Origin of the sequence: Mucilaginibacter pocheonensis (assembly GCF_031456535.1) — a bacterium.
In the GTDB taxonomy this organism is placed as follows: Bacteria; Bacteroidota; Bacteroidia; order Sphingobacteriales; family Sphingobacteriaceae; genus Mucilaginibacter; species Mucilaginibacter pocheonensis.
Window position 1 is genome coordinate 518,211 of record NZ_JAVDUU010000001.1, and the last position, 115,343, is coordinate 633,553.

Genomic DNA, 115,343 nt, shown 5'->3' on the forward strand with positions numbered 1-115,343 from the left:
AAAGCCTTACCAATTATATTAATGCCTGCATGATTAATAACACACCCCTTCCTTCGCGCTATTCACCGGAACTATAAGCGGGTATTACAAAATGCTTATTTATATTGTCAATAAAAGCCAAAATCTCTTCGCGGCCTAACTGTGTTTCTGATGAGGTAACAAAATATTGTGGAGCTTCCTCAAAAGTAGTTAACAGGGCCTTTTTAAATTTGGCGATGTTTTGGTCTGTTTTTATGCTTGATTGTTTATCAGCCTTGGTAAATACAAGCACGAACGACAGCCCCTTTTCGCCTAACCAGTTGCAAAATTCCAGGTCGATCTTTTGGGGCTCCAGCCTGCTGTCAATCAATACCATTACGCATTGCAAGCTTTCCCGTTTGTCCAGGTAGGTATGTATGAATTTATCCCATTTGGCTTTCTCTGTTTTAGAGGCCCGGGCATATCCATAGCCGGGTAAATCAACAATATACCAGCTTTCATTAATATAAAAATGATTAATAAGCTGAGTTTTACCCGGTGTTTGTGATGTTTTGGCCAGCCCTTTTTTTGCGGTAAGCATATTGATAAGAGATGACTTGCCCACATTTGAGCGCCCTATAAAAGCATACTCCGGTTTTACCGGTGGCGGCAATTTAGAAATTTGGGTGTTGCTGCAAATAAATTCGGCCGATTTAACAATCATGCTGCAAAGGTAGTATTTTTAGTTGTGCGTTGATGAGCTTTAAAGTTGATTGGATTTGTATGGCAATGACACTCATGCTTGTTTACAATAAACCAACAAATAATAGTACAATTATAAATAAATTTGATGTTTAAACATGTAAAATAATGAACGAATATAAAATACCGGCTCAAACGCGTATTGGCCATGTGCATTTAAAGGTAAGCGACCTGCAGCGCTCGCTTGATTTTTACTGTGGTTTACTGGGTTTTGAGAAGGTAGTAATGTATGGCGATCAGGCAGCTTTTATATCAGCCGGCGGTTATCATCACCATATTGGCTTAAATACCTGGCAAAGTAAAGGCGCGCCGCCTGCTCCTGAATATGCGCCGGGATTGTTCCACACCGCTATTTTGTATCCGGAGCGAAAAGATTTGGCGGTAGCGTTGCAGCGATTAATAGATGCCAATTACCAGATAACCGGTGCATCAGATCATGGTGTGTCGGAAGCTATATATCTCAACGACCCTGATGAAAACGGCGTAGAACTGTACTGGGACCGGCCTAAAGAGCAGTGGCCAACTGATGCCAACGGAGAGTTAATCATGTACACAAGAAGGCTGGATATTGAAGGGTTGTTGGGATTGTTGAAGTAATTGATCGGAGAAACATTATTGCGAGGTACGAAGCAATCTATATGCTGTACAGAGCGGATGACAATGTATAAAACACCATAGCCGACCTGCCTGCGTAGAGATTGCAATTACGTACTTTTAGTTATCCATTAAAGTTCCCTCAAAACCTTATTATTTTGTAGCTATATTTTTTTGATTATAGTCTTTAATTGCTGCCACTATTGATTCCCATTGGATAGGCATGTAAGCCGCTTTTTTCGCCATGCTCATCATTCTTGCAGCCAGCCCTTTTTTAGCAGAAATAGGTTCATTACCATATGCGCCTTTTTGATATTTCTCTAACACCTCCGGTGTGTCTTCAAAATATTTTTGAAGATCATAGTCAAAAACGTTTCTGTATTTTTCATCGCTACCTTTTTGAGCTAACAGTTTCCAATGTTTGATCTTTTCATCATGATCTTTTTTGATTTGCTCCTCTATAGTAGCACCACCTAAACTTACAAATGTATCTTGCGGATAGGGATAAAACCGATAAGCATTGATTCTGCCTAAAGCCAATATTTCCATCATTTGGTTATTTGATCCAAGGCTTTTTGTTTGTAAATTTTCCATATCAACGTAATGGATCTTTGTGAAGGTCCGATCGCCAATTTTGTAATATTTAAGCTCGTCGGCTTTGTATTTTTTGGCTTTTATGTCTTTATTGGGATTTGTGGCAACTGCAGCAGAATCTTTAAGGTAAATAAAAAGCTGATTAAACCAGGGGTCTTTATCATATATAGAAATGAGCCCGCTTATGCGGGTTCCATCATTCAAAATCGCAAAGCCGGGTTGGTAACTATCTTGAGCTTTTACATTAAAAACAAACAGAACAAATAAACTAATAAGGATCAGGCATTTTTTTTTCATAATAAAGGTTTAGGTTATGTTTAGTCGCGAAGATACAGTTTAAAAGAAAGCGGACATAATCCGCTTTCTTTTTGATTAGGGAAGTGGAAAAATAATAACATTCCTGTTGTTATCTTACAGTTCCCTTATCTTAATATCTTTAAAATAAGCTTTATGACCATGATCCTGCAAGGCTATCAGGCCGGTTTTTGCATTGCCATAATCCGGGTGGTCTTTCCATTTGCCCTCGGCTTTTTTCTTTTTCCAATCATCGGTCCATGCTTCAAATTCAACAATTTTGGCGCCGTTTAGCCAATGCTCCACATGCCCGTTGTTAAATATGATCTTGCTCGTGTTCCATTGACCAACCGGCATTAATTTCTTTTTTTCGTTGGGCAGGTACATAGCATAGTCGCAGCCGGTTTTCTGCCATTCTTCCAGTTTATCGGGCCAGCCATAGTCGTCAATAATCTGGTACTCCGGACCGGTTTCATAAGTTGCCGGGTATTTGGCATCTTCAATTACATGGTACAATACACCACTGTTACTGCCTTTGTCAATTTTCCATTGCCATGAAAGTTCAAAATTGGTATAGGCTTTATCGGTAACAATGTCACCACCCGTATCGCCCTGTGCAGCTCCCAGGCACACCAGCGCGCCATCAACAATGGTCCAGTTTTTTACCGGTCCTGTTTTATTAAAGCTGTGCCAGCCTTTTAGAGTTTTACCATCAAACAAATTTACCCAGCCGCCTTTTGCTGCTGTTTTTTTTACCAGTACCGGTTCATTTGCCGGAATACCCGAAGTTTGTACACAAACGAGGCCGACCGCGGCCAATATCAAACCAATTTTTTTAAGTTGATGCTTCATATGATGAGGTATATGTTATTTTTTAATGGAATGCATTTTTTCAGGATCCCAAAACATTGGGCTGTTATTGTAGTAACTATCATTACACAGCAAAGCCGGGGCAGCCGCACGATAGCCAAAAATAGCATCTTCGGTTACTTTGCCGTTGTTCCTTATTGCTGTAAAAAAGTTGTTCATGTGGTCATAAGGGCCGCCCAGGTAACCTTTTTCGGCATCATAAACTATTTCTTCGGGCGGCAGCATTTTTTTTCGTTCGGCGTAGCCGCTGCCCGCTTTTTTAAGCTTATCCAGGTAAAAAGGGTCGTCAGATCCAAAGGTCTTGTTCCTTTTCAGGGTCACCTTGTCCCAGGTAATATCCATGGAGCCCTCGCTGCCTACCAGCTTAAGATAGGTTGTACCGCTGGTGCCATCTACAAAATTGCAGCGTAAAGATAAATTAAAGGCAGGGTGCTCCTGTGTTTTGCCATAATCAAATGTACCCAGCAAAACGTCGGGTACTTCGCGGCCATCGTTCCAGAAACGGAGGCCTCCCGCTGCATAAATTTTGTTAGGGCCCATTGACCCGGTAATAAAGTGCAGGCTTGAAAACAGGTGCACAAAAAGATCGCCGGCCATGCCTGTGCCATAGTCGGTATAGTTGCGCCAGCGGAAGAAGCGTTTGGCGTCAAAGTCGCGTTTTTTGGTATTGCTAACGTAGGTTTCCCAATCAACCGTTTGTGGCGACGCATCGGCAGGAATAGGATATTGCCAAACTTCAAGCGGCTCGCGGCGGGCCCAAAAACCTTCGGCATAATTTAACTGACCGATAGCGCCGCTTTTCAATAGCTCATGAGCTTTTTCATTCCCTAATGATGACACCCCCTGGCTGCCTACCTGGAAAACTTTGCCCGTTTCCTTTTGTGCTTTTATTACAGCAGGGCCTTCGGTAATGGAATGCACCATTGGCTTTTCGCAGTATACATGTTTGCCCGCATGCATGGCATCAATAGAAATTTGCTGATGCCAATGATCTGGCGTGCCAACAATAACGGCATCAACATCTTTACGGTTAAGTATCTCTTTATAAATCTTTGTAGTAAAAATATCAGCGCCCCAGCGGGTTTTGGCATCATTAAGGCGCCCATCATAAAGATCGCAAACAGCAACCAATTTAACCCCCGGAATTTGTAGCGCTACAATTGCATCCTGTGTGCCCATACCACCTGCGCCTATGAGTGCAATGTTGATTTGATCATTTAAACTGTTGCCCGGCGGCCTTTTAAGTATGGAAAAAGGTTTTACCTTATTTTCGGCGGCTAATAAACTGCTGCCTGCGGCTACCGCTGCAGTGGTGGTAGCTAATTTTTTAATAAAACTGCGGCGTGACGACTCTTGTTTTTCTTTCATGGATAAGATTAATGTGTATAACAATAAATTAATTAAAGAGAACTAACAAACCATGGTCATCTTTTGGGATGTACCCCTGTACTTGGTTTTAATAAATTGGTTTTTAAAAGTAATGAATTGACTTAACATTTACACAACCCGGTAACTTAATCCAACCAAATAAAAACTCAATCAATATACAATCACTATCTTTGTCACCACTATAAAAATGAGCAAAACTATAACTCCCTACCACGATCAGCAGGCTACCAAAAAAGAACAGGTGGCTGATATGTTCAATAATATATCAAAGACGTATGATTTTCTGAACCACTTTTTATCGTTGGGTATTGATATCATATGGCGTAAAAAAGCCATCAACGAGTTAAAAAAAGATAAGCCGAAACTGATACTGGATGTGGCTACCGGTACTGGCGATTTTGCGTTTGAGGCTTTAAAGGCACTCAACCCCCAAAAGATAATCGGCGTTGATATTTCGCGCGGAATGCTTGATATTGCCGAGCAGAAAATACAAAAACGCAACCTTGCCGACAGGTTTGAAGTGAAATTGGGAGATTCAGAAAAACTGCCTTTTGATGCCGATGGCTTTGACGCGGTTACGGTAGCTTACGGCGTGCGTAATTTTGAAAACCTGGAAAATGGGCTGGCCGATATACAAAGGGTATTAAAGCCGGGCGGCAAAGCAGTGGTGCTTGAATTTTCAAAGCCGAAGGTGTTCCCGGTAAAACAGCTTTATAGTTTTTATTTCAATTATATTACACCGGGCATTGGCAAGCTGTTTAGTAAAGATGCAAGGGCATATTCCTATCTGCCCGAATCGGTGGCTGCCTTTCCCGATGGGAAGAATTTTATTGCTTTGATGGATAAGGTTGGTTTTAAAAATACCAAACACCGGCCTTTGGCGTTTGGCATATGTTCAATATACACGGGTATTAAATGAGTTTAACACGGTGCCTTATCATATTTATATTGATGCTGTGCGGCAATTTGTTGTTTGCACAAAGGGTACCGGCGTGGGGTGGCGGGGCTGATCTGCAGGACCTCAGCTTTGGCTTTAGCTTTGCCTATGTAAGTAGCGATTTTAAAATTACAAAAAAGCCCGACTGGCGCACCCCGTTTACCGATCCGGAAACCGGTTTGCCCGTTACCGATCAGTTAAATAGCATCAGCTCAAAAAACCTGCCCGGCTTTTCTGTTGGTTTCCTGACACGGTATCGCTTAACCGAGCATTTAGAGGCACGGTTAACCCCATCATTGGTTTTTGCCGATCGCAACTTAACCTATACTTATATTAATACTACCGAAAGCGTAACAAAACAAGTGCAAACAACCACTATTGATGTGCCTTTATCGCTCAAGATAAAATCAGACAGGATAGGGGATTTCCGGGCCTATATTTTAGGCGGGGTGAAATATTCGCACGCCATCGGCTCTAAAAAGAATGACGCTAATTTGGATATGCTTGATAAATTAGTTAAAAACAAAACCGGGTATACTTCATATGAAGCCGGCCTGGGCTGCGATATTTATTTTGAATTTTTTAAGCTTTCGCCCGAGATCAAGATATCCAATTCATTAGGTAATGTGCTGGTTCCCGAAAATCAACCGTTTTCTTCGCCAATCAGTAAACTTTCGTTACATACCATTATGTTCAGCCTGTTTTTTGAATAAAAGTTATACTTTTTTAATTGATTCATTTGTAAGAGGAACATCGGGCTTCAAAACATCATTACCCTTAAAAGACAATAATTAAAAGTAAAAAACATAATTTCGCTGCTACAGTTATCTACTATCATGACTAAAATAGCTTTAATTACCGGGGCCACCGCTGGCATTGGCGAGGCTTGTGCACATGTGTTTGCGCGTGAGGGGTATAATTTGATATTAACCGGTCGCCGGCTTGACCGCCTGGAAAAACTGGCCGGTCATTTAAATGAAAAGCATAATATCGAGGTAGCTGTATCGTCATTTGATGTTCGTAGCCGTGAGCAGGTAATTGAAAACCTGGAAGGGCTGCCCGGTCAGTGGAAAAAGGTAGATGTACTGATCAACAATGCAGGCCTGAGCCAGGGGCTTGATCCCATACAAAAAGGCAGCTATGACGATTGGGAAACCATGATAGATACCAATGTTAAAGGCTTGCTTTATGTAAGCCGTGTTGTGTCAAACTGGATGATCAACAATGGTTACGGGCATATTATAAACCTGGGTTCAATAGCCGGCAAAGAGGTATACGCCAACGGAAACGTGTATTGCGCTACTAAACATGCCGTTGATGCGTTAAATAAAGGTATGCGCATTGATCTATTGCCGCATGGTATAAAGGTTACGGCCATACATCCCGGTGCAGTAGAAACAGAGTTTTCGGAGGTGCGTTTTAAGGGCGACAGGGAAAGGGCAAAAAAGGTTTATGAAGGTTTTGAGCCCCTGGCTGCGGCTGATATTGCCGAAACAATATGGTTTGTAGCGTCGCGCCCGGCTCATGTGAATATAAATGACCTGGTAATAATGCCAACAGCGCAGGCTAACGCCGGCACTATATTCAGAAAGTAATAGATACATAATTTCAGATGCACGGGTATGCAAATGATGAAGGATTAATAATAAGAAATTCACTAATCAATTATACATGTCATTAATAAATCAAATAGACCAGGATATAAAACTGGCTATGCTGGCCAAACAACCCGACCGTTTAAGAGGTCTGCGGGCTATAAAATCAGCTTTGCTTTTGGCCAAAACCGAAAAAGGAGCGGCAGAGGAACTAACCGCTGAAGCAGAAATTAAAGTGCTTCAAAAATTGATCAAACAACGTAAAGAATCGGCAGATATTTATAAAACACAAAACCGGGAAGACCTTTACGAGATAGAAATGGAAGAGATGCAGGTAATTGAACCTTATTTGCCGCAGCAAATGACGCGCTTTGAAATTGAAGGTTATCTTCAGGAGCTCATCAGCAGGATAGGGGCAACTTCTGTTAGTGATATGGGTAAAGTAATGGGTGCTGCCAATAAGGAACTTGCCGGCAAAGCTGACGGAAAAACTATATCAGAAGTTGTAAGACAATTATTAGGTTAAACTTTGGTTGAAGAGCTAACAGACGGTATGTTAATAAAAAAAACAAACTTGCTGAACCGCTAACGGGGAATAAATATTATCTCTGTTCTTAAAAAAACATTGATAAATTTATTGCTATAATTGTTGTAACTCAGCCGTAATAAAGTAATTTTATGGCGTAATAACAGAATTTATACTGAATTTAATTTTGGTATAGATGATTTATAAAAATTAACATTAAAATTTTATATGGATTTCGTGCTTAAAGAGGAACATGGTTTTAGTTACATCGATGAGGGCGAAGGTGAGGTACTGCTACTGTTACATGGTTTAATGGGCTCATTGAGCAATTGGGATGGCGTTGTTGAAGAATTTAAATCAAGATATCGCGTATTAATACCCATATTGCCAATTTACGATATGCCTCTTTTAACCACGGGAGTGAAGAGTCTGTCAAAATTTGTACATAAATTTATTAAATTTAAACAACTGAGCAATATAACACTGCTTGGTAACTCATTGGGGGGGCATGTGGCATTGATTTACGTGTTAGCCCATCCTGAAAATGTTAAAGCGATGGTATTGACCGGTAGCTCTGGTTTATATGAAAATGCGTTTGGCGGATCGTTCCCGAGGCGCGAGAGTATTGATTTTGTAAGGGAAAAAGTACAATTTACTTTTTATGACCCTGCAGTGGCAACCGACGAACTGGTTAATGACGTATATAAGTTAATTAATGACAGGCACAGTGTAGTTAGGCTGCTGGCAATGGCAAAATCAGCCATACGCCACAATATGAAGAAGGATCTGCACAAAATGCACCTTCCGGTATCATTAATATGGGGCAGAAACGATAAAATAACACCGCCCGAAGTTGCGGTAGAGTTTAGTGAGTTATTGCCCGATGCCGAATTGCATTGGATTGATAAATGCGGGCATGCGCCAATGATGGAACATCCCGAAGAGTTTAATAAACTGTTAAATGCTTTTTTGGAAAAACTAAAAGTTTAACATCATGATAGCAATTGAACTGATGGCTGATGCAATTCCGCCGGTACACACTTCAGATACTATACAGAAAGTACTTGACCGTATGGTAGAGTTTCGCCTCAGACATTTGCCCATTGTGAATGAAGAACAATTTTTAGGGTTGGTTGCCGAAGACGACCTGATAGGCGAAAGTGATTATCAAACAGCGGTAGGAGCACTGGCCCTGTCGCAGGTAAACCCTTACGTACTTGAAGATCAGCATATTTATGATGTTATACGCATGTTTTATGAGCGCCAGCTTACTATTGTGCCGGTGCTTGACGCAAAAAGGAACTACCTTGGCGTTATATCCATTAATGCCATAACTGAATACCTGGCAAAGATCACTTCGGTTGCTGAACCGGGCGGTATCATTGTACTGGAGATCAATAATAAAAATAATTCGCTGGCACATATGGCCCAGATCGTAGAATCTGACAATGCCCAGATCCTTAGTTCATACGTTCAAACATTTCCTGAATCTACCAGGATGGAGGTAACCTTAAAGGTAAACAAGCAGGATATCTCGGCCATCGTTGCTACCTTTTTACGCTATGAATACGATATAAAGGCTACCTATAATAATACAGACCATAATGATAATGCAAGGGATCGTTATGATTCCCTCATGAATTACCTTAATTTATAAAAGGTTCATTAGTTCAATGGCTCGTTGGTTTATTAGTACTGAACTTATTCCCCAAATGAACTAATGAACAAATGTACCAATGAACATCAACCATGAAAATAGCAGTTTACGGCAGGCCGTTCAATGACCCATCTGTAATACCATACATTCAACAGGTATTTGACAACCTGGCGCATCATGGCGTCGAAATATATGTCCATCATCAGCTCAATGAGTATTTGCAGGATAAAATAAGTAAGGTAAAATATAACGTATTGCAAAGTACCGATTCGTTAAAAGGGTTTATCGACCTTTTTTTAACGTTGGGTGGCGACGGAACACTGCTTGATATGGTAACGGTGATCCGTGATTCGGGCATCCCTGTGATCGGTATTAATTTTGGGCGCCTTGGTTTTTTAGCCAGTGTAAATAAAAATGATATTACTGCAGCTATACACGCGGTTGTCAACAAACAATTTACGCTTGATTGCCGCGAGCTGCTCGCAATAAATTCAAAATTAAAAATTTTTGGCGACGACAATTTTGCTCTTAACGATGTAACCATACATAAGCGCGATGACGCCGCCATGATCATAACCCATGTGTTTTTAAACAATGAATTTTTAAATTCATACTGGGGCGATGGTATCATCATATCAACCTCAACCGGATCAACAGCTTATTCGTTAAGCTGTGGCGGTCCTATCATATTCCCGCAATCAAATAGTATAGTAGTCACTCCGGTATCGCCGCACAACCTTAATGTGCGTCCAATCATACTGCCCGATAACAGTAGCTTGTGTTTTGAGGTGGAAAGCCGTAATGCAAACTACCTGGTATCATGCGATTCGCGTGTGGCTGTTTTAGACGAAACCGTAAAATTTCATGTTCAAAAAGCCGATTTTCAGCTAAATTTGATCCGGTTAAACAATGAAAGTTATTTAACTACGTTACGAAACAAATTATTATGGGGTTTGGATGCGCGTAATTACTAAATTATTGAATGCCTAAATTTGCAGTAGTTCTACTCTTTTTATTTTTTTCATGTCATTTACAGGCACAAACCTGGGAGGTTGGCGGTACCCTTGGTGGCGCTGGTTATATAGGCGATCTTAATCCTGATAATCCTGTTAAAGTGAGTGGCGCAATGGGCGGCTTGTTTGTAAAGCGCAACTTTGATGGCTATTTGTCAGCAAAATTAAATTTTGCTTTTAGTAAGATAAGTGCTGCCGATGCCAACTCCAGCAGCCAGCAGTTCCGTAACCGCAATCTGAGCTTTAAAGATCCTATGAAGGAAATAAGCCTGACCGGCGAATTTAACTTTATGAAATATATCCCTGATGCGGGTCCTAACAGATACACGCCGTATATATATTCCGGTATTGGTTTAACCGCTTATACACCGCGTGCCGATTATAAAGGGAAAACCTATAGCCTGCGCAATTTAAGAACCGAAGCTCAACCGACAAGGTATGGTAAAACTACAGTGGTAATACCTTACGGCGTGGGTTTAAAATATAATTTTAGCGGCAAGTGGACCGCCGGCGGTGATATAGGCTACAGGTACACATTTACAGACTACCTTGATGATGTTAGCGGTGTATATGCTGATAAAAGAATGATACCCAACGCAGTGCCCAGAAGCTTATCAGACCGCTCGCCCGAGATAGGCCTGCCCGCCAACCCAGCGGGTTCGCAACGTGGCGACTTTAAACCGAGGGATACCTACTTCTTTATCGGCCTTAGTATTTCCTTTACTTTCGTAACCCAAAATTGTTATTATTAATCTCGGTTCATTGTTAATAAACAGAATTAAATTTTATTTTGTAGTAATATTTAAAATTAAATTTCGTTTTATGTTTAAACACAGTAGTTAATACTGTTGGTTTGATGTTTTACCTTAAACTTTACAATCATGGCCGAATTAAGTCTCTCCTCACAAAAAGCTGGTGGTGCACACGGGCGCCAAAAAAAGAATATCCGTGTTGACCTCACCGCCATGGTTGATCTGGCATTTCTGCTCATCACCTTTTTTATGCTTACCACTACACTGTCAAAACCAAAAGCCATGGATTTGGCTATGCCCGTTGGTCCGCAAAAGGAAGCGGTTGGGCCAAGCCGCAGCTTTACTGTTTGCATTGGTAAAAATAACCAGGTGATGTGGTACCTGGGCGAATTGAAGAATCCCATTATAAGCCCCACAATCACAGGGTTTAATAAAGATGGTATTCGCAAGGCTTTGCTTGAAACCGGAAAGATGGTACGGGATAAGGCCGGTAAAAATATGATCGTACTGGTTAAACCATCAGATCATTCTGTGTATAATGACCTGGTTAACGTTTTAGATGAGCTCAACATAACCAATGTAGCTACTTATGCTATTGTTGATATTGACAAGCAGGACATCAGCATGCTTAAACAAAAAGGTATTTATTAATAGCCGTATTTTGTAGCTTAAAATAAGCTGGTTAAAGGCCGGGCGCCATGATCATTTATGATTTTGGTACCCGGCTTTTTCATTAAGGTTGCATATAAATATAATATATTACCATATAAAATGTTATTTACAGGCTTTTCACATCATTTTGATACATTATTTATAATAACATTTTCTTTTCATGAAGCATACTAAAAAAATACAAAGTAAGTTTTACCTTTGTACCCTGAAAAAACTGGCAAACCGGCTAATGTAGAACGTTGTTAGCTGGTTGATTTTTAACGTTAATTAGTCTAAAGCAAATATTTTTATTAGACATAGCATTGATAAAATTTAAACACAAGCATGTCTTTTACGGGCGCCCAGGAGCAGCTTTTGATAATAAATAGTATGGGATATTTGGATCAGATTGATTTGTTAAGGCTGCCTCAGCATGTTGCTATAATTATGGATGGCAATGGCCGCTGGGCAAAAGAAAAAGGCAAACTAAGAGTATTTGGCCATCATAGTGGTGTAACATCTGTAAGGGATGTGGTTGAAGGTGCTGATAAGTTAGGTATAAAATACATTACACTATACACTTTCTCATCTGAAAACTGGAACCGGCCCAAGTTGGAGGTTATGGCCATTATGGAGCTTATGGTAAGCACTATTCATAAAGAAATAGCAGGCTTTATGAAAAATAACATCAAGCTGAATGCTATCGGCGACCTGGAGATGTTACCCGAAAAGTGTTTTAGAGAGCTCACCGCCGCCATGCAAAAAACCGCAAATAATACCGGAGTTGTACTTACACTGGCTTTGAGCTACAGTTCAAGGCGTGAAATTGTGCGCGCAGCTAAAAACATAGCTGTTAAGGTACAAAACGGCGAAATGGATATTGCCGATATCAATGAAGAGGTTTTTGAGCGTAATTTATTTACCGGTGATATGCCCAACCCCGAATTGCTGATAAGAACCAGCGGCGAATATCGTATAAGTAATTATTTATTATGGCAAATTGCCTACGCTGAACTGTATTTTACACCCAAATTTTGGCCCGATTTCAGAAAGGAAGATTTGTACGAAGCTATACTTGATTACCAGAAAAGGGAACGCCGTTTTGGTATGACAAGTGAGCAAGTGAACTAAATTTTTACTTTTAACACTTTTTAACAACTGTATAAATTATTTTTAGCCCACTAAAATATTCGAATGTATAAATTTCTTTTTGCTATTTTTTTCTCTGTTTTTGGTACCGCGGCGTTTGCCCAGGTTTCCAATATGCAGAGACCACCACTGACAAAATCGATACCGGCTGATAGTTTAAGTTATCTTAATCCCCGGGACTATATTATTGGGGGCATTTCTGTTAGTGGAGCAAAGTATCTGGATAAGGATATTTTGATCCAGCTTTCAAAATTAACCAAAGGCGACCGTATTAACCTACCGGGTGAGCGTAATGCCGAAGTTATAAAAACCCTGTACTCACAGGGCTTATTTGACGATGTTCAATTAAACATTACTAAAATTAACCAGGATACCATATACCTGGAAATTGCCGTATCTGAGAGGCCCCGTTTATCGCGTATGCACATCACAGGCATTCGTAAAGGTGAAATTGAGGACGTACAGAAAAAACTGAACGACAGGACAGGAAAAATTGTAAATGAAAATTTAATAAATACAACTACTGCTATTATTAAAAAGCATTTTGGCGAAAAGGGCTTTTTAAATACTACTGTTAAACTTACACAGCGTAAAGATCCGGGAGATGCCAACAGTGTAATACTTGACGTTGCTATTGATAAAAAAACAAAGGTTAAAATAAACGAAGTTATTTTTGAAGGGAATAAAGCATTTAGCGCAGGCAAGCTGAAGAAGTTTTTGAAAAAAACCCGTGAAAAAAAATGGTATAACTTATTTGGCTCAAAAAAATTCAAACAGGATAAGTATGAAGAAGATAAACAAAACCTGGTTGAAGCGATGCAAAATAAAGGTTACCGCGATGCTGAAATTTTGAGCGACTCCGTTTGGAGCCACGATGATAAAACCGTTAATGTAAAGCTTAAAGTTTACGAAGGGCCTAAATATTATTTTGGTAACGTCAAATGGTCTGGCAATGCCAAATACTCAACCGAGCTGCTGAACAGGATACTGCATGTTAAAAAAGGAGATGTATTTAGCGAGGATGAGCTAAACAAGCGACTTGTTGGGCCAACCCCAAGTAATGATGATGTTTCATCACTTTATTTGAATGACGGTTACTTAACTTACACTGCCGACCCGGTACAGGTAAAAGTTTATAACGATACGGTTGACCTTGATATACGTGTATATGAAGGACCGCAGTATACCATAAACCGCGTAAGTTTAAAAGGCAATGATGTAACCAACGATAAGGTGGTTATGCGTGAGATACAAACCAAACCGGGCCAAAAATTCAACAAAGAGCTGTTGATCCGCAGCTCACGCGAAATTGGACAGCTGGGTAATTTTGATGAGCAAAAAACCGAACCAAAACCTGTTAACATTAACCCGCAGGATGGTACAGTTGACCTGGTTTACAATGTGGTTGAAAAGCCGTCTGACCAAATAGAACTATCAGGTGGTTTTGGTGGCGGGCAGCTGGTGGGTACACTGGGGCTTACTTTTAACAACTTCTCCTTAAGGAATATCTTTAACCTGAAAGCATATAAACCGCTGCCTAAAGGCGACGGGCAAAAATTAAGCTTAAGAGGTCAGTCGAGCGGAAGAACTTATCAGAACTTCTCGTTCACATTCTCTGAGCCATGGTTAGGCGGCAAAAAGCCTATTTACTTTGCATTATCAGCATACACACAAGGCAGCTCAACCGGGCAGTATTATCCTAAATCAAGCCCTTACTATAATAACCTGCGTATAAATGGTGTAGGTGTAACATTGGGTAAACGCTTAAAATGGCCAGATAACTACTTCCAGTTAAACTACTCATTAAATGTTGACCACTATAACCTGGATAACTACACTGGTTACCTGTTTACCAACGGTACATCATACAATATCAAGTTAACGCAGGAATTAACCCGTAACTCTATTGATGCACCTATTTTCCCTACACAGGGTTCAAATATTAAATTCACCATACAGGCAACGCCACCATATTCACTATTTAACAGCATCAATTACAAGATCGCCACGCCCGAGCAGCGTTACCACTTTGTTGAGTATTATAAATTTAAATACGACGCGCAATGGTTCTCTAAGCTGGTTGGTAAATTTGTTATGATGTCGCAGGTGAGGTTTGGTTTCCTGGGTATGTATAATAAAGACGTAGGCCCGTCGCCATTTGAACGCTTTAAGCTGGGTGGTGATGGTATGCAGAGCTATCAGTTTTTGCAGGGTAGTGAAATTATCGGGTTAAGGGGTTATCAAAACTTCTCCATCGTTCCCGAAGGTTCAACCGAAAATCAGAATACTAATACAGGTAGCACCATTTATAATAAATACACGCTTGAGTTGCGCCACCCTGTTATTGCAAGCCAATCGGCAACTATATTTTTGTTAGCATTTGCCGAAGGTGGTAACGTTTGGAATAATTTCAGCCAGTTCAATCCGTTTAATGTTAGGCGTTCAGTAGGTGTTGGCGCGAGAATATTTTTACCTATATTTGGATTGCTTGGATTAGATTATGGCTACGGATTTGATAAAATACCAGGTCAGCCTGACGCAAACAGGGGACAGTTCCATTTTACAATTTCTCAGAGTTTATCCGGCGGATTTAATTAATTTGCACTGCGATTTATGAAGAAGATAATTTTAATAGCGTTTTTAACGTTAACAGCATTCACAGGGGCTTACGCACAGCGTTTTGCGTACGTTGATTCGGAGTATATATTAAAACATATACCTGAATATATATCGTCGCAAAAGCAACTGGCTGCATTATCTGATCAATGGCAAAAAGAAGTTGACGGGCGTTTTCAGGAGATCGACAGGTTGTACAAAGCATACCAGGCCGATCAGGTTTTGATGACAGCCGATATGAAGAAACGCCGTGAAGCCGAAATTGTAGATAAAGAAAAAGCCGCCAAGGATTTTCAACGCCAAAAATTTGGGCCCGATGGTGAGCTTTCACAAAAGAGTAGTTCTTTAATTAAACCAATTCAGGATCGCGTGTCTAAAGCTGTACAAGCAGTTGCCGAAGGTGATAACCTGGATATGGTATTTGATAAAAACAGCGAAGTAATGATGCTGTATGCTAATCCGCGGTATGATAAAAGTGCCGATGTTATAACAAAATTAGGGCTTAAACCCGGAGTATTTGCTAAATAAATTTTCCAATAAATAAACAGACTATTATTAAACACAGGACAAGAAAAATGAAAAAACTATTTAAAGTTGCTTTAGTTGCGGTAGGTATTTTATTTGCGGGCAACTTTGCCAATGCGCAAACCAAAATTGGGCATATTAATTTTAACCAGCTGATTGATTTGATGCCAGAAACCAAAACCATTTCAACTCAGCTTCAGGCTTATCAAAAACAATTTATTGATCAGCTTACCACCATGAATAATGAGTACACCACCAAGGGAACTGAATTTCAGAAAACCAGTGCTACCATGACTGATGCTGTTCGTACGGTAAAAGCCACTGAGTTACAGGATATACAAAAACGTATGCAGGATTATCAAAATACAGCTCAGCAACAAGTAGAAGCTAAAAAGAATGAGCTGGGTAAACCGCTTTTTGATAAAGCTACTGCTGCTGTAACTGCTGTTGCCAAAGAAAAAGGATACACCTATGTGTTAGATTCTTCACAGGTAAGTTTATTGGTATCACCAGATGCTGATGACCTGATGGCAGCTGTAAAACTTAAATTAGGGTTAAAGTAAAATCAATTATTAGTCATTTAAAAAAAGCGTCCTGTATTTACGGGACGCTTTTTTTATTTTTGTACATATGCATCAGCAACCTATTGGTATTTTCGACTCAGGCTTTGGGGGCCTTACTGTTTTTAAATCAATTATTGAACAGCTTCCCGGATACGATTATATTTACCTGGGCGATAATGCCCGCGCGCCTTATGGTAACCGCTCGTTCAACACCATTCATCAATATACCTGGGAGTGTGTGCAGTGGCTTTTTGAACAAGGGTGCCCTTTGGTTATACTGGCCTGTAATACAGCATCAGCCAAAGCATTGCGCACTATTCAGCAGCATGATCTTAAAAATACCGACCCGGAAAAAAGGGTACTGGGTGTAATACGCCCCACTGCCGAAGTTATTGGCGATTATACCAAAACAAAAGAAATTGGCGTACTGGGCACAACCGGAACAGTACAATCCGGCTCATACCTTTTGGAGATCCAAAACTTTTTTCCAGACGTTAAAGTCCATCAGCAAGCTTGTCCGCTATGGGTTCCGCTTATTGAGAACGGCGAGTATAACCAACCAGGGGCCGATTATTTTGTGAAACTGTATCTTGATCAGATCATGAAGCAATCATCTCAAATTGATACTATTTTGTTGGCTTGTACCCACTATCCTTTAATTCAGGCAAAAATAGAAGCCAGCCTGCCTGCGCATATTAAAGTGGTGGCACAAGGAGACATTGTAGCTAAAAGCCTGGTTGATTATTTAACAAGGCACCCTGAAATAGAAACAAAGCTGACCAAAAACGGAGTTAACAAATTTTATACTACTACTGATGATACGGCTGATTTTGACCACCATGCTTCCTTATTTTTCTCGGCACCGGTAAAATCAACCTTCATATCAGCCAATGATTTGGTAAAGTGTAGTTAACTTTTTAGGGTCTAAAATTCAAGTGATTGATTATCAGGTGTTCATGAATGTTCACGGTGTTCATGCGCGTGAACATGAACGCTACAAGGGTTTTATGTTACATCCCGGCACTGTGCATTTTAGGGTTATAAATAAAAAGTTTCCCATAAAATTCAACCTTACTAACAATTGCAATGAATGATAGAGTGGCCTGGAAGCGGTTTTTGTTGCCTCATCTTTCCCTCGGGTGATAAGTCGTTCACCTATAAATCCCACCAACTTAATATAACTTATCGCCTAAAATATTATAACATTTATTAAGTTTGCATTTAAAGCAAACGAACCCTTGAATTTTTATTTTACATATTTTATTGTTGCTGTTGGGTTGTTTAGTTTTTCGGCCTTTTTTGCGCTGTTTGGGGTTTATGCCGAGCGTAAGATCTCCGCGTTTATACAAGACAGGCTGGGCCCTACTGAAACGGGTAAATTTGGCTCACTTCAAACGCTGGCCGATATATTGAAAATGATCCAGAAAGAGCTGATCATTCCCGCCGCTGCCGATAAATGGCTGTTTATGCTGGCCCCTGCTGTAATTTTTATTGCTGTTTATATGGGCTTTGCCGCATTGCCCTGGGCACCCGGACTTATCCCTTCAAAAATAAACCTGGGTATATATTATGTTTTCGCAATCATCTCTGTAGAAACCCTGGGCATCCTGATGGCCGGTTGGGGATCAAACAATAAATATTCCATCTTAGGTGCCATGCGGTCGGCCGCGCAGATCATTTCCTATGAAATACCTGCGGGTTTTGCTATTATATCAGCAGTAATGATCGCGCAATCACTCAACTTACAGGAGGTTGCCACACAACAGGGCATTTTATCAGTTGAAAAGATAAAATTCGCCGGTTTTTGGGATGTGTCAGCCATAGGAGGGCTGTTTAGCTGGAATATATTCCAGGCACCGCATCTCATTATTGCATTTATTATTTATTTCATAGCCTCGCTTGCCGAAAGCAACCGTGCCCCGTTTGATATACCCGAGGCCGAGTCGGAACTGGTAGCAGGCTTCCATACAGAATTTACAGGTATCAGGTTTGCACTGGTATTTTTGGCAGAGTATTCTATGATGTTCCTGGTATCCATGATCGGGGTGATCCTGTTTTTGGGGGCCTGGAATACGCCGCTGCCTAATATAGGCCCCGTACATTTGGCCACCTGGACTACAGGTATGGCGTGGGGCATTTTATGGGTAAGCCTTAAAACACTGGCCCTGGTTGGTGTGCAAATGTGGATCAGGTGGACATTGCCCCGTTTTAGGGTTGATCAGCTCATGAACCTTTGCTGGAAAGTATTAACCCCGCTCGCCTTTGTATGTATGCTCATATCAGGCATATGGAGGCTATGGCTGATGTAAGGGGATTTTGGAAACAGGGTGAGAAGATGAAGCACAACATCAGCGGATAAGAGATAAAAAAGATAAGAAGTATAAAAATTATATAAATCAACATAGTAATACGGACAAACGGTAAATGTTTAAAAGAGTAATTAACGGTTTTGCAACGGCATGGAAAGGTTTAAGCCTTACTGTGAAGCACCTTTTCGCGTCCAATGCCGACAGGAAGATCATTACCGTGAGCGACGACAATTATTTTAAACAACTGGAAGGCACCAATACCATACAATACCCCAAACAGCAGTTGCCCGTGCCCGAAGTTGGCCGTTACCAGCTGGATGTGGAAATGGATGATTGCATAGTATGTGATCTTTGCGCCAAAGTGTGCCCGGTTAATTGCATTGATATTGAAGCTATAAAAGCCACTGAGGCCATTGGCCAAACATCTGATGGTACAACCAAGCGTCTGTATGCCGCCAAGTTTGATATCGATATGGCCAAATGTATGTACTGCGGCTTGTGTACTATTGTGTGCCCTACGGAGTGCATTGTAATGACCAATCAGTACGATAAAACGGTATTCCAATTGAGTGATCTCACCTATCAGTTCTCAGACATGTCGCCGGAGGATGCTGCCGAAAAACGCGCCCTGTTTGATAAACAACAGGCCGAAAAACAAGCCGCTAAACAGGCTGCCATGCAAAAAAAGGAGGGCGGGGCATGACTTTAGCGCGCCTGCTTTTTTATTTTTTAAGCTTTGTAGCAATTGGTTCGGCATTGTATGCTGCAGCAAGTAAAAATCTTGTACGCAGCATATTTGTATTTTTTGTGACCCTGTTTGCCCTGGCCGGGCTATATGTACTTGCCCTGGCCGATTTTGTGGCCGTAACACAGGTGGTTATTTATGTAGGTGGCATATTGGTGCTCATCCTGTTCGCCTTTATGCTGTCGGGTAAAGAAACACTGAATGTTTTGCAAAAGCGGGAGGGGAAATTCCTCAATCTCAATAAGCTACCCGCCATGCTTTTAGCAGCACTGTTTTTTATTGTGCTGTTCAACGTGGTTTTAAAAGCCGACGCCGATAACCTGCAATGGGTAAAAGAGTCGGTCGGCCTTAATAATGAGATAACGCCAAATGCGGTCATGATCGATAATATCGGCATTAATTTAATGACCCGCTATTTGCTGCCTTTTGAGGCGATATCTGTTTTATTGCTGATGGCGCTGGTTGGGGCGGCCCACCTGTCGCGTAAGGAGGGCGAGGCATGATCACACTCACCGATTTTATGGTAGTAAGCGTAGCATTGTTTTGTATCGGCTTGTATATGATCATATCTAAACATAACGCTATCCAGATACTGATAGGGATTGAACTGATACTGAACGCGGCTATTTTAAACCTGGTGGCCTTTGGCAAATATGATAAAGCCAACAACAGCGGCCAGATATTCGCCCTGTTTGCCATTGTACTGGCAGCGGCCACAACTGCAGTGGCACTGGCTATTGTACTGAATGTATATCGCAGGTATAAAACAATTGATCCGAATGATATTAATAAACTGCGGGATTGAAGGATAACTGCATAGAGCATATGACGATGAATGAACATACAGCAATTATCATAACAAAATAAATTGGAAGGCTTTTTACATTCCATACAAATATTAAATTATACTGTTGCGGCCGTAACATTGCCGCTTCTTGCTGCTTTAATAAACTTTTGCTTGCCGGTAAAAAGTAAAGCAGCCGGTTGGGTATCTACCACAGCCATTTTATTGAGCTGTGTATTATCGGCTAAAGTTTTTGTGGGGGTATGGAATATTCAGCCGGTACATGCGCAGCATATATGGTTTACCATTGGTAAAACCGAGGTTTTTGCCGGGATGTTATTAAATAACCTTTCGGCATTCATGTTATTGCTGGTATCGTTAATTGCCTTGCCGGTACACATCTATTCAACCGCGTATATGAAGCATGACGAAAGATACGCCCGGTATTTTACCTATCTCAGTTTCTTTTGTTTCAGTATGCTGGCCCTGGTGGTGGTTGATAGCCTGGTGTTGTTCTATGCAGCCTGGGAACTGGTTGGGTTTTCGTCATACTTGCTCATTGGTTTTTGGTTTACTAAAGATAAAGCCGTACAGGCCAACAAAAAGGCCTTTATCATGAACCGCATTGGTGATATTGGTTTACTAACGGCTATCATTATTCTGTTTGCCCAATACCACACTTTTGATATTGACCAGCTTTTTGCCGAAAAAGGCTTAATTGCGCAGTCGGTCATCAACAATGGCTTGTGGGTTGCGCCAACCGGGCAATTACCGGCCTTATGGCAGTATATTGCCTGCGGAGGTATCTTTTTAGCGGTAGCTGCTAAGTCGGCCCAATTCCCGTTACACACCTGGCTGCCCGATGCTATGGAGGGGCCAACATCGGTTTCGGCATTGATCCACGCGGCAACCATGGTAGCCGCCGGAGTATTTCTATTGGGCAGGGTATACCCTATGTTTACAGAAACAGAGCTTACGGTCTTAGCTGTTATTGGCTGTCTTACGGCTTTTATGGCGGCCACCATCGCCCTTACCCAAAACGATTTAAAACGGATCCTTGCTTATTCTACCATATCGCAGTTAGGCTTTATGATATTGGCTATGGGCGTAGGGGCTTATGCATCGTCACTGTTTCATTTGGCGACACACGCATTTTTTAAATGCCTGCTGTTTTTAGTTGCCGGCATCGTCATCCACCAGATGCAGCATGTTAAGGAAGATAATAATCTGGATATAGATCCGCAGGATATATCAGTTATGGGCGGGCTGCGTAAAAAAATGCCGCTTACTTTTATTATTGCTATAGTTGGTGGTCTGGCCCTTGTGGGTTTGCCGCTTACATCTGGTTATCTGTCAAAAGATGGCATCCTGATCCAGGCATTTGAATGGAGCGAAAGCAGGGCTGGTTGGTTTAAGATTATCCCGGTTATGGCTTTGCTCACCAGCTGGCTTACCGCATTTTATGTGGCCCGGCTCATAGTAAAAGTATTTTTTGGCGAATTGAGGTTGCTAAAAAACTATCCTGATATTAAGCTGCACATCAACGATGGTGGCTGGCAATATAAGGTGCCGTTGACCTTACTGGCTATCTGCTGCTTGTTTCCGCTGTTTTCACTTCATCCGCTGTTATATGAACAAGCCTGGTTATTCAATGGGTTAAAACCATCCAACTTTCTGGTTCGCGAAAACATCTATCATACTATTATTCCGGCAGGCGTAAACATTTTAAGTTTATTTGTGCTTTATGCGGCTTATGCTATTTATATCAAGCCAAATGGTTTTTCATTTCCGCAAAGCGGTTTTTTTTATCGCCTGTCATACAATCAATGGTATATAGATGATATTTATAAACGCATCATTGTTAAACCGGTATTGTGGTTTGGCAGTGCCTGCTTTTGGGTAGACCGTAAGGTTATTGACGGTTTACTGCATTGGCTAACGCGTATAAGCGGTTTCATTGCTACGTTATCCGCCTGGACAGATCGCCATATTGTTGACGGATTTTTGCATTTAATGGCGGCAATAGTGCAAAGTATTGGCAATTTTGCACGTAAATTTCAAAGCGGCAAAGTACAATACTATTTGTTTAGTATGCTGGTTATAGTGTTGGCGCTGTTTATTTTAAAAATACTGATCTGAACCTGATGAATATATTAACCCTGCTTTTACTTGTACCTGTACTGTTCGGCATTATTATAATGGTGCTGCCATCATCATTGCGCAGTAGTTTTAAATATATTACGCTGCTGGCTACACTAATACAATTAGGCATCAGCATATGGATGTACCTGAATTTTAAAACCGGTGCAGCCTATGGTGGTATTAATCATGAAGATCAGTTCCAGTTTGTGCAAAAACTCCCCTGGATATCCCTTAACCTGGGCAGCATGGGCAAAATGCAGATAGATTATTTTGTAGGTATTGATGGCATGTCTATCACCCTGCTGGTCATGACATCGCTGGTACTGGTTATTGCCACGCTATCGTCCTGGGAAATAAAAAGTAACCTGAAAGGCTTTTTCCTGTTGTTTTTACTGCTGGATATGGCAGTTATCGGTGTGTTTTGCGCATTGGATTTCTTCCTGTTCTACCTGTTTTATGAGCTGATGCTGCTGCCGCTGTATTTTTTGATCGGAATGTGGGGCGGTGCCCGAAGGGAATATGCGGCCATCAAGTTTTTCCTGTACACATTATTCGGTTCGGTGTTTATGCTGCTGATAATGGTTGGGTTGTACCTTTCTGTTACTGACCCGGCTACCGGTAACCATACCTTCAATATGGTGCAGATGATGAACCCGGCCAATTACAGTGCAACTTCTGTCTTTTCCGTAGCGGCGCATCAAACCATATTTGGAATACCCGCGCGTACAGTTGGTTTTGTGGTACTGTTTATTGCTTTTGCTATTAAAGTGCCGGTAGTGCCATTGCATACCTGGCTGCCCGATGCGCATGTGGAAGCGCCAACGCCGGTGTCTATCATTCTTGCAGGTATTTTGCTGAAGATAGGCGGTTATGGCATTATACGTATCTGTATCAGTATTTTTCCGGATGTAGCCACCTCCGGTGCTTTCTGGATGGGTTTACTTGGGGTGATCTCTATTTTATATGGTGCTTTTAACGCCCTGGCCCAGCGCGACCTGAAACGGATGATAGCTTACTCCTCCGTATCACATATGGGTTTTGTGCTGTTGGGCATTGCATCGCAAACCGCCGAGGGTATCAGCGGAGCGGTAATGCAAATGGTAAGTCACGGGTTTTTATCAACTATGCTGTTCTTTTTGGTTGGGGTACTTTATAACAGGGTGCATGACAGAGGTATTAATCATTTCAGGGGATTGGGCACGTTGATGCCAAAATATACTGCTTTTGTAATGATAGCATTTTTTGCCTCATTAGGCTTACCGGGGTTTTCGGCATTTGTGGCCGAAGCATTCTCATTGGCCGGAGCATTTAAATCGCCAACGGTAAATGGCTTACTACCTTATTGGATGGCTGTTTGCGGCGCGGTTGGGATATTGTTAAGCGCAGCCTATTTTTTGTGGACCCTTCAACGCATGTTTTTCGGTCCGGAATCATTAAAAGGTGGCGCTGTTTGGAAAATAGCCCTGACTGACCTGAACCTGCGCGAAAAACTGACGCTGGCACCGCTTGCTATAATTGCTTTAGCTTTAGGTATTATGCCTTCGCTGGTTTTTGAGAAGATCAATGATTCGGTACTTACCCTCATCCAGTTTTTACAGCTTAAATAAATTATCGTGTTTCAGCATAAATGCTTTTATGGAAAAATGCATACCAATGCATCTTTAGTTTGTCCGGCCACAGATAGATACGGCAAGGGCGAATTAACAGATGATATGTATTTAACCGAAAGTATTATGTTTAAAAAATTATTAACCGCCGCCATTTTCCTTTTTATGGCGATCGCGTCAAAAGCCGAAGAGGGGCAAAAGATCGCTTCAAAAGTTCAAAAAGTTACGGTGTTTTTAACCGGAGCTCAAATAACCCGTACCGCACAGGTTAACATTAGTGTAGGCACATCAACATTGATATTTAATAACCTTTCGTCGGGCATGGATGTGCAGAGCCTGCAGGTGAGTGCCGGAGGGGAATTTACCATACTTTCGGTTAAACAGGAGCTCGACTTTTTGAATGATGAGATCAAACAAAAGCAACTGCTTGATCTGCAGGCCCGGCAAAAACAAATAAGAGATAAAATTTCCCTACAAAACAACATGTTATCCATTTACCAGGAAGAAGCCAATATGCTGACAAAAAACCAGGTAATAAACGGCAGCAATGCCAATTTGGATATTGCAAAGCTAAAACTGGCGCTTGATTTCCAAACACTGCGTTTAACTGATATTAAAAAAAAGCAGCAGGCAGTAAATGACCAGACAGATATTTTAAATGCCGAGTTGCAGAAATATGACAACCAAATAGCCAGTGTTGCCAAAGGCAACAGCAAGGCAACCAGTAACGTGTTGGTAACTGTATCATCAAAAAGCGCGCTGCAATCTACATTTACCCTAAACTATGTAGTGAACAATGCCGGCTGGTATCCAATATATGATATCCGGGCTAAAAATGTGAACAGCCCCATAAGTATTATCTACAAAGCCAATGTATCACAGCAAAGCGGGGAGGACTGGAAAAACATAAAGGTTACCTTATCAACAGGCAACCCAACAATAAGCGGCAGCAAGCCGGATTTGAACCCTAATTACCTGAACCTGGGCATGGTTTATTCGGGTGCCGCCAGTTCCTTAACTAAAGTTAGCGGCGCCGTTTTTGGGGCCGATGATAAAAAAACCTTATCCGGTGTAAGTATCCGGGTAAAAGGAACATCCATAGGTACAATTACCGATGCAGAAGGCAGGTATAGCATACAGATCCCTTCAGGTAACTCAACGCTTGTGTACAGTTATATTGGATATGAAAATGAGGAAAGGCCGGCCAATATGCCCGTTATTAATCTCGCACTCCGGCCCGCTGTTAGTCAATTAGCAGAAGTAGTAACTATTGGTTATGGAACACAAATGAAGCGTGACCTGGTGGGCTCTGTACCTGGCATACAGATACGGGGTATGTCTTCTATTGGTGTTAATGCGCAATCCATCCCAATTGAGGTTAAGCCTATTGAAAATCAAACCAACATGGAGTTTGATATAACTAACCCATACTCGGTACCGAGTGACGGGAAACAATATGCCATGGAAATCGGTCAGTTTGACCTGAATGCCACTTATCAATACTTTGTTGCGCCCAAGCTGAGCACCGATGTGTTTTTAACCGCGCAGCTAACAAACTGGAATAAATATAATTTCCTTTCGGGCGAAGCTAACCTGTTTTTTGAAGGTACGTTTATCGGCAAATCGCTTATTAATACGCAAGCTACCACCGATACGTTGAATTTATCATTAGGAACCGATAAAAATATTGTGGTTACACGCACGTTGCAAAAAGACCTTACTGAGCGTCAAAACTTTGGCTCCAATAAAAAAGAAACCCGTAATTGGCTTATTGGTATAAAGAACCGAAAAACCCAACCGGTGAACTTATTGGTAGAGGATCAGATGCCGGTTTCACAAAATTCGGCCATTGAAGTTGATCCCCAGGAGTTGTCGGGTGCAAAACTTGATGCCCTTACAGGCAAGCTTTCATGGAATTTCCTGCTAAATTCGCAGGACGAAAAAAAGGTACAGTTAAAATACCAGGTTAAATACCCTAAAAATCAATCGGTAATAGTCCAATAAAAATAAATGCACGATCTGCTACCCCATATATCCGGTCAGTTATCCAATATTCTTGGCAGTATAACCTATTTTATGCCCGAGGTTTATCTGGCAATATTGTTCATGGTGATATTGGTAACCGACCTGATATTTGGTAAACGATCAACAAAACTATGTCGTATTATTGCCTGTGCAGGTTTGGTGATAATAATGTTTAAAGATCTGCAGCAGGTAACATTAATAGTAGACGGATCGCATTTTATATTCAGTAATATGCTATTGCTGAATCGCAGCGGTATATTTTTTAAACTGGTCATTGATCTGCTGTCCTTTATCCTGTTACTATATTTTACCTGGGATAATAAGCTAAAAGCGCATCCCAAAGGCTTGTCTGATCTTTATTCCATCACTATGGCATCCATATTCGGACTCCATTTAATGGTGATGGCGGTAAATTTACTATCTATTTACCTGGCTATCGAAATGGTTTCGCTGGCATCATATCTTATGGTTGCTTACCGTACAGAAAATGCTTTCAGTACGGAGGCCGGCTTAAAATATGTGCTGTTCGGTGCCGCCTCATCAGCTATTATGCTTTATGGTATATCGCTGCTGTATGGGTTTAGCGGCTCGTTGGATATAGTTTTTCAGAACAGCATTATCCAGCTGTCAAAAGTTAATTCTGTAAGCACATCATTCGCGGTGATATTGGTTTTAATAGGTATTGGTTTTAAATTATCATTTGTGCCGGTACATTTTTGGGTGCCAGATGTGTATCAGGGGGCCAGCACGCCGATAACGGCTTATCTGTCAACAGTACCCAAAATAGCGGCCTTTGCCTTACTGATCAACTTTTTGCCGCCCTTTATACTTCCGGGCAAATGGACGGGCTTTGATATAGGGATAGCCTTATCCATATCAGGCATTATTACTATGATAGCGGGTAATTTTGCCGCGGTTATGCAAACCAATGTTAAAAGGATGCTGGCCTATTCAAGTATAGGCCATACCGGCTTTGCATTAATGGCTGTGGTGGTTTTAACCTTGCAGGGTGTATCTGCTTTAACATACTATTTGCTGGTATACGCGCTGGCCAATATTGCGGCGCTTATGCTGGCCAGTTATTTTACTAATGAAACCAATGCCGAAGATATTAATGATTACCGCGGGCTTGGCCTCAAGTATCCCATTGCGTCGGTTTGTTTTGTAATAGTCCTGATATCACTAACAGGTTTACCTGTAACCGCGGGGTTTACCGGTAAGTTGTTTGTTTTTTCGGAGGTATACAGTGTTTACCAGCAAACCCACAGTATATGGTTACTGTTGCTGATGGCTACCGGCGCGTTAACTACAGTAGTTTCGTTATTTTACTACATTAAGATACCGTTGAATTTATTTCTGAAAAGGAAAGAAATAGTTGAAATAGAACATAAAAAAACTAATAATTTATTGATTTTATCAATCTTCATAAGTTTTATATTGATTTTGCTTGGTATTTTTCCTGATTTTGTACTACGCTTCCTTTAATTTTTCAATTTTTGTAATTTTTTAACAAAAAGGTAACATTCTTCGTTTTTTTATAATAAAAATCATACTTTCAGGCCGTTTTACAAAACAATTCTAATATTTTCAATGAAGCGGTATTTTCCTTTCTTAGTAATTCTTATCATTTTAACCCTAACTTTTGTTTTTCCTTCGGTTGAATTTAAAAATTCAGGTCACCCCAATTTTAATACCGGTGATATTGCCTGGATGCTGATGTCAACGGCCCTGGTTTTGATCATGACACCCGGTCTTGCCTTTTTTTACGGCGGAATGGTCAACAAAAAGAATGTGATATCAACCATGCTGCAAAGCATTGTTTGTATGGTAATTATTACGGTAATGTGGGGTATATTTGGTTTTAGCCTTGCTTTTGGCGATAGCTTCTTTGGCATCATAGGCAATCCATCAACCTATTTTATGATGAAAGGCATGCTGGGCAACGCAACCTGGAAAGCCGCGCCCACCATACCGTTGCTTTTATTTGCCATGTATCAGCTCAAGTTTGCCATTATTACCCCGGCACTGATCACCGGCGCATTTGCTGAGCGCATCAGGTTCAACTCTTATATTATATTTCTGTGCCTGTTCTCCGTGTTTATATTTTCGCCGCTGGCGCATTGTACCTGGCACCCTGACGGCATACTGGCCAAACTGGGAGTGCTTGACTTTGCCGGCGGAACCGTAGTACATATGTCGGCCGGATGGGCTGCGCTGGCTTCTGCATTATATTTAAAACGCCGTAACGAGGCCAATCATTCACCCGCGCGTATCACTTATGTAATGATAGGTACCGGGCTTTTATGGTTTGGGTGGTTCGGGTTTAATGCGGGTTCGGCATTTGGCGCTAATGCTTTGGCGGTTACCGCACTTGCCACCAGTACAACGGCATCGGCCGCGGGTGGTATTACCTGGATATTTTTTGACATGCTTCGCGGACGCAAGCCATCGGCCATGGGTACCTGTATCGGGGCCGTGGTAGGTTTGGTAGCCATAACCCCGGCCGCAGGATATGTTACTGTGCCACATTCGCTGGCCATAGGCATCATATCGGCCGTGGTAAGTAATTTGGTAGTTGAATGGCGCACCCGTACCTCTATTGATGATACGCTTGATGTGTTCCCTTGTCATGGTGTGGGCGGTATGGTAGGGATGCTGCTTACCGGCGTATTTGCTAACCAGCACGTAAATGCAGGCAATGCTACCGGCAATGGCCTGTTCTTTGGCGAAACCCATTTATTCCTTGTTCAACTGGTGGCCCTTATTGGTGTATCTATATTTTCTTTCTTTGGCTCCTTATTATTATTAAAGATCACAGATATGATATCTCCGTTACGAGTTTCGGCTGCTGATGAGGTGCTGGGCTTAGATATCAGCCAGCATGGAGAAAAACTATAATTTGAATTTCAAACCAATTAATTAAATAAATGAGAGAGTCCGGCTATAAAGCCGGATTTTTTTGTTAAACCCGGAACCATAATTTTTGTCAAACCGATATAGCGTTTAATAGATAACAATGGATCTTTTCGCAGATAATCAGCTGAGCATTTTTAATGCCACCCGTCAAAACCTGCTGCCGTTTGATGGAGAGGTATTCTTATATCCTAATTTTTACCAGGAGGATGGCGTTTATGATCTGTTTGAAGAACTGAAACATACTATTCTGTGGAAACAGGATAAGATGAAAATTTACGGGCGATCGGTAAACTTTCCCCGGCTAACGTCATGGTATGCCGATAATGACCAGTCATATACCTATTCGGGTGTGGTGAACATTCCTTTGCCCTTTACTCCATTGTTGCTAAAAATAAAACAGGCAGCAGAGGCACAATGTGGTAAGCAATTTAACTCGGCCCTGCTTAATTTTTACCGTAACGGCGAGGATAGCATGGGTTGGCACAGTGATGATGAAAAGGAACTGAGCGGTAATCCGGTTATTGCATCAGCTTCCTTCGGTGCTACACGTACTTTTCAATTTAAGCATAAGGAGAAAAAAAATGCCATGATATCTATAGCGCTTAGTAATGGCAGCCTGCTAATTATGCAGGGGCAAACGCAGCATAACTGGATGCATCGGGTACCCAAAACCACCAAAGACCCAGGGCCCCGAATAAATATTACCTTTAGGGATATAAAATATTAACAGGTTATTTGATCTGTCAACTTTTATTCTTTCCCTCGCTCAACATCCTGGGATAAAGTACATCTGTACTGTGTATGTGAAGCGTACTATCATAGTTAATTTCGCTACTGAATAGTTTCTATTTCTTCAATTGCAGGAATGGTTTTCGATGCAGAAGCGGTTTTAATGATATGTCCTTTAAAATCAAAAAAGTCTCTGAAAATAGGATTTTGCTCCATTTTATCAATAGTAAGGTCGGCGCCGTATTTTGTAAAATGATTAGCATCAAATAAATAAGGTACATTGTTTTTTGAAAAACCGGGTATCGAAGATTTTTGATTGATAATACTTACATAATTATCCGGCAACCGTTTTTTCAAAACAGCATCAAATTTATAAGGGGCAGTTAGTAGATAAGTTTCAAGTTTAGTTAAATCGTATTGCATTTGTAATGCGATTACGCTGGGATAAGGCTTACTATAAAGCTCATTTTGCCCAATTATAATAGTTTTTATTCCGACCTTTTTTAAGAAGGATATGGTGTTTTCAAGGTGGGTAGCCAGTTGCGTCGGCTCTCCATAATAATTCGTCCAATTGCCGCTAAGAATTATTCCATCAATTTTGCCGGTATTTTTCTTTACGAAATTATTATAAACATAATGCACCATATCAAAACAACTGGTACCACCATTTTTTGTAATTATAGGTAAGCAGGAACTGGCAGATGCTTGAATTAAATGCGCGTGGTGTTTGCTAAGATATTCTTTGAACGACTGAGAAAAATGAGCTGCGTGGCTGTCTCCTAACAAAACAAAGTTTCTTCCGTTTGAATCTATGCTTAAACATTGTGTTGTGTCAAATTTTCCGTCCGGAGTAACTGATAAATTTAAAAAGCAGCCCCCTTGATCAAATTGTTTATCTCTTTCTGCAATGTGAGTTGTAGCATAACTGGAAAGTTCGAACACTTGGGATTTAAAAAGAAATTTATTAGATAATGTAAATCCTAAAGTACCGGTCATTAATGTCATTAATGTCATTGCAAAAATGATCCTTTTGTTATGGACATATCGAGCAGACTCTACATATTTAAAAGACAAATAAGCCAATAAAACAGATACACCCAATAATAGCACAATGAGGATAGCATTAAACTTTAAGCCATAATAACTTATAAAAACAAGTATCGGCCAGTGCCATAAGTATAGCGAATAGGAGATTTTACCTAAAAATTGCGACAAGTTATTTGACAGTATTTTAAAATCATTCTGGTTTGATACAATAACAATAAAAGTAGCAAATACAGGTATTATGGTGAATACACCTGGCCACGCCATTTCTTCGTTAAGAAAAACAATACAACCCAATAGTATCAGGTATCCTGTAAATGCCAAAATCGAACGAAATTTAAATTGCTTCAGCTTATCCTGAGTTAACAAAGCGACACCGCCAGCCATCATTTCCCAAGACCTGAACGGCAGATAAAAAAATAAAGTTTTAGGATTGTACTTTATGTATATCACAACTAATGTGATGAGCACGGTAATAATTATAAATATTAAGGTAAAGCTTGTTCTTTTTTTAACCACTTTATTTAAAAGCAGCAGAGCAAGCGGATAGATCATATAAAATTGCCATTCGACAGATAACGACCAGGTGTGTAACAGGATATTATTGTCTGCTCCCGCATCAAAATAGCCCGAATGTGCCCAGTAATACATATTTGAAAAAAAAAGCAAGCTGGATGCTGCATTTTTTTCGTTCAGCTGATAATCTTGTGGTAAATAAATAAAGAATCCTACAATGGTAATAATTAATATCATTACCATTAAAGCAGGTACAATTCTTTTTAATCGGCTACCGTAAAAATTAGATACTGAAAAGGAACCAGCATCAATCCCGTTTAAAATAATACGAGTCATAAGATATCCCGATATGACAAAGAATATATCCACACCTGAGAATCCACCCGCAAAGTAAGGTACCTTATAGTGATAAAGGACGACCCCAATTACAGCAACCGCTCTTAAAAAATTTATGTCATATCTGAATGATGGCTTTGAGGTAGAATTTGATGTCATGGTCAAGATGTGTGATAAGGTTAAAAGCCTAAAAATACTATAATTATATGAATATATATAACCGAAATACTGAAATTACAGGTGCAAAGCCCAAAAACACAAAGATCCCCGAATAAATATTACCTTTAGAAATATAAAATATTTAACAGGTTATTTATACTTTAACTTATTGAACTAAGTTAGTATGGCAACCTTGTTTGCATTTCCTCATTGTAACGCAGGGGGATAAAATATTGTTACATAATTATATCTATTCCTTATGAAAAAGCCTGTACTACTGATCATCCTTTTAGCATTATTTTTAAATGCGGTTGCACAAACAGAACTTCCAACGGATAGCGGCATTTTCTTTTTGCACAAATTTGAACAACAAATAGGCAAAGAGACCTACTATGTGCATAAATACAAAGACGCCATTCACTACTCAATTGATTTTAAGTTTGTGGACCGTGGTTCGCCTGTACCTTTAAAGGCCGAGTTAAAGGTAAACCCGGCGGGCGACCCGCTTGAGCTTACCATAAAAGGCAGCACTTCTCGGTTCTCTACCATTGATGATCAGATTACCATACGCGGCAATGAGGCAACTATCAGCGTAAATGATTCATCATACAAGCAAAAGGTATTGCCCTTAAGTTTCCCGGTAGCCGGATACTCGCCAGGTACAGTGCAGCAGGCCTTGCTGCAATACTGGATAAAACACAAGGAACCGGCAAACATTCACACTTTGCCATTTGGCGCTGTACAAATTAAAAGGGACGGAACTGACGAGCTAAATTTTGATGGTAAAGCAATACAATTTAACAGGTTTGCTATTAGCGGATTGGTGTGGGGGTATGAACTGGTGTGGACAGATAACAAAGGCAACCTTATATGCCTGATCACTAACGACGCGGAAGGAGATAAGCTGGAAATGATGCGTGCCCAGTATGAGTCTCTGCTGCCACAGCTTATCAGCAGGGCCGCCACTTATGGCATGCGCCTGTTTGCAAAGGTTGCCGGCGAAACCAATGCAACTGAAAAAACAATCGCGATTACCGGTGGCAGCCTCGTTGATGTAGCTACCGGCACAAGCATACCTGATGCGGTGGTATTGATCAGCAATGGGGTTATTACCAAAACCGGTAAAGCCGGAACTGTAGCCATCCCCGCCGGTGCAAAAGTGATCAGCGCAAAGGGTAAAACTATTTTACCGGGACTTTGGGATATGCACTCGCATTTTGAGCAGGCCGAATGGGGGCCGGCTTACCTGGCCGCCGGTGTTACCACCGTAAGGGATTGCGGTAACGAGTTTGGATATATCAATGCCATTAAAAACGCCATTGACAGCGGCAAAGGGGTAGGCCCCAATATACTAAAAGCCGGCATTATTGATGGTAAAGGCCCCAGGGCATTAGGGATTATACAGGCGGATACCAAAGAAGGAGCGATAAAAGCAGTCGACCGCTACAAAGAGAATGGTTTCGCGCAGATCAAGATCTACAGTTCGGCAAAGCCCGAAATAGTAAAGGTAATTTGTGACGAAGCACACCGTTTGGGCCTCACGGTAACAGGGCATATACCCGAAGGGATGACTTTGCAGCAAGGTGTTGATTCGGGTATGAATATGGTAAACCATATGCAGTACGTTTATGCCATCATGAAAAAAAATGCCGACCGTTCTGTTAACTTCGATGATTCTGTAAGTAAGGCAGCTATTAATTTTATTAAACAGCACAACGTAGTTATTGACCCAACCATAGGGGTTTATGAGCTGGCCTTTCGTAACGTAAAGGATGATATCACACAGCTGGAACCTGCATTTTATGAGTTGCCGCTCCCATTGCAGGCTTTGTTCAAGAATATGGGCGGCGAGCCCGACAAAGTGGCCAAAATGAAACCTATAATGACCGGTATGCTGCAGGCTGTAAAAAAGTTGTATGATGCAGGGATCCCCATTGTAGCCGGTACTGATATGGGTTTCCCCGGCTACAGTCTTGACCGCGAACTCGAGCTGTATGTGGAGGCAGGGCTTACACCTGCCCAGGCTTTAAAAACGGCTACCATTATGCCCGCTACTGTAATGAATGTTGATAAACAAACCGGATCAATTGAAGCCGGGAAGCAAGCCGACTTGATTATTGTAGATGGCGATCCGCTGAAAAATATCCGGGATATTCGTAAGGTTTCGGTTGTGATAAAAGCGGGAAGGATTTATGATCCGGTGAAATTACACCAGATGGTGGGATTTGCTAAATAGCAGGCGGCATCTGTGAGAGATTTTGTACTGTTTTAGCATAAATTCCTGTATAAAAATTTAACGTTAAGCTAACTTATCCACAAACTACCGTTTAATGACAATTGATGTAGGCTTAGTTCATTATAAAATGATACCTTTGCAGCCTCATTCCAAATCATGAGCGATCAGATTAAACATGAATGCGGTGTGGCATTTATCCGCCTCCTAAAGCCACTGTCTTATTATCAGAAAAAGTACGGAACTGCTCTGTACGGCCTGAACAAGCTTTATCTTTTAATGGAAAAACAACACAACCGGGGCCAGGATGGCGCAGGCGTTGCTACCATTAAACTTGATATTGAGCCCGGCAAGCGGTACATCAGCCGTCACCGGTCAATGGCCTCAAACGCGGTTGCCGATATTTTTGAATATATCCAGAAAAAATTTGCTGATATTCAGAAAGAAATGCCTGAAAAACTGGCCGATACCGAATGGCTTAAAGAGAATGTAAGCTTTACCGGCGAGGTTTTATTGGGGCACCTGCGTTATGGTACTCACGGTAAAAACAGTATTGAAAGCTGCCACCCGTTTTTAAGGCAAAACAACTGGATGACCCGTAACCTGGTTATAGCAGGTAACTTCAACATGACCAATGTTGATGAACTGTTACAACAACTTTATGACCTGGGTCAGCATCCAAAAGAGAAAGCCGATACCATTACAGTGCTCGAAAAAATGGGCCATTTTATTGATACCGAAAATCAGGGCCTGTTTGACCAGTACAAACGTGAAGGACTTGATGATAATGTGGAGATCAGTAAATTGATTGCCAATGATATGGATGTAGCCAAGATACTCCGTAAATCGGCTAAGAACTGGGATGGCGGTTATACCATTGCAGGTATTCTGGGCCATGGTGATGCCTTTGTAATGCGCGACCCGGTTGGGATAAGACCGGCGTTCTATTATTATAATGATGAGATAGTTGTTGCAGCCTCTGAGCGGCCCGCTATACAAACCGCTTTTAACATTCCTATTGAAGAAATTAAAGAGATACGCCCCGGCCATGCTTTAATTGTTAAAAAGAATGGGAAAATAACCGAAGACATGTTTAGCGAACCAAAGGAAAAGAAAGCCTGCTCGTTTGAGCGGATCTATTTTTCAAGAGGCAGCGATGCATCCATATACCGCGAACGTAAACAATTAGGCAGACTGCTTTGTCCGCAAATATTGAACTCGGTTGACCATGATATAAAAAACACCGTGTTCTCATACATTCCTAACACCGCCGAAGTTGCTTTTTACGGCATGGTTGAAGGAATACATAAATATGTTAAAAAATACCAGCGCGAAAAGCTGCTGAGCCTTGGCGATAAGATAAGTGAAGAAGAGTTGACAGAGGTGTTACAGCTTGCCCCCCGGGTTGAGAAAATAGCCATTAAGGATGTTAAACTGCGTACGTTCATTACCCAGGACGCTGATCGCAGCGAGATGGTGGCGCATGTATATGACACTACCTATGGCCTTATCAAAAAGGACACAGATACGCTGGTTGTGCTTGACGATTCAATTGTACGTGGCACTACGTTAAAACAAAGTATCCTGAAAATACTGGACAGGCTTGGTCCTAAAAAAGTAGTGGTAGTTTCTTCGGCTCCGCAGATCCGTTATCCTGATTGTTACGGGATTGACATGTCGCGCATGGGTGAGTTTGTTGCTTTTGAAGCAGCCATCAGCTTGTTAAAGGAAATGAAACGCGAAGATATTATCCTTGATGTTTACCAAAAATGTAAGGATAGCGCCAAACTTCCGAAAGAAGAAGTGCAGAACTATGTAAAAGAGATATACTCGTTGTTTACCGATCAGCAGATCTCTGACCGTATTGCACAGATCATTACTCCAAAAGAAATAAAATGCGAAGTTCAGGTGCTGTATCAAACATTGGATAACCTGCATATCGCATGCCCTGATCATACGGGCGATTGGTATTTCAGCGGTGATTATCCAACCCCGGGTGGTAACAAGGTGGTTAACCGTGCTTTTGTTAACTGGATGGAAGGTAAAAACCAAAGGGCATACATGTAAGATGAAGGCCCTAATCCCCGAAAAGGGATATAATATTCAAGGCGATGAATGCAGATTCATCGCCTTTTTTGTTGTCTTTTTGTTGTCTTTTTGTTGTCCCGAAAGTCCCCGATAAAACCATGTCATTGCGCGCAGCGTGGCAACCGCATGCTACACAGGGCGACTATGCCTATCGCAATGCGCTTAATAGCTGCTGGGGTTATTACGTTTTCGGTATTGCAAGATCATGTGTTTTATCGAAAGCCGATCTGTTGACGGAGAGAGGGCAGTCTAACAGGGCAGGAAAAGAAGGATCTTCCCGGTTCTGCTATGCGCCGAACTTTAATACTAATTAACCGCCGGAGCCGAGAATATAAAATGAGTAACCAGTTTGTCAACCAGTATCAGGGATGCTATAATAAGCGCTATACCGGCTACTTCATTAAGCCGGTGTACCAGCTTAACAGATATTTTATCGCGCAGTTTATTGGCATAAAAGGCTTTCAGGGTATCCATGCCAAACTGCACAATTAATACAGTGGCAAACATCACAGCAATTTTAAAAGATCGGTGAGCAACGCCTTCGTGAAACACGGTACTGGCGGTACCTATTACGGTTATCCAGTGAAAAAGGAGGGTAGGGTTAAAAATGCACATCAAAAAACCCTTTAAAAAATAACCCGCACGGTTAATGCCCGATGGTACCTTATTTTCATAATTAACCTCGCCTTTTTTAAAAAGGTAGCGTACGCCAACGCTAAATAATATAATACTCCCAACAACACCGGCTACGGTTTTAGCGTGGTTTGAAATATCAAAATACTGCGAACCAAACAAAATAGCACCTACAAACACCACATCGCTGCAAACCACCCCAAGAGCAAGTGCAACACCCGCATGAAAGCCTTTTTCAATACTGGTTTTAATAAGTGCAAAAAAGACCGGGCCAGTCAAAAATGTCAACACAAATCCTATCCCTATTCCCGAAATAATAGCTTCTATCATTAGTAAGGCTTATGTTCCAAACTTTGAACCATGCGAATATGCAATTTTATCTTTTAAACAACGAAACATAAAATTGTGATTTATTTAATTTAAAAAAGTATAGCAACTTTTACAAAAATTCAATTATGTTTAGCCATTCAAAATACATTCTGTATAACCAAATCAAATAATGGAACAAAACGATAAAAAAAATTATAGTTCGGCATTGTATACGCTGATTACTGTGTTTTTCTTCTGGGGCTTTTTAGCTGCATCAAACGGAATATTCATACCTTTTTGTAAAACTCACTTCAGTTTAACTCAATTTGAGTCGCAATTAATTGATTTTACCTTTTATGGCGGATATTTCATTGGTTCGTTGATACTTTATTTTGCTTCACAAGCCAGTAAAGTTGATATCATGAACAAACTGGGCTATAAGAACGGTATTATTTTAGGATTGGTTATATCAGCCGTAGGAGCTTTAGGCATGATACCTGCTGTTGCGAGTGGCGCATTTGGGTTTATACTTGCTGTTTTCTTTATTATAGCCATTGGTTTTTCCTTACAGCAAACAGCCGCAAATCCGTTTGTGGTTGCTTTGGGTCCGCCAGAGACCGGTTCAAACCGTTTAAATTTTGCCGGTAGTATCAATAATATAGGAGCCTTATTAGGCCCGATAGTGGTGAGTGTGGTACTTTTTGGCACCGCGAATGCCGAAGTAAAACCCGAGGTTAAAATATCGTCTATCAATAACCTTTATTATATGCTGGCCGCTTTGTTTATAGCTGTTGCCATATTCTTTTGGTTCTCTAATCTGCCAAAAGTTACCAGCGACGAAAAAATTGAATCAAGCAAAAAAGCAAATACACCTCTTTTTATAATTTTTGTTGCCTTTTTACTGATACTTGCAGCCGATCCTTTAAGCAACGCTATTGGTATGCCAAGCCAATATTTTGTGTATGCTTCTTTAGCGATAATACTATTTACCCTTGTGGGTACCATTTACGCGGCAAAAAACAGTACCGAAGGCTGGGGCGCTATGCATTATCCGCAATTAATTTTAGGTATGATAGCTATATTTACTTACGTGGGCACCGAGGTAACCATACAAAGTAATATGGGTTCATTATTGAAAACGCCCGAGTTTGGCTCATTTAATGAATCGGATATCGCTCCTTATATCTCCTTGTATTGGGGTAGTTTGATGATCGGCCGTTTTGCCGGTTCTATCGGTGCTTTCAATTTATCAAAATCCACTAAATACATTTTATATATTATTATTCCGTTTGTAGCATTTGGCCTGGTATTGATGGTAAATGCGATAACCGGCGTTAATGTGAGTAACCTGTATGTTTATGCTATTTGCGTTGCTGTACTTATTGTGGCATTCTTTATTGGCCAGCAAAAACCGACACGTACGTTATCTGTATTAGGCTTACTGGGTGTTGCCTTTATGCTTATTGGTTTATTCACTACTCACAGGGTAGCTACATTTGCTTTCATTAGCGGTGGTTTATGCTGTTCTATCATGTGGCCGTCTATATTTTCGCTGGCCATTACCGGCCTGGGTAAATATACCAGCCAGGGTTCGGCATTTTTGATCATGATGATCCTGGGCGGATCAATCATACCTCCATTGCAGGGTAAAATTGCCGATGGCAGTAATAACCTGATAAAAGGCATGAGCGGCATTCACTTCTCGTATATTGTACCTGTTTTAGGGTTTGCTTACCTGGCATACTTTGCCTGGAAAGTAAGCCGCGAACTCCGCAGCCAGGGTATTGACCTTGATCATGTGGAAGTAAAAGGCGGACATTAATATTTAGCTCATTAATTCAATGGTTCATTGGTTCAATGGTTCATTGGTTGGTAACATTATGCCAATACTAATGAACCATTGAACTATTGAACCAGTAAACTAAATGAAACCAAGTTTCGATCATATTTTTATGAACCTGGCCACTGACCTGGCCAAGCGCTCACACTGCGTTAAGGCCCAGGTAGGCGCTGTTTTAACCCGCGATACCCGAATTATTTCCATAGGTTATAACGGTCCGCCAGCCGGTACACATAACTGCGACGAGGAATGGCCGGCAACCGGCTGTCCCCGCGATTCAAAAGGCAGCTGTTCCCTCGCCTTACACGCCGAAGAGAACGCCATATTGTATGCGGTGAAGAACGGTGCTAAATTGGATGGGGCAACGCTGTATACAACTTTATCGCCTTGTTTGCCTTGCGCCCGCCTCATATTTTCGGCTGGTATTAAACGTGTTTATTTTGATAAATCATACGCCGAGTATAAAGGCCTGGCAAGTGATGAGGGGGTTGATTTTTTAAACCGCTTTGGGGTACACGCCCAAAAGTTTATAGGATAGATCAAGCGCCGTAACGAGGCGGAACTGCTTATTGCAGGTGATCATTGGCCAAAAAAGCTATTTTTGCCAAATATGAACCTTACTAAATCAGATCTTCAAAAGGAGATTACCTATAAAACTTCGCGCAGCGGTGGCAAGGGCGGGCAAAATGTAAATAAAGTTTCGAGCAAAGTAGAGCTTTTGTTTAATATTGAGGGTTCGGAATTATTTACTGCCGAAGAAAAGTTACAGCTGGCCGATAAGCTGCAAAACCGCTTAAATAAAGACGGTTTGGTACAGGTGATCTGTGATGAAGAGCGCAGCCAATACCTGAACAAAGAAAAAGCCATTGAAAGGCTCATATCACTATTAAACCGCGCACTACATAAACCTAAGCTGCGTAAACCTACAAAAGTAAGTAAAGCGGTTAAAGCCGCCCGGCTTGACAGCAAAAAGAAACACTCCGCCAAAAAAGCTGACCGCAGAGCGGGAACGGATGATTAAACCGGCAGATTTTAAGCGTACAGAGGCATAAAAAATATACCTGTTATTTAAATCGGTATGCGCCCGTTATACTGCCCCATTGGTGTGATCTTAACATGCCTTCCACCTCGCGGGTGTGAAATATGGCTGCAACATCAAACAGAAAACGGCTGGTGGTAAATGCCACACCTACCTGCTGACTAAATATTAAGGGCTTTTTATCCAGGGTTACTTCTAAACTACCGGCATCGTGGCTTTTATTGAACAGACTGCCCTGTATCGTAGCATCATATAATACACCGTTTATTTGCGGTTTATAATAAAAAAATATCTCGTGCTTATGCAGCAAACCGGTTTGGTCTGCAGCGGATACCGTACTTTGGGTACTCACCGAATTGAATAGCTGGTTAAAATTTCCCAGGCGCACCAACGGCCCCAGGCCTGCCCCGGTAAATCCGTTGCCCAGATTAGCGTATGATGCTAAGCTTACATCAACCCATGAAGCCCTGGCGAGCAATTTATTGTATTCGGCCCCGAGGTTAAGCTGTACGTTGTTTTTAACCTGGTATTGCCAGCCGTTTAAATGATAAAAACCAAATGTGTTATGGATAAGCTTTTGCATTGGCTCACCGCCTGCAGCCGGGCCTACAATGCCTAATTGGGCGCTGAGTTTAATATTACTTTCGTTTTTGAACAGTAAGTTAAGGGTTGAGCCCAGATACGAATAAGCAGCGAATGGTCTGTCGATATAGGTGGCATCTGGTACATAGCCCGATTGTGGGTTAAACATCTTTTGTCCTATTTCAAAGCCCAGCACTTTGTTTTGAAGGGAATTGCTATTACCCGTTTTTAAAGCCTTACGGTAATAAAAAAAGATGCCGTTGGTATAATACCTGTCTGAGCCCTGGCCCAGGAATGAATCATTGTCGGACTGTATGGCAAATTCGTGGCCGCGTGTTTGTGCAAATAAGCTGATGGTACCAAACAGGCAGATAAGAGTTAGGAATAGTTTATTCGACATTAGGTTGTTTAATATATAAACGCCTAATATAGAAAATTGGACTGATTTATAAAGCCATAAAAAAAGAGGGGTTAAAACAATTTTTAACCCCCTCTTTTTTTAATTTGCAATTGCTTTTTCGTCCTCTTTAACGGTAAGATCGAGCGGATTGCTCACTTTCTCATCTAAAAGGGCGATGTTAATAACATCGCGCATATCGGTTACATAGTGGAACTTGAGGTCCCTGATATAATCTTCTTTAATTTCAAGAATATCCTTATGGTTTGATTTACATAAAATAACCTCTTTAATATTGGCGCGTTTGGCAGCCAATATTTTTTCCTTGATGCCGCCTACGGCAAGCACACGGCCGCGCAGGGTTATCTCGCCGGTCATGGCCATGTTTGGTTTTACCTTGCGTTGTGTAAAGGCCGATACTAAAGCGGTGAGCATGGTAATACCAGCTGATGGGCCGTCTTTTGGTGTTGCGCCAGCCGGAACGTGCACATGCACATCCCACAGATCAAATAATTTTGGATTGATATTAAAATCAGCCGCGTGCGCGCGCAGGTAAGCCAGCGCAATGGTTACCGACTCTTTCATTACGTCACCAAGGCTGCCGGTCAGCGTTAGCCTGCCTTTACCCGGGCTTAAGCTGGCTTCAATAAAAAGAATGTCGCCGCCAACTGATGTCCAGGCTAAACCGGTAACAACGCCGGCAACATCATTGCCTTCGTAAAGATCCTTGTCAAAAATAGGGGCGCCCAATATTTTTTCAATATCCTTTTTGTTTACCGTGGCATTATATTCCTCTTCCATGGCAATGCTTTTGGCCACGCCACGAACTACTGATCCTATCTTTTTTTCAAGTGAACGTACGCCCGATTCGCGGGTATAGTCAACTATCAGTTTTTCAAGCACATCAGATTTAAGGCCTACGTCTTTTAATTTGAGACCGTGTGCCTCGCGCTGTTTGGGCAGCAGGTGCTGTTTGGCTATCTCAATTTTTTCTTCAATGGTGTAACCGTTCACTTCAATGATCTCCATCCTGTCAAGCAGGGCGGGTTGTATGTTGCTCAGTGAGTTGGCGGTTGCTATGAACATAACGTTAGACAGGTCGAAATCCATCTCCACATAATGATCGTAAAAAGTGCTGTTCTGTTCAGGATCAAGCACTTCCAGCAAAGCCGATGACGGATCGCCCCTGAAATCGTTGCCTACCTTATCAATCTCATCCAATATAAATACCGGGTTGGCAGCACCGGCCTTTTTAATGGATTGTATGATACGGCCCGGCATAGCGCCAATATAAGTTTTACGGTGACCCCTTATTTCGGCCTCATCGCGGATACCGCCCAGGGCCATGCGTACATATTTGCGCCCCAATGCTTTAGCAATTGATTTTCCCAATGAGGTTTTACCAACCCCCGGAGGGCCCACCAGGCAAAGTATAGGGGCTTTCATGTCGTGCTTTAGTTTAAGCACAGCCAGGTATTCAATAATGCGCTGTTTTACTTTTTCTAACCCGAAATGGTCCTTGTCAAGCACTTTTTGAGCGCGCTTAAGGTCAAAGTTGTCTTTGGTAAATTCATTCCAGGGCAGGTCAAGCAGCAGTTCAAGGTAATTGATCTGTACCGAATAGTCGGCCGCTGCCGGATTGGTGCGCGTTAATTTTTCAAGCTCTTTGGCAAAATGATCCTTAACCTCTTTTGCCCACTTCTTTTTAATGCCGCGCTGGCGCAGGCTGTCTATTTCCAGATCAGGCGAGTTGCCGCCTAATTCTTCCTGTATGGTTTTTAGCTGCTGATTTAAAAAATAGTCCCTTTGCTGTTTATCCAGGTCAACACGTACTTTGGTTTGTATCTGGTTTTTAAGCTCCAGCATTTGCAGGTCAAGCGTCAAGTGCTCCAATACCAGGTTGGCTCTTTCGCGCAGGTTAGCCACTTCCAGCAAGCGCTGTTTGGCCACCATATCAGCGTTCATATTTGATGATATGAAATTGATAAGGAATGAAGTGCTTTCAATATTGCGGATAGCTATGCCGGCCTCGCTCGGTATATTGGGCGATAACTGTATAATATTCATGGCCATGTCCTTAATAGACGATACCATGGCCTTAAATTCCTTATCTTCCTTTGCTTTTATTTCTTTAAAAGGTTCAACAGTAGCCTTTATGTAAGGTTCGCTTTGTACCTGCTCTTTTAAAAAGAAGCGTTTTTTTCCCTGGATGATAACCGTAGTGTTGCCATCGGGCATTTGCAGCATTTTTATGATGAGGGCTATGGTACCAACTTTGTTCAGCTGGTCAAAATTAGGGTCTTCAATCCCCACATCCTGTTGCGAAACTACCCCAATCATACGATTGCCCTTATTGGCATCGCGTATCAGTTTAATTGATTTATCTCTGCCAACAGTTATTGGTATTACCACACCAGGAAACAGAACCGTATTACGCAGTGGGAGTATAGATAATACCTCCGGCACCTCTTCATTGTTCATTTCTTCCTCGTCTTCAGTTGACATCAGAGGAAAAAACTCCGAGTCTTCATTTATAACCGGTAAAGCATTTTTGAAATCAAATGGATCAAAAGTCATTAATTATGTTTTATATATAGAAAAAAACCGTCATGTTGTCAGCCCGTATTAGTTACAGGCTTGTTAATTATAGGTAAAGTTATGGCTATTACCTTTGGCCTATTATGTTTCAAGACCTGTGCCAAGATATGCTAATAATTATTAACAAGCAATTTGGCAGTGTAATAGTTTGATTGCATGGCTATTGCAAATTACTGGTTTGTTTATCAATTAAATAAGAATTTATTGGTAAATATGAAAAAAAGTCATACTATAGCCGCCTGGTTTTTTTAACAGGGTAATATTTTTTTTGATAAAAGCACTTTTGGCATAATAATTTGATATAATGTTAGTTAATATTATACCGCTTTTGTTTCATCACTAATCGCAAATGAAGTTATCGGTCATCGTTTCCTTTTTGATTATGTCTTCGCTTGAATCAGCATCGGCACAGAGTGCTTATGTAAAAATGGGCCAGCAGGCCCTGATGGATGGCGATTTCAGATCGGCTGTGTCACATCTCGAAAGGGCATGTATTACCGATTCAACCAACGCCAACGCATTGTGGATGCTGGGGTATTCATATTATCATAGCGATAATTATAAAAAATCAATAGTGGCTTATACCCGGGTTATTGCCATTAAGCCTGCCGATGCCAGTGCTTACTATTATAGAGCGAGGGCCAAAACTTACCTGGGGAGGGACAATCAGACCGCGCCGGCCGATAAGGAACTTTACCTGTTAGGAGCAATTGTTGACCTTACCAAGGCTATATCTATAAACGGCGACCCTAATGATAACAGGTATTATCAAAACCGGGGAATAGCTTACCGCGATTACGGTATGTTTAAATTGCAGAACAATTCGCATTTTTACGACAGAACGCGGGGCATAAACTCGCTGAAAGCCTCTGTAGCCGATCTGGAAAAAGTACTGAACAACAACCCCGGCCGCATGGATATCGCAAACCTGATAGATCAGTCAAAAGCAAAATTATCACAGGCTACAGCAAATACGGTAGCCCGCCACTGATAGTAAAAATTTTACTCGGTAATCAATATCTCAAATTCGAATTTCAGGCTGCTTTTCAGGAATTAAATAGCGTTTGCAGATCCACTATTTCTTCGTTGACAAAACACCCTTAATGATATAATTGTTGCGCCCCATAAGCTTTACCTTTTGCCATTTTTCTATCAGGTAAACCGAATCAGGGTAATAGCTTAGTTTTTCGCGGGTTTCATACAGCAGGTTTTTGGTATGGTTATAAATAAGCACCCATTTTACCTGTTCCTTATCTTTTTTTATGACTATGCGGGTGGTGCGCAGCTCGGGGTACCTGGCCTGGTATACTATTAAACTATCGGTAGTTTGAACTTTATAACTGTTTTTCCAGGCGGGCCTGTTAATATCTGATTGTATAAAGAGATTTAGTTCCTGGCCCCAGTTGGCAATATGCACAGTTTTATTTTCTGTTACGCCGTTATGGGTAACCGTTTTATTAACCGCTACATCCAGCTTTCGCAGCCTTGCGGTATCGGCCTTGAAATAGCCGCTTATATCAAAATATTTTAATACGCCGCCGCTTTGCTTAATATCCGGCTTGCAGCTCTGCAAGCCGGATAGCAGCATTGCGCCGCCAAAAACGGCAGCTATTATGGTTGTTGGCTTTAATTTACACCAATACATTACCAGTCATTTCCGGGGGAATGGCTACGCCCAGTATGTTTAATATGGTTGGCGCCACGTCGCCCAGTTTGCCGTCCTTTACGTATTTAACGTCTTTATCAATAATGATGCAGGGCACCAGGTTGGTGGTATGCGCTGTATTGGGCGTGCCGTCTTCATTGATCATATAGTCGGCATTACCATGGTCGGCAATGATAATAAATGAGTAACCATTTGCCAAACCGGCTTCAACCACCGCTTTGGTACAGGCATCGGCAGTTTCTGCAGCTTTAACAACCGCGCTGAAAACCCCGGTATGGCCCACCATGTCGGTATTGGCAAAGTTAAGGCAAATAAAGTCGGGCCAGCCGCTTTCCAGTTCAGGAATAATGGCATCGCGTATTCCTGCCGCGCTCATTTCGGGCTGCAGATCATAGGTAGCCACTTTTGGCGATGGCACCAGCAGGCGCTTTTCGTTATCAAATTCTTTTTCCCTGCCGCCCGAAAAGAAAAAGGTTACATGCGGGTATTTTTCGGTTTCGGCAATCCTTATTTGTGTTTTACTGGCATTCTGCAATATCTCGCCCAGGGTTTTGGTCAGGTCCTCTTTGTTAAACACTACCTGCACGTTTTTAAACGTTTCATCATAAGGTGTCATGGTGATGTAACGGATATCAAGCGGGTGGATGTTATACTCGGGGATTGATTTTTGTGTAAGGGCGATGCTAATCTCGCGGCCCCTGTCAGTACGGAAGTTAAAACAGATCACCACGTCGCCATCTTTAATAACAGCCAGCGGCTTTCCATCCGCGTCAACCTTAACCACAGGTTTTATAAACTCGTCGGTTACGCCTTCATCATATGATCTTTTAATGGCACCGGTAATATCTTGTGTGGCTTCGCCCAGGCCGTTAACCATCAGGTCATAAGCCAGTTTAACCCTTTCCCAGCGGTTATCGCGGTCCATGGCGTAATAACGGCCAATAGCCGACGCTATCTTTATTTCTGATCCTTCAATATATTCTTCCAGTTCGGTAACAAAGCCCAGGCCCGATTTAGGGTCGGTATCGCGGCCATCTAAAAAGGCGTGGATATATACATTTTTTACATTCAGCTGCGTGGCGGCATCGCACAAGCCTTTAACATGCCTGATGTGGGAGTGCACGCCACCGTCAGACACGAGGCCGATAAAGTGCACGTCACGGTTGTTTTGTTTGGCGTATTCAAAGGCATCCTTAAGTACCGGAATAGTTGGCAGTTCATTATCATCAACAGCTTTATGAATGCGGCCCAGCTCCTGGTAAACCACGCGGCCCGCGCCCAGGTTCATGTGCCCAACTTCTGAATTGCCCATTTGCCCGGCAGGTAAGCCCACCGCGGTTCCTGATGCCTCTAACTTTGAGTTAGGATACTGCGTTAACAAGCTATCAAAAAAAGGTGTATCGGCTGCAAGTATGGCGTTCGATTGATCGTTACGGCCGTAACCCCAGCCATCAAGAATAATTAATGCGAGTTTCTTTTTATTTTCCACATCGCAAATATAAAGGCAATCCGTACTTTATGTGATTATTTTTTTAATTTCGGTTTGCGGGTTTATGATAATCAGCTATTTTTAATAATAATTGATTATAAAAACAGTTATAGGTATATTAAATCATTAATAAACCTGCTGATTGTCTTTATAGTAAAATGTAACCCATGTACTTGCGTATTATATACATTATTATATGAAGCTGATTTACCTGCCATCATTCATTATTTTACTCATATTGCCAGTCATTTCTGCCGATCCGATCGATGATGTGGCTAATCTGATAAAGCAGGGCAACGCCAAGGAATTAGCCAAATCATTTGCCTCCAATATTGAGATAGCCATAATGGATAATGAGAATATTTACTCACAGGCCCAGGCTACTATCATACTAAATAACTTTTTTGCGAAGAACAAGCCCAAAAGCATTAAGTTGTTACATAAGGTAAATTCAAGCGCCAATTACCGCCTGGGCGTATTTATTTTAACTACCGATACCGGGTTGTACCGGGTTGCGTTTACCCTGAAAGGTACGCAGAACAAAATGACCATTATTGAGTTGCGCATTGAAAACGAAAAAGTGAAGTAGGTGTGCAAATTTCAAATGCGCACAGATTACGATGTTGCTAACGGGCTGGTATAACCGGCATATCTAAAATCTGTACATCTAAAACTTACCCATCCAAAAAATGTTGTTACTTTTGGGGCTTAAAGCGTAACACACTTGGATAAAGAATTAGTACACCATTTTATAATTGAGGCTTTAAAGGAAGATGTTGGTGATGGCGATCATACTTCGTTATCAACCATTCCTGCTAATACCACCGGTAAGGCAAAGCTTTTAGTAAAGGACGAAGGCATATTGGCCGGTATTGAACTGGCAGCCGAAATTTTTAACATTGTTGATGCGGGGCTTAAACTTAATGTGTTTTTAGAAGATGGCACAGCTGTAAAGCCCGGAGACATAGCTTTTGAAGTTGAAGGCAACGCTCAAAGTATTTTAATAGCCGAGCGCCTTGTGTTGAATTGTATGCAGCGTATGTCTGGAATTGCTACAACAACCCGCCATATAGTTGATCTGTTAGATGGTACCAACACCAAAGTTTTAGATACCCGTAAAACAACACCCGGATTACGTTATCTTGAAAAATGGGCCGTGCGGATAGGCGGAGGGGTTAACCACCGTTTTGGTTTATATGACATGATACTGATCAAGGATAATCATGTTGATTATGCAGGCGGCATAGCATATGCCATTGAGCGCGCCAACCAGTATCTTATTGACAATAATAAAAAACTGGCTATTGAAATTGAAGTGCGCAACCTGGAAGAGCTTGATCAGGTTTTACAGACAGGCCATGTAAACCGTATATTGCTTGATAACTTTAGTTTTGCCGATCTGCGGCAGGCGGTTGATATTATACAGGGCCGTTTTATTACAGAAGCATCGGGAGGCATAACTATTAATAATATACGCGAATATGCTGATTGCGGGGTTGATTACATATCAGTAGGGGCCTTAACACATTCAATAAAAAGTTTGGACCTGAGTCTTAAAGCCGTCTGATACCGCGATCTGAACCATTTAACTCAGGATTTTGAATCAGTATTTTAAGATTTTGCTGTTAGTATTTAACGCTTAGCGTTTAAATTATGATTAAAAACTTAGTACCATATCAATTTTGTAATATTGCAGGGAAATGATAACCGTTTATTCAGTTTCAGCACTCATACTGGCTTATCTCTGCGGGTCAATCCCTACTGCCGTTTGGATAGGACTGGCTTTTTACGATATTGATGTAAGGGAATATGGCAGCGGTAATGCCGGGGCAACCAATACCTTCAGGGTGTTGGGTAAAAAGGCCGGTATCCCCGTAATGCTGCTTGATATTTTAAAAGGGTGGACAGCCACCAACCTCGCTTATTTTATAGGGGTATCAACTACCGGCCCCTCAAATTCAATTGCTTATACCAATTATGCCCTTGCCTTAGGTGTGGCGGCGGTAATGGGTCACCTGTTTCCTATTTTTGCCGGTTTTAGGGGTGGTAAAGGCGTTGCCACTTTGTTTGGAATGATTTTGGCTATTCATTTGCATGCCGCTTTATTATGTGTTGTGGTATTTGTTGTGGTGCTTTTAGCTACAAAGTATGTATCGCTTAGTTCAATTGCAGCTGCCTTTACTTATCCTATTGGGGTTTCATTTATATTCCCCACGTCAATTAGGTCAGTTGTTATTTATGGCATGTGCATATGCCTGCTCATACTTGTAACACACCAAAAAAATATCGAACGCTTATTAAAAGGCAAAGAGTCAAAAGTTAATTTTTTTAAGAAAAAAACTACCTGATAACTATGAAAAAATTAAGACCTGCCATTGCACTTATGTTTATTTGTGCATTGTTTTCCTGTTCAACAGTTCCGCTAACCGGTCGTAAGCAATTAAGCCTGGTTGGCGATGCCGAAGTAAACCAATCAGCCGCGGCAAGCTACAAACAACTATTATCTGATCCTAAAACAAAGGTGATAAGCAGCGGTACCGATGCCCAGCGTGTTAAGCGGATAGGCAATAACCTGGCCGTTGCTATTGAGCGCTACTTGAAAGACAACGGTTACGGCGACCAGTACAATTTTCAATGGGAATTTAACCTGATACAAAGCAATGAGGTTAACGCGTGGTGTATGCCAGGCGGTAAAGTAGCAGTATACAGCGGTTTGTTGCCGGTGGCCAATACTGACGCTTACCTTGCGGTTGTTATGGGCCACGAAATTGGGCACGCTATTGCAAGGCACTCGGCCGAGCGTATATCAAAACAAATGGTGGTAGAGGGTGTAGGCACCGGGGTAGGAGTAGCCACCAATAATCAATCATCTGGCACGCAAACTGTAATAAATCAGCTTTATGGGGTTGGCGGACAGTTATTGTTGTTGAAATACTCACGCGACCAGGAGTCAGAGGCCGACCGTTTGGGACTTACCTTTATGGCCATGGCCGGTTATGATCCGCATACCGCGGTTGCCTTTTGGCAACGCATGTCGGCCCAGAATAAAGGCGGTACCCCGCCTGAGTTTTTAAGCACTCACCCTGCCGATGCTACCCGTATACAAGATATTCAGAACAGGATACCTGAGGCAATGAAATACTATAAAAAGTAGTGAGCAATAATTTGGTGAGTTTTGAACGATAAGTAGTGTTTTTTTGCATCGGATTATGTTAAAATTTGATCGATAAAGCTTTATTTACTGTTTATTACTCACTATTTATCACTCATAATTACATTTTTCCGGTTCATCGTTCCTATTTTACTACCCTCCCAAAATGGCTAAAAGGCAATTTTTAAAAGCACAGTGGAAAAACCTGGTAATGCTCAATTATGAGGTTGATCCGCATGTGCTGGATGCTTATTTGCCGCCCGGCACGGTGCTTGATCTGTGGCAGGGCAAAGCACTGGTAAGCATGGTAGGGTTTGTATTTGCCGATACCAAAGTGTTGGGTATTAAATGGTTGGGACATGTAAATTTTGAGGAGGTAAACCTGCGCTTTTATGTAAGGCATTTTAACGGCACCGAATGGAAACGCGGAGCCGTGTTTATAAGCGAAATTGTACCCAAAAACCTGATAGCGCTCATTGCCAATAAGTTGTATAAAGAGCACTACCGGGCATTGCCTATGCGCAGCTCAGTTACCCTGACAGAAGACAACCATACCCGCTTTTTATACGAGTGGAAGTTTAACAACAGATGGAATAAACTTGGTGCTACAGCAAGCAATCAATTACTGGATATTAAAGCCGGCAGCGCCGAAGAGTTTATTCTTGAACATTACTGGGGTTATAACAAACTAACCAGCATAAGTACCATGGAGTACCAGGTTGAGCATGTTTCGTGGCAAACCGGCGCGGTTAAAGATTATATTTTTGATGCCGATGTTGCCGGGCTATATGGTGAAGCCTTTGAGCCGTATTTGAAAAACGAACCGGTTTCGGCATTCTTTGCCGTAGGGTCGGATATTAAGGTAAGGATGGGCAATAAAATTGTAATTGATGCAAAAGCGAGTTGACATTTAACTATGGGCAGTGTGTTCATATGAACACACATGAACGCTCGTGAACATTAACTTTGTGCTGATAATCAATAGTTTACATATTTATCCCTACTGACAAAATACTGTCACCACCATTAATTTATTAAAAATACCGCTTATTTTAACCCGCCTAAAACCTCCAGTACAGCCTGCGCTTTAAGCAGGCACTCTTCGTACTCTTTTTGGGCATCGGCATGATAGGTAATAGCGCTGCCTGCATGGAACGACAGGTATTGCCTGTCTGAATTGTATAGGAGGGTACGGATTACTACATTAAAATCAAAGTCATTGTCTTCGCTTAAATAGCCTATCGCGCCCGAGTAAACACCACGTTTGCTGCGCTCGTACTGCTCCATCAGCATCATTGAGCTAATCTTTGGCGCTCCGGTCATGCTTCCCATCGGAAAAGTGTTTTTGATGGCCTGTATGGCAGATAACCCTTCCTGTAATTCGCATATCACGGTTGATATCATTTGGTGAACATACTTAAAGCTATGGATGCCGAAAAGCTCCGTGGTTTCAACAGTACCCTGTTTGGCCGAGCGGGTAAGGTCATTGCGTACCAGGTCAACTATCATTACGTTTTCCTGCAGCTCCTTGGGGTGGTTGCGCAATTGCTGCTTTATCAGTTCGTCGGTTTGCGTGTCGGCGTCCCTTTTGGCCGTGCCTTTTATGGGTTGCGATATTAGTTTACTGCCCCGTTTGGCCAGGAAGCGTTCGGGAGATGCCCCCAGTATATAATTGTCCTTCCATTTAAAAAATGTACTGAATGGATTGGGCGAAACTGTGTTAAGCTGTGTAAATATAGCCAGCGGATTGATCCGGGCATTTTCGGCAAAAAACTCCTGGCAAAAGTTGGTTACATATATATCGCCCCGGTTAATATGCTCTTGTATTCCCTGTACCGCTTTAATATACTCCTGCCTGCTAAAACGCGCCTTTAAACCGATGGCAGGTAATGGGCCGGCAGCAGTTAATTGCTGTTGATCAATCAGGTCAAAAACATGTTTTGAATTGTCCGAAACAACCTGCACCTGGTCCCCTGTAATAATGATCAGGTGCTGTGGGGCAAAGAAATACAGATCAGGAAATAACAATCCATCCGGATTGGCAGATGTAAGCTGCTCTGTTTCATTTTTGAGGTCATAACCCAAAAAACCAGTTATCCAGCCAGGGTTGCGCTCACGAAAAGCCTCCAGTTGCTCAAAGGCATCACCTGCATAGGCAATTACCTCATCCGCTACTCCAATTGCTATTAAAGTATCAAATTTGCCGTACTGGTCGGTAAAGTTATTGGAATCAAGGTAGCAAACCGCATCAAATGACGAGGCCCATTGCAGGGCTTTTTGTTTAAAAACGGGCAGATCATTAACCGGTATAATCACTATGCAAAAATAAATCAACTAAAGTAAAAAGGCCGCATTAAGCGGCCTTTTTAATAATATTATGGTTGCCCATGAAAATTGATGCTTGTGAGGACACAAGCATCAGGGTTATGAATTATTTACCCGTTGCCTGTGTCCTCACAGGCAACCTGCTTTCGGACACAGGTAATAAATTAATGCAATACCAGCGTTTGTTTCCTGTCTGGCCCTACCGAAAGGTACTTTACAGGAACACCAAGCTCGGCCTCTAAATAATCTATGTACGACTGTAATTTAGCCGGGATCTGAGAGAGTTCGGTAATGCCGGTCAGGTCCTCTTTCCAGCCGTCAATTTCTTTCAAAATTGGATCAGGGCTTACCGAGCAAATGTCATAAGGCATGTAATCAATTTTTTCGCCTAAGTAGTTGTAATGGGTACAGGCGTATATTTTATCAAAGCCGCTTAGTACATCGGCCTTGGTCATTACCAGTTGGGTAACGCCATTAAGCATTATAGCGTATTTTAAAGCCGGCAGATCGATCCATCCGGTGCGGCGCGGCCTTCCGGTGGTTGCGCCAAACTCGTGGCCTGTACGGCGTAGTTCCTCGCCTGTTTCGTCCTCCAGTTCGGTTGGGAAAGGGCCACCACCAACACGGGTACAGTATGCCTTAAAAATACCTATCACATCGCCAATTTGCTGAGGGGCTATACCCAAACCAGTGCAGGCACCGGCAGCAGTAGTGTTTGATGAGGTAACAAAAGGATATGACCCGAAATCAATATCGAGCATGGCGCCCTGGGCACCTTCGGCCAATACCTTTTTGCCTTGTTTAATGTAATTATTAACCAGATGTTCAGAGTCAACAAGCGGAAACTGGCGCAATACTTCTAACGCCTCAAAAAACGCGGTTTCACGCTCAGAAAAATCGGCAACTTCACCATATAATGCCTGTAGCATGGATACATGCTTATCAACCAGTTTCTGGTAACGCTCCTTAAAATCGGGAAGCGTAATATCACCAATGCGAAGGCCGTTCCTGCCGGTTTTATCCATATAGGTTGGCCCTATGCCTTTTAAGGTCGATCCTATTTTGCTATCGCCCATTTTTTTCTCGTTGGCGGCATCAAGCAATTGGTGGGTAGGTAGTATAAGGTGCGCTTTTTTAGCTATCAGCAAATTCTTTTTAGCCAAAAGGTCATGCCCTGCATCCTTTAACTTATCCAATTCTTTTTTAAGGGTAATTGGGTCAATTACTACACCATTACCAATAAGGTTCATGGTATTGTTAAAAAATATACCTGAAGGAATTGTATTTAAAACGAATTTTTTACCGTCAAATTCTAAAGTATGCCCTGCATTAGGGCCGCCCTGAAAACGTGCAATAAGGTCATAGCCTGCGCTAAGCACGTCAACAATTTTTCCTTTTCCTTCATCGCCCCATTGGAGGCCTAATAATACGTCAACAGCCATTTATATAAATTCAGAGTATAATATTAAGGGAGGCAAAGTTAAATTTTTCTGTCACAATTACCCTCTCTTAATTTTACGCAGTTGCCGTAAAGGTTTAAAGAGTGGTGTTTGATCTCGAATTTTAAAATATCGCCCATCATGCTTTGTATCTGCTGTATGCGCGGGTCGCAAAACTCAACTACTTTTCCGCAGTCAATGCAAATAATATGATCATGTTGTTTATAGCCGTATGATTTTTCAAACTGGGCCATATTTTTACCAAACTGGTGTTTGGTCACCAGATCGCATGATACCAAAAGTTCAAGTGTGTTATAAACCGTGGCCCTGCTTACACGGTATTTTTTGTTTTTCATGTGGATATATAATGACTCCACATCAAAGTGATCAGTACGCGAGTAAATCTCTTCGAGTATGGCAAAACGCTCGGGCGTTTTGCGCAGGTTCTTGTTTTCAAGATAAGCCTCGAAAATTTTTTTTACCAGCGCTATAGTATCCTGTTGAGGCATAATAGTTTATTAAGGGAACAAAGTTATTAATTATTTACAAGTAATGAATATAAACAAGAAACGAGCGACAAGAAACAAGAGTTAATAGCCAAAAAATGTTTTTATGCTGATTATTGATGTCTTGTTTCCGGGCTCTTAAAGGCTGTTTAAAAATAAAAGAACGTATCCCACAATGACACGCGTGCACAGCTTTCATCAGGAGCATAAAATATTATAAAAATTGATTTTAAACAGCCCCTTATGTCTTGTCGTTTTATTAAGATGCCTTTTCAATTACCGAATCAAAACGGTTAACCGCGGTGATGCCTTTTACCAGCTTCAGGTTTTTGATCAGATTTTCCAGGTGCTCCGTATCGTTAACATACACCATTAACGAGCCTTCAAAAATACCGTTGTCGCTATCAACCGTAATTGACCGTATATTAACCTTAAAATCCTGTGATATTACGGTAGTAAGCTTATTAATAAGGCCTACATCATCAATGCCGGTAATACGCAGGCCGGTTAAAAATGCCAGCTCCTGCTGGTTGGTCCACCGGGCTTTTACAATACGGTAGCCATAATTGGCCATCAACTTAGCAGCATTAGGGCAATTGGTACGGTGAATTTTAATGCCATCGCTTACGGTAACAAAACCAAACACATCATCGCCGGGGATAGGGTTACAGCAATTGGCCAGTTTATAGTCAATTTTTTGCATGTCCTCACCAATCAGCAGCATATCGCTGTCTTTGGTTTTAATGTTGCGCAACAGGCTTTGTACCTGTTCATGCTCTATTTTGTCCTGCGGTTTGTTTTCAATTACCTTTTCTGAGGCCTGGTAATCTTTCAGGTCCTTCATATCAATAATGCCTTTGGCAATGTTGTAAAAAAGGTCCTGGGTTGATCCCAGTTTAAAAAAGTAGCTCAGCTTATGTATGTTCTCAGAGTTGTAGGTTATCTTGAGCGATTTTAATTTACGTTCCAGGATCTCCTTGCCATCCTCGGCAACTTTTCTTTTTTCTTCTTTTAATGCCGATTTTATTTTGGCTTTGGCCTTGGCCGTAACCACAAAGTTAAGCCAATCTTCCTTAGGTGTTTGCTTACCCGAGGTAATGATCTCAACCTGGTCGCCGTTTTGCAGTTTATAGCTTAGGGGAACCAGCTTATGATTTACTTTGGCGCCAATACAACTGGCGCCCACATCGGTATGTATCTCAAAGGCAAAATCGAGCGCGGTAGCATTTAAAGGCAATTGTATAAGGGCGCCTTTTGGGGTGAAAATGAATATTTCATCGCTGAAAAGATTCATCTTAAAATCGTCCAGAAAGTCAAGCGCGTTCGAGTCAGGGTTTTTGAGCATATCCCGTACCTTTTGCACCCATTGGTCAAGCCCGCTGTCGGTGGTCGATTCTTTGTATTTCCAATGTGCGGCAAATCCTTTTTCGGCAATTTCGTTCATGCGTTTGGTACGTATCTGTACCTCAACCCATTGCCCGCGGGGGCCCATTACGGTAGTATGTAATGATTCATACCCGTTTGCTTTGGGCGATGATATCCAGTCGCGAAGCCTGTCGGGATTGGGCCGGTAAAGGTCGGTAACTATCGAGTAGGCTTTCCAGCAATCGGCTTTTTCCGCTTCAGGCGTGCTGTCAAGAATCACCCTGATGGCAAAAAGGTCATAAACCTCTTCAAAGGGAATCGATTTTTTCTTCATCTTGTTCCAGATGGAGTGGATGGATTTTGGCCGGCCAAAAATATCAGCCTCCAAGCCCTGGCCAAGCAATACCTTTTTTATCGGTTCAATAAAATCGCGGATAAACTTTTCACGTTCGGCCTTTTTCTCGTTCAGCTTGTTTTTAATGAACTGGTAGGTTTCCCGTTCCATGTATTTCATAGAAAGGTCTTCCAGCTCAGATTTAATGGTATACAAACCCAGCCGGTGTGCCAGCGGGGCATAAAGGTAAACCGTTTCTGACGACAGTTTAAGCTGCTTATCGCGCGGCATGAACTCCATTGTGCGCATATTATGCAGGCGGTCGGCCAGTTTAATGAGTATCACCCGTACATCATCGGCAAGGGTGAGCAGCATTTTACGGAAATTTTCGGCCTGCAATGAGCTGTTGGTATCAAATACACCCGATATTTTGGTTAAACCGTCAATGATCTTGGCGACCTTTTTGCCAAATTCCATCTCAATATCGTCAAGCGTCATGTTGGTATCTTCAACCACGTCATGCAGCAGGGCACACACTATGGAGGTGGTACCCAAACCTATCTCTTCGGCTGCTATCTGGGCAACCGCAATAGGGTGGTATATATAGGGCTCGCCGCTTTTACGGCGCATATCCTTATGGCTTTCAAGGGCCATATCAAACGCCTTGCGTATCATGCGCTTATCACCCTTTTGCATGGTTGATTTACAGGCACGCAGCAAGGCACGATATCTTTTTAATATCTCATTCTTCTCAGCTTCCAGGTCAATCACTAACTCTTTCATATGTTGATATTGACGGTATTAATTTATAAACTTGTAATTATAAATTATTATTACAGATTATATTAAAATACCACAAAAAATTGCTTTAATTTTGTTTTAAGTAAAATTATGAAATTTATTGGGTTTCTGTTGTTGTTTTGTTGCATCATGGGTACGGTAAGCGCCCAAACAGATACCCCTGCACCAGTAAATTTAGGCAAAAATGATACCATCAGAACGGGCATGACCGATTTGGACGGCGAATTGGTGCCATGGATACTTGCCCCGGAGGTAAAAATTGTTGATACACGTATATTTGCCAGCGAGGCCGACAGGATGAATTACCTCAGGCTAAGGTATAATGTGTTCAAAGTACTGCCGTACGCGCGTTTTGCGGGGGAACGTTACCGCCAGCTGCAGCGTGACCTGGCACTTACAGGCGATAAGCACAAGCAGAAGGAACTTGTGAAAGCCTGTGAAACCGAAATAAAAACATTGTTTAACAAGGAAATAAAAAATCTGACAATTAGTCAGGGTGAGGTACTGATCAAACTGATTAACCGCGAAACCGGAACCACCAGTTATACGATGGTTAAGGAGTTAAAAGGAGGTTTTAAAGCATTCATGTTTCAATCAGTGGCCAGCATATTTGGCCATAACCTAAAGGAAACTTACGACCCTGAGGAGCAGAAAGATATCGAGGCCATCCTTCGGCAGGCCGGATATAATTCCACCAGCAATTAGTAATGAGTGATAACAGTATTTACAGGTTTAATATTCAAACATTAAACGGTGAAGAGATCAGCCTGTCTGCCTATAAAGATAAAGTGCTTTTGATAGTTAACACCGCCTCCCAGTGCGGGTTTACTCCACAGCTTAAAGAGTTAGCTACTCTTAAAGACCATTTTAAAGACATGGACTTTGAAATACTGGCCTTTCCCTCAAATGATTTTGGCGGTCAGGAACCATTGGAAGGCGCAGCTATAGCCACCTTTTGTGAAAACGCCGGCGCCAATTACCCGGTATTTGATAAGATAAGGGTACGCGGCCCGTACGCGCATCCGCTGTATCAGTTTTTTGCCAATAAAAAAGAAAACGGCGCACTAAAATCTGTCCCCAGATGGAACTTTCATAAGTTTTTAGTTGACAGGAGCGGTCATGTAACCGACTTTTATTATCCATTTACCAAACCTACATCTTCAAAGATCAGGAAAAAGATTGAGCGCCTGTTACTGGCTGCCCCCTCTCATTAATTCAACGCACATTTATGCTTAAATTAGATATATTAGTTTTATCGGTTCATCCTGACGATGCCGAACTTGGATGTTCGGGCACTATTTTAAAACACGTTGCCATGGGCAAAAAGGTAGGTTTTGTTGACCTTACCCGCGGCGAACTGGGAACGCGCGGTACTGCCGAGATACGTGAACAGGAAGCTACGGCTTCGGCAAAGATACTGGGCCTTGCCGTGCGGGAAAACCTGGGCCTGCCTGATGGTTTTTTTGAAAATACCAAAGAGTATCAGCTAAAGGTGATAGCATCCATACGCAAATATAAACCCGAGATAATATTAACCAATGCCTATCATGACAGGCACCCTGATCATGGGCGGGCAAACGAACTGGTAGAAACGTCTGCGTTTTTATCGGGCCTGCGAAAAATTGAAACCTGGGACAACGGCGTACAGCAGGAAGCATGGCGCCCAAATCACGTTTTACATTTTATACAGGACAATTATATTGAACCGGATATTTTAGTTGACGTTACCGATTACTGGGATAAAAAGATAGAAAGTATTTATGCTTTTGGGTCGCAGTTTTATAACCCGGAATGGAAAGGCGAACCTCAAACCTATATCTCATCGCCCGAGTTTATAAATGTAGTAGCAGCCCGTGCCAGTGAGTTTGGGAAAAGCATACAAGTGAAATATGCGGAGGGCTTTACGAGTAGAAAAATTTTAGGGGTGGATAATTTATTTTCTTTAAAATAATATATTAATTAACCATTAATAAATAAAGCCGTGGTGTAATAATAACACCACGGCTTATATTTATTGAGTAGTTTAATATTAGGCCTTTATGTATTCAAACCGGTTGTTTTCATTGCTTCGTTCCCTTCTAAGTTTGTTTTCATTTGCAAGTTTTAGCAATATGCCTGAAAGTTCTGAAGTCTTAAAATCTGAATCAAACTGCTCTTTACAATAGTTAGCAATTGACGATATTGAACGTGATTGGTCAAAAAAATCAGTTGCCAATAACTGATTAAGAATTTTGGTAGCGCCTGGTTTTTTACGCCCCGTTGATGCAAAGCTATCGTCATCTGCACGCATCCTGCGCCCTTTTTTGTTGAAAATCTCAGAGCCGTCAGCGTCCACCTTCTCAGATTCTATCATTACCTCCAACAGCCGGTCAATGATCCGCACTTGTACGGCTTCTGATTGGAACGAATTAACAACTTCAGCTACTTCAACAAGTTGTTTTTTTAATTTCTCTATGTGCTTGCTCATTTTGTGAAAAAAAAAGATTGGGTTAATATTAGTAGGGATAGTACAAATCTAACTGGAATAATAATTAAAAATATAGCGTATTTTGGTTAAAAAATAGTATATATTAATATTTTACTCCTCCTACCGCCCAGAAAGTATCATTTTCTCTTTCTTTAAACCGTGCAAATGACATATTAAATATTAAAATCACGTGTTTGAGAGGCTAACTAAATTACAAAAACGATATTATTAGGTTATTATAAACTGTGTGATATTTTTTCGAGAGCGTCAAGTCCGTGGTCAATGTGCTCTTTTTCAATAATTAGCGCAGGCCTGAAACGTATGGTTTTATCTCCGCAGCCTAGGAACATAATATTATGTTCAAGGCCTTGTTTAATAAATGCGTCGCGCCTGTTTTTATCGGGAAAGTCAAAAGCGGTAAGTAGGCCTTTGCCGCGTATGTTACTAATTATAGCTGTTCTTTTTGCAATTTCGGTTAACTGGTTTTGCAAATACTCACCCATTTGCGCCGCGTTTTCGCACAGGTTATCTTCTTCAATAACTTCCATGATTTTTGATGACCGCACCATATCAACCAAACTGCCGCCCCAGGTAGAGTTAATGCGTGAGGATACCCGGAAAACGTTGTCCTCAATTTCATCAACCCGTTTGCCGGCCAGTATACCGCATACCTGCATTTTTTTACCAAAGGCCAAAATATCCGGGCGGGCCTTTTCACCAAAATGTTCATGGCACCAAAATTTACCGGTAAGGCCTACGCCTGTTTGCACCTCATCATAAATCAGCATGGCCTCGTATTCATCAGCAAGTTCGCGCAGTTTTTCCAAAAACTCTTTACGTACATGATTGTCACCGCCTTCAGATTGCACGGGTTCAATAATAATAGCGCAAATATCATCCTTGTTTTCGGCAAAGGCGGTCCTGATCTGTGAAATAGAAAATTGTTCGCGTTTCACAAGGTCGTCATGATTGCTGTCGCTATACGGAAAGTTTATTTGAGGTATGGACACGCGTGGCCAATCAAACTTGGCAAACCACTTTGTTTTATTGGGGAGGGTATTGGTAAGGCTCAAAGTATAACCCGAGCGACCATGAAAAGCGTGCTCAAAATGCAGCACTTTAAACCCTTTTTCTTTGGTATAGCCTTTGGCAAAGTTTTTTTGCACTTTCCAGTCCATAGCTACTTTGAGGGCATTTTCAATAGCCAGTGAACCACCTGCTATAAAAAAAGCATGCGGCAAATAATCGGGTATGCCTACACGCGCAAAGGTTTCCACAAACTGTGCATACTGAGTGGTATATATGTCTGAGTTTGACGGGTTGGTTAGCGCGGCCAGCATCAGGTTTTTTTTAAACTCTTCGTCGTTCACCATTTTGGGGTGATTGTAACCCAACGGCACCGAAGCAAAGCAAGTAAAAAAATCAAGCAGCGTCCGGTTATATTTAGCATCGTAAATATAAACACCCTTGCTTTTTTCCATATCAAAAGTCAGATCAAAGCCATCGGCAAGTACATGCTTCTGTAAGGAGGCCTGCACATTTTCGGGAGAGACAAGTAGGTTGTACATATAAATTTGGTTTAATACAAATCTACTAAAAACCCCTTAAAAACAAAATTTAGGCGGTTTTTGAACCGATTGTGAAAAAAGTAACTTTAAATTGTTTAAAGTTACTTTTTGTACCAAACTTAAAAATGGTCGTAAAATATTTAACCCGTTACAACAAATAGTTTGGGTGCAATCAGCACTGGTTTCCTGCAAAATTCCTAAGTTTATTATCAAATTGTTTTGGAACGGTGCAGCCTGAAGCGTTTAATTGCAATAAGGCTTTGGTATGAAGATAATCACTTGGAACTGCAATATGGCTTTTAGGAAAAAGGCCAGTGTTATCCTGGCGTATAAGCCTGATATTTTAATTGTGCCGGAATGTGAATGTCCGGATAGACTAAACTTTGGCCACGAATCACAAACGCCAACAGATATCCTATGGTTTGGCACCAATCAGCATAAAGGACTTGCCATATTTTCATACAGCGATTACAGGTTCAAGGTTTTAGACAATCACAATCAGCAGCTGCGGATGATCATTCCTGTTTATGTAACAAACGGATTGTTTGATTTTAATTTATTCGCGATATGGGCAAACAACCCGGCAGACCCCGACGGCCAATATGTAGAGCAGGTTTGGAAAGCAATTCACCACTACGATGACCTGATACTAAGCAGGCAAACCATATTGATTGGCGACTTTAACAGTAATACCATCTGGGACAGGCAGCACCGAAAAAGCAACCACTCCAGCTTAGTGCAGCGTTTGGAAGAAAAAGGAATTTATAGTTCATATCATTTGCATTACAAGCAGGTGCAGGGACAAGAACAACATTCTACTTTTTATTTATACCGGCATAAAGACAAGCCTTATCATCTTGATTATTGTTTTATGTCGGCAGATATTGCGGAAAGGCTTACGTCAGTTGAAGTAGGTGATTATGATTACTGGATGAAATATAGTGATCATGTACCTTTGATAATAACCCTTAACTAAGTTTTACGCCTTCTATCCGCCCAATTTAAACCTGTCCTTCATTCCCAGCAAACCCCATATACCGCCGCTGTGGATAGCTAAAATACGACTGCCCCGCTTAAAGTGTTCCTGGCGGATAAGATCATAAAGTGCATACATCATTTTACCGGTGTAAACAGGTTCAATTAATATACCTGTGGCGGCTACAAACTGCTTTACAAATGCTGTTAGTTCATCATCGGCCTTGCCATAGCCTCCAAAATGATAATCGGTGTGCAGGTCATAGTCACTAGGTACAGTCAAAAAACGGTTGATCTCCTCTCTCATAAATTCACCATTTTTAAGTACCGGGACGGCATTAAACCTGCTTTTGAGCTGGTTTTTAGTTAGCCCGTTAATGATACCGGCGGCTGTAGTGCCGGTTCCGCAGGCGCAAAAAATATGATCATAAGGTTCTGTAAGCTCATCAACCAGTTCGCTGCAACCCCTGGCTCCTTCGGCAGACGCGCCGCCTTCATCTATAAAAAAGGCCTGCTCATTATTACCCAAATATTTACTGAACAAAGCATGTTTATCGCGGTAGCTTTCGCGGTCGGTAAATAACAACTCCATGCCATGCAGTTTGCACAAAAACAAGGTGTTATTGTCAACGTTTTCCCCTCGTACAATACCCGTAGCTTTAAACCCGAATTTTGCGGCCGCGGCGGCAGTGGCCAGCAAATGGTTGGAGTAGGCGCCGCCAAAGGTCACCAGGTGATTTTTACGCTGTGCCTGCGCTGTTTTAAGCACATATTTTAACTTGCGCCATTTATTGCCCGATATGATGGGATGGATCAGGTCATCGCGCTTCAGGAAAACTTTTACATCGTGTTCATCAAACAAAGGGTTGCTGATGGGGTGAACCGGACTAAAAATTTCAAGATCAATATTCATCATATAATGTCAGGCATCGGGATATTAGTATCAACACATCTTTTGCAAATGCCAAACTATTTAAAAAACCTGACACTTAATAACAATATCCTGATACTATCTTAACCTACCACAAAAAACGATTACTTTTGCCCTCAAATGGCAGACGATACCGAGCTGATAGAGCAGGAAGAACAGGACTTATTTGAACATTTACGCGTTGTGGTTGACAAAGGGCAATCCCTGCTGCGTATTGATAAATTTTTAATGCACCGGGTTGAGAATGCCTCGCGCAACCGCATCCAGAATGCTATTGAACTGGGTAACGTGCTGGTGAACGATAAACCCATTAAATCAAGCTACAGGGTAAAACCGCTTGATGTGATATCGGTAGTGCTGCCGCACCCGCCCCGCGATACCGAAGTTTACCCCGAAGATATCCCCATTAATATTGTTTATGAGGACGATGATGTGCTGGTGGTTGATAAAGTTGCGGGCATGGTGGTGCATCCAGGTTATAATAACTATACCGGTACGCTGGTTAACGCGTTGGTTTACCATTTTCAACAATTGCCAACGCTGCCCGGTAATGATGGCAGGCCGGGATTGGTACACCGTATTGACAAAGATACCTCGGGCCTGTTGCTGATCAGTAAGAACGAGCGCTCAATGAACTGGCTTGCCAAGCAATTTTTTGACCATATCATTACCCGCAAATACATTGCCCTGGTTTGGGGCGACCTGGAACAGGACGGTACTGTTACCGGCTATATTGGCCGCAGTGTGAACGACCGCAGGGTGATGTCAATATATGATGATCCTGAAAAAGGAAAATGGTCTGTAACACATTATAAGGTGCTTGAACGTTTAAACTATGTTACACTTATAGAGTGCCAGCTGGAAACCGGCCGTACCCACCAAATAAGGGCGCACATGAAACATATAGGGCATCCGCTGTTTAGTGACGCTACTTACGGGGGTGATAAAATTTTAAAGGGAACTATGTTTAATAAATACAAACAGTTTGTTGAAAATTGCTTTGAGCTGATGCCGCGCCAGGCGCTGCATGCGCAAACGCTGGGCTTTTTGCATCCCACATTAAAAAAGCAGATAGCCTTTGAATCCCCATTGCCCAATGATTTTGAAAGCGTACTGCAAAAATGGCGTAAATACACGGAAGCAGATATGAAACATTAGATGTGAGATATTAGATTTGAGATATGAGAAACAAAATCAGAGGTTATTCATTATATGAAAATCTCACGTCTGAAATTTTTATATGGGTAACAAAATCTCAAATCTAATATCTCAAATCTCACATCTAAATTTTTTATATAGGTAATAAAATCTCAAATCTAATATCTCACATCTCACATCTTAATTTTTTATATGGGTAACAAAATCTCAAATCTAATATCTCAAATCTCACATCTAAATTTTTTATATAGGTAATAAAATCTCAAATCTAATATCTCACATCTCACATCTTAATTTTTTATATGGGTAACAAAATCTCAAATCTAATATCTCAAATCTCACATCTAAAAAAATGACGCCCGTTTTTATCAATTTTAATGGAGATATACTTCCGGCAAACAGCCATTTGCTTACCATAGCCAACAGGGCGTTCAGGTATGGCGATGGTTTATTTGAGAGTATGCGTTTAATGAAGGGCCAGTTAAAGTTTGCCGATCTGCACGCCGATCGTTTGCAGCGTGGTATGAAAGCCCTTAAAATTGATAGCTACTCGCAAATGGATGCCTGGTTCTTGAAAGATATTGCAGAGGAACTGGCTAAAAGAAATAAAGTAAAACATGGCCGTTTGCGCCTTACGGTTTATCGCGACGCGGAAGGGCTTTATACGCCCTCGCAAAATAAAATGGGGTATTGCCTGGAACTTACCCCGTCTGATGAGCCTCGTTATTTTTTGAATGAAAAGGGTTTGATCATGGATGTTTTTACCGAATTGCCCAAACCCTCAAACTACCTGTCGAACATTAAAACTTGTAATTCACTCATTTACGTAATGGCGGGCATTTATAAAGTGCAAAACAAGCTCGATGATGTGTTTTTGTTAAATCAAAATGGCTTTTTATGTGAGGCCTCCAGTTCCAATATATTTATTTACTATCAAAACCATCTTTATACGCCGGCCCTGAGTGAAGGCTGCGTTGAGGGGATAATGCGTCAGGTAGTGATTAAACTGGCCCGGGAAAACAATATTGATGTAACCGAGGCCCAAATAAACCCCGATATACTATACGAAGCGGATGAGGTATTTTTAACCAATGCCACCCGTGGCATACAAACGGTAATGGGCTTTGGTGTACGGCGTTATTTTAACCGCGTCAGCAAAGTGTTGATGGATGAGCTGAACAAGCTGTAGGTTATAAACTTACAATTCAAAAACAGCAGGTGCTTTTATAGCAGCCAATATCCCATCCCAAAGCACTAAGCGGGCTTGCAGGGCTTCTTTTACGGCTTCGGTAGCTTCCTGCCATTTGGCATTGTCATCGCCGCAAAGTTCGGCAGTCATTTGGTAGGCTAGCCGCGAGTGGTGGTCGCCATCAACTTCTATATGGCGTTCCAGGTAATACAGTAAAATATCAACCTTGCCCGGCAACTGCCTGCTGAGCTCCTTTACCATGCTTACAAACATATCAGGAATCAGGTCCTCACGGCCAAAAGTAAAAACAGCCGCCTGCACGTGGTTTTTGTTATTGCCAATCACCTCAAACGTATGCTGTACAAAATTACGCGCGGCTACCGGAATATCGGCAATAATAAGGGCCTCGTCAATATGCTTGCCATAATTAAGCTCATAAAACAGGTTGTTAATGGCTGTAGCCTGGTTGCCGGCCTGGTGCATGGCACGCAGGTACAGTTCAAAATGACTGGTGCGGTTTCCGGCTTCGTCGGTATCGCTTTCTTCGCCGGTAACTATTTCATTAATCAGGTACCGGGTATTGGCATTTCCGGTGGGCATCCATGGCGTGGCAGTACAGGTTAACTTTTGCTGCAGCGATTTTAACAACGACATAAAATCCCATACGGCAAATACATGATGGTCCATAAAAATGGTAAGCTCATCAAGCGAATGGATCTGCTTATAAAGCCCGTGCTGTATTAACTGTTCGCGTAAGGGTTGTATCTCGTTTTTTAAAAGGGTAATTCTGTCGCTGTAGTTTGCCATGCGGGCAAAAATAGTAAACATGGTGATTATTAATAAGCTGATTAATTTTTTTGACTTTGGATTGATGGGAAATAACCATTTAAAAAATATGCTGCCGGCCCATGCCAAAAAAGCTTAACATTTTGGTTATTTTCTGATAACTATTTTGCATCAAACCTTATTTCTTTGTAGTACCGATATAACCTCATTTATAACACATTTATGAGTCATAGATACTGCTTAACTCTTGATTTGGTTGATGACAACAGCTTAATTACCGAATACGAAAAATATCATGAGGCCATATGGCCCGAGATCCGCAAAAGCATCACAGATTCGGGCATTATCAGTATGGAAATATACCGCTTTGATGTACGCTTATTCATGATCATGGAAACTGACGATAGCTTTAGCTTTGAAAAGAAAGCGGCTATGGATGCTGTTAATCCAAAAGTGGAGGAATGGGAAACGCTGATGTGGAAATACCAGCAGCCTGTAAAAAATGCCCTGAAAGGCGAAAAGTGGGTTTTGATGAATAAGATATTTTCCTTGTAAACCAATTATCAACTAAATATTATGCTTAAAAAAACACAACTGCTATTAGCCCTGGTGCTTTTAACCATCTCGCCGGTATTAGCCCAAAAAATGATTGGCACCGAAACCGATGCCCAAAAAGAAAAACGCATGGAGTGGTGGAAAGATGATCGCTTTGGTATGTTCATTCACTGGGGCCTGTACTCAGGCGCGGCCCGGCATGAGTGGGTAAAGCATAATGAAAAGATAGATAATGCGGGCTATCAAAAATATTTTGACCAGTTTAACCCCGATCTGTTCGAGCCTCAAAAATGGGCGCGGCAGGCCAAGGCAGCCGGCATGAAATATGCCGTACTTACCACTAAACACCACGAAGGTTTTTGTTTGTTCGATTCAAAATTTACTGATTACAAAGCGCCGAATACCAAGGCCAAACGTGATCTGGTGCGCGAGTATGTGAACGCCTTTCGCGCGCAGGGCTTAAAAGTTGGATTTTATTACTCCCTGCTTGACTGGCACCACCCTGATTATACCATTGACGAAATTCACCCGCAATCGCCAAAGGATAAAAGCGATGCTTCATATGCTGCTTTAAACAAAGGCCGGGATATGGCTAAATATCGCCAGTACATGCGTAATCAGATCACTGAGTTGTTAACCAAATACGGCAAAATTGACATCCTTTGGCTTGACTTTTCGTTTCCTCGTAAAGACGGTCATGGAAAAGGGAAAGACGAATGGGGTTCTGTTGAATTGCTGAAACTCATCAGGAAACTGCAACCAGGCATTATAGTTGATAACAGGCTTAACCTGGAAGAGTACAAAGACGGCGCCGATTTTGAGACACCTGAGCAGGTAAGTACTGCCGAACTGTTAAAGTATCGCGGAAAAACCTGGGAAACCTGTCAAACTTTTTCAGGTTCGTGGGGATACTACCGTGACGAAAATACATGGAAAACGCATCGCCAGTTGCTTGACCTTTTAATTACATCGGCAAGTAACGGTGGTAACCTCATCCTGAACGTTGGGCCAACTGCCCGCGGCGAGTTTGACTACCGCGCAACCAACGCGCTGGATAGCCTGGGCCATTGGATGCATGCTAATAGTCAGTCTATTTATAACTGTACCTACGCGCCCGATAGCTATAAGATACCAGAAGGTACAAAGCTTACGTATAATAAAGTAAACGGACGTTTATACGTGCATGTGTTTGATTATCCAAAAGATGGTAAATTAACCTTGCCGGGCTATAATGGTAAAATTAAGTATGCACAGTTTTTAAATGACCATTCAGAACTTTTAAGTAAAACCGCAGGACAGGATGTAGAACTAACTATGCCTGTTAAAAAACCAAATTACGAAATACCTGTAATTGAATTAACCCTTAATTAAACAAGGAACAAGGACTTATTATAATGTCACAAAAAGAAATATTTTTAAGGATACACCCGCATGATAATGTGTTGGTAGCGCTTCAAAACCTGGAGCAGGGAACGGTGATCAATTTTGAGGGTAACACTTTTGCTTTAACTGAGCGCGTAGCCGCTAAGCACAAGTTTGCCATTAATGAATTAAAAACCGGGCAGGAAATATACATGTACGGTGTATTGGTAGGCAAAGCCACCAGTACCATACCGCAGGGTGGCTTGCTGAGTACGCAAAATGTACATCATGCTTCGGAGGGTTTTCACCTGGGTGAGCGCAAATTGCAATGGCACAAGCCAGATACCGGCAATTTTGATGGTAAAACATTTATGGGCTATCATCGTGCGGATGGCTCGGTAGGTACAGCCAACTACTGGATAGTGGTGCCTTTGGTATTTTGCGAAAACCGCAACATTAATGTACTGAAGGAAGCCCTGGTTGATAAGCTGGGTTACAAAAAAGCCAAAAGCTACGAGGGCGATGTTGAGCAGTTGATGGAGCTTTACCAGGCAGGCAAATCGGTAGAGGAAATATTGAACGCCGATATTCAGGCTTCGGCAGAAAAAGCCGGCTCTAAGCGCCTTTTTAAAAATATTGATGGTATTAAATTTTTAAATCACAGCATGGGCTGTGGTGGCACAAAAGATGATTCAGACGCTTTATGCGGTCTGATAGCCGGCTATGTTACACATCCCAACGTTGCGGGGGCTACCATTTTAAGTTTAGGTTGCCAGCATGCGCAGGTGAGTATTTTACAGGCCGAAATAGCTAAGCGCGACCCGGCTTTCAGCAAACCAATGGTAGTACTGGAGCAGCAAAAAGTAGGCACTGAAAGCGAGCTGTTGAAACAGGCGCTAAAGCAAACCTTTGCAGGGCTGGTACAAGCCAACCAGGTACAACGCCAGCCGGCGCCGTTATCAAAGCTTTGTATTGGAATGGAGTGCGGCGGGTCTGACGGGTTTTCGGGTATTTCGGCAAACCCCGCGTTGGGTTACGTGTCTGATCTATTGGTAACCATGGGCGGTTCGGTGATCCTGGCTGAGTTTCCGGAACTTTGTGGTGTGGAGCAGGAACTGAGCGACCGTTGTGTTGATGAGGAAACCGCCAACAGGTTTATGCATTTAATGACCACTTATAATGCCAGGGCCGAGGCCGATGGTTCGGGCTTTTATGCCAATCCATCGCCCGGAAACATTCGGGATGGGTTAATAACGGATGCCATTAAATCGGCGGGCGCGGCAAAAAAGGGCGGCACGTCTCCGGTAGCTGCCGTGTTAGATTATCCCGAAAAGGTAACCAAACCCGGCCTTAACCTGCTTTGCACCCCTGGCAGCGATGTGGAAAGCACCACAGCTGAGGTAGGGTCGGGAGCCAACATTGTGCTGTTCACTACCGGCCTGGGTACACCCACCGGCAACCCGGTAGCGCCTGTAGTAAAGCTATCAACCAATACCGTGATGTACGAAAGAATGCCTGATATTATTGATATAAACTGCGGTACCATTATTGAAGGCGACGAAACAATTCAGCAGGCCGGCGAGCGCATATTAAATTATGTGATACAGGTAGCCAGTGGTGAGATTGAACCAAAATCAGTAAAATTGGGCCAGGATGACTTTATCCCGTGGAAGAGGGGCGTATCTTTATAGCGGCTTCAGGTAAATAAAGGAGCAAGGACACGGTGAGCCAGCTCATCAACAAAAAGAATAAATTGAAACTAACATGTTTAAATTAACCAATAAATCGGTAGTTATAACAGGCGGCGGCAGCGGTATAGGTAAAGCGATGTCTGTACTTTTTGCGCAGCAGGGGGCTACAGTGCATATCATTGAATTGAATGATGTTGCAGCAGCCGAAACTGTGCGTGAGATTGAAGCCGCTAACGGAAAAGCAACAGGCCACGCCTGCGATGTAAGTAACCAGCAGCAGGTGGTGGATACTTTTAACAAAATAGGAACGGTTGACATTTTAATAAATAACGCCGGAATAGCCCACATTGGCCGTGCTGATAATACCAGTACTGAAGATTTTGAACGCGTATTTAATGTTAACGTAAAAGGCGCGTATAACTGCCTTTACGCGGTTATCCCATTGCTAAAGGCTAACGGTGGCGGTGTAATATTAAACACGGCGTCCATTGCGGCAAGTGTGGGTATTACCGATAGGTTTGCCTACTCCATGAGTAAGGGCGCCATACATGCCATGACACTTTCTGTAGCACGCGATTACCTGCATGACAACATCAGGTGTAACTGCATTTCGCCGGCACGTATCCATACGCCGTTTGTTGATGGTTTTATAGCCAAAAACTACGCCGGCAAGGAAGATGAGATATTTGAAAAGTTATCAAAAAGCCAGCCTATTGGCCGCATGGGCAAGTCAGAAGAGGTAGCGGCGCTGGCCTTATATCTTTGTTCAGATGAGGCTGGTTTTATCACCGGTACAGATTATCCCATTGATGGTGGTTTTATTACCCTTAATAATTGATCTTTTTAAAAACAATACTATAATTACACTATGAAGCTTATACGATTTGGCGCAAACGGGCAGGAAAAACCAGGAGTGATACTCAACGATAAAAAATATGATGTTTCTGCCTTTGGCGAAGACTATACCGAGCAATTTTTTGAAACTGACGGTGTGGCCCGCCTTGCCGCGTTTATAAAAGACAAACAGCTGCCCGAGATTGCTGCTGGTGCGCGTTTGGGCAGCCCGATAGTACGCCCGTCAAAAATAGTTTGTATCGGCCTAAACTATGCCGATCATGCTAAAGAAACCAACGCGCCGCTGCCACCCGAGCCGGTAATATTTATGAAGGCCACCACTGCCATAGTGGGCCCTAATGATAACATCGTGATCCCTAAAAATTCGGTAAAAACTGATTGGGAAGTGGAGCTGGCCGTAGTGATAGGCAAAAAAGCATCATATGTTGATGAGGCTAACGCTATGGACTACGTTGCCGGCTATGTATTGCATAACGACGTATCTGAGCGCGAGTTTCAACTGGAACGCAATGGTACCTGGGATAAAGGAAAAGGCTGCGATACCTTTGCGCCGCTTGGCCCCTTCCTGGCTACGCCAGATGAAATTGCCGATCCGCACAACCTGCGCCTGTGGCTTAAAGTGAACGGACAGATCCTGCAGGATGGTACTACCTCGAACTTTATTTTTAACCTGCCTCATTTAATTTCTTACACCAGCCAGTTTATGACCCTGCTGCCCGGTGATATTATTTCAACAGGTACGCCTGCCGGTGTTGGTTTGGGCATGAAACCGCCATTTTATTTAAAACCGGGAGATGTTGTTGAGCTGGGTATTGATGGCCTGGGCGAATCAAAACAAAATGTTGTAGCTTATGCTTAAAATTGACGCGCATCAGCATTTCTGGATATTTGACCCGGTACGCGATAGCTGGATCAATGATGAAATGCTGGTGATTAAACATGATTTTTTACCTGCCGATCTGTTGCCGGTATTACAGCAAAATGGTGTTGATGGCTGTGTGTCTGTACAGGCAAGCCAGTCGGAAGAAGAAACCCGGTTTTTGTTGGATCTTGCTGCCGAAAACCCGTTTGTAAAAGGAGTAGTGGGCTGGGTTGATCTTAAAGCGGATAATCTTGACGAACGGTTACAGTATTATAAGCAGTTTGATAAACTAAAAGGGTTCAGGCACATTTTACAATCAGAGCCTGATAAACAATACATGCTGCAGCCCCAGTTTAAAAAGGGCATTGCGGGTTTGCAAAGGCATGGTTATACTTATGATATACTGATATATCCAGAACACCTGCGTTACGCAGCACAATTGGCAGCTGAGTTTCCTGATCAGCCGTTTGTGGTTGACCATTTGGCTAAGCCGCATATTAAAGACCAGGAAATAAGCGATTGGGAAAAGGATATGCGGGCCCTGGCCCAATATCAGAACGTGCATTGCAAAATTTCAGGAATGCTTACAGAGGCCGACTGGAAAACCTGGAAACCCGAAGATTTTGTACCATATCTGGATGTAGTGTTCAATGCTTTTGGAATAAACCGGGTAATGTTTGGTTCCGACTGGCCTGTATGTTTACTTGCCGGCGGTTACAAAGGAACGATGGAGGTGATAAACGGTTATTGCGAAAAGCTAACAGCTACAGAACAAGCGTTGTTTTGGGGTAATAATGCCGCAGCGTTTTATAATTTGTAATATGCAGTCTCTCAAAATGATACATACCCTGTCATTTTGAGAGCTTATTAAATTCCCCTATCTTTTTTGATGTGATTTCTGAGAAACTTTTTAAAATGATTTTTTAAAAGTTTCGTCGTTATTAACTTCAGGCAAGAGTATCGAGCTTTCTCTATAAAAAATGCCTGAAATCATTTTTAAAGCGATTCAATGATCTCTTTATTAACCCGCCTTGTAGCTAATACCCAGCTAATTAATTATGATATAGATCATATTATGCGTTTGTAAAAGGCAGTAATAAAATTGTGGCACATATTTAGCTGTATAATTATTTGAGGGCCCCTGCACAATAAACAAATAATTTAAGCATTAAGTTTATTGAGGTCAGCTCACGCTTTCAAATAAACTTTATTAAAAGATCATGTATATTATTTTATTAGAAGTTACAGCCCTGCTTGCCGTAATTATTCTGCCATTATTGGTTGTACGCAAAAAGATCAGGAAAAGATCAAAACCTGTGTATAAAATAGACACCAACACTGAATATGCCCGTTACGCTATAAACGAAGACGGTTTTCTGGAAGAAATTAATGTAAGCAATCTGTCGAAATACAAACATTAGTATTTATGATAAGGAAAAAGCCATTGTACCTTTTGCAGGACAATGGCTTTTTTGTTTTTATTAATTTATTAAAAAGCGTGTTCATCCGCGCTTGGGCCATAACTCCCTGGTATTGGTACATCAGGCAGGCGCAGGTATACGCCCAATTGTGCCCGGTGATGCACAATTTGAGAGTAAGCCATTCTGATGATCTCGCCTTTGGTTGATACGCTGATAATGTAATCTCCTTTTCTTAGTGTCCATTCTTTTTCAAGATCTGTATCACTTGCCTGGGCCAGGGTTGTTTTGCCGCTTTCCAGCGATTCTTCAAAAAATTTCAGCAGGTCGGCTGTATTATCTATGGGGTTATTTACATAAGGATTTTTGTCAAAATCAAGTTCACTGGTATTAAGCGCCATGCTTACCCACGTAGGCAGTTCGGCAATATGATTGGCCAGGCGTTGTATGGTCATGCTTTTTTCGTGTGGTTGCCATTGAAATTTATCATTGGGTACGCGTTCCAGCATTTTACGGGTTGTTTGAGCTTCCTGCTCCATTTCTTTTAATAATATGGGGATGATTGACATGGCTTTTTTGTTTTAATGGTTTGTTGCTTTGTTTATGATTCAAAGTAACAAACAACTGGTGACAGCCCTATGTCAACAGGGTTTTATTAAAATGAAAATAAAGATTTTATTGACCGGTAAGCCTTCAAACGGGTGAGTTTATTTACCTGTGAACTGCTTATCTTCATTGCCATAACTTATATTAGCAGTGATATAACAACTATTTTATATGAAAAGAATAATCTGTTTTTTTTTACTTTTAAATACCGTCGTTTTGGTACACGCCCAGTCGGCCAAAAAGCATAAACCCATTATTATGCTTACTTATGATGATGCCCTGCAATCACAGCTTGATATAGCAATACCGCAGCTGGATTCGGCACATCTTACCGGTACATTCTTTTTAGCAGGTAATAATACCACCCGGTTAACCATACCTGCCTGGCGCCGGGTTGCTCAAAAGGGTTATGAGCTGGCTAACCATACCCTTTTTCACCCTTGTGTTACCGGAGGCAAAGGCGACCCGGCAAAAAACTCAGCAAACTATACCGTATATAGCATAATGCGCGAAATTGAAGGAATGAACAGCCTGCTTTACGCTATCGACGGTAAAACTGACCGTACTTATGCCTATCCATGCTGTGAGCTTTCGGTGGGCGGCGTAAATTATGTAGACACCTTAAGGGCATCGGGTTTGGTAAAATATGCTCGCATAGGTGGCGGCGCCGACGCGGTGATCACCGACTCTAAAGATCTCGATCCATTAAAAATACCTTCGTGGGGTGTAGCAAGCAATACCACCGGCGATGAATTGATTGCCTTTGTTAAAAAAGTACAACTAAGCGGAGGGGCCGGGGTATTTATGTTTCATGGGGTTGGGGGCGATTATCTTACCACCCCCGCATTGGCACACAGGCAGTTGTTAACCTACCTTCAACAACACCGCAAAGAGATAGATGTGCTCACTTTTAAGGAGGGGATGGACAGGGTTGCCAATGTTAAACATGATTGATATACTTGGTTCCCAATTATTATCATGAAACCTTTATTCCTTTATTTCCTGTTTATTTTACCGGTAATGTGCATGGCGCAAAATCCGGTGGCCGAAGGCCTAACCTGCGAGTATATGGTTAACCCCGTAGGTATTGATATGGTACATCCGCGCCTGAGCTGGAAAATAAGTACCACACAAAGAAACACCCTGCAGCAGGCTTATAATATAAGGGTATCCATGGGCATACCCTTCGCATCAGCCAAAACGGTATGGAACACCGGTAAGGTAAGTTCCGATTCATCCATAATGGTTACTTATAAAGGGCCGGCGTTAAAACCAGCCACACGTTATTACTGGCAGGTAAAAGTTTGGGATAATCAGCACCATGCCTCAACCTGGAGCAAGCCTGCCTACTTTGAAACAGGAATGCTTTCGCCAGCCGACTGGACCGCTAACTGGGTACAGCCCAGGGAGGAACCGCAGCGTAAAATGCCTGCCTTAATGCTGCGGAAACAATTTGCAGTGCATAAAAAGATCATATCGGCCAGGGCTTATGCTACAGCGCACGGGTTATATGAATTATATCTGAATGGTAAAAGGGTAGGCGACCAGGTGCTTACCCCGGGGTGGACGGAATATAAAAAACGCCTGCAATACCAGGTTTATGATATAACCCCCTTATTGCAACAAGGTGATAATGTGATTGGGGCAATGATTGGCGATGGCTGGTTCAGGGGTACAATCGGATACGCTAACCAATGGGGTTTTTGGGGCAAAAAGCAGGCCCTCCTTTGCCAGTTGCAAATTACTTATGCCGATGGTACGGTGCAGCGCGTTAACTCTGATGGCTCCTGGAAAAGCACCCTGAACGGGCCAATAACAGGCAATGGCATTTATGACGGCGAAACTTACGATGCGCGTAAAGAAATACCCGGCTGGTGCAATAAGGCTTTTAATGATACCGGCTGGGCAACTGTTGATACCGCAACTTTTGACAATAAGCTATTGGTTGGGGTTGAAAGTGTGCCTGTACGCAAAATTCAGGAGCTAAAGCCCATTGCCATATTTAAAAGCCCTAAAGGCACGCAGATCATTGATTTTGGCCAAAACCTTACGGGGTGGGTACGCCTCAAAGTAAACGGTCACGCCGGGCAAACCATAAATATACGCCATGCCGAGGTGCTTGATAAGTTTGGCGAGTTTTATACAGCCAACCTGCGCTCGGCAACCGCAGCAATAAATTATACGCTTAGGGGAGGCGGCACCGAGGTATTTGAACCGCATTTTACTTTTATGGGTTTCAGGTATATAGCGGTAAGCGGTTTTCCCGGCGATCTGACGCCGGAGAACTTTACAGCCGTAGTGGTTCATTCTGATATGCCGGTTACCGGAACGTTTACCTGTTCAGATACCATGATCAACAAATTGCAGCACAACATATTGTGGGGACAAAAGGGCAACTTTTTAGATATACCCACAGATTGTCCACAGCGCGATGAGCGGCTGGGCTGGACAGGCGACGCGCAGGTTTTTTCGCGTACGGCGGCTTTTAATATGCAGGTAGCCCCTTTTTTGGCTAAATGGATGAAAGATGTGGCTGCAGATCAGTTTCCAGACGGTGGCGTGCCGTTTGTAGTGCCCGATATTTTACAAACCAACCAGGCCACATCAGCAGGCTGGGGCGATGTAGCGGTTATTGTGCCCTGGACCATGTACCAGGTTTATGCTGATAAAAATATTTTGCAAACCCAATACACCAGCATGAAAGCCTATGTAGATTGTATTGTGAGGAGAGCGGGCAGTAAATATATATGGCACGGTGGTAGTTTATTTGGCGATTGGCTGTTTTATCGCCCTGGCATTTATGATTTTTCGGAACCAAACGGCTATACCAATCCCGATTTGATAGCCACGGCGTTTTATGCTTACTCGTCAAAATTATTAAGTCAGGCCGCCGGGGTATTAGGCAATACCGCTGATGAGAAAAAATATGCTGATATATACGCCGAGATAAAAAAGGCATTTGTTCATAACTACATCACGCCAACCGGCCGCATATTTGCCGACTCGCAAACAGGATATGTACTTGCCTTAAAGTTTGGCCTGGTACCCGATAGCCTGAAAGCAAAAGCTGCCTCTTATTTGGTTGATGATATACGCAGCCGTAAAAACCATTTATCAACAGGCTTTTTGGGCACACCTTATTTGTGTCAGGTGCTATCTCAAAATGGTTATAGCAATGTAGCTTATGACCTGCTCCTGCAAAAATCATATCCGTCGTGGTTATATCCGGTAAAAATGGGTGCCACCACTATTTGGGAGCGCTGGGACGGCATCAAAACCGACAGCACTTTTCAGGACAAGAGCATGAACTCCTTTAACCATTACTCATACGGCGCGGTAGGCGACTGGATGTACCAGCAAATGGCCGGCTTGCAGATAGGCAAGCCTGGCTATAAACATGTCATCATAAAGCCGGAACCTAACCCTAAATTCACTTTTGCCAAAGTAACTTTTGAAACCATGTATGGCCAGGCGCAATCGGGCTGGGAGGTAAAGGATGGGAATATGCAGGTACATGTTAAAATACCGCCTAACACCACTGCTGATGTAACCTTGCCGCAGGCCAGTTCCGGGGTAAAGGTAGATGGTCAACCAGTAACGGCGAATAATCTGCATTCAAACGATGATGGCGTTACTGTTAATGTCGGCTCTGGTGAGTATACATTCAGTTATCCCTGGGTGGAGATAAAAGAGAAAAAGGCATTAACAACAGCGAAATAGTAAGACGATGCCATTTCAACTTCCTCTCGCAGTTTTTGAGGTCACAAACCCTGGGACGGATTTCAGTCCTGGGTGCAATGATTTGTGCCAGATTAAGCAACCAGTTGTTCAAACAATTTGTTAAGCGTTTCATCAGCATCGCGGCACAGTCCGGGGTGTACCTTTGATGGCTGTACTACGGTGCTGCGCGTAGCTGTGAGCCAGCGAAAGCGTGAAGCAATATCCAGTTTGGCAATTGGGCCGGCCTGCTTATCGCCATTGCATACCCTTTCAAACGAGTTAATGTTGTCTTTCAGGCAGTCTGCATCCAATGTGTGGGCAAAGGCATTAATGCGTTGGTCATCAAACAAAAAACGGACTTTTAAAAACCGTTGCTTTGGGCAGTAAAGGATTACCCCGATATTTATAAACTCTTCACGCTCTACCCTGGGTACAACGCGTATTACGGCGTACTCAAATAAGTATTGCTCTTGCATACTGTGCTTCTTTTACAAAATTATCAGACGCAGCTACGCGTGTGGTTAAAAAACGGTAATAAACTTCGCGGCGTTCGGTGGGTGTGCCGTTTTCCGAATCGTCGGTAAGCCACTCATCCGGAATAAGGTCAACAATCGCATGAATGCGCTCGTCTGTTAAAATGGCGCAAAATTCAGCGTCAACCTCGTCCAATAACGAGGCCTGGGGCAGCAGCACATGATCCTTCACCTGTACAAACGGACGTATGGCCTGCTCGTCCCAGTTATCCCAGGAATGGTGAAAGTACAGGGATGCTCCGTGGTCAATAAGCCAAAGCTCTTTATGCCACATCAGCATATTGGTATTGCGTGGTGTGCGGTCAACATTGGTAAGCAGGCAATCGAGCCATACTATCTGCGAGGCCAGTTTGGCGTCAAGGGTAGTAACCACCGGGTCAAAGGTAATGGCTCCTGAAAGGTAATGCAGGGCCAGGTTAAGCCCCACGCTGAATTTCAGCAGATCCTGAATCTCTTCATCCGCTTCTGAGCGGCCAAAGGCCGGGTCAAGATGGGCAAACACCAGTTCGGGTACTTTAAGGCCAAGCAAGCGGGCTATCTCACCACCAATAAGTTCGGCAATAAGCGCCTTAACGCCCTGCCCGGCCCCACGAAATTTAAGTACATACAAAAATTCGTCGTCGCCCTCGGCAATGGCAGGTAATGACCCTCCCTCGCGCAATGGTGTAACATAGCGTATCACATTAATGGTTCTGAGTTGAGGTTCAGCGTAATTCATAACGGATATCAAAAATTTATATCCACCTCTCGTAAAGTAACAGATGCGGGAAGGTAGCGACCCGAAAATTAGGGCAAATTTTTGAGAAATCAGTAAAATAAAAAAACAAGGAATAAATTACGATATTGCATTCTGCTATCTGAGCAGCTAACCAATTAGTACCGATAAAAAGCCATTGTAAATGAAAACTGGAAAGCCTTTTTTGTTTTGCATAATGGTTTGTTTTTTTTCGCTCACAGGATATGGGCAAACCTTACCCCTGGTTAACTATACCATACAAAATGGCTTACCCGAAGCCAGGGTTTATACTGCTTATACAGATGGATCGGGCTACCTGTGGATTGGTACCCAGGGAGGCGCGGCATCATTTGACGGACACCAATTCCATGTGCTCGACTCGCAGATGGGGCTTTCTGATAACCATGTAACCGCTATAACAGGTAATAGCGGGGACCGCATATTCTTTGGCCACCGCTCAGGGGCCTTATCCTTTTACAGTAACAATACCATAACCAGGTTTCGGCATAAGGATTTTGTAAATAACGAGGTTGTTAATTCCATGATATGGCAAAATCATTCTCTCTATCTGGCTACCCGCGGCAATGGCCTTTTTTGTATTACATTTTCAGGCAAAGCATACAGCGTTAAACACTTTACCATGCGGCAACAGCTGCTTTCTGATACCGTTAACCAACTGGCGGTAAAAAACAATAATGAAATATGGATGGCTACCACTAAGGGGTTAACTGCATTTAATACCCATACAAATACCCTGGTAACTACGGTTTACCCGGCCGTGCTTAATCAAAACATTACATCGGTTTACCAGCAGGCAAATGGTAAGGTATGGTGCGGTACGGCTGCCGGTGTTGTTTGTTTTGAGCCCGGGAATGTAAGTGCTCCAACAAAAAGGACAACGGTTGCACAGGGCTTAACAGACCAGCATATTAACATGGTTATGGGCGATAGTCAAGGTAATATATGGCTGGCTACCAATAATGGCACGGCAAAAATAAGCGGCAACGTGATAACCTGCTTTACCAAAAACAACGGGCTGCTAAGCCAGCTGGTTTATGATATCATTGAGGATAGGGAGCACAATATCTGGATAGCGCAGGATGACGGGATTTCCTGTTATAAAGAATCGCCTTTTGAATTATATACCGTAAATGATGGCTTGATATATAACGAGGTATATTCCATTGCGGAAGATAGCAGGAACAACTATTGGATAGGCACCTCGCAGGGGATAACCGTATTCAACCCTTTTTCTCCTGCGGGCGCGATCAAAAACTTTACGGTAAAAGATGGCTTGCCTGATAATTTTATTTACAAGGTTTTTATAGACAGCCATAAGAATACATGGGTGGCCTGTGCAAATAAAGGGGCCGCCTGTTACCTGGCCGATAAAAAGAAGTTCAGGGTATTCAGCAGGTCAAATGGGCTGGCGGGTAAAGAGGTGGTAAGTATTAACGAGGACAGGAAAGGGCGTATCTGGCTGGCCACCCTTGACAGTGGTATTGCCGTATTTGATTACCGTACCCAACAAATGCGAAGCTTTAAAAAAGACAATGGGTTTGTAAGCAATTCCGTGTGGACTATTCATAGGGACGCGCACGGGCAAATGTGGTTTGGCAGTCGCGATAAAGGATTAATATACCTGGATACATTGACCGACCGCTTTATTATAGTGCCAGGGCAGCAAAAGTTGCCCAATCATGATTTTGGCTCCATAAGCAGCGACAGTAAAGGCAATATCTGGATAGCCAGTATTGGCGACGGTATTTTTAAATACGATGGCAAAAACTTTAAACAATACGGCACACAACAGGGCATTAAATCAAACAATCCATATTTTATCTTCTGCGACCGTACAGACCAGATTTGGCTGGGCACCAATGTAGGTATCGACTTGTTTGATCCCGTAACCTTAACCACCCGTAATTTTACCAAGAACGATGGCTTTATGGGGATTGAAACCAACCAAAACGCCATATATCAGTCGCGTGATAATAACCTGTGGATAGGTACGGTAAATGGTTTAATGCGGTACCGGTATAAAAAACAAGACAGGCTTATCATAGCACCGTTGGTGTACATCACCAGGAAATATCTTCTTTTTGATAACAAGGACCTGCGCCGGAGCGAGCTTACCTACAAAGAAAATCACATCACTTTTGATTACCTGGGCATCAGCCTCGGTAATGCCGATAAGATACGCTATAGTTACTATTTAAAAGGGGCCGATAACCAATGGTCGCCAATGATAACCGAATCGAGGGTTAGCTATGCTAACCTGCCCCCGGGTAAGTATGAATTTATGGTTAAAGCCGGTTACAAAAATGGCAGCTGGAGCGCTCCGGCAAGCTACGCTTTTGTAATATCGCCGCCTTTTTTTAAAACGTGGTGGTTCATCCTGTTAGCCTGTGCCGCAGTTTATGGCATTGTTTATACACTGCACCGTTACCGGGTTAACCAGTTGCTGAAGCTTGAAAAAATGCGCAATAAAATTGCAAGCGACCTGCATGACGATATTGGATCGGCACTAAGCAGCATATCTATTTTTAGTGAAGTGGCCGATCAGCAATTACAGCAGCGGTCGCCGCGTGAACATACAAGGGAAGTCATCGGTCATATTTCTTATCATTCAAGAGCTATGCTTGAAGCCATGGACGATATTGTTTGGGCCGTAAACCCTAAAAACGACCATTTTAATGATCTTGCAGTGCGTATGCGCGAGTTTGCTATCCCCTTGCTGGAGGCACGTAATATCAGCTTTGACATCAATATAAATACCGACATCCAGAACATACGTATCCAGATGGAAGCCCGGAAAAACATATTCCTGATATTTAAGGAAGGCATCAATAACATCCTTAAACATGCAGGCTGCACACAAATGCAGGTAACGTTAAAAAATATAAGCAACCAACTGGAGCTTGTTATTACCGATAACGGAAAAGGGTTTGATATCAATAAGCAAAGTAGCCGTAACGGCCTGGGCAATATGCAAAAGCGCGCTGCCGAAATTCAAGGCATTTTACAGGTAATTACGCAGCCGGGCAATGGTACTACCATCAGGTTATTGGTCAATATCGCTTAGGCAACAACTTCAAAAATTTGTCCGAATAATAATAAAAGGGTAATGACTATGATAACATAAATTTTACAACGAATAGTCTTATCTGTTTTAAAAAAAACAGAAATTGCCGCAGCATTCTCGGGAAAAACACCTACCGCAATTTTTGCTTGGCCGCGGCACATGGCTTTAATGCTTTAAAACTTTTATGTTAAATTATTGTAATGTATCTGTACGCGTAACGCTATGCAGATAATATGACCCCAAACAATAAGCAGCCTTCCGAAAACGGGAAACAACAGGACCTAACGTACATTCAAAAGGTATGGAATACAGTTGCCATAGTGGCCCTGTTAGTGGTAGTGATTTTGATAGCACGGGTTGCCTTTAATGTGCTGCTCATGGTACTGGCCGGAGTGCTCATCTCCGTTTACTTTCATGGCTTTGGCGATATGATACAGCGGAGAACAAAATGGAGCAGGCGTATCTGTATGCTCATTTCTGTTGGAGGCTCGTTTATTATACTTGCCGTACTGTTTTGGTTTATGGGTACCAAAATTTCCAATCAGATTGCTGTATTAAGTGATTCGCTGCCCAATACCGTACGAACAGCAAAATTAAAAATGGCCGAAACACCCTTAGGAAATAAGGTGCTGGGCTATTTGTCAGATGATAATTCAGACCAGTTATTTGCAACTGCAAAACAATTTTTTAATACCAGTTTTGGCGTTTTGGGCGATCTGTATATCATCCTGTTCCTGGCCATCTTTTTTACTACAAGCCCCAATTTGTATAAGGACGGAATAATTAAGCTAATGCCTGCAAGCAAAAAGGAACTTGGTAAATGTGTTATTGACCGCATCAGCCTGGCGCTCAAGGGTTGGCTAAAAGGCATGATGCTATCAATGGTGTTGGTATTTATTTTACTTACCATTGGTTTAAGCATAATGAACATTCCGGTAGCGCTTGTGCTGGCATTGTTTACCGGCTTACTTAAACTCATTCCCAATTTTGGTTCGCTGGCCGCCATGATACCCGGCGTATTGCTGGCCCTTACCATTAGTACCAATACGGCCATCATTGTGGCGCTTATATATATGGTTACCCAAACTATCGTAAGCTATATAGTAACGCCCCTTATCCAAAAAAGGATGATCGATCTGCCGCCGGCGCTTACCATACTGGCCCAGGTGCTTATGGGTACCTTATCGGGAGTTTTAGGCGTGGTACTGGCGGTTCCGCTGCTGGCTATCGTTATGATACTGGTTGACGAGCTGTATGTGAAAAAGATTGACCAGGGCTTGTCTGAATAATTTGCATGGCCGTTATTCCGGCCGGTTAGCTATAGCAGGAATGATTACCTTTATCAAGAACAGTATTTTGAACTTTTTGGGTATTTATAAATGAAATTTGTTTTTAAAGATCTGCCGCCAATTGATTTAACAGTTTTAAATGATATTGCCAAAGAGGCCGGAGCCGGTATCCTGACCGTTTATAATCAATCCCCTGAAAACATGGGGGTGACTTTTAAAGCAGACCTGTCGCCCCTTACTGTTGCCGATAGTTTGTCGCACGACATTATATTTAAGCAATTAACCGCTTTAACGCCGCATATACCTATTATCTCTGAAGAAGGTAAAGATATACCGTATGATACCCGGAAAAGCTGGGAATATTTTTGGTGTGTTGACCCTTTGGATGGTACCAAAGAGTTTATTAAACATAACGGGGAATTTACGGTAAACATAGCGCTTATCCATAAAAATGTTCCGGTACTTGGAATTATCTATATACCGGTTACAGGCAACCTGTACTATGGCGGCGCAAACATTGGAAGCTGGAAACAAACCTCCAACGGTGTAACAACCCAACTGCACGCCGATGTAAATAGTACCAGCTGGATAGCGGCGGGAAGCCGCTCACATGCGGCGCCAGAGGAAACCGCCGTGTTAAGCGGATATCCGGTAAAGGAAACAATTATAGCAGGGAGCTCCCTTAAATTTTGTTTGATAGCCGAGGGCAAAGCGCATATATACTACCGCCACGGGCCAACCATGGAATGGGACACTGCCGCGGGCCAGGCCATTGCCACCTTTAGCGGGGCGCAAATGACCATGCCAAATGGTGAGCCTTTTTTATATAACAAACCTTCGTTACTCAATTCGGGGTTTATATGTAAGGTAAGGTAACCGGTGTCATCTCTATAATTAAGTAATCCAAACCCCTTTTCTGAATTATGCCGCCGTTTAACCGGATAATATCGGTAACAAAGATTAACTGATTTTTAAGGGTTTAGCGTTATAACAAACGTTTGTGTTAAATTGCTATTAGGGCTGCATGTGCTGATTGTTAATTTCTGTCAGAAAATATTTAGCCCGCCAATAATGTAGGCGACAAAAGTGGCTATAACGCATTACCAAACAAATGCGGGTAGGCCTGAAGCATCTGTTTACACTTTCTGAAAATTTAATGGCTGAGCTTTGGCGGGTACATGGCTTTGGCACAAAAGATCATGGTTAACAAAGGCTCCAATTACAGACCCTGCGGGGCATTAAAAGCAACGTATCGTAAAACGGGCATTCGTTTGTCCGCGCCAGACAAAAGTTTCCACCAGTTTCTGTAAAACAGGAAGCTTTTGAACAATAGTGATAAAATTATCATTTAAAAAATCACCAAAGTGATTCATTTACAGCATTTTTCTTCAAAATATTAGCCGCATTTTTCTTTTTATCAAACGTTTGCATTGGCAAATATTCTGTAAAACAAACGTTTGCGTTGTGTTTGAGGGCCTTCAATTTTGCTTTGTTTGGGCCGTATCTCTAATTTCCAATATCCAAAAAACATAATAAAACGAACTAATTATTAATTAATACTAACCTCAATAATGTATGATTAAAATTTACACACCACTTAGCCCGGGTTTCATGCAAGGTATTTCAAAGAAGCGCGCTGGTATCAGTGTTCTTTTAAAAATGGCCTGCTGTTACCTGTTTGTATTGTTACCCTTTTGGGCAAGCGCCCAAACCGTGGTAACCGGAACAGTAAAGGACAATAAGGGCGTTCCTGCAATAGGGGCCACGATAACCGAAAAAGGCTTGAAAAACAGCGCCGTTACTGATGTAAACGGTAAATTTAAAATAAACCTCAAAGGTAAGTCGGGCGTTTTAACAATATCTTATATAGGCTACAAAGCCCAGGAAGTAACCGTTGGCGCATCAGGCGATGTGAGCGTTACCTTAGCCGAAGACCTGAATAAACTGAACGAAGTAATAGTAGTAGGATACTCTTCCAAACAGGCATCCCAGTTATCCAGCTCGGTGTCTGTTATCAGTGGTAATAAATTAAGGGATGTTACTTCAAATAATCTGGTTGGCCTGTTGCAGGGTAAAGCTCCCGGGGTGGTAGTATCATCGGCATCCGGCGACCCATCTTCGGGCGCCAGCATCCTTATACGCGGTGCCAGCAGCATTAGTGCAAGTACAAGTCCGCTGGTAGTGGTTGATGGTAATATTGGCGGTACTTATAATCCCACGGATGTAGAATCGGTAACTATATTAAAGGACGCGGCAGCAACCGGCTTATACGGCTCACGGGCAGCCAACGGGGTAATTATTGTAACTACCAAAATGGGCAAATCGGGTTTAACAAAAATTGATATTAATTCAGTAGTTGGATTTAACAATGCAACCTTCGGTAATTTCCATTTAATGAATTCGCAGCAGCTGTACGAATATCAAAAAACATTTCTTAACCCCGATCCATCGTTATTAAAAAACAATACCAATTGGCTTGATCTGGCGTTCAGAACAGGCATCACACAAAATCATACTATCTCCGCTTCGGGTGGTAGCGATAAAACACAGTTTTATGTTTCCGGCAATTATTACAAGGAGCAGGGTACTTTAATTGATAATGCCAAAACAGCCTACAACCTGCGTTCAAACCTGGTAACCAACCTGAGTGACAAGATAAAACTGAGTGTTTTGCTGAACACCATTTATACAAAGGATAATAATCCAACTAATCTTTTTACCGGTAACGCGCTGTATGACGCTTACCTGAGCATGCCTTTTGACCCCGCCTATAATGCTGATGGTACACCAACCGACGGCAGAACCTATCCGGGTTGGGTAGGCCGTGATAAAGAAAACTTTTTGCACGGTTTGCAATATAATTTTGCCAATGCAAAAAGTTTGAATACCAGCGGTGATTTTAATATTGACTACGCGATAACCAAACACCTGAGCTTTGCCACCTATAACCGTGTAACGCTTTATAACTACCGTGATGAAACTTATTACGACACGCGTACCAAAGATGGCGGCGCAAACTCAGGCGAGCTATATAATAGCAATTCGTTCAGCAGTACGTTATTAACCTCCAACCGGTTAAAGTACGATAACAGCTTTGGCAATCACAACCTGTCGTTACTGGTAGTTGGCGAAGGGCAGAAGTTTCATTATGAAGACCAGTATCTGAACGGAAAAGGCCTGCCCGCGGGAAGCCCCGTAATGTCAACCGCTACCGATATTATCAGTAATCCAAGCGGCGGTGTGGATGAGTATAATTTCAGGAAATATCTGGGTCAGGCCGACTATAATTTTGCCGGTAAGTACTTTTTGGTAGGCTCCTATGTGCATGAGTACTCATCGCGTTTTGGCAGCAACAACCCCAGTGGCAATTTTTACCAGGGAGGCGCTTCATGGATACTGACCAAAGAAGACTTTATGCAAAACGTAAAGGCAATTAACTTCTTAAAACTCCGCGTAAGCTACGGTACAACAGGTAATGCCGAAATTGGCAATTACGCCGCCCTTGGTTTATATTCTATTGACCAATCGGCAAGTTATAATGGCGCACCGGGTTCATACCCTTCACAAAAAGTAAACCCGAACCTTACCTGGGAAAAGATGAAGACAGCTAACCTGGGGCTCGATTTTGGATTGTTTAACCGCATTGATGTTAACATTGATGTGTATCAAAAAACATCAAGCGCCTTATTGTTCAAGAAACCGCTGCCGGCAACCTCGGGGTATAACTATGTGTTTGAAAACATAGGCTCGGTACGCAACCGCGGGCTCGAGATCAATGTAAATTCCCGCAACCTTATTGGTGCTTTTAAATGGGAAACCAATTTTAACATCGCGTTTAACCGCAATAAGGTACTGTCATTAGATGCAGGCGAATTAACGGCATCTCCGGGTGCATCATTGCCAATTGCGGTAGGTCATGACATGAACGATTGGTATATGCCAATATGGGCAGGAGTGGATCCTGCAAATGGCAAGCCGCTATGGCAAAAATTAGTTACCGATGCTAACGGTAACGTTACTAAACAGGTAACCAGTGTTTACTCAGAGGCATCGGCATCTAAACAATTTACGGGGTCATCAGCGTCGCCTAAATTTACCGGCGGTATCACCAACACGTTTGCTTACAAAAACTTCTCATTGAGCACCTTCTTTAACTTTGTTTACGGCAATCAGGTGTATAATGACAGCCGTGTTTACTTTGATAATGATGGCTTGTATGACAGCTATAATGTTATGGTGCCACTCAAAAGCTGGACACGCTGGCAAAAACCCGGCGATATTGCCACCGAACCCAAAGCCATACAGGGAGGGAACAACAATTCTAACGCCACTTCGTCAAGATACCTGGAAAATGGCAGCTACCTGCGCTTGCGCAACGTTACGCTGGGCTATCAGTTACCGCAAAGCTGGCTTAATAGCTTAAAGATCAGGACTGCAAGGATATTTGTAAGCGGCGATAACCTGGTAACCTTTACCAAATTTACCGGGGTTGATCCCGAGGTGGATCTGAGCCCCAGTCCGGATAACATAGGGAATAAAGGCATATCCAGCTTTAAATATCCTATCAGCAGAAAAATATTGTTTGGTGTGAATGTTGGATTCTAAAAAAAATTAAAATGAAAATTTCAAAATATATAACAACAGTACTCATGGTTGGTCTTTTAGGGGCTGCGGTGAGCTCGTGTAAAAAGGTAGAACCATCAACCGCTATTGACGAGAATGTAGCCCTGGGCGATTCATCACACATAGCAACGGCCACCATTGGTGTTTATGCCGTGCTCAGAAATCCTGATTATGTAAGGAGCGGGCATTTCCTGATGGAATATCCCGGCGATAACATAGCACAGGGGCAGGCATCATCTGATGATCTTTCGCGTTGTTACCGGTACAATCAAATCCCAACCGGCACACATGCTACCAATTTTTGGAAACAGGCCTACCACCTGATAGCGGCAGCCAACAAAATTATCGCGGTTATACCAGATAACGCTTCACAGGCTTCAAAGCAATTGAAGGGCGAAAACCTTTACCTGCGCGCCATGGCCGAGTTTAACCTGGTGCGTATTTTTGGCCGGCCCTACACACAGGGCAACGGGAGCAACCCTGGCGTACCAATATTAAAAGAAAACAGCACAGATATTGCGCCAGCGCGCAGCTCTGTAAAAGAAGTTTATGACGCCGTACTGGCCGACCTGTTAAAGGCCGCCGATCTCATGTCATCGTCAAATCCTAATGTTTATGCCTCAAAAGAAGTGGCCTATGCTTTACTATCACGGGTTTATTTGTACATGAACGATAATGCTAACGCCATTAAATATGCCGGTCTGGTAATCAATTCGGGCCGTTATAATTTGTTACAGGGAGGCGATTACCAGAACTATTTTAGCGGTGTGCCTGAAAATAACAAGGAAACCATTTTTTGCATTAAACACACCAAAACGCAGGATCAGGGCTTTAGCGCCATAGGATCCATGTACTACAGCGGCCAGGGGCCCGATGGTACCAGTTCTTTAACTACACCAGGCGGGCAGGGCAACACCGGCTGGGGCGAAATTTATGCCTCAAGAACCTTTGTAGAAGATTTGAATAAATACCCTAACGATCTTCGTCATAGCTTTATAGCGCCATATACCATTGCCGGTGTTTTACAATACAACCAAAAGCTTACCCCAAATACGCCAATGTATTATATTACCAAGTACAGTTTTCAGGAGGGTATAGTTACGCTAAGTTCGCCGGTTTATTTGCGCCTTGCCGAAATGTACCTGAACAGGGCCGAAGCTAACGCTAAACTGGGCAACAGTCAGCAGGCCATTGATGATGTAAACATTATTCGCGCAAGGGCGGGCATACCCAACCTCACTTTGGCAGATGTAGCCGCTAATGGCGTGCTTGCCGCTGTGCTGGAAGAGCGCCGTCTGGAGTTTGCCTTTGAAGGGCAGCGCGCTTATGATCTGTTCAGGAATAATTTGCCTATGGTACGTAACTACCCGGGCACACATGCGCTAAATAATACGCCAACAACCAATATTATGCAAACGGTATTGCCTACAGATGCAAGGGTAGTATTCTTTATTCCTCAAACAGAAATTGATAACAATCCAAAACTTACGCAAAACCCGTAAAAAGTAACCATCGGTCGTTAAAAAAGTAGTAGCCCTTTAAAATATAGCGAAACAGTATTTATAGCTACATTAGAAGCTTATATACAACTAAAAGCAAATTTTAGGGCTACTACCGACCGAATACACTATTATGAAAAAATATTTTCCCGCGTTCCTTATACTTTTATCTGGTTATACAGCTTTTGCCCAAAAAATACCTTATACCAACTGTAAAAACTGCTGGCTGGCCGATTCGTTAGGGAACCACCGGGTAGTTTTAACTTTTAACGGCACAGGCAAGGCGGCCAAAGTTATTATTCCGTGGAGAAGAAGGGATAATGACCCCGGGAACAAACGGATTATTATAGAAGATGCTAAAACAAAGCAAAAAATAACCAACGTAAAAGCCGGCAATATCAATCGCGAAAGCGGGGAGGTGGTTTTTGAACCAACATCGGGCAAGGGTACTTATTTTGTGTACTATATGCCGTATAAAAACGAGGGGCGTTCCAACTATCCCCAGGGTGTTTATCTTAAGCCCGAAAATACCGCTTCACCGACCTGGTTACACAGCTTGGGCGCTCATATCCCGTTGGCCACAGTAAAGGAGTTCCAGTCTGTTGACGGGTTTAACAGTTTTTACCCCATGGAGGTGATCGCCACCAAAAAGGAAACCAGTGCTTTAGTTAGTAAACACAGGGCAGAAAGATTCCTGGTTTTTCCGGAAGACCGGCTTAATTCCATCCGGATGACCAAAGACTTGCCCCGGCGCTGGATACAACTTGGTCCTCAAAGTAAATATGCTGCCACAGCTCTGCGCGGCGAAAATTTCTCGTTCCAGTTAGGCGTATATGCCCTGCAAAACCTGGATAACGTAAAAGTTACCTTCAGTGATCTTAAAGCGGCGTCAGGTAAAAAGATCCCGGCATCGGCAATTTTCTGTATCAATACGGGAGGTACCGCTTATGATGGCTCGCCGCTTACCAAAACCGTAAATGTAGCCGCGGGCAATATACAGGCCTTGTGGTGCGGTATTGACGTTCCGGCAAATGCCGGCGCCGCTCTTTACACCGGCAACGCCACCATCAGCATAAACGGCAAGGCTTCCAAACAAATCCGGCTATCTGTCAAGGTTAGCAGCACCCTGGCCAAAAACGGCGGTGTTGATGAACCCTGGAAAATGACCCGCCTGGGCTGGCTCAACTCTACCATGGCGCAAAAAAATACGGTGATAGCGCCTTACACACCATTGCTTGTAAAAAATAACACGGTTGAGTTGCTTGGCAGAAAAGTAGAGGTGAACAGTGATGGTTTCCCTAAGCAGATACAAACATTCTTTACACCCGGGATGACGGAGTATACCGATAAGCCTAATAACCTGCTTACCGAGGCCCTGCACTTTCATTTTATAAAACCCGACGGCAAAAATATCAAGCTGAAAAGCCAGGGCCTGCAATTTACCAAACAGGAACCCGGTACCGTGCAGTGGACAGCCACCAGCGCTAACGACAGCCTGCAGATGGAGGTAACCGCCTCAATAGAGTTTGATGGTTTTATGGCCTATACCGTAAAATTAACCGCCTTGCAGAATGTAGATTTTAAAGACATTACCATGCACATCCCATTTAAAAGGGACGTGGCCAAATATATGATGGGCCTGGGCGAAAAAGGCGGCTACCGCCCCGAAAACTTTGAATGGAAATGGGATGTGGCCCATAAAAACCAGGATGGCGCCTGGATAGGCAATGTGAACGCCGGCTTGCAATACTCCCTGCGCGATGAAAAGTATATGCGCCCGCTCAATACCAATTTCTACCTGCAAAAGCCGCTGGTATTGCCATCATCATGGGGTAACGGCGATAAAGGCGGTATTAAAGTAAAGGACGATGGCAAGGCCGTGCTGGCCAATAATTACAGCGGCGAGCGGAAGCTAAACAAAGGGGATGTGCTGTATTACAACTTTAACCTGCTTATAACGCCGTTCCATACCATCAATACCGATTTTCAGTGGGCTACCCGTTTTTATCATGCTTATAAACCTATTGACACCATTAAACAGGTAGGGGCCACAGTGATCAACATTCATCACGCCACAGCTATTAATCCCAATATCAATTACCCTTTTATTGCCTGGAAAGCCATGAAAGCTTATGATGATTCGGCACACGCCGTGGGTTTAAAGGTGAAGATATACAATACCATCCGCGAGCTGTCAAACCACGCTTATGAAACATTTGCATTAAGGAGCCTTGGCCACGAGATCTATTCGCCGGGCAAGGGTGGGGGTTTCAGCTGGTTGCAGGAGCATGTGAGCGATGATTACATAGCCGCCTGGTTTGTTCCCGAAATTAAGGACGCCGCCATTATTAACAGCGGCATGAACCGCTGGCACAATTATTACGTAGAGGGCATGAACTGGCTAACCCAAAATGTGGGTATTGATGGTATTTACCTGGACGATGTGGCATTTGACCGCGTTACCATGAAACGTATAAAAAGGGTACTGACCAAAGATGGTCATCCCGGCATCATTGACCTGCACTCGGCCAACCAGTACAACAAAAGCGATGGTTTTAACAACAGCGCCAACTTGTACATGGAGCATTTTCCGTACCTCAACCGCCTGTGGTTTGGCGAGTATTTTGATTATGAAAAGAACGCCCCTGATTTTTTCCTGACCGAAGTAAGCGGCATTCCGTTTGGCCTCATGGGCGAAATGCTGCAGGGCGGCGGCAATAAGTGGCGCGGCATGGTGTATGGCATGACCAACCGGATGCCCTGGAGCGACGGTGCTGACCCGCGCCCAATATGGAAAGTGTGGGATGATTTTGGCATGAAAGGAACCAAAATGATAGGCTATTGGGTGGATGATACCCCCATAAAGACCGATCATGATAAAGTGCTGGCCACTGTTTATAAAAAGAACGGCGCGGCCCTGGTTGCTATAGCCAGCTGGGAAGATAACGATACCGATGTGCAATTAAAGATCGACTGGGAAAAACTGGGCATCGACCCGGCAAAAGCTACCATTACGGCACCGGCTATCAAAGGCTTTCAGCCTGCAAAAACATTTGGTCCCAATGATAAAATTCCGGTTGAAAAAGCAAAAGGCTGGTTGTTGATCATCAAGTAAACAACCGGTTAAAAAATTAAAATGAATAAAACCGCCTCATCTGTATGAATAAAAACCTGGTACACGCCGCCCTTAAAGCGCTTTCATTTATAGCTGCCCTTACGTTGTTACAGTTAAACAAGGTGGTTGCCCGGCCCTACGGTGATTCTGTGCTGGTTGTACCGCTGGGCGGCAACGGCTGGCTCAACAAAGGCGCGCAGGCCAAAATAGACAGTACGGGTTTAAGCAATTGGAGTACTAATACCGACGAGGTAACTATTTATGTACGCCTTGAAGCCGCCGGTAGTTTAAATATCGCGTTAAAACTGCAGGTGCCGGAGGGAGCATCCAAAATAAGCGCGCTTGTGGGTAAATCGGTATTGTCAAAAACAGTATCCACTCATCAGCCCGCCGTTATTGACTTTGGTAAGGCTTATATCAAAGCGCCGGGTTATATACAGGTGAAACTGCGGGGGATAAAAAGAACCAGTAAAGAGTACGCGCGGGTAAGTGATATGTTGTTGAGCGGCCCCGCTACTGCCCATGGCTCGGCCTATGTGAAAGACAATCATGGCAATTATTTTTACTGGGGGCACCGGGGGCCGTCGGTTCACCTTAATTACCCCTTGCCCGATGCCGCCAAAAACAATATAGAGTGGTTTTATAACGAAGTTACCGTGCCTGTTGGCAATGATGTTTTAGGCTCATATTTTATGGCCGATGGTTTTACCGGCGGATATTTTGGCATGCAGGTAAATTCCCCAACTGAGCGCCATGTGTTGTTCTCGGTGTGGAGCCCTTTTGATACAGACGACCCTAACAGTATCCCTGATAGTTTACGGATCCATTTATTAAAGAAAGGCGCGGGAGTACATGGCGGCGAATTTGGCGGCGAAGGCTCGGGTGGTCAGAGTTATATGAACTTTCCGTGGGTAGCCGGCAAAACCTATGCTTTTTTAATTCGCGCGCAGGCCAATGCGGCCGCAAAAACTACGGTGTTTACCGCCTACTTTAAACCGGCCGGTCAAAGCTCATGGCAGCTGCTGGCCAGTTTTAAACGGCCTGGGTCGGGGTTTTATTTGAAGGGTCTTTACTCATTCCTGGAAAACTTTGACCCCGAAATGGGCACTACCGAGCGGCGGGTAAACTTTGGCAACGGCTGGCTGGTTGATACCGCCGGCAAATGGTACCCACTGACCAAAGCCGTTTTTACGGCCGATGCCACAGCCAGTATCAACTATCGTAAAGATTATGGCGGCGGGGTGCAGGGCGATCATTTTTACCTGAGGAATTGCGGGTTTTTTAATGATTTTTTGCCGATGAAAACCGATCTTAGCCGCCGGTTATCCGGGCAGAATCATCCGGCGATCGATTTTAGTAAACTGCCCTGATCCATCTAAAGATAGCTGCTTTTAAAGTAAATTACCGTTGCTGATCCCAATAGTAATGGTTTATATTAATTTTAGTGAATGAAAAAATACCTGTTACCGTTCCTTTTTATTTTGGCTCATCTTACCTGTTTGGCTCAGCAAAAGCATGTTTTCAGTTTTAGTAAGAACGACTTTCTGCTTGATGGGAAACCCTTTCAGATCATCAGCGGCGAAATGCACCCGGCCCGCATCCCCAGGGAATATTGGCGCGACCGTATCCGCATGACCAAGGCCATGGGCTGCAATACCATAGCGGCCTATATATTCTGGAATTATCATGAAGCCGCTCCAGGCGTTTTTGATTTTAAAACTGGTAATCATGATATAGCTGAATTTATAAAGATTTGTAAGGAAGAGGGCATGTGGGTGCTGCTGCGGCCGGGCCCCTATGTTTGTGCCGAGTGGGATTTTGGCGGGTTGCCTTCCTGGCTTTTAAAAATACCCGATATTAAGGTAAGGTGTATGGATACCCGGTATATGGCCGCGGTAAGCCATTACATTACAGCGCTTTCAAAAGAGGTGCGCCCATTGCTTTGTACCAATGGCGGGCCCATCATCATGTCGCAAATTGAAAATGAATACGGCAGCTATGCCAATGACAAAACATACCTGGAAGCTTTGCGGAAACTATGGCTGCAAAACGGCATCGATGTGCCTTTTTATACGGCCGATGGCCCAACACCCTTTATGCTCGAAGCCGGCAATATTGACGGCGCGGCCATTGGGCTCGACAGCGGTACCAGCGATGAGGATTTTAACCAGGCAACAAAACGTAATGCCGGTGTGCCATCCTTTAGCAGCGAAACTTACCCCGGTTGGTTAACACACTGGAACGAGAAATGGGCAAGACCTGATACGGCGGGCCTCAAAAAGGAGATCACCTACCTGCTTGATCACCATAAATCATTTAACCTTTATGTTATACACGGCGGAACAAACTTTGGCTTTACGGCCGGGGCCAACGCTTTTTCGCCCACCCAATACCAGCCCGATCTTACCAGCTATGATTATGACGCGCCCATCAATGAGCAGGGGCAGCCAACGCCAAAATATTATATGCTGCGTAAGCTCATCCGCAAATATGTAAAATATAAAATTCCGGCCGTGCCAAAGGCTGCTGCAGCCATCAGCATACCACCCGTAACCTTAAACGCGCTAACCAGCATATGGCAGCAGTTGCCTGCGCCCGTTGTTTCGCCGCAGCCGCAGCCCATGGAATACTACGGGCAAAACCAGGGATTGATGCTTTACCGCACCAAACTTATTGGTCATAAAAAGGGCACCCTTACCATTACCGAGCCGCATGATTATGCTATGGTATTTGTTGACGGTAAATTTGTGGATACCATTTATCGCGACGGCGGCAAATGGAGCATTAAAATACCCGAGAGCAGCAGTAAGACCCCCACACTGGATATTTTGGTTGAAGGAATGGGCCACATTAACTTTGCCCAGTACATGATTGATCGCAAAGGTATTACCGACCGCGTAACCCTGAACGGCATGACCCTGATGGACTGGCAGATATACCCTTTACCCATGACCGAAGCATTCATCAAAACATTAAACCCCGCAAAGGCAGACGAGAACAGTAAAGGCATGTTCTTTAAAGGAAGTTTTGAGCTGCAAAAAACCGGCGATACCTATTTTGACCTGAGCAATTACAGCAAGGGCATTATTTATGTGAACGGTCATAACCTGGGCCGTTACTGGAATACCGGGCCGCAGCAGCGCCTGTATTGCCCGGCCTCATGGTTAAATAAAGGCGCCAATGAAATTATTGTATTTGATTTTCATCAGCAGGAAGCCAAAACCATCAGCGGCAAAACCACGCTGGAATAGGGTAGCCCTCTTCGCCCTGCTGAGCGCAGACTTTTCTGTTGAAGAAGATGCTTCACTCCGTTCAGCATGACAAGGGGGGAGTTGTAAAAGAAGGGTGATGTAAAAAAGGGATGTAAAACATAAAAGTTTGTCATCCTGAGCGACAGCGAAGGATCTTCTTCGCCCTGCTGGGTGCAGACTTTTCAACGCAAGAAGATGCTTCACTCCGTATTAAAATGCGCGAAACCTACAAAGCTGGTTACCCCGGATTTTGACCGGACGGAAACGAACTCCTGAAGATTTTTCAATTTTTTCGGCTCAAAAAGCTAAAACTTTATAAACCGTAAAAAAAATGCAGAAAAAGTGTTAAAAAGCATCACTTTTGATCGTCTAAATATCATTCCGATCAATCTTTTTATCGCTTTTTAAGCTGTATTACGCTAAAATATAACTTTAAAAAGTCTCTTGAATATCCCGGTTATTTTGGCTGTTTTTGAGCGTTAAATACCACCTGCAAAAATTTATCCTCAACCGCCAGGTATTGATCAAGCAACACAAATTGATTTTGAGCCCTTACCAGGTTATGTCCCGGGTAGCTGGTGCCATAGTAGATATCGTTGTTCAAATAATCGGTCAGGAACCGTATAGCCTGCATATAGATCATTAACTTGCCCGAATACACAAACAGTTCCCGCTCGTTTTCGGTTAGGTTGGCGTTCATTTCAGACAGATAGCCTTCAACTATTGCCGCAAAGAAGTCTTCCCGGATGCTGATCTTTGAAAAATCTTGTTCTTCCTCATTGGCAGGCGACAGGTAAGTACGCATCATATCACCCACGTCGCTAATGAAATATCCAGGCATTACGGTGTCCAAGTCAATGACACACAGCCCTTTATGGTTTTCGTCAAATAAAATATTACTGATCTTGGTATCATGGTGAACTACCCGTAATGGTATCAGGTTATCATTCATAATGGCCTGATGTGTTTCGGCAATATCCTGGTGCCGAAAGGCGTTTTCAATAGCTCCATTTGCCTGGTTTAGCCTTTCGGGGCTCGCTTTTTTAACAACCCGTTTAAATTCTTCAAACCTGGCCGAAAGGTCGTGGAAACCGGCAAGCGTGTAATTTAGTTCAGTTACATCAAAACCTGCCAGTAAATTGGTGAATTTGGCAAACTGACGCGCCGCTTCAAAGGATTCATGGCGTGTTTGAACCGTATTTAAAGTGATTGACCTTTTTACATAGGGTAGTAAGCGATAATACTCTCCGTCGGTATGTTTTACCATATAATCGCCATTGGCAGCCGGCAGCGACGATACAAATAAATAATCGGGGTAACGAGCCGATAGATATTGATCTATTTTGTTGATGTTTTCGGCTATATGCAACGGGTTTTTAAAAACGTTTTTATTGATTTGCTGAAGTATAAATTCATTATTCTTTTCAGGATCAGTTATTTTCCAGGTTCGGTTAATTAATCCTTCTCCAAATTTTTCAATATGGTTTTCCTGAGCAATAAGGTTAAAGGATAGTAGAATATCATCAAACATTTACAAGTTCTTTTTTAGTTTTTTGGATGCTTAAACCAAACCTAATTAATAAAATGGTAAATTTTTTACGCAAACGTTTGCTCGTTTTTTTATTATGACAATCCGTCAAGACTTAACGTTTGAAGGCTGATTTGATGAAAGGATGAAACACGGTCTCAAACGGCGTTCTTTTTTTTATTTTCAACTAATTGTGATTCTACCACAACGTTATAATACGCCTGCACTTCATCAGCCGATTGCGTTTTACGGGATAGCAGGTCCAATAATATGTCGGCCGCTTTTTGCCCCTGCAGATACGGGAATTGTTCAACCGATGCAACCGGCGCGTAATCCATATAATTGATAATGGGCAAATTGGCATAGCTCACAAATTGCAGGTCTTTATCCAGGTCAATTTTAAGGCTGCGCGCATGTTTTATGGCATATAATGAAACATAATCGTTAAAGGTAACGATAGCTGTAGGGCGGCGTTTATGGGCTAACAGGGTGTCAAGGGCTATTTGCGCGCTTTGTTCGGTTAAATTACAGCTCACAATGAGCGATGGATCAAACTTTAAACGGTTCTTGGTCATTGCTTTAATATAGCCCTCTTTGCGTTCGCCGCTTGCCGCCAGGGTAGCAGGCCCGTTGATAAGGCCTATGCTGCGGTGCCCTTTTTTTAATAAATAATTCACCGCTTCAATGCTTCCGGTTTCCATGTTGCAAGCTACGTAATGTATGTTTTTAAGCGGAGGGATACGATCAAAAAATACAACAGGGATATTGAACCGCTTGAGCATATCAAAATGCGTAAAGCCTGATGTTGTTTTTGCCACTGATATAAGTAAACCATCAACGCGCGAGTTTTTCATTTTCTCAACCAATTGGATCTCTTTTTCTTCATCATCATGTGATTGGGCTATCAGCACGGTATAATTCCTTTTATGGGTAGTGTCTTCAATAGCACTGATGGCTGCCGAAAAAAATGCTTCGGACAGTTCGGGGATAATAACACCTATGGTATAAGTTTTACCTTTTTGAAAAGATATAGCATTTTGATTAGGCTCGTAACCCATTTTTTCGGCCAGAGCCTGCACTTTTAGCTGGGTGGTAATACCTATAGTAGGGTGCTTGTGCAAAGCCCTTGAAACTGTTGATACAGAAACATTAAGAATTTTGGCGATTTCTTTAATAGTTGCGGGTTTCTCTGTCATTATCAGCTTTTAGTAATCATTAAAATTAGTAAAAATGAGTATAAAGTGCCAATTTAAACAAGGCAAGTTATTGTAAAGTGAAGCAAAATTGGATAACTATGCTATAAATGACATTGGTATAATTCAACGCAAACGTTTGTTTGTATAAAAGCAGCAATCATATCAAGGGAATGGACTTTCATGCTGATTGAAGTATTGTGTGGGGACTTTCCCTGTAAAAAAATGCAGAGCCCGATATTCTTCATATCGGGCTCTGCGTGGAAAAAAGAAAGTATTTAGTGTGTCAGGAGCTGATCAACCTCAGTCAAATACGCGTTCTTCCAGATTGATGGTTACGCTGTCGCCAACATCTTTTCCTATGATTTTACGTAAGTCGGCTTTTATAGGTAATTTATGAGTGCCATCGCCCAAAGCCATAAACGAGCTTTTGAACGGGTGCCCGTCAACTGTAGCCTTTACCTTTACAAGGCCCCTGGTTCCAAAAAAGGTAACCGAATCGGGCCAGATCAAATAGGTCCAACCGCCTTTGCCCGGGCTTTTGAGCAAAGTAGCTGTAAACTGTTTATTTAGTGTGCTCATATATTTATGATTTAATATAAATTACATTACAAAAATAATGGCACAGTACTGTATTTGCAGAGGGTAAACGCGTCAGTTAGAGGTTGTTTTGCGACATTGTTTAAATAAACATTGCTTTAAAAGGCATATTCATTTACATTATTCAAAGCTTTTGGCAGCGCAGATTCGGCAAATTCAGGGATGATAGTACCTTCCACACGAAAAGTGGTAATATCAGTCATGCCTATAAAGCCAAGAGCTGTTCTTAAATATGGTTCGGTAAAATCATGGCCTTTCATCACTCCATCAGAATAAATGCCGCCTGATGCAATGGCCAGATAAACCTTTTTGTTTGCTACCAGTCCCTCAGGGGCGCCATTGCCGTACTTGAACGTAACACCGGCCCTTACAATATGGTCAATCCAGGCTTTTAATGTTGATGGGATGCCAAAATTGTACAAGGGTACACCAATTACAATGATATCGGCATCTGTGAGTTCTTTAATTGCCTCATCAGAATGTTTGATGGCTTTCTTATGTTCATCTGTGCGCATTTCCTCAGGGGTGTAAAAAGAAGAGAAGTGCGACTCTTCTAAATGCGGAAACGGTGCTTTACTAAGGTCACGGGTATGAACCTGGCTATCGCCATAAATTGATGAGATCTTATCAATAATGGCATTTGATAGTTTAATGCTAAATGATGCATCGCCTTTAACACTGGTAACGATATTCAGAATTTTTTTCATTTTATTTTAATTTGTTTACGGCGCAAACTTAGATATATTTGCTATCCTATTTATAGTACTATCCCAAAGGATAGCGCTATCATTCAGCATAGTAAAGCACAAAATGGACACATGTAAAAAAATCGAACAGGGAATCTTAGATCAGCACGAGTGTAACCATGCGCTTTTAGCCGTAAGAGATGCTTTGGAGGTGTTAAATGGCAAATGGAAATTACCTATACTTATCACCTTATCTGATAATCCGAAACGGTTTAAGCAAATTTCAAAAGAGATAGATGGAATTACCGACAAAATGCTGTCGAAGGAATTGAAAATTTTGGAGGCCAATAAACTTATTGAACGAACAGTTTATGACACTTTTCCGCCAACGGTTGAATATTCAAGAACCAAACATAGCTTATCATTAGCCGATGTTATTTTAGCGCTGAAAGACTGGGGCATGGTACATAGAAAAGAGATTATTGGAAAATAGCGGGCAGCTGCAATAAAGCTAATCCTCCAAAGATCATTGAAACGGCCTTTGAAAACAGGATTTACAACTACACCTGGTAACCTGAACGAAGTGCTGGCCGCTTAATTAGGATAGTAAATTTTTACCGATAAGTTGCACCCAATTGCACGGTGAAGAAAAAAAAGTTATTATAAATAATATTTTTTTCTTCACCGTTGTTTTTATAAAAAACTAAGATTAAATTGGGCTTAATTAAAAATTAAATTTAAACCTTAATCACTGTTGATATAAGCAATAAGTTCTTTATAACAGTTGAATAGAAGCCGGCCGGCAAGTTTAATTTCTAAAAAAAAACTTTTAATCACTAAAAATTTAACACATGAAAAACAACCTATTACTCACCATTGGTTTAAGTGTTACAATTGCATCATTTGTAATCTCTTCTTGTTCTAAAAACAACAACAATCAACCAGTTCAAAAAAGCGATGCTGTTTCTGCGGATGTGCTTAAGAATATCGCCAGCCTTGGCTTTAGTACTGATGACGTTAAAAAAAGGGGCGACGCCTACCTGGTTGAAGGTGATATTCTGCTAACGGCGGCTAATCTTTCAGAAGCAAGTACCAGCCCAAATTTGCGGATTGCCGAAACTGAGCAGTACCGGACTACAAATTTGGTAAAAAATTTACCAAGAACTGTTACCGTTTCTGTTTCAAACTTGCCAACGGTATATGCAACAGCTACAGCCAATGCGGTTGCCCGTTATAACGCTTTAAACCTGACATTGAAATTTCAGGTAGTGAGCAGCGGCGGACAGATCCAGGTTATCGGGTTCAATGAAGGCCCAAGCGGTGGTTACATTACTTTAGGTTCGTCGGGATTTCCTACCTCGGCAGGTGATCCTTACAGCCAGATCCAAATGAATACCAATGAACAGGCTTATGGAACAAACCCGGATGTAAATTACCTTACATCGGTACTACAGCATGAAATGGGACATTGCATTGGTTTCCGTCACACGGATTATATGAACCGCGCATTTAGCTGCGGCGGACGGCATGTAAATGAAGGTTCGGCTGGTATTGGTGCTATCAATATTCCGGGTACTCCAACAAAAGCCGACGCAGGATCATGGATGCTTGCCTGCTCTACCGGCAGTGACCGTACTTTTAATACTAATGATAAAATCGCTTTAGATTATTTGTATTAAGAAACATCTGGTGCATAAATTAGCATCATAAGTTTACTATAAGGGAGGGTATAAAGCTCTCCCTTATTTTTACGGGTTTAAAGCATGATCAAAAAATTACTGTTAGCTGTTCTTCTTATCGTATGCTTTAAATGTTCCTGGTCGCAAAAGGCTATTAGCGATAAAAAGATAACCAGGCTTTATTCTGCGCCTGAAAATATATCATCAACTGATACCGTAAAGTATTATCTTGTAAAATACCTTAAACCATCCGCTACCGGCCTGCAGAGGGCCCGTGTAATAAAACGGGTTTCCTACAGCTTTTATATTGTAGCTTCTGCCTCGTCCATTAAGCCTGGGGGTAATGTCGTGTCTGCAACGCCGGCAAACGCATTATGGAAGGCTGCCGATAACCTGCTCTTACTTTTACAAAAGCACCCCGCCAGCAGCAGGAAAATTGATATTGAGGTAACAGTGAATAACAGCACAGGTATCAATGATCTTAAAAAGTACGGTGTTATAAACAGTATCAGTGGTAACCAGGTTAAGATGACCATCGCGCTGAATCAATTACAGCAGGTGTTGCAGGAACCTTCTGTAATATTTGCGGGCGAAACCCGAAAAGCGCATGAAGAACTGGCTATTAGTGATATTGATCTTGGCGCCAACAGTATCACTGCTGTTCAAAACAATTACCCCGCCATCAACGGGCAGGGGATAAATGTAAGCGTTAAAGAAGACAGATATGATGACGATCTTGATCTGCTTGGCAGATCATTCAATTCATTTCCAAGATCAGGGATAACCAGTGGTCACGCCACTACCATGGCAACGTTGATTGGTGGTAACGGAAACTCATTTGCAAAGGGACTTGGGACTGCCCCAAGGGTATTGTTTACCTCGTCAAATTTCATTAACTTATTTCCTGATAGTTTATCAACCTTTAATTCGTTCCATGTGGGCTTGCAGAATCATTCCTATGGCACAGGGATAGAAAACTACTATGGGCCGGAAGCGGCTGCCTATGATGCACAAGTGGTTGCCGGCGACAGCATTGTACACGTGTTTTCTTCGGGCAATATAGGCACAACAGCACCACAGGCCGGATTATACAATGGTTTAGCCGGGGTGGCTAATCTTTCAGGTGATTTTAAGCAGGCTAAAAATGTTTTGGTAGTGGGGGGAACAGGCAGGGATAACATATCTGAAGATCTAAGTTCTGACGGTCCTGCTTATGACGGTCGGATAAAGCCCGAACTGGTAGCAGACGGTGAAGACGGAACGTCAGGCGCTGCTGCTTTGGTATCAGGTACGGTTGCCTTGCTACAGCAGGTTTATAAATTACAATACGGCAAGTTACCTTCGGCAGCGTTAATAAAAAGTGTGCTTATTAACTCTGCGGAAGATATTGGCAATGTATCGGTAGATTTTAAAACCGGGTATGGCAGGCTAAATGCATTGGGTACGGTGCGCACCATTATGGATAAAAGATTTGCCAAAGGATCGGTTAAACAGGATCAGTTAAATGACCTGGTAGTGAATGTACCGGTTAACTGCAATGAACTTAAAGTAAGCATTGCCTGGAATGATGTACCAGCAGCGGTTAACTCATCGGCCGCTTTGATAAATGACCTGGACCTGTATATATCCACTCCCGATGGCAAAACGGTTTTACCATGGACACTCAGCACATATCCATCCACAGATTCTTTACAACGGGTAGCCCAAAGGCAAAGGGATTCCATAAACAATACGGAACAAGTAACCATTACGGCGCCAGCCGCGGGCAGTTATATATTGCACGTAAAAGGCAGGCGCATCCCTTCGGGCGTACAAGACTTTTACCTGGCATATCAATATACCTTAACAGACCGGTTTGAATGGATCTATCCATCAGGTGCCGATCAGTTTTTTGCCGGCGATGACCATTACCTGCGCTGGCAAAGCTCTTTTAGCGCCCCAGCCGCTACATTAAGCGTAAGTTATGATCACGGATTAAACTGGAAAGCTGTAAATACGGTAACACTCAAAAATAATTTTTATAAATGGCAGGCACCACGCGTTTTCAGCACCGCTATGTTCAGGATGGAAATTAGTGGCAAATCATATCTTACTAAGGAGTTTAATATTTCAACGCCTTTAAATCTGGGCGTAGGGTTCAACTGTTCGGATGGTACTTTGCTGCATTGGAACCCACAGGAAGGAAACACAGGTTATAATATTTATAATATTAAAAATAATGTTTTACAAAAACTGACCTCCACTAATGATACCACCATTATTATCCCGATTGATAAACAATCATCGCCTTATTTTGCCGTAAGCGCTTTGGGTAAAGGCTTTGAGGGACTGAAAAGCTATACAATAAATGCAACTACTCAAGGGGTTGGCTGCTACGTAAAAACGCTGTTGGCCAATGTAGCAGGAAACAATAAAGTAATGCTTGATCTTGAAGTTGGAAGCGCAACCGGTTTAAAAAGTATAACCTGGGAAAAAATGACTGCCGCAAACGTTTTTACTGCAATAGGTACTTCACCCACATCACCTGGCCAACTGAGTTACCAGTTTACGGATGCCGCCCCAAAAAATGTGCAGTATTACCGGGCCGCACTAGTGAAAACAGATGGCGGGATCATATACTCTGATCTTGCCAAAGCCATTCTTTTACAAAGCAAACAATTTGTAGTATATCCTAATCCGGTTAACAGCCAGTTTACGGTATTAAGCGGAGATATTAATGCTTATGAGCTCAAGTTGTACGATAACACCGGCAAACTGATGATGAATAAGCCGCTCAATAATTTACAGAATACCATCCCGATTAGTTTTAACCCCGGAGTTTATGTTTACTCGATAGCTTTAAATGGGAATGTGATTTATAAAGGCAAACTTCTTAAATTGTAAGGGGTTATTATTATCAGTAGACAAAAGGTTAACTGCTGCCAGCCCACAAATAGAGGGCAAGTCTGAATTTTGCTGTTTTAAATATTGAATCCGGAGCCTTCGTATGTGGCAGGCAGAAGCGAGTAATTTTAAATAAGATTATGTATTAGATTTGTATTTATCAAAAAACTATGGAACACAGGGCTAAATCAATCCGGCCATTTATTGGCGCTAAAAACTTCAAGTTGTCCAGTGAGTTTTACCGGGACCTCGGTTTTCAAGAAATCACAATAAGCCATAATATGTCCCTTTTCAAAACGGGTGAGCTGGGATTTTATTTACAGGACGCTTACGTACAGGAATGGGTAGATAATACCATGATCTTTTTAGAAGTTGAAGATGTTGACCGTTACTGGAGAGATCTGCTGGCTTTGAACCTGCCTGCCAAGTATGCAGATTCCAGGTTAACACCAATTAAGGTAAATGATTGGGGTAGGGAGTGCTTTTTGCATGATCCATCAGGGATACTGTGGCATTTCGGAGAATTTGCTTAAAGTAACAAAGCCTGGACACGCGTATCAGGATTTTGTACCCAGATGATCGCTACACCATTTAAACCCGCTGTCCGTAAAGTTTAACGCTGTCCGAAGTCTCTGACTTCGGATACACTATGCTTGTAGTCTTCAGACTACAAAAACAAAAGCCCGATACGGACCTGTATCGGGCTTTGTACTCAGAGCGGGAATCGAACCCGCACTCCGTTTACGGGAACAGGATTTTAAGTCCTGCGTGTCTACCAGTTCCACCATCTGAGCAGGTGTTAACCATTTTAATAATAAAGCCCTTCTTTTTGAAGGAAGGGCTTTGAGCGAAAGACGAGATTCGAACTCGCGACCCCGACCTTGGCAAGGTCGTGCTCTACCAACTGAGCTACTTTCGCGTTTGGAGTGCAAATATAGACAGAAAAGCATATTCTGCAAGTATAAAATAATTGAACAGCCCTTAATTTTTCTGAATGATATTAAAGCTCATACCCCGGCGAATTACAAAGTCCAATTTTTGATAAAGTTTAATAACATAGGCGTTATGGTTTCTCACATGGAAAAAGGCAATTCCTGATGATGCTATGATCTGGCGGATATGGTTTATGATAAGCAGGCTCGGGGTTACCTAAGCTTTAAATATCAGTTACGATTGCTCTTCGCACAATTTCTTTAATATGTTAAGTGTAACGTTCCAATAAAAGTTTACATGCTTATAAATTACCTCATTCGGGAAGTTGCTTAATGTTAACAGGATAGTTGTTTTATTTTCCATTGGCGTTAACACAAAGCAGACTGACGTGTAATTTTTAGGTATATCGGGTAGTTCTGAAAGCGAACTCAAATAATTATAATGAAATACCTTTTCGGGTTCAAATTGCTGGATTATTCCCCGGTTCTCAAAATTTGTCCAATGTAAATTCCCCTTAAAGATTATAGGAGCTCCAACCTGCCAGTCCGAGACCGCGCTAATTTCAGAATCAGACATCCATAGTTTAATTAACTCCGGATTGGTTAGCGCATCCCACACTTCTGAAACCGCGGCATTTATTTCAATCGTTTTGTTTATTTTATTTTTATATGATGGGCTGTCGGTCATGTTTTCCCTGGTTAACTAAATAGCCTGGCCAAAATAAAACTTAAAAACGAAAGGATGGGAACAGGTAGATAAATGATTTTACAATAAGCAAAATGCTGTAGCGCGCTGCAGCATTTTGTTAATTAATCAGGAATTAACAGATGAATGAGCGAAATCCTCCTCGTGCTGTGCTGATGGTTGGCTGGTATGTACGCTCCGTTCATGAACATGTGCGCTGGATGTTCGGTCGATTAAAAGACTCAGTAATTCTGGCCTGCCATAGTGACCGCTGGAATCCATGAGCTGTTTGCGTTTGTTGATCAGCGTAAAATCAAGGTCAGCAATAACAACCCCCTCACCACTCTTAATCGGTTCACCTATTATTGATCCGTCCGGAGCAATGATAGCGGTAAAACATCCGCCTGAAATGGGGCCGATAGGGGCTCCCGTATCTTTCATGATCTGTGCCTGCTGATCGGCATCAAGCCAGGCAGTAGCACATACAACAAAGCAGGCAGATTCAAGTGCATGCTGGCGTACGTTAACCTCTGTTTGCTGGGTAAACAGTTCACCAAAAATAGAACCCGGATACATAGCCGAGTGGATCTGTTCGCCATCGGCCATCATGGCGTATCGCGCAAGCGGGTTGTAATGTTCCCAGCACGCAAGCTGGCCAATACGGCCTACCTTACTGTCAACCGCCCGCAGTCCCGAGCCATCGCCCTGGCCCCAAACCATGCGCTCATGATAGGTGGGCGTTATTTTACGGCGACGCTGAATCAGGGTGCCGTCAGCGTCAAATAGTAATTGGGTATTATATATGGTTCCGCCATCGCGTTCATTAACACCGATAGACACCACAACGCCGGCCGCTTTACACGCTTCACCAATTGCATCGGTAGTGGCCGAAGGTACGGTGACCGCCTGTTCCAGTAATTTCAGATGTTCGCTTCCTGATACTAACTGATAAGGCGTTTGAACGAATGAAAAGTAGGGGTAGTAAGGTATTATGGTTTCGGGGAAGGTAGCAAACTGGACGCCTTGTTTACCCAGTTCATGAATCATGTTCACTACTTTTTGGGTAGTGCCCTCGCGGCTGTAAAGCACCGGGCTTATCTGCACGGCAGCAGCTTTGACTATGTGCGGAAGGCTGTTTTTAGATTTTTCCATTATATTGAAATTTAAATGTTGATAATAAAGTTAATACTATTCAAAGCGGTTTTCGGAGGTAAAATGGCCCAGGTAGACTAAACCGGCCCCGAAGCCGCCAGTTTGAACCTCGGGCAGAAATGGAATGGATAGATGGCGTTGGCTATCATTTAATAATTGTAACAAGGGGTTTCCCTTTTTCAACAATATATGTGGCGAGCTCACTGCCTTTGGTAGTGCCTATATTTTTTACTGAGTGCACTGTTCCGTAAGGAATGAACAAGACATCGCCAGTTTTAAGCGTTACCGGCTGCTTGCCTTCCACACGATACTCCAGTAAACCATCAAGTACATAGATGATCTCTTCACCCGGGTGTTTATGGCTCGGGAAAACTACTCCTTTGTCTATATCTACGCGTATCTGTATCATTTCGCGACCGGGGGTACTGAGGTCATGCCGTTGCAATTCTGTACGTGCGGTTCCGGCTTGTTGTGCCAGGGCTGCTGATGGGATAGATAAAACTGCCAGGGCAATAATGATGATGGCATTTGCGAGTCTGTTTTTGTTCTTTTTCATTACTTTTTGATTTTGATAGTTAAGATTTATTTTAAATATAAGCCACACAATTGCTGTGTGGCCCTTGCATTTGAGTTAACGTAACGGCCTGAACGCTGTGCGTAATTCTTCTGCGAATAATTGCGGTTGTTCCCAGGCGGCAAAATGCCCGCCTTTGTCAACCTCATGAAAATAGGTCAAATTGGGATAGGCGCGACGGGCCCAGGTTTCCGGGGCACGATAAACATCCTCAGGAAATATGGTAATGGCTACAGGCAACAAAATTTCAGTGGTTTTTTGTGCGGTTGCGCTTATAACGCTGCGACCGCCATTCTCCCAATACAGGCGCGCTGCCGATATGGTGGTATTTGTGAGCCAATACAGGGTAAAGTCGTCCAGTACTTCATCTTTTGTTGGATATTTGCTGGCGTCATCACCGTATGTCCACTTTGAAAAACCCGGATGAACAAGCAGCCAGGCTGCCAGGCTCGCCGGTGAATCAGTTAAGCTGTACCCTATAGCCTGTGGCCGAGCAGTCATGATCACATTATATGCGGCGCTTCCTGTTTTTCTGTAAGTGCTTAGCACATTGAATACATCACGCTCTTTTTCAGACAGCCCTGATGGGGCCTGCCCGCCACCAGCAAGCGCCGCGTCTACTTCAGATGGTATGGTTGCGGGTAAATTGAGATGGATGCCAAGCAATCCTGCAGGGGCCTGCCGACCCATAGCCTGGGCAATAACAGCACCCCAGTCACCACCTTGCGATACATAGTGGTTATATCCAAGTCGTTTCATAAGCACATCCCATGCACGGGCAATGTGGTCGGGGCCCCAGCCGGCTTCAAGTGGCCGTCCCGAAAAGCCATATCCTGGCAGGGAAGGGATCACCACATCGAAGGCATCTTCTGCCCGGCCGCCGAACGCTGTAGGATCTGTAAGCGGACCGACGATCTTAAGCAACTCGAACACAGAGCCCGGCCAGCCATGCGAGATGATCAGCGGAAGTGCATTTTTATGAGCAGAACGTACATGGATGAAATGAATGTTCACTCCATCAATAACAGTTGTGAATTGCGGCAGGGCGTTTAGTTTCTCTTCGGCGTTACGCCAGTTATACCCCTTGCCCCAGTAACTTACAAGCGATTGTAATTTTTCAAGCTGAGCGCCTTGGGACCGGTCGGCAACTGTTTCATGATCTGGCCAACGGGTTGCCGCTATCCGGTGTTTAAGATCAGTGAGTTCTTTTTGGGGAATATGCACCCTGAAAGGGTGGATAGCTTCGTTAGCCGGTACCTTATCAGAAGCTCCGGTTTGTGCAAGGGTTAATGTACCCTGCATCAGAAAAACTCCTGCTGTGATAGTACTGATAACAAGTCTTTTAACATTTTTCATTGTCTTAGTTTTAATTGATGTTGTAAAACTACACCGGCAAACCACGGCAATGAAGTATCATGTTGGTTAAGTGGACTAAGTTATCTGTGAAGTAGTCATTCCTGAACCTGAAATAGTCTGGTTAATTGAGATAAATAAGTTGTACTATGTAATTTGTTTAAGCTATACGTGGTTACGCTTCATTTAGCTTATGGCCGGTGTATCACCACACCACCTCCATACTTGCTGGTTTTTTAATTTTCATACAAGCAGCTTAATTGATGGTGTAGTAATAACAGGGACGATAAGCAAAAGAAATCGATACGGACGCGTATTGAGCTTTTAACGAGTTGATATTAGTTCATTTACCAATAATTGCGTATAACCGATTTGCCATTGAAATTTTGATAATTTAGTAGCCCATCTTTATAGAAAAATTTGGTTTCGTCAAATCCATTAAATTGGTATAATCCAAATGACTTTATAGAAAAAGAATTCAAATCGAGCTTGGAGACACCCAGGTATTTTGAAAAATCAGGTAACTTAATATTAGTATAATTGGCTGCTGAAGGCGAAAAAAAAGTAAAGTCAAGAGTTGGATTTAAGTGGTCATTTTGAAATTCAGCGCGGTAATAGTCGAATTTTCCCGACCAGGAGGGAACGAAATTGGTCAGGGATGAACCATTGCTCTTGAATGAAGCGTTAAATGCAGCCGCTTTGTCAGGTATTGTTGTTGAGGTTGTGGCTATATTATATGATAAGTCTCCGATTCGATAGTTCATCAAAACGTCATATTCCGGAAAGGTTTCGGATGGATAATAGATGTCAATTTGATTTGAGCTGGTGTATTTATTTTCTAAAAGATAAAAGTCAACATAATTTACATCACTTTTTGCGTAAACCTGAACCTGTAAGTCATCACCAGGTGCTGTAATCGTTTTTGTTAAATTGGTTTTTGTCAATTGTGAAACATCTACGTTGAAATTAAGTGTTCCTTTTGGTATATTAAAGAAATTATAAGTGTATTTGTTATCCTTGAGCATTCGTACATATAGCTTAGCGTTGTTAGGATATTGAAATTGTTGTAAAGAGAGGCTATCCGCGAGTGAGCTTATAATAATCCCATTTTCGCCTGTACTTAAAGTTAATTGATCAAAACCGTTTGTGTTTATCAAGTGTGGTTTAATTGGAAATGTTTCTTTTCCTGGTAAAAAAGGTAAGTCGGTAGTATATACACTGCCCTTTTTCACTTGAAGAAAACCTAATATTTGCGGTATTACATTTGATTCAAGCGGGACATGGATCTGAAAGAAATTAATGCGGTCCTTCGTATAGGGTTGTGAAGCCGAAATTTTAAAAGTTGAGGTTCCTTTTATATATTTTACTTCGTTCAATATATTCCCACTTTCGTCAGTTACAACAAAGTAGGTGCTACCGCTGACTGATAAATAATTATTGGGGTTTATGTTTAAGGTTATCAACGTATTAGAGTTAACAGCAACCTGATTGTAGACAAACGGTACAAAGGTAATCTGCAGGGATCCATTGTTGATTTGCAATGCCACATTATACTGGGTTAAAGCGGCAATGCTTAAATTTTTAGTGAAAGTTTGATTTGATTTTGAGATAAATGAAATGGAGCCCTTTACGCCCCCTTTAACATATAAATAATAAAAACCGTTTATAAGCCCAAACTTGAATGCCTTGATGTTTGTCTCAGGTTTAAAAATAGGTATGGTATTATCATGAACCAAATTCTGATCTATGGTAATCAGCCCGTCATCGGATGTTACTTTTAATAATAAATCTTGTTTGGTACTGACATTATATGATTTGAGTTGAGCATTAAAACGGATAAAAGTATCAGCAGCACTGTTTAAGTTTTTTGATGAAATGTATATATCGTATGTACCCTTAGCCAGAGACTTGTAATACCCACTTAGATGATTTGATTCGACACTATCCTTGATAGTTGAAGTAGCAGTATTATTTTGTCCCAATAAATCAAACTGTAATAAGGTGTTGCCGATCACATTGTTCCAACTGCTATTACTAAATTTTGGGAAGGAAATTGATTGCACGGAGACACCTGTTGCGTCAGAAACAGTTTTGCCGCTGTTCTCCTTGGTGCATCCGTTAAATATAAATGACGCAGCAACAGCTAAAAAAAGTATATATTTATTCATTCGACAGGGTTATTAAAGAGTAGGTATTAAATGAAATTGACTAGAATGGACTGAAATTCCGGTGGTGTAAAGTATGGCCGACATGTCATACTGATTCATGGCGCTTATAGTGATGTCTTTTAAATATGAGTCGCCGGTAGTTGCTTCTGTAAACCTTATCGTGCCGTTTACTGCATCTTTCACATAAATAAAATAATAACCATTGGCTAAACCAAATTGGTACATGGCATTTGTGCCTGCGGGGGTAAAAGTAGGCCTCTCTAAACTGCTAATTTGGTTTTTACTAATGGTGATAACCCCATCAGAAGACGTAGCTGTTAGATTTATGGACAAATCCTTATTTACCGCTACAGCATTTGCCTGTGCATTAAATCTGATAAAAGTATCAGCAACGGCCATGCTTTTGGTATTTAAGGTAATATTATAATTGCCGGCAGTAAGCCGCTTATTATAAATGGCGATGTTTTTAAGATTTAAACTGTCTTCTGTTACTGATGCAGTTAAAGTATCGCTGTGGAGCGCATAAAATTGTATAATTGCTTCTCCACCCAACACCTGATTCCACGTAGTATTTACACTATTAGCAAAAGGAGGGGTCAATGAAATTTCAAATAAAGTTTTTTTAGTGGAATTTAAAGCCTGGTCTTTTGAGCAACTACTAATAGTATATAAAATAGCTGTCGCACAGATAAAAAGTGTGAATTTTCGCATTTGTGATAAGTATAGGAATTGAAGACGAAGATAAATTAAGTTATTGATTTTATAACTTTTTGTTTTCGTTTAGGCTCGTTATAAGATAAGGGCCTTTTTAAAAGGTCGGCTTGCAGTTCCTTCAATGAGATATATAAAGGATTAAACCAAAATGGCTTTCGGTAATGCTATAAATAATTTGTCAGAACCCCTCGCTTTCCATAGAGTCCAGCATGAGGCGAAGGGTTTAGCGCTGTCCGAATGTCTCCGACTTCGGACGATTATGCGGAAAATCGACAATAAAGTAGTACGGCGCCCAACAAAGAGCGAACATTATTTCCCGACAATTTTCTTTCGGTGTTCTATTCCCCAATCTGTCAGATTGAAAATGATTGTTTTTAGTGTATTACCGTGTTCCGTAAGCTCATACTGCACCGCTATGGGCTGCGTATCTAAAACGGTCCGTTTCACCAATTTATTTATCTCCAATTCCTTTAATTCCTTGCTCAACATTCTGTTGGAAATTCCTTCTACATCATTCAAAATATCGGAAAACCTTCTTGTGTTGTAACAGCAAAGCGATGATATGATGGATATTTTCCATTTACCGTTCAGCACGTCCATTGCATCCTGAATAGCCCTCATTTCTCTCTTATAATCTTTTCTAAAATTTTCTGCCCGACACTCCATAATGTTACTTGGTTACCTCTATGTTACTGTTATTTTTCAGTACAAAGTTACTAAAAATAACTTGAGTGGTCTACCTTTGTCGCTCAATCTTAAAAAAAGAAATAATGAGCAGATTAAAAAATAAAGTAGCAGTTATTACAGGTGGTAATAGTGGCATTGGATTTGGCATTGCCCAAGAATTTAAAAATGAAGGCGCTGCCGGAGTTATTGTCGGCAGAAATCAGGAAACTTTAGATAGTGCTGTGGCACAGCTTGGCGATGAATTTATAGCCATTAATGCCGATGTAACCAACCTTGATCACCTGGAAAGAGTGTTTAAAGAAACTGCTGAAAAATTTGGTAAAATAGATGTGGTTGTAGCCAACGCGGGTGGCGGAACCATAGGAACCGTGGCAACTATTGGCGAAGCCGACTACGACAAGACAATGGATCTAAACCTGAAAAGTGTTTACTTCACTGTTCATAAAGCGCTGCCATATATGAATGATGGTGGTTCTATTATTCTTATCGGGTCAAATGCAGCGCATCGGGCATATGCGTCATTTACGCTATATGGTGCTGCAAAAGCGGCGGTGGTATATTTCGCAAAAGCATTTTCAAGCGACCTTTTAGATAGAAAGATCAGAGCAAATGTGATAACACCAGGTACTACAGATACACCTGCATTTGAAAAGTTTGTTCCCGCAGAGCAAATTGAAGCTGTAAAACAACACTATGCAGGTGTAATGCCAACAGGCAGAATTGGGCAACCATCAGACATTGGTAAAACAGCGGTTTTCCTGGCTTCTGATGATTCTTCGTTTATGCTTGGCGCTGAACTCCTTGTTGATGGCGGTATGACCTATTTGGCTAAGTAATTAACCCCACGCTGGCACGGGTTTATAACTCGTGTAATTAAATAATCAAAATAATTTTCAAAATGAGTAAATCAGAAAACAAAGCACCGAGCTATGCCATTATCGGCTTCGGAAATATCGGCAAGGCCCTGGCCAAAGCGTTTGCCCGTAAGGGGATCAAAGTACTCGTTGCAACTACACGCAACCCGGAAAGCTTTGCATCCGAAGCATCAGCGATTGGGCCAGAGATCATTCCAACAACACTGACGGAAGCCGTTAAGGCAGACGTCATCTTTTTGGCCGTGCGTTTTGAATCGCACCCGGATGTCGCAAAGGCACTGCCCAACTGGCAGGGAAAAACTATCGTCGATGTTACCAATGCCTACGGCGTGCCTCCCGAAAAGCTTGGAGGACAGCCTTCCTCCAGATTCGTCGCGAATACCTTCACCGGCGGAAAACTGGTAAAGGGCTTCAACCATCTTATCGCGGCCATTCTCGGCCAGGATCCGGCCGTACACGGTGGCAAGAGGGTCGTGTTCCTGGCGGGCGATGATGACGGCGCATTAACTGAGATTGGTGGGCTTGCGGAAGATCTTGGTTTCGCCCCAATTAAACTTGGCGGGCTTTCGGAAGGCGGACTGCTGGTGCAGGCACGCGGAAATAGTTGGGGTCAACTGATCTTTAAGGACTTGGTCAAGTTCGATTAATGAATTGTTATCGCAAATTTAAATATTAAATAATGAGTAAATTAAAAAACAAAGTAGCGGTAGTTACCGGTGCTTCAAAAGGAATAGGTGCAGCTATCGCAAAACATTTTGCCGCCGAGGGTGCAAAGGTAGTTGTGAATTATGCCTCAAGTAAAGAAGGCGCAGATAAAGTGGTGAAAGCTATAACCGACAACGGAGGCACAGCCATTTCGGTACAGGCTGATGTATCGAAAGAAGCGGATGTAACCAGGCTGTTTGAAGAAACCCGGAAGGCTTTCGGCACGTTGGATATTCTGGTAAACAACGCGGTTTTTCAACAGTTTTTACCTATTGAACAGGCATCGGTAGAAGCTTTTCATCAGCATTTCAACGTCAATGTATTGGGGGCTATACTTACTATCAGGGCGTCTTTGAAACTGTTTGGCGACAAAGGGGGCAACATCATCAACATCAGCTCGGGTGCAAGCAAATCGCCGATGGCGGGAGTCTCTTTGTACTCCGCAACTAAAGCAGCATTAGATGCCGTAACAATTTCTTTGTCGAAAGAACTGGGTGCAAAAAACGTTCGTATCAATTCTGTTTTGCCGGGCGCTACGGAAACAGAAGGTGCAACCAATGCGGGTGTCACCGCTGGCAGTGAGTATGAAAAAATGTTTGTTGCCAATACACCGCTTGGCCGCAGAGGCCAGCCCGAAGATATCGCCAAAGCCGTAGTATTTCTTGCTTCCGATGATGCAGCCTGGATCACGGGTGAACAAATTTCCGTTTCGGGTGGTATGTACGGTTTCTAAATTCATAAACCCCGTTGTCCGTAAAGTTTAACGCTATCGGAAGTCTCTGACTTCCCGTTGCCAGTAGAGTTTAGCGCTGTCCGAAGTCGGAGACTTCGGACAGCGCTATGCTTGTAGTCTTCAGACTACAAAAAACAAAAGCCCGATACGGACCTGTATCGGGCTTTGTACTCAGAGCGGGAATCGAACCCGCACTCCGTTTACGGGAACAGGATTTTAAGTCCTGCGTGTCTACCAGTTCCACCATCTGAGCAGGTGTTAACTATTTTAACAATAAAGCCCTTCTTTTTGAAGGAAGGGCTTTGAGCGAAAGACGAGATTCGAACTCGCGACCCCGACCTTGGCAAGGTCGTGCTCTACCAACTGAGCTACTTTCGCGTTGGGAGTGCAAATATAGACAGAAAAGCATATTCTGCAAACACAAAAATTATTTTTTTTAAAGTTTTTTATAAGTCGCTGTTTTTCAAAACATCAGCTATCAAATCAGCTTCGTATCCGCGCCCCATCGCGTACTGCTGTAATTTGTACCTACGTTTAACTGCGTTTTTTTCGCTCAATATAGCCGCTTTTTTTTCTAATACCCTGGTCAGGGCCGTTAAATAGTCATCGGCATCAATGGTCAGCAGCGCTTTTTTTATCAGTACATCCGGCATGCGTTTCAGTTTAAGGCCCTGTTTTATTTTGATCCTGCCCCAGGCTTTCTGGCTAAATTTTCCTTTGGCATAAGCCTTTGCAAAACGATCTTCATTTAAAAAGTTGCCTTCAATCAGCTCGCTTATAATTTGTTCAACTGCGGCGGGCCAAAGTCCCCATTCATATAACTTATCGCGCACTTCCTGTTGTGAACGTTCCTGGTAGGCGCAAAAATGTTCGGCCTTTGCCAGTGCCACTTTAACATCGGTTATCCGGGTTGCTTTGGGTTGGTCCATTTACGTCAAAATTCGTTAAAAATTCTTCTATTGTTAGATAATATAAGCAAATTCGTACCATGCATAGCAATCAATACTCAATACATGAGGTTAAGCAAATTATAAATGCAGGGGGCAATATTGTAAAAGATTGCACCATTAGTACCCTGCTAACCGATAGCCGCCGCATCAGCAATGCTGCCGAAGGGCTGTTTTTTGCATTAAGCGCAAGGCGTAACGGCCATGAATTTATAGCCGAAGCGTATGTTGCCGGGGTGCGCAACTTTGTGGTTCAGCAAGGTCCGGAATTTAACCTTCCCGAAGCTAATTTTTTGCTGGTTGATAACCCTTTGGCCGCCCTGCAGGCTTTGGCCGCTTATCATCGCTCGCAGTTTAAACTACAGGTAATAGGCATAACCGGCAGCAATGGCAAAACCATAGTAAAAGAGTGGCTTTACCAGT

100 protein-coding genes and 4 tRNA genes (1 of these 104 only partly in view) are annotated in these 115,343 nt (G+C 42.5%); 67 read left to right on the plus strand and 37 right to left on the minus strand.

Annotated elements, in window-relative coordinates; translation table 11 throughout:
• Positions 1 to 58: 58 nt before the first annotated feature.
• Positions 59 to 682: a ribosome biogenesis GTP-binding protein YihA/YsxC gene (yihA, locus tag J2W55_RS02210; protein ID WP_310091443.1), complete on the minus strand. Its 624-nt coding sequence runs from the start codon at positions 680 to 682 to the stop codon at positions 59 to 61.
• A 146-nt stretch (positions 683 to 828) separates the two neighbouring features.
• On the opposite strand from yihA, the gene J2W55_RS02215 reads away from it, so the two are divergent.
• The gene (locus J2W55_RS02215) at positions 829 to 1,317 is read left to right on the plus strand and encodes a VOC family protein (RefSeq protein WP_310091445.1); all 489 of its coding nucleotides are present in this window, start codon (positions 829 to 831) and stop codon (positions 1,315 to 1,317) included.
• A gap of 150 nt (positions 1,318 to 1,467) precedes the next feature.
• On the opposite strand, the gene J2W55_RS02220 is transcribed toward J2W55_RS02215, so the two are convergent.
• From J2W55_RS02220 to J2W55_RS02230, 3 genes are all read right to left on the minus strand, one after another.
• On the minus strand, positions 1,468 to 2,205 hold the full coding sequence (locus J2W55_RS02220) for a hypothetical protein (protein WP_310091447.1): 738 nt from the start codon (positions 2,203 to 2,205) through the stop codon (positions 1,468 to 1,470).
• Positions 2,206 to 2,319: 114 nt separating this feature from the next.
• Entirely contained in the window at positions 2,320 to 3,054 is a 735-nt protein-coding gene (locus J2W55_RS02225; protein ID WP_310091449.1) for a 3-keto-disaccharide hydrolase, read from the minus strand.
• A gap of 15 nt (positions 3,055 to 3,069) precedes the next feature.
• Complete coding sequence (locus J2W55_RS02230; protein WP_310091451.1) at positions 3,070 to 4,440, minus strand: Gfo/Idh/MocA family protein; 1,371 nt, start codon at positions 4,438 to 4,440, stop codon at positions 3,070 to 3,072.
• A 208-nt stretch (positions 4,441 to 4,648) separates the two neighbouring features.
• On the opposite strand from J2W55_RS02230, the gene ubiE reads away from it, so the two are divergent.
• From ubiE to J2W55_RS02350, 24 genes are all read left to right on the plus strand, one after another.
• Entirely contained in the window at positions 4,649 to 5,380 is a 732-nt protein-coding gene (ubiE, locus tag J2W55_RS02235) for a bifunctional demethylmenaquinone methyltransferase/2-methoxy-6-polyprenyl-1,4-benzoquinol methylase UbiE (protein WP_310091453.1), read from the plus strand.
• Entirely contained in the window at positions 5,377 to 6,111 is a 735-nt protein-coding gene (gene porT, locus J2W55_RS02240; RefSeq protein ID WP_310091455.1) for a type IX secretion/gliding motility protein PorT/SprT, read from the plus strand. The genes ubiE and porT overlap by 4 nt, the downstream gene beginning before the upstream one ends.
• Before the next feature lie 123 nt (positions 6,112 to 6,234).
• Positions 6,235 to 6,993, plus strand: a complete 759-nt coding sequence (locus J2W55_RS02245) for an SDR family oxidoreductase (RefSeq protein WP_310091457.1) — start codon at positions 6,235 to 6,237, stop codon at positions 6,991 to 6,993.
• 76 nt (positions 6,994 to 7,069) lie between these two features.
• Positions 7,070 to 7,519, plus strand: coding sequence for a GatB/YqeY domain-containing protein (locus J2W55_RS02250; protein WP_310091459.1), 450 nt, complete (start codon positions 7,070 to 7,072; stop codon positions 7,517 to 7,519).
• 228 nt (positions 7,520 to 7,747) lie between these two features.
• Entirely contained in the window at positions 7,748 to 8,509 is a 762-nt protein-coding gene (locus tag J2W55_RS02255; RefSeq protein WP_310091461.1) for an alpha/beta fold hydrolase, read from the plus strand.
• A gap of 4 nt (positions 8,510 to 8,513) precedes the next feature.
• Positions 8,514 to 9,176: a CBS domain-containing protein gene (locus J2W55_RS02260; RefSeq protein ID WP_310091463.1), complete on the plus strand. Its 663-nt coding sequence runs from the start codon at positions 8,514 to 8,516 to the stop codon at positions 9,174 to 9,176.
• Positions 9,177 to 9,268: 92 nt separating this feature from the next.
• The gene (locus J2W55_RS02265) at positions 9,269 to 10,150 is read left to right on the plus strand and encodes an NAD kinase (RefSeq protein ID WP_310091465.1); all 882 of its coding nucleotides are present in this window, start codon (positions 9,269 to 9,271) and stop codon (positions 10,148 to 10,150) included.
• A gap of 8 nt (positions 10,151 to 10,158) precedes the next feature.
• Positions 10,159 to 10,941 carry a type IX secretion system protein PorG gene (gene porG / locus J2W55_RS02270; protein ID WP_310091467.1) on the plus strand — a complete coding sequence of 261 codons (783 nt, stop codon included), beginning with the start codon at positions 10,159 to 10,161 and terminating at the stop codon, positions 10,939 to 10,941.
• A 129-nt stretch (positions 10,942 to 11,070) separates the two neighbouring features.
• Complete coding sequence (locus tag J2W55_RS02275; RefSeq protein WP_310091469.1) at positions 11,071 to 11,592, plus strand: ExbD/TolR family protein; 522 nt, start codon at positions 11,071 to 11,073, stop codon at positions 11,590 to 11,592.
• 390 nt (positions 11,593 to 11,982) lie between these two features.
• On the plus strand, positions 11,983 to 12,723 hold the full coding sequence (gene uppS, locus J2W55_RS02280; protein WP_310093460.1) for an undecaprenyl pyrophosphate synthase: 741 nt from the start codon (positions 11,983 to 11,985) through the stop codon (positions 12,721 to 12,723).
• A 63-nt stretch (positions 12,724 to 12,786) separates the two neighbouring features.
• The gene (bamA, locus tag J2W55_RS02285) at positions 12,787 to 15,339 is read left to right on the plus strand and encodes an outer membrane protein assembly factor BamA (RefSeq protein ID WP_310091471.1); all 2,553 of its coding nucleotides are present in this window, start codon (positions 12,787 to 12,789) and stop codon (positions 15,337 to 15,339) included.
• A 15-nt stretch (positions 15,340 to 15,354) separates the two neighbouring features.
• Positions 15,355 to 15,885: an OmpH/Skp family outer membrane protein gene (locus J2W55_RS02290; protein WP_310091473.1), complete on the plus strand. Its 531-nt coding sequence runs from the start codon at positions 15,355 to 15,357 to the stop codon at positions 15,883 to 15,885.
• Positions 15,886 to 15,932: 47 nt separating this feature from the next.
• The gene (locus J2W55_RS02295; protein WP_310091475.1) at positions 15,933 to 16,445 is read left to right on the plus strand and encodes an OmpH/Skp family outer membrane protein; all 513 of its coding nucleotides are present in this window, start codon (positions 15,933 to 15,935) and stop codon (positions 16,443 to 16,445) included.
• Positions 16,446 to 16,512: 67 nt separating this feature from the next.
• On the plus strand, positions 16,513 to 17,358 hold the full coding sequence (gene murI / locus J2W55_RS02300; protein ID WP_310091477.1) for a glutamate racemase: 846 nt from the start codon (positions 16,513 to 16,515) through the stop codon (positions 17,356 to 17,358).
• Positions 17,359 to 17,683: 325 nt separating this feature from the next.
• Positions 17,684 to 18,754, plus strand: a complete 1,071-nt coding sequence (locus J2W55_RS02305; protein ID WP_310091480.1) for a complex I subunit 1/NuoH family protein — start codon at positions 17,684 to 17,686, stop codon at positions 18,752 to 18,754.
• 115 nt (positions 18,755 to 18,869) lie between these two features.
• The gene (locus J2W55_RS02310; protein WP_310091482.1) at positions 18,870 to 19,457 is read left to right on the plus strand and encodes a 4Fe-4S dicluster domain-containing protein; all 588 of its coding nucleotides are present in this window, start codon (positions 18,870 to 18,872) and stop codon (positions 19,455 to 19,457) included.
• Positions 19,454 to 20,002 (plus strand): NADH-quinone oxidoreductase subunit J family protein, encoded by a 549-nt coding sequence (locus tag J2W55_RS02315; protein WP_310091484.1) that lies wholly within the window; start codon positions 19,454 to 19,456, stop codon positions 20,000 to 20,002. The genes J2W55_RS02310 and J2W55_RS02315 overlap by 4 nt, the downstream gene beginning before the upstream one ends.
• Positions 19,999 to 20,304, plus strand: coding sequence for an NADH-quinone oxidoreductase subunit NuoK (gene nuoK, locus J2W55_RS02320; RefSeq protein ID WP_310091486.1), 306 nt, complete (start codon positions 19,999 to 20,001; stop codon positions 20,302 to 20,304). The genes J2W55_RS02315 and nuoK overlap by 4 nt, the downstream gene beginning before the upstream one ends.
• A 63-nt stretch (positions 20,305 to 20,367) precedes the next feature.
• Entirely contained in the window at positions 20,368 to 22,422 is a 2,055-nt protein-coding gene (gene nuoL, locus J2W55_RS02325) for an NADH-quinone oxidoreductase subunit L (RefSeq protein ID WP_310091488.1), read from the plus strand.
• A gap of 5 nt (positions 22,423 to 22,427) precedes the next feature.
• Entirely contained in the window at positions 22,428 to 24,032 is a 1,605-nt protein-coding gene (locus J2W55_RS02330; protein ID WP_310091490.1) for a complex I subunit 4 family protein, read from the plus strand.
• Positions 24,033 to 24,038: 6 nt separating this feature from the next.
• Positions 24,039 to 26,036, plus strand: coding sequence for a mucoidy inhibitor MuiA family protein (locus J2W55_RS02335; protein ID WP_310091492.1), 1,998 nt, complete (start codon positions 24,039 to 24,041; stop codon positions 26,034 to 26,036).
• 6 nt (positions 26,037 to 26,042) lie between these two features.
• On the plus strand, positions 26,043 to 27,542 hold the full coding sequence (locus J2W55_RS02340) for an NADH-quinone oxidoreductase subunit N (protein WP_310091493.1): 1,500 nt from the start codon (positions 26,043 to 26,045) through the stop codon (positions 27,540 to 27,542).
• 105 nt (positions 27,543 to 27,647) lie between these two features.
• The gene (locus tag J2W55_RS02345; protein WP_310091496.1) at positions 27,648 to 28,955 is read left to right on the plus strand and encodes an ammonium transporter; all 1,308 of its coding nucleotides are present in this window, start codon (positions 27,648 to 27,650) and stop codon (positions 28,953 to 28,955) included.
• A gap of 118 nt (positions 28,956 to 29,073) precedes the next feature.
• Positions 29,074 to 29,700, plus strand: coding sequence for an alpha-ketoglutarate-dependent dioxygenase AlkB family protein (locus J2W55_RS02350; protein WP_310091499.1), 627 nt, complete (start codon positions 29,074 to 29,076; stop codon positions 29,698 to 29,700).
• 104 nt (positions 29,701 to 29,804) lie between these two features.
• Here J2W55_RS02350 and J2W55_RS02355 read toward each other — a convergent pair whose 3' ends face one another.
• Positions 29,805 to 31,757, minus strand: coding sequence for an acyltransferase family protein (locus J2W55_RS02355; RefSeq protein WP_310091501.1), 1,953 nt, complete (start codon positions 31,755 to 31,757; stop codon positions 29,805 to 29,807).
• A 259-nt stretch (positions 31,758 to 32,016) separates the two neighbouring features.
• On the opposite strand from J2W55_RS02355, the gene J2W55_RS02360 reads away from it, so the two are divergent.
• A complete protein-coding gene (locus J2W55_RS02360) occupies positions 32,017 to 33,993 on the plus strand; it encodes an amidohydrolase family protein (RefSeq protein ID WP_310091503.1) in 1,977 nt (658 codons plus the stop codon).
• 156 nt (positions 33,994 to 34,149) lie between these two features.
• Positions 34,150 to 36,057, plus strand: a complete 1,908-nt coding sequence (locus tag J2W55_RS02365; RefSeq protein ID WP_310091505.1) for an amidophosphoribosyltransferase — start codon at positions 34,150 to 34,152, stop codon at positions 36,055 to 36,057.
• Positions 36,058 to 36,384: 327 nt separating this feature from the next.
• Here the strand turns inward: J2W55_RS02365 and J2W55_RS02370 are convergent, their stop codons facing one another.
• Positions 36,385 to 37,041, minus strand: a complete 657-nt coding sequence (locus J2W55_RS02370; protein ID WP_310091508.1) for a LysE family translocator — start codon at positions 37,039 to 37,041, stop codon at positions 36,385 to 36,387.
• A gap of 169 nt (positions 37,042 to 37,210) precedes the next feature.
• Here J2W55_RS02370 and J2W55_RS02375 point away from each other — a divergent pair, with 169 nt between their 5' ends.
• The 3 genes from J2W55_RS02375 to arfB all read left to right on the plus strand — a co-directional run bounded on the left by J2W55_RS02375 (position 37,211) and on the right by arfB (position 39,881).
• Complete coding sequence (locus tag J2W55_RS02375) at positions 37,211 to 38,842, plus strand: MFS transporter (RefSeq protein WP_310091511.1); 1,632 nt, start codon at positions 37,211 to 37,213, stop codon at positions 38,840 to 38,842.
• 103 nt (positions 38,843 to 38,945) lie between these two features.
• Entirely contained in the window at positions 38,946 to 39,398 is a 453-nt protein-coding gene (locus J2W55_RS02380; protein ID WP_310091513.1) for a deoxycytidylate deaminase, read from the plus strand.
• Between the two features lie 72 nt (positions 39,399 to 39,470).
• Positions 39,471 to 39,881, plus strand: coding sequence for an alternative ribosome rescue aminoacyl-tRNA hydrolase ArfB (gene arfB, locus J2W55_RS02385; RefSeq protein WP_310091515.1), 411 nt, complete (start codon positions 39,471 to 39,473; stop codon positions 39,879 to 39,881).
• Between the two features lie 43 nt (positions 39,882 to 39,924).
• Here arfB and J2W55_RS02390 read toward each other — a convergent pair whose 3' ends face one another.
• Entirely contained in the window at positions 39,925 to 40,881 is a 957-nt protein-coding gene (locus tag J2W55_RS02390; RefSeq protein WP_310091517.1) for a lipid A deacylase LpxR family protein, read from the minus strand.
• Positions 40,882 to 40,980: 99 nt separating this feature from the next.
• Positions 40,981 to 43,455, minus strand: coding sequence for an endopeptidase La (lon, locus tag J2W55_RS02395; RefSeq protein ID WP_310091519.1), 2,475 nt, complete (start codon positions 43,453 to 43,455; stop codon positions 40,981 to 40,983).
• 370 nt (positions 43,456 to 43,825) lie between these two features.
• Here lon and J2W55_RS02400 point away from each other — a divergent pair, with 370 nt between their 5' ends.
• Entirely contained in the window at positions 43,826 to 44,467 is a 642-nt protein-coding gene (locus J2W55_RS02400; protein ID WP_310091522.1) for a tetratricopeptide repeat protein, read from the plus strand.
• An 84-nt stretch (positions 44,468 to 44,551) separates the two neighbouring features.
• Here J2W55_RS02400 and J2W55_RS02405 read toward each other — a convergent pair whose 3' ends face one another.
• Positions 44,552 to 45,121: a hypothetical protein gene (locus J2W55_RS02405; RefSeq protein WP_310091524.1), complete on the minus strand. Its 570-nt coding sequence runs from the start codon at positions 45,119 to 45,121 to the stop codon at positions 44,552 to 44,554.
• The gene (gene gpmI, locus J2W55_RS02410) at positions 45,108 to 46,631 is read right to left on the minus strand and encodes a 2,3-bisphosphoglycerate-independent phosphoglycerate mutase (RefSeq protein ID WP_310091526.1); all 1,524 of its coding nucleotides are present in this window, start codon (positions 46,629 to 46,631) and stop codon (positions 45,108 to 45,110) included. The genes J2W55_RS02405 and gpmI overlap by 14 nt, the downstream gene beginning before the upstream one ends.
• A gap of 196 nt (positions 46,632 to 46,827) precedes the next feature.
• Here gpmI and J2W55_RS02415 point away from each other — a divergent pair, with 196 nt between their 5' ends.
• The 5 genes from J2W55_RS02415 to J2W55_RS02435 all read left to right on the plus strand — a co-directional run bounded on the left by J2W55_RS02415 (position 46,828) and on the right by J2W55_RS02435 (position 50,689).
• On the plus strand, positions 46,828 to 47,220 hold the full coding sequence (locus tag J2W55_RS02415; RefSeq protein WP_310091528.1) for a DUF4783 domain-containing protein: 393 nt from the start codon (positions 46,828 to 46,830) through the stop codon (positions 47,218 to 47,220).
• Between the two features lie 135 nt (positions 47,221 to 47,355).
• Positions 47,356 to 48,198: a carboxylating nicotinate-nucleotide diphosphorylase gene (gene nadC, locus J2W55_RS02420; RefSeq protein WP_310091529.1), complete on the plus strand. Its 843-nt coding sequence runs from the start codon at positions 47,356 to 47,358 to the stop codon at positions 48,196 to 48,198.
• A gap of 133 nt (positions 48,199 to 48,331) precedes the next feature.
• Positions 48,332 to 48,979: a glycerol-3-phosphate 1-O-acyltransferase PlsY gene (plsY, locus tag J2W55_RS02425; RefSeq protein WP_310091531.1), complete on the plus strand. Its 648-nt coding sequence runs from the start codon at positions 48,332 to 48,334 to the stop codon at positions 48,977 to 48,979.
• A 5-nt stretch (positions 48,980 to 48,984) separates the two neighbouring features.
• The gene (locus J2W55_RS02430; protein ID WP_310091533.1) at positions 48,985 to 49,785 is read left to right on the plus strand and encodes a M48 family metallopeptidase; all 801 of its coding nucleotides are present in this window, start codon (positions 48,985 to 48,987) and stop codon (positions 49,783 to 49,785) included.
• 163 nt (positions 49,786 to 49,948) lie between these two features.
• Positions 49,949 to 50,689, plus strand: coding sequence for a YqjF family protein (locus tag J2W55_RS02435; RefSeq protein WP_310091535.1), 741 nt, complete (start codon positions 49,949 to 49,951; stop codon positions 50,687 to 50,689).
• A 140-nt stretch (positions 50,690 to 50,829) separates the two neighbouring features.
• On the opposite strand, the gene J2W55_RS02440 is transcribed toward J2W55_RS02435, so the two are convergent.
• The 4 genes from J2W55_RS02440 to J2W55_RS02455 all read right to left on the minus strand — a co-directional run bounded on the left by J2W55_RS02440 (position 50,830) and on the right by J2W55_RS02455 (position 56,534).
• Complete coding sequence (locus J2W55_RS02440) at positions 50,830 to 52,098, minus strand: anthranilate synthase component I family protein (protein ID WP_310091538.1); 1,269 nt, start codon at positions 52,096 to 52,098, stop codon at positions 50,830 to 50,832.
• Positions 52,099 to 52,271: 173 nt separating this feature from the next.
• Positions 52,272 to 53,549 carry an adenylosuccinate synthase gene (locus J2W55_RS02445; RefSeq protein ID WP_310091540.1) on the minus strand — a complete coding sequence of 426 codons (1,278 nt, stop codon included), beginning with the start codon at positions 53,547 to 53,549 and terminating at the stop codon, positions 52,272 to 52,274.
• A gap of 38 nt (positions 53,550 to 53,587) precedes the next feature.
• On the minus strand, positions 53,588 to 54,055 hold the full coding sequence (locus J2W55_RS02450; RefSeq protein WP_310091542.1) for a Fur family transcriptional regulator: 468 nt from the start codon (positions 54,053 to 54,055) through the stop codon (positions 53,588 to 53,590).
• Positions 54,056 to 54,311: 256 nt separating this feature from the next.
• Positions 54,312 to 56,534 carry a RelA/SpoT family protein gene (locus tag J2W55_RS02455; protein ID WP_310091545.1) on the minus strand — a complete coding sequence of 741 codons (2,223 nt, stop codon included), beginning with the start codon at positions 56,532 to 56,534 and terminating at the stop codon, positions 54,312 to 54,314.
• 108 nt (positions 56,535 to 56,642) lie between these two features.
• Between J2W55_RS02455 and J2W55_RS02460 the strand changes: the two genes are divergently transcribed.
• The 3 genes from J2W55_RS02460 to bshB1 are packed head-to-tail and all read left to right on the plus strand — an operon-like array spanning position 56,643 to position 58,503.
• A complete protein-coding gene (locus tag J2W55_RS02460) occupies positions 56,643 to 57,257 on the plus strand; it encodes a DUF4294 domain-containing protein (protein ID WP_310091547.1) in 615 nt (204 codons plus the stop codon).
• Positions 57,258 to 57,259: 2 nt separating this feature from the next.
• The gene (locus tag J2W55_RS02465; protein WP_310091549.1) at positions 57,260 to 57,766 is read left to right on the plus strand and encodes a glutathione peroxidase; all 507 of its coding nucleotides are present in this window, start codon (positions 57,260 to 57,262) and stop codon (positions 57,764 to 57,766) included.
• 14 nt (positions 57,767 to 57,780) lie between these two features.
• A complete protein-coding gene (gene bshB1, locus J2W55_RS02470; RefSeq protein ID WP_310091551.1) occupies positions 57,781 to 58,503 on the plus strand; it encodes a bacillithiol biosynthesis deacetylase BshB1 in 723 nt (240 codons plus the stop codon).
• Positions 58,504 to 58,581: 78 nt separating this feature from the next.
• On the opposite strand, the gene J2W55_RS02475 is transcribed toward bshB1, so the two are convergent.
• Both J2W55_RS02475 and lat read right to left on the minus strand, forming a co-directional pair.
• Positions 58,582 to 59,019 carry a hypothetical protein gene (locus J2W55_RS02475; RefSeq protein WP_310091553.1) on the minus strand — a complete coding sequence of 146 codons (438 nt, stop codon included), beginning with the start codon at positions 59,017 to 59,019 and terminating at the stop codon, positions 58,582 to 58,584.
• Positions 59,020 to 59,255: 236 nt separating this feature from the next.
• The gene (gene lat / locus J2W55_RS02480) at positions 59,256 to 60,587 is read right to left on the minus strand and encodes an L-lysine 6-transaminase (RefSeq protein WP_310091555.1); all 1,332 of its coding nucleotides are present in this window, start codon (positions 60,585 to 60,587) and stop codon (positions 59,256 to 59,258) included.
• 265 nt (positions 60,588 to 60,852) lie between these two features.
• Between lat and J2W55_RS02485 the strand changes: the two genes are divergently transcribed.
• Positions 60,853 to 61,563: an endonuclease/exonuclease/phosphatase family protein gene (locus tag J2W55_RS02485; protein WP_310091557.1), complete on the plus strand. Its 711-nt coding sequence runs from the start codon at positions 60,853 to 60,855 to the stop codon at positions 61,561 to 61,563.
• Positions 61,564 to 61,575: 12 nt separating this feature from the next.
• Here the strand turns inward: J2W55_RS02485 and J2W55_RS02490 are convergent, their stop codons facing one another.
• Entirely contained in the window at positions 61,576 to 62,478 is a 903-nt protein-coding gene (locus J2W55_RS02490) for a 1-aminocyclopropane-1-carboxylate deaminase/D-cysteine desulfhydrase (RefSeq protein WP_310091560.1), read from the minus strand.
• A 135-nt stretch (positions 62,479 to 62,613) separates the two neighbouring features.
• On the opposite strand from J2W55_RS02490, the gene J2W55_RS02495 reads away from it, so the two are divergent.
• Together J2W55_RS02495 and J2W55_RS02500 are read left to right on the plus strand one after the other, a co-directional pair.
• A complete protein-coding gene (locus J2W55_RS02495; RefSeq protein ID WP_310091561.1) occupies positions 62,614 to 63,651 on the plus strand; it encodes an RluA family pseudouridine synthase in 1,038 nt (345 codons plus the stop codon).
• Positions 63,652 to 64,003: 352 nt separating this feature from the next.
• Positions 64,004 to 64,840: an aminotransferase class IV gene (locus J2W55_RS02500; protein ID WP_310091563.1), complete on the plus strand. Its 837-nt coding sequence runs from the start codon at positions 64,004 to 64,006 to the stop codon at positions 64,838 to 64,840.
• Positions 64,841 to 64,849: 9 nt separating this feature from the next.
• Here the strand turns inward: J2W55_RS02500 and J2W55_RS02505 are convergent, their stop codons facing one another.
• Positions 64,850 to 65,668, minus strand: a complete 819-nt coding sequence (locus J2W55_RS02505; protein WP_310091565.1) for a DUF3050 domain-containing protein — start codon at positions 65,666 to 65,668, stop codon at positions 64,850 to 64,852.
• A 180-nt stretch (positions 65,669 to 65,848) separates the two neighbouring features.
• Here J2W55_RS02505 and J2W55_RS02510 point away from each other — a divergent pair, with 180 nt between their 5' ends.
• From J2W55_RS02510 to J2W55_RS02540, 7 genes are all read left to right on the plus strand, one after another.
• On the plus strand, positions 65,849 to 66,181 hold the full coding sequence (locus J2W55_RS02510) for an L-rhamnose mutarotase (protein ID WP_310091567.1): 333 nt from the start codon (positions 65,849 to 65,851) through the stop codon (positions 66,179 to 66,181).
• A 21-nt stretch (positions 66,182 to 66,202) separates the two neighbouring features.
• On the plus strand, positions 66,203 to 67,552 hold the full coding sequence (locus J2W55_RS02515) for an alpha-L-fucosidase (RefSeq protein WP_310091570.1): 1,350 nt from the start codon (positions 66,203 to 66,205) through the stop codon (positions 67,550 to 67,552).
• Between the two features lie 23 nt (positions 67,553 to 67,575).
• A complete protein-coding gene (locus J2W55_RS02520; protein WP_310091572.1) occupies positions 67,576 to 69,234 on the plus strand; it encodes a UxaA family hydrolase in 1,659 nt (552 codons plus the stop codon).
• Between the two features lie 73 nt (positions 69,235 to 69,307).
• Entirely contained in the window at positions 69,308 to 70,072 is a 765-nt protein-coding gene (locus J2W55_RS02525; RefSeq protein WP_310091574.1) for an SDR family NAD(P)-dependent oxidoreductase, read from the plus strand.
• Positions 70,073 to 70,102: 30 nt separating this feature from the next.
• On the plus strand, positions 70,103 to 70,948 hold the full coding sequence (locus tag J2W55_RS02530; protein WP_310091576.1) for a fumarylacetoacetate hydrolase family protein: 846 nt from the start codon (positions 70,103 to 70,105) through the stop codon (positions 70,946 to 70,948).
• On the plus strand, positions 70,941 to 71,771 hold the full coding sequence (locus tag J2W55_RS02535) for an amidohydrolase family protein (RefSeq protein ID WP_310091578.1): 831 nt from the start codon (positions 70,941 to 70,943) through the stop codon (positions 71,769 to 71,771). Before J2W55_RS02530 ends, J2W55_RS02535 begins: the two co-directional genes overlap by 8 nt.
• A 400-nt stretch (positions 71,772 to 72,171) precedes the next feature.
• A complete protein-coding gene (locus tag J2W55_RS02540) occupies positions 72,172 to 72,372 on the plus strand; it encodes a hypothetical protein (RefSeq protein WP_310091580.1) in 201 nt (66 codons plus the stop codon).
• 68 nt (positions 72,373 to 72,440) lie between these two features.
• Here the strand turns inward: J2W55_RS02540 and J2W55_RS02545 are convergent, their stop codons facing one another.
• A complete protein-coding gene (locus tag J2W55_RS02545; RefSeq protein ID WP_310091582.1) occupies positions 72,441 to 72,938 on the minus strand; it encodes a DinB family protein in 498 nt (165 codons plus the stop codon).
• A gap of 208 nt (positions 72,939 to 73,146) precedes the next feature.
• On the opposite strand from J2W55_RS02545, the gene J2W55_RS02550 reads away from it, so the two are divergent.
• Both J2W55_RS02550 and J2W55_RS02555 read left to right on the plus strand, forming a co-directional pair.
• Positions 73,147 to 73,929, plus strand: a complete 783-nt coding sequence (locus tag J2W55_RS02550) for a polysaccharide deacetylase family protein (protein WP_310091584.1) — start codon at positions 73,147 to 73,149, stop codon at positions 73,927 to 73,929.
• Positions 73,930 to 73,953: 24 nt separating this feature from the next.
• Positions 73,954 to 76,695, plus strand: coding sequence for an alpha-L-rhamnosidase (locus J2W55_RS02555; RefSeq protein ID WP_310091586.1), 2,742 nt, complete (start codon positions 73,954 to 73,956; stop codon positions 76,693 to 76,695).
• A gap of 92 nt (positions 76,696 to 76,787) precedes the next feature.
• Here the strand turns inward: J2W55_RS02555 and J2W55_RS02560 are convergent, their stop codons facing one another.
• Positions 76,788 to 77,171: a DUF3037 domain-containing protein gene (locus J2W55_RS02560; RefSeq protein WP_310091588.1), complete on the minus strand. Its 384-nt coding sequence runs from the start codon at positions 77,169 to 77,171 to the stop codon at positions 76,788 to 76,790.
• A complete protein-coding gene (locus J2W55_RS02565; RefSeq protein WP_310091590.1) occupies positions 77,149 to 77,946 on the minus strand; it encodes a HipA family kinase in 798 nt (265 codons plus the stop codon). The genes J2W55_RS02560 and J2W55_RS02565 overlap by 23 nt, the downstream gene beginning before the upstream one ends.
• A gap of 181 nt (positions 77,947 to 78,127) precedes the next feature.
• On the opposite strand from J2W55_RS02565, the gene J2W55_RS02570 reads away from it, so the two are divergent.
• From J2W55_RS02570 to J2W55_RS02605, 8 genes are all read left to right on the plus strand, one after another.
• Positions 78,128 to 81,049, plus strand: coding sequence for a ligand-binding sensor domain-containing protein (locus J2W55_RS02570; protein WP_310091592.1), 2,922 nt, complete (start codon positions 78,128 to 78,130; stop codon positions 81,047 to 81,049).
• 233 nt (positions 81,050 to 81,282) lie between these two features.
• Positions 81,283 to 82,338, plus strand: coding sequence for an AI-2E family transporter (locus tag J2W55_RS02575; protein ID WP_310091595.1), 1,056 nt, complete (start codon positions 81,283 to 81,285; stop codon positions 82,336 to 82,338).
• Between the two features lie 90 nt (positions 82,339 to 82,428).
• The gene (cysQ, locus tag J2W55_RS02580) at positions 82,429 to 83,214 is read left to right on the plus strand and encodes a 3'(2'),5'-bisphosphate nucleotidase CysQ (RefSeq protein WP_310091596.1); all 786 of its coding nucleotides are present in this window, start codon (positions 82,429 to 82,431) and stop codon (positions 83,212 to 83,214) included.
• 699 nt (positions 83,215 to 83,913) lie between these two features.
• Positions 83,914 to 86,943, plus strand: a complete 3,030-nt coding sequence (locus tag J2W55_RS02585) for a SusC/RagA family TonB-linked outer membrane protein (RefSeq protein ID WP_310091598.1) — start codon at positions 83,914 to 83,916, stop codon at positions 86,941 to 86,943.
• An 11-nt stretch (positions 86,944 to 86,954) separates the two neighbouring features.
• Positions 86,955 to 88,463 carry a RagB/SusD family nutrient uptake outer membrane protein gene (locus tag J2W55_RS02590; protein ID WP_310091600.1) on the plus strand — a complete coding sequence of 503 codons (1,509 nt, stop codon included), beginning with the start codon at positions 86,955 to 86,957 and terminating at the stop codon, positions 88,461 to 88,463.
• A 130-nt stretch (positions 88,464 to 88,593) separates the two neighbouring features.
• A complete protein-coding gene (locus tag J2W55_RS02595; protein WP_310091602.1) occupies positions 88,594 to 91,575 on the plus strand; it encodes a glycoside hydrolase domain-containing protein in 2,982 nt (993 codons plus the stop codon).
• A gap of 44 nt (positions 91,576 to 91,619) precedes the next feature.
• Entirely contained in the window at positions 91,620 to 92,945 is a 1,326-nt protein-coding gene (locus J2W55_RS02600) for a DUF3472 domain-containing protein (RefSeq protein WP_310091604.1), read from the plus strand.
• A gap of 78 nt (positions 92,946 to 93,023) precedes the next feature.
• A complete protein-coding gene (locus J2W55_RS02605; protein WP_310091606.1) occupies positions 93,024 to 94,826 on the plus strand; it encodes a glycoside hydrolase family 35 protein in 1,803 nt (600 codons plus the stop codon).
• Positions 94,827 to 95,283: 457 nt separating this feature from the next.
• Here J2W55_RS02605 and J2W55_RS02610 read toward each other — a convergent pair whose 3' ends face one another.
• The 4 genes from J2W55_RS02610 to J2W55_RS02625 form a co-directional block, all read right to left on the minus strand.
• Positions 95,284 to 96,357, minus strand: a complete 1,074-nt coding sequence (locus J2W55_RS02610; RefSeq protein ID WP_310091608.1) for a phosphotransferase enzyme family protein — start codon at positions 96,355 to 96,357, stop codon at positions 95,284 to 95,286.
• A gap of 155 nt (positions 96,358 to 96,512) precedes the next feature.
• A complete protein-coding gene (locus J2W55_RS02615) occupies positions 96,513 to 97,550 on the minus strand; it encodes a LacI family DNA-binding transcriptional regulator (RefSeq protein ID WP_310091610.1) in 1,038 nt (345 codons plus the stop codon).
• 300 nt (positions 97,551 to 97,850) lie between these two features.
• Positions 97,851 to 98,129, minus strand: a complete 279-nt coding sequence (locus tag J2W55_RS02620) for a DUF1905 domain-containing protein (protein WP_310091612.1) — start codon at positions 98,127 to 98,129, stop codon at positions 97,851 to 97,853.
• A gap of 116 nt (positions 98,130 to 98,245) precedes the next feature.
• Entirely contained in the window at positions 98,246 to 98,854 is a 609-nt protein-coding gene (locus J2W55_RS02625; protein WP_310091614.1) for an FMN-dependent NADH-azoreductase, read from the minus strand.
• A 103-nt stretch (positions 98,855 to 98,957) separates the two neighbouring features.
• On the opposite strand from J2W55_RS02625, the gene J2W55_RS02630 reads away from it, so the two are divergent.
• From J2W55_RS02630 to J2W55_RS02645, 4 genes are all read left to right on the plus strand, one after another.
• Positions 98,958 to 99,326 (plus strand): winged helix-turn-helix transcriptional regulator, encoded by a 369-nt coding sequence (locus J2W55_RS02630; protein WP_310091616.1) that lies wholly within the window; start codon positions 98,958 to 98,960, stop codon positions 99,324 to 99,326.
• A 358-nt stretch (positions 99,327 to 99,684) separates the two neighbouring features.
• Complete coding sequence (locus tag J2W55_RS02635; protein WP_310091618.1) at positions 99,685 to 100,512, plus strand: M57 family metalloprotease; 828 nt, start codon at positions 99,685 to 99,687, stop codon at positions 100,510 to 100,512.
• Positions 100,513 to 100,596: 84 nt separating this feature from the next.
• Positions 100,597 to 103,395, plus strand: coding sequence for a S8 family peptidase (locus tag J2W55_RS02640; RefSeq protein ID WP_310091620.1), 2,799 nt, complete (start codon positions 100,597 to 100,599; stop codon positions 103,393 to 103,395).
• 281 nt (positions 103,396 to 103,676) lie between these two features.
• The gene (locus tag J2W55_RS02645) at positions 103,677 to 103,928 is read left to right on the plus strand and encodes a VOC family protein (RefSeq protein ID WP_310091622.1); all 252 of its coding nucleotides are present in this window, start codon (positions 103,677 to 103,679) and stop codon (positions 103,926 to 103,928) included.
• Positions 103,929 to 104,104: 176 nt separating this feature from the next.
• Here the strand turns inward: J2W55_RS02645 and J2W55_RS02650 are convergent.
• The 9 genes from J2W55_RS02650 to J2W55_RS02690 all read right to left on the minus strand — a co-directional run bounded on the left by J2W55_RS02650 (position 104,105) and on the right by J2W55_RS02690 (position 111,594).
• Positions 104,105 to 104,189 (minus strand) — tRNA-Leu (locus tag J2W55_RS02650).
• A 52-nt stretch (positions 104,190 to 104,241) separates the two neighbouring features.
• A tRNA-Gly gene (locus J2W55_RS02655) sits at positions 104,242 to 104,314 on the minus strand.
• A 248-nt stretch (positions 104,315 to 104,562) separates the two neighbouring features.
• A complete protein-coding gene (locus J2W55_RS02660; RefSeq protein ID WP_310091623.1) occupies positions 104,563 to 105,015 on the minus strand; it encodes an SRPBCC family protein in 453 nt (150 codons plus the stop codon).
• 126 nt (positions 105,016 to 105,141) lie between these two features.
• The gene (locus J2W55_RS02665) at positions 105,142 to 106,164 is read right to left on the minus strand and encodes a nitrilase-related carbon-nitrogen hydrolase (RefSeq protein ID WP_310091624.1); all 1,023 of its coding nucleotides are present in this window, start codon (positions 106,162 to 106,164) and stop codon (positions 105,142 to 105,144) included.
• A 145-nt stretch (positions 106,165 to 106,309) separates the two neighbouring features.
• A complete protein-coding gene (locus J2W55_RS02670) occupies positions 106,310 to 106,720 on the minus strand; it encodes a cupin domain-containing protein (protein WP_310091625.1) in 411 nt (136 codons plus the stop codon).
• Between the two features lie 75 nt (positions 106,721 to 106,795).
• Positions 106,796 to 108,094 (minus strand): epoxide hydrolase family protein, encoded by a 1,299-nt coding sequence (locus J2W55_RS02675; RefSeq protein WP_310091626.1) that lies wholly within the window; start codon positions 108,092 to 108,094, stop codon positions 106,796 to 106,798.
• Positions 108,095 to 108,438: 344 nt separating this feature from the next.
• Positions 108,439 to 110,259: a hypothetical protein gene (locus tag J2W55_RS02680; RefSeq protein ID WP_310091627.1), complete on the minus strand. Its 1,821-nt coding sequence runs from the start codon at positions 110,257 to 110,259 to the stop codon at positions 108,439 to 108,441.
• A gap of 12 nt (positions 110,260 to 110,271) precedes the next feature.
• On the minus strand, positions 110,272 to 110,970 hold the full coding sequence (locus J2W55_RS02685; protein ID WP_310091628.1) for a hypothetical protein: 699 nt from the start codon (positions 110,968 to 110,970) through the stop codon (positions 110,272 to 110,274).
• 312 nt (positions 110,971 to 111,282) lie between these two features.
• Positions 111,283 to 111,594: a winged helix-turn-helix transcriptional regulator gene (locus tag J2W55_RS02690; protein ID WP_310091630.1), complete on the minus strand. Its 312-nt coding sequence runs from the start codon at positions 111,592 to 111,594 to the stop codon at positions 111,283 to 111,285.
• A gap of 149 nt (positions 111,595 to 111,743) precedes the next feature.
• On the opposite strand from J2W55_RS02690, the gene J2W55_RS02695 reads away from it, so the two are divergent.
• From J2W55_RS02695 to J2W55_RS02705, 3 genes are all read left to right on the plus strand, one after another.
• Positions 111,744 to 112,496: an SDR family NAD(P)-dependent oxidoreductase gene (locus J2W55_RS02695; protein WP_310091632.1), complete on the plus strand. Its 753-nt coding sequence runs from the start codon at positions 111,744 to 111,746 to the stop codon at positions 112,494 to 112,496.
• A 62-nt stretch (positions 112,497 to 112,558) separates the two neighbouring features.
• Complete coding sequence (locus J2W55_RS02700; protein ID WP_310091633.1) at positions 112,559 to 113,182, plus strand: NADPH-dependent F420 reductase; 624 nt, start codon at positions 112,559 to 112,561, stop codon at positions 113,180 to 113,182.
• 32 nt (positions 113,183 to 113,214) lie between these two features.
• Positions 113,215 to 113,973, plus strand: a complete 759-nt coding sequence (locus tag J2W55_RS02705) for an SDR family NAD(P)-dependent oxidoreductase (protein WP_310091635.1) — start codon at positions 113,215 to 113,217, stop codon at positions 113,971 to 113,973.
• A gap of 168 nt (positions 113,974 to 114,141) precedes the next feature.
• On the opposite strand, the gene J2W55_RS02710 is transcribed toward J2W55_RS02705, so the two are convergent.
• The 3 genes from J2W55_RS02710 to J2W55_RS02720 form a co-directional block, all read right to left on the minus strand.
• Positions 114,142 to 114,226, minus strand: a tRNA-Leu gene (locus J2W55_RS02710).
• Between the two features lie 52 nt (positions 114,227 to 114,278).
• Positions 114,279 to 114,351, minus strand: a tRNA-Gly gene (locus J2W55_RS02715).
• A gap of 68 nt (positions 114,352 to 114,419) precedes the next feature.
• Positions 114,420 to 114,902, minus strand: coding sequence for a regulatory protein RecX (locus J2W55_RS02720; RefSeq protein WP_310091637.1), 483 nt, complete (start codon positions 114,900 to 114,902; stop codon positions 114,420 to 114,422).
• 59 nt (positions 114,903 to 114,961) lie between these two features.
• Here J2W55_RS02720 and J2W55_RS02725 point away from each other — a divergent pair, with 59 nt between their 5' ends.
• Positions 114,962 to 115,343 carry the 5' end (the start) of a bifunctional UDP-N-acetylmuramoyl-tripeptide:D-alanyl-D-alanine ligase/alanine racemase gene (locus tag J2W55_RS02725; protein WP_310091639.1) on the plus strand. Its footprint extends 2,081 nt past the window's final position, so the window shows 382 of its 2,463 coding nt (coding positions 1–382); its start codon is at positions 114,962 to 114,964; its stop codon lies off the right edge, out of view.

Excerpts from the sequence above, each read along its gene's own strand:
- yihA (WP_310091443.1), bottom strand. The coding sequence starts at position 682 with ATGATTGTTAAATCGGCCGAATTTATTTGCAGCAACACCCAAATTTCT.
- J2W55_RS02215 (WP_310091445.1), top strand. The coding sequence starts at position 829 with ATGAACGAATATAAAATACCGGCTCAAACGCGTATTGGCCATGTGCAT.
- J2W55_RS02220 (WP_310091447.1), bottom strand. The coding sequence starts at position 2,205 with ATGAAAAAAAAATGCCTGATCCTTATTAGTTTATTTGTTCTGTTTGTT.
- J2W55_RS02225 (WP_310091449.1), bottom strand. The coding sequence starts at position 3,054 with ATGAAGCATCAACTTAAAAAAATTGGTTTGATATTGGCCGCGGTCGGC.
- J2W55_RS02230 (WP_310091451.1), bottom strand. The coding sequence starts at position 4,440 with ATGAAAGAAAAACAAGAGTCGTCACGCCGCAGTTTTATTAAAAAATTA.
- ubiE (WP_310091453.1), top strand. The coding sequence starts at position 4,649 with ATGAGCAAAACTATAACTCCCTACCACGATCAGCAGGCTACCAAAAAA.
- porT (WP_310091455.1), top strand. The coding sequence starts at position 5,377 with ATGAGTTTAACACGGTGCCTTATCATATTTATATTGATGCTGTGCGGC.
- J2W55_RS02245 (WP_310091457.1), top strand. The coding sequence starts at position 6,235 with ATGACTAAAATAGCTTTAATTACCGGGGCCACCGCTGGCATTGGCGAG.
- J2W55_RS02250 (WP_310091459.1), top strand. The coding sequence starts at position 7,070 with ATGTCATTAATAAATCAAATAGACCAGGATATAAAACTGGCTATGCTG.
- J2W55_RS02255 (WP_310091461.1), top strand. The coding sequence starts at position 7,748 with ATGGATTTCGTGCTTAAAGAGGAACATGGTTTTAGTTACATCGATGAG.
- J2W55_RS02260 (WP_310091463.1), top strand. The coding sequence starts at position 8,514 with ATGATAGCAATTGAACTGATGGCTGATGCAATTCCGCCGGTACACACT.
- J2W55_RS02265 (WP_310091465.1), top strand. The coding sequence starts at position 9,269 with ATGAAAATAGCAGTTTACGGCAGGCCGTTCAATGACCCATCTGTAATA.
- porG (WP_310091467.1), top strand. The coding sequence starts at position 10,159 with ATGCCTAAATTTGCAGTAGTTCTACTCTTTTTATTTTTTTCATGTCAT.
- J2W55_RS02275 (WP_310091469.1), top strand. The coding sequence starts at position 11,071 with ATGGCCGAATTAAGTCTCTCCTCACAAAAAGCTGGTGGTGCACACGGG.
- uppS (WP_310093460.1), top strand. The coding sequence starts at position 11,983 with ATGGGATATTTGGATCAGATTGATTTGTTAAGGCTGCCTCAGCATGTT.
- bamA (WP_310091471.1), top strand. The coding sequence starts at position 12,787 with ATGTATAAATTTCTTTTTGCTATTTTTTTCTCTGTTTTTGGTACCGCG.
- J2W55_RS02290 (WP_310091473.1), top strand. The coding sequence starts at position 15,355 with ATGAAGAAGATAATTTTAATAGCGTTTTTAACGTTAACAGCATTCACA.
- J2W55_RS02295 (WP_310091475.1), top strand. The coding sequence starts at position 15,933 with ATGAAAAAACTATTTAAAGTTGCTTTAGTTGCGGTAGGTATTTTATTT.
- murI (WP_310091477.1), top strand. The coding sequence starts at position 16,513 with ATGCATCAGCAACCTATTGGTATTTTCGACTCAGGCTTTGGGGGCCTT.
- J2W55_RS02310 (WP_310091482.1), top strand. The coding sequence starts at position 18,870 with ATGTTTAAAAGAGTAATTAACGGTTTTGCAACGGCATGGAAAGGTTTA.
- J2W55_RS02315 (WP_310091484.1), top strand. The coding sequence starts at position 19,454 with ATGACTTTAGCGCGCCTGCTTTTTTATTTTTTAAGCTTTGTAGCAATT.
- nuoK (WP_310091486.1), top strand. The coding sequence starts at position 19,999 with ATGATCACACTCACCGATTTTATGGTAGTAAGCGTAGCATTGTTTTGT.
- J2W55_RS02330 (WP_310091490.1), top strand. The coding sequence starts at position 22,428 with ATGAATATATTAACCCTGCTTTTACTTGTACCTGTACTGTTCGGCATT.
- J2W55_RS02340 (WP_310091493.1), top strand. The coding sequence starts at position 26,043 with ATGCACGATCTGCTACCCCATATATCCGGTCAGTTATCCAATATTCTT.
- J2W55_RS02345 (WP_310091496.1), top strand. The coding sequence starts at position 27,648 with ATGAAGCGGTATTTTCCTTTCTTAGTAATTCTTATCATTTTAACCCTA.
- J2W55_RS02350 (WP_310091499.1), top strand. The coding sequence starts at position 29,074 with ATGGATCTTTTCGCAGATAATCAGCTGAGCATTTTTAATGCCACCCGT.
- J2W55_RS02355 (WP_310091501.1), bottom strand. The coding sequence starts at position 31,757 with ATGACATCAAATTCTACCTCAAAGCCATCATTCAGATATGACATAAAT.
- J2W55_RS02360 (WP_310091503.1), top strand. The coding sequence starts at position 32,017 with ATGAAAAAGCCTGTACTACTGATCATCCTTTTAGCATTATTTTTAAAT.
- J2W55_RS02365 (WP_310091505.1), top strand. The coding sequence starts at position 34,150 with ATGAGCGATCAGATTAAACATGAATGCGGTGTGGCATTTATCCGCCTC.
- J2W55_RS02370 (WP_310091508.1), bottom strand. The coding sequence starts at position 37,041 with ATGATAGAAGCTATTATTTCGGGAATAGGGATAGGATTTGTGTTGACA.
- J2W55_RS02375 (WP_310091511.1), top strand. The coding sequence starts at position 37,211 with ATGGAACAAAACGATAAAAAAAATTATAGTTCGGCATTGTATACGCTG.
- J2W55_RS02380 (WP_310091513.1), top strand. The coding sequence starts at position 38,946 with ATGAAACCAAGTTTCGATCATATTTTTATGAACCTGGCCACTGACCTG.
- arfB (WP_310091515.1), top strand. The coding sequence starts at position 39,471 with ATGAACCTTACTAAATCAGATCTTCAAAAGGAGATTACCTATAAAACT.
- J2W55_RS02390 (WP_310091517.1), bottom strand. The coding sequence starts at position 40,881 with ATGTCGAATAAACTATTCCTAACTCTTATCTGCCTGTTTGGTACCATC.
- lon (WP_310091519.1), bottom strand. The coding sequence starts at position 43,455 with ATGACTTTTGATCCATTTGATTTCAAAAATGCTTTACCGGTTATAAAT.
- J2W55_RS02400 (WP_310091522.1), top strand. The coding sequence starts at position 43,826 with ATGAAGTTATCGGTCATCGTTTCCTTTTTGATTATGTCTTCGCTTGAA.
- J2W55_RS02405 (WP_310091524.1), bottom strand. The coding sequence starts at position 45,121 with ATGTATTGGTGTAAATTAAAGCCAACAACCATAATAGCTGCCGTTTTT.
- J2W55_RS02415 (WP_310091528.1), top strand. The coding sequence starts at position 46,828 with ATGAAGCTGATTTACCTGCCATCATTCATTATTTTACTCATATTGCCA.
- plsY (WP_310091531.1), top strand. The coding sequence starts at position 48,332 with ATGATAACCGTTTATTCAGTTTCAGCACTCATACTGGCTTATCTCTGC.
- J2W55_RS02430 (WP_310091533.1), top strand. The coding sequence starts at position 48,985 with ATGAAAAAATTAAGACCTGCCATTGCACTTATGTTTATTTGTGCATTG.
- J2W55_RS02435 (WP_310091535.1), top strand. The coding sequence starts at position 49,949 with ATGGCTAAAAGGCAATTTTTAAAAGCACAGTGGAAAAACCTGGTAATG.
- J2W55_RS02445 (WP_310091540.1), bottom strand. The coding sequence starts at position 53,549 with ATGGCTGTTGACGTATTATTAGGCCTCCAATGGGGCGATGAAGGAAAA.
- J2W55_RS02450 (WP_310091542.1), bottom strand. The coding sequence starts at position 54,055 with ATGCCTCAACAGGATACTATAGCGCTGGTAAAAAAAATTTTCGAGGCT.
- J2W55_RS02455 (WP_310091545.1), bottom strand. The coding sequence starts at position 56,534 with ATGAAAGAGTTAGTGATTGACCTGGAAGCTGAGAAGAATGAGATATTA.
- J2W55_RS02460 (WP_310091547.1), top strand. The coding sequence starts at position 56,643 with ATGAAATTTATTGGGTTTCTGTTGTTGTTTTGTTGCATCATGGGTACG.
- J2W55_RS02465 (WP_310091549.1), top strand. The coding sequence starts at position 57,260 with ATGAGTGATAACAGTATTTACAGGTTTAATATTCAAACATTAAACGGT.
- bshB1 (WP_310091551.1), top strand. The coding sequence starts at position 57,781 with ATGCTTAAATTAGATATATTAGTTTTATCGGTTCATCCTGACGATGCC.
- J2W55_RS02475 (WP_310091553.1), bottom strand. The coding sequence starts at position 59,019 with ATGAGCAAGCACATAGAGAAATTAAAAAAACAACTTGTTGAAGTAGCT.
- lat (WP_310091555.1), bottom strand. The coding sequence starts at position 60,587 with ATGTACAACCTACTTGTCTCTCCCGAAAATGTGCAGGCCTCCTTACAG.
- J2W55_RS02485 (WP_310091557.1), top strand. The coding sequence starts at position 60,853 with ATGAAGATAATCACTTGGAACTGCAATATGGCTTTTAGGAAAAAGGCC.
- J2W55_RS02490 (WP_310091560.1), bottom strand. The coding sequence starts at position 62,478 with ATGATGAATATTGATCTTGAAATTTTTAGTCCGGTTCACCCCATCAGC.
- J2W55_RS02495 (WP_310091561.1), top strand. The coding sequence starts at position 62,614 with ATGGCAGACGATACCGAGCTGATAGAGCAGGAAGAACAGGACTTATTT.
- J2W55_RS02500 (WP_310091563.1), top strand. The coding sequence starts at position 64,004 with ATGACGCCCGTTTTTATCAATTTTAATGGAGATATACTTCCGGCAAAC.
- J2W55_RS02505 (WP_310091565.1), bottom strand. The coding sequence starts at position 65,668 with ATGTTTACTATTTTTGCCCGCATGGCAAACTACAGCGACAGAATTACC.
- J2W55_RS02510 (WP_310091567.1), top strand. The coding sequence starts at position 65,849 with ATGAGTCATAGATACTGCTTAACTCTTGATTTGGTTGATGACAACAGC.
- J2W55_RS02515 (WP_310091570.1), top strand. The coding sequence starts at position 66,203 with ATGCTTAAAAAAACACAACTGCTATTAGCCCTGGTGCTTTTAACCATC.
- J2W55_RS02520 (WP_310091572.1), top strand. The coding sequence starts at position 67,576 with ATGTCACAAAAAGAAATATTTTTAAGGATACACCCGCATGATAATGTG.
- J2W55_RS02525 (WP_310091574.1), top strand. The coding sequence starts at position 69,308 with ATGTTTAAATTAACCAATAAATCGGTAGTTATAACAGGCGGCGGCAGC.
- J2W55_RS02530 (WP_310091576.1), top strand. The coding sequence starts at position 70,103 with ATGAAGCTTATACGATTTGGCGCAAACGGGCAGGAAAAACCAGGAGTG.
- J2W55_RS02535 (WP_310091578.1), top strand. The coding sequence starts at position 70,941 with ATGCTTAAAATTGACGCGCATCAGCATTTCTGGATATTTGACCCGGTA.
- J2W55_RS02540 (WP_310091580.1), top strand. The coding sequence starts at position 72,172 with ATGTATATTATTTTATTAGAAGTTACAGCCCTGCTTGCCGTAATTATT.
- J2W55_RS02545 (WP_310091582.1), bottom strand. The coding sequence starts at position 72,938 with ATGTCAATCATCCCCATATTATTAAAAGAAATGGAGCAGGAAGCTCAA.
- J2W55_RS02550 (WP_310091584.1), top strand. The coding sequence starts at position 73,147 with ATGAAAAGAATAATCTGTTTTTTTTTACTTTTAAATACCGTCGTTTTG.
- J2W55_RS02555 (WP_310091586.1), top strand. The coding sequence starts at position 73,954 with ATGAAACCTTTATTCCTTTATTTCCTGTTTATTTTACCGGTAATGTGC.
- J2W55_RS02560 (WP_310091588.1), bottom strand. The coding sequence starts at position 77,171 with ATGCAAGAGCAATACTTATTTGAGTACGCCGTAATACGCGTTGTACCC.
- J2W55_RS02565 (WP_310091590.1), bottom strand. The coding sequence starts at position 77,946 with ATGAATTACGCTGAACCTCAACTCAGAACCATTAATGTGATACGCTAT.
- J2W55_RS02570 (WP_310091592.1), top strand. The coding sequence starts at position 78,128 with ATGAAAACTGGAAAGCCTTTTTTGTTTTGCATAATGGTTTGTTTTTTT.
- J2W55_RS02575 (WP_310091595.1), top strand. The coding sequence starts at position 81,283 with ATGACCCCAAACAATAAGCAGCCTTCCGAAAACGGGAAACAACAGGAC.
- cysQ (WP_310091596.1), top strand. The coding sequence starts at position 82,429 with ATGAAATTTGTTTTTAAAGATCTGCCGCCAATTGATTTAACAGTTTTA.
- J2W55_RS02585 (WP_310091598.1), top strand. The coding sequence starts at position 83,914 with ATGATTAAAATTTACACACCACTTAGCCCGGGTTTCATGCAAGGTATT.
- J2W55_RS02590 (WP_310091600.1), top strand. The coding sequence starts at position 86,955 with ATGAAAATTTCAAAATATATAACAACAGTACTCATGGTTGGTCTTTTA.
- J2W55_RS02595 (WP_310091602.1), top strand. The coding sequence starts at position 88,594 with ATGAAAAAATATTTTCCCGCGTTCCTTATACTTTTATCTGGTTATACA.
- J2W55_RS02600 (WP_310091604.1), top strand. The coding sequence starts at position 91,620 with ATGAATAAAAACCTGGTACACGCCGCCCTTAAAGCGCTTTCATTTATA.
- J2W55_RS02605 (WP_310091606.1), top strand. The coding sequence starts at position 93,024 with ATGAAAAAATACCTGTTACCGTTCCTTTTTATTTTGGCTCATCTTACC.
- J2W55_RS02610 (WP_310091608.1), bottom strand. The coding sequence starts at position 96,357 with ATGTTTGATGATATTCTACTATCCTTTAACCTTATTGCTCAGGAAAAC.
- J2W55_RS02615 (WP_310091610.1), bottom strand. The coding sequence starts at position 97,550 with ATGACAGAGAAACCCGCAACTATTAAAGAAATCGCCAAAATTCTTAAT.
- J2W55_RS02620 (WP_310091612.1), bottom strand. The coding sequence starts at position 98,129 with ATGAGCACACTAAATAAACAGTTTACAGCTACTTTGCTCAAAAGCCCG.
- J2W55_RS02625 (WP_310091614.1), bottom strand. The coding sequence starts at position 98,854 with ATGAAAAAAATTCTGAATATCGTTACCAGTGTTAAAGGCGATGCATCA.
- J2W55_RS02630 (WP_310091616.1), top strand. The coding sequence starts at position 98,958 with ATGGACACATGTAAAAAAATCGAACAGGGAATCTTAGATCAGCACGAG.
- J2W55_RS02635 (WP_310091618.1), top strand. The coding sequence starts at position 99,685 with ATGAAAAACAACCTATTACTCACCATTGGTTTAAGTGTTACAATTGCA.
- J2W55_RS02640 (WP_310091620.1), top strand. The coding sequence starts at position 100,597 with ATGATCAAAAAATTACTGTTAGCTGTTCTTCTTATCGTATGCTTTAAA.
- J2W55_RS02645 (WP_310091622.1), top strand. The coding sequence starts at position 103,677 with ATGTCCCTTTTCAAAACGGGTGAGCTGGGATTTTATTTACAGGACGCT.
- J2W55_RS02660 (WP_310091623.1), bottom strand. The coding sequence starts at position 105,015 with ATGACCGACAGCCCATCATATAAAAATAAAATAAACAAAACGATTGAA.
- J2W55_RS02665 (WP_310091624.1), bottom strand. The coding sequence starts at position 106,164 with ATGGAAAAATCTAAAAACAGCCTTCCGCACATAGTCAAAGCTGCTGCC.
- J2W55_RS02670 (WP_310091625.1), bottom strand. The coding sequence starts at position 106,720 with ATGAAAAAGAACAAAAACAGACTCGCAAATGCCATCATCATTATTGCC.
- J2W55_RS02675 (WP_310091626.1), bottom strand. The coding sequence starts at position 108,094 with ATGAAAAATGTTAAAAGACTTGTTATCAGTACTATCACAGCAGGAGTT.
- J2W55_RS02680 (WP_310091627.1), bottom strand. The coding sequence starts at position 110,259 with ATGAATAAATATATACTTTTTTTAGCTGTTGCTGCGTCATTTATATTT.
- J2W55_RS02685 (WP_310091628.1), bottom strand. The coding sequence starts at position 110,970 with ATGCGAAAATTCACACTTTTTATCTGTGCGACAGCTATTTTATATACT.
- J2W55_RS02690 (WP_310091630.1), bottom strand. The coding sequence starts at position 111,594 with ATGAGGGCTATTCAGGATGCAATGGACGTGCTGAACGGTAAATGGAAA.
- J2W55_RS02695 (WP_310091632.1), top strand. The coding sequence starts at position 111,744 with ATGAGCAGATTAAAAAATAAAGTAGCAGTTATTACAGGTGGTAATAGT.
- J2W55_RS02700 (WP_310091633.1), top strand. The coding sequence starts at position 112,559 with ATGAGTAAATCAGAAAACAAAGCACCGAGCTATGCCATTATCGGCTTC.
- J2W55_RS02705 (WP_310091635.1), top strand. The coding sequence starts at position 113,215 with ATGAGTAAATTAAAAAACAAAGTAGCGGTAGTTACCGGTGCTTCAAAA.
- J2W55_RS02720 (WP_310091637.1), bottom strand. The coding sequence starts at position 114,902 with ATGGACCAACCCAAAGCAACCCGGATAACCGATGTTAAAGTGGCACTG.